Source organism: Shimia sp. R11_0 (assembly GCF_017744035.1).
Taxonomy (GTDB): Bacteria; Pseudomonadota; Alphaproteobacteria; order Rhodobacterales; family Rhodobacteraceae; genus Shimia; species Shimia marina.
On sequence record NZ_JAGHQY010000003.1, the window covers coordinates 111,170 to 224,722 of the forward strand.

General features: G+C 57.7%; 110 protein-coding genes (2 of these 110 only partly in view). 65 read left to right on the plus strand and 45 right to left on the minus strand.

Going from position 1 to position 113,553, the window contains the following annotated elements:
• The 3 genes from topA to tldD form a co-directional block, all read right to left on the minus strand.
• Window positions 1–1,667, minus strand: the 5' portion of a protein-coding gene (gene topA, locus J7382_RS07510; protein ID WP_209068462.1) for a type I DNA topoisomerase. 949 nt of this gene lie to the left of the window's left edge; 1,667 of the gene's 2,616 nt are visible here — the first part of the coding sequence; its start codon is at window positions 1,665–1,667; its stop codon lies beyond the left edge, outside the window.
• Window positions 1,668–1,846: 179 nt separating this feature from the next.
• On the minus strand, window positions 1,847–3,010 hold the full coding sequence (dprA, locus tag J7382_RS07515) for a DNA-processing protein DprA (protein ID WP_209068463.1): 1,164 nt from the start codon (window positions 3,008–3,010) through the stop codon (window positions 1,847–1,849).
• 178 nt (window positions 3,011–3,188) lie between these two features.
• On the minus strand, window positions 3,189–4,610 hold the full coding sequence (tldD, locus tag J7382_RS07520) for a metalloprotease TldD (RefSeq protein WP_209068464.1): 1,422 nt from the start codon (window positions 4,608–4,610) through the stop codon (window positions 3,189–3,191).
• A 182-nt stretch (window positions 4,611–4,792) separates the two neighbouring features.
• Between tldD and coxB the strand changes: the two genes are divergently transcribed.
• From coxB to J7382_RS07570, 10 genes are all read left to right on the plus strand, one after another.
• A complete protein-coding gene (gene coxB / locus J7382_RS07525) occupies window positions 4,793–5,641 on the plus strand; it encodes a cytochrome c oxidase subunit II (protein WP_209068465.1) in 849 nt (282 codons plus the stop codon).
• 94 nt (window positions 5,642–5,735) lie between these two features.
• A complete protein-coding gene (cyoE, locus tag J7382_RS07530) occupies window positions 5,736–6,680 on the plus strand; it encodes a heme o synthase (protein WP_209068466.1) in 945 nt (314 codons plus the stop codon).
• A gap of 2 nt (window positions 6,681–6,682) precedes the next feature.
• Entirely contained in the window at window positions 6,683–6,850 is a 168-nt protein-coding gene (locus J7382_RS07535; protein ID WP_058240054.1) for a hypothetical protein, read from the plus strand.
• Window positions 6,851–6,852: 2 nt separating this feature from the next.
• Window positions 6,853–7,422, plus strand: a complete 570-nt coding sequence (locus J7382_RS07540; protein WP_058240055.1) for a cytochrome c oxidase assembly protein — start codon at window positions 6,853–6,855, stop codon at window positions 7,420–7,422.
• A gap of 30 nt (window positions 7,423–7,452) precedes the next feature.
• Entirely contained in the window at window positions 7,453–8,253 is an 801-nt protein-coding gene (locus tag J7382_RS07545) for a cytochrome c oxidase subunit 3 (protein ID WP_209068467.1), read from the plus strand.
• Between the two features lie 98 nt (window positions 8,254–8,351).
• Window positions 8,352–9,032 carry an SURF1 family protein gene (locus tag J7382_RS07550; protein ID WP_209068468.1) on the plus strand — a complete coding sequence of 227 codons (681 nt, stop codon included), beginning with the start codon at window positions 8,352–8,354 and terminating at the stop codon, window positions 9,030–9,032.
• 5 nt (window positions 9,033–9,037) lie between these two features.
• Entirely contained in the window at window positions 9,038–10,426 is a 1,389-nt protein-coding gene (gene thrC, locus J7382_RS07555) for a threonine synthase (RefSeq protein ID WP_209068469.1), read from the plus strand.
• Entirely contained in the window at window positions 10,423–11,685 is a 1,263-nt protein-coding gene (locus J7382_RS07560; protein ID WP_209068470.1) for a pitrilysin family protein, read from the plus strand. Before thrC ends, J7382_RS07560 begins: the two co-directional genes overlap by 4 nt.
• Entirely contained in the window at window positions 11,685–12,275 is a 591-nt protein-coding gene (locus tag J7382_RS07565) for a GNAT family protein (protein ID WP_209068471.1), read from the plus strand. Before J7382_RS07560 ends, J7382_RS07565 begins: the two co-directional genes overlap by 1 nt.
• Window positions 12,276–12,315: 40 nt before the next feature.
• Complete coding sequence (locus J7382_RS07570; protein ID WP_209068758.1) at window positions 12,316–13,719, plus strand: FAD-binding oxidoreductase; 1,404 nt, start codon at window positions 12,316–12,318, stop codon at window positions 13,717–13,719.
• A gap of 74 nt (window positions 13,720–13,793) precedes the next feature.
• On the opposite strand, the gene J7382_RS07575 is transcribed toward J7382_RS07570, so the two are convergent.
• Complete coding sequence (locus J7382_RS07575) at window positions 13,794–14,348, minus strand: adenine phosphoribosyltransferase (RefSeq protein ID WP_209068472.1); 555 nt, start codon at window positions 14,346–14,348, stop codon at window positions 13,794–13,796.
• 76 nt (window positions 14,349–14,424) lie between these two features.
• Window positions 14,425–14,550 carry a hypothetical protein gene (locus tag J7382_RS20100; RefSeq protein WP_280638097.1) on the minus strand — a complete coding sequence of 42 codons (126 nt, stop codon included), beginning with the start codon at window positions 14,548–14,550 and terminating at the stop codon, window positions 14,425–14,427.
• 106 nt (window positions 14,551–14,656) lie between these two features.
• Here J7382_RS20100 and J7382_RS07580 point away from each other — a divergent pair, with 106 nt between their 5' ends.
• Window positions 14,657–14,872: a hypothetical protein gene (locus J7382_RS07580; RefSeq protein WP_209068473.1), complete on the plus strand. Its 216-nt coding sequence runs from the start codon at window positions 14,657–14,659 to the stop codon at window positions 14,870–14,872.
• A 48-nt stretch (window positions 14,873–14,920) separates the two neighbouring features.
• Here J7382_RS07580 and J7382_RS07585 read toward each other — a convergent pair whose 3' ends face one another.
• Complete coding sequence (locus J7382_RS07585) at window positions 14,921–15,550, minus strand: LysE family translocator (RefSeq protein ID WP_209068474.1); 630 nt, start codon at window positions 15,548–15,550, stop codon at window positions 14,921–14,923.
• Between the two features lie 313 nt (window positions 15,551–15,863).
• Here J7382_RS07585 and J7382_RS07590 point away from each other — a divergent pair, with 313 nt between their 5' ends.
• The gene (locus J7382_RS07590; RefSeq protein WP_209068475.1) at window positions 15,864–16,517 is read left to right on the plus strand and encodes a hypothetical protein; all 654 of its coding nucleotides are present in this window, start codon (window positions 15,864–15,866) and stop codon (window positions 16,515–16,517) included.
• 54 nt (window positions 16,518–16,571) lie between these two features.
• Here the strand turns inward: J7382_RS07590 and J7382_RS07595 are convergent, their stop codons facing one another.
• Window positions 16,572–17,444 (minus strand): S-methyl-5'-thioadenosine phosphorylase, encoded by an 873-nt coding sequence (locus tag J7382_RS07595; RefSeq protein ID WP_209068759.1) that lies wholly within the window; start codon window positions 17,442–17,444, stop codon window positions 16,572–16,574.
• Between the two features lie 146 nt (window positions 17,445–17,590).
• The gene (locus tag J7382_RS07600; RefSeq protein ID WP_209068476.1) at window positions 17,591–18,148 is read right to left on the minus strand and encodes an invasion associated locus B family protein; all 558 of its coding nucleotides are present in this window, start codon (window positions 18,146–18,148) and stop codon (window positions 17,591–17,593) included.
• 287 nt (window positions 18,149–18,435) lie between these two features.
• Here J7382_RS07600 and J7382_RS07605 point away from each other — a divergent pair, with 287 nt between their 5' ends.
• The gene (locus J7382_RS07605) at window positions 18,436–20,082 is read left to right on the plus strand and encodes a SulP family inorganic anion transporter (RefSeq protein WP_209068477.1); all 1,647 of its coding nucleotides are present in this window, start codon (window positions 18,436–18,438) and stop codon (window positions 20,080–20,082) included.
• A gap of 51 nt (window positions 20,083–20,133) precedes the next feature.
• Here the strand turns inward: J7382_RS07605 and J7382_RS07610 are convergent, their stop codons facing one another.
• Window positions 20,134–20,514 (minus strand): DUF805 domain-containing protein, encoded by a 381-nt coding sequence (locus J7382_RS07610; protein ID WP_209068478.1) that lies wholly within the window; start codon window positions 20,512–20,514, stop codon window positions 20,134–20,136.
• 121 nt (window positions 20,515–20,635) lie between these two features.
• On the opposite strand from J7382_RS07610, the gene J7382_RS07615 reads away from it, so the two are divergent.
• Window positions 20,636–21,547, plus strand: coding sequence for an AEC family transporter (locus J7382_RS07615; RefSeq protein WP_209068479.1), 912 nt, complete (start codon window positions 20,636–20,638; stop codon window positions 21,545–21,547).
• Here the strand turns inward: J7382_RS07615 and J7382_RS07620 are convergent.
• Both J7382_RS07620 and J7382_RS07625 read right to left on the minus strand, forming a co-directional pair.
• Entirely contained in the window at window positions 21,544–22,185 is a 642-nt protein-coding gene (locus J7382_RS07620) for a CatB-related O-acetyltransferase (RefSeq protein ID WP_209068480.1), read from the minus strand. The genes J7382_RS07615 and J7382_RS07620 overlap by 4 nt on opposite strands.
• Window positions 22,186–22,200: 15 nt before the next feature.
• The gene (locus J7382_RS07625; protein WP_209068481.1) at window positions 22,201–22,806 is read right to left on the minus strand and encodes a flavin reductase family protein; all 606 of its coding nucleotides are present in this window, start codon (window positions 22,804–22,806) and stop codon (window positions 22,201–22,203) included.
• Window positions 22,807–22,901: 95 nt separating this feature from the next.
• Between J7382_RS07625 and J7382_RS07630 the strand changes: the two genes are divergently transcribed.
• The 3 genes from J7382_RS07630 to J7382_RS07640 all read left to right on the plus strand — a co-directional run bounded on the left by J7382_RS07630 (window position 22,902) and on the right by J7382_RS07640 (window position 25,942).
• Window positions 22,902–23,393, plus strand: coding sequence for an N-acetyltransferase (locus tag J7382_RS07630; protein WP_209068482.1), 492 nt, complete (start codon window positions 22,902–22,904; stop codon window positions 23,391–23,393).
• 3 nt (window positions 23,394–23,396) lie between these two features.
• Window positions 23,397–24,194 (plus strand): EcsC family protein, encoded by a 798-nt coding sequence (locus tag J7382_RS07635; protein WP_247744903.1) that lies wholly within the window; start codon window positions 23,397–23,399, stop codon window positions 24,192–24,194.
• Between the two features lie 230 nt (window positions 24,195–24,424).
• Window positions 24,425–25,942 carry a hypothetical protein gene (locus J7382_RS07640; RefSeq protein ID WP_209068483.1) on the plus strand — a complete coding sequence of 506 codons (1,518 nt, stop codon included), beginning with the start codon at window positions 24,425–24,427 and terminating at the stop codon, window positions 25,940–25,942.
• Window positions 25,943–25,949: 7 nt separating this feature from the next.
• Here the strand turns inward: J7382_RS07640 and ptsP are convergent, their stop codons facing one another.
• The 4 genes from ptsP to J7382_RS07660 form a co-directional block, all read right to left on the minus strand.
• On the minus strand, window positions 25,950–28,190 hold the full coding sequence (ptsP, locus tag J7382_RS07645) for a phosphoenolpyruvate--protein phosphotransferase (protein WP_209068484.1): 2,241 nt from the start codon (window positions 28,188–28,190) through the stop codon (window positions 25,950–25,952).
• Between the two features lie 313 nt (window positions 28,191–28,503).
• On the minus strand, window positions 28,504–29,739 hold the full coding sequence (locus tag J7382_RS07650; protein ID WP_209068485.1) for an aspartate kinase: 1,236 nt from the start codon (window positions 29,737–29,739) through the stop codon (window positions 28,504–28,506).
• A gap of 240 nt (window positions 29,740–29,979) precedes the next feature.
• Complete coding sequence (locus tag J7382_RS07655; RefSeq protein ID WP_209068486.1) at window positions 29,980–30,468, minus strand: DUF1178 family protein; 489 nt, start codon at window positions 30,466–30,468, stop codon at window positions 29,980–29,982.
• A 122-nt stretch (window positions 30,469–30,590) separates the two neighbouring features.
• Complete coding sequence (locus J7382_RS07660) at window positions 30,591–31,067, minus strand: NUDIX hydrolase (RefSeq protein ID WP_247744904.1); 477 nt, start codon at window positions 31,065–31,067, stop codon at window positions 30,591–30,593.
• A gap of 774 nt (window positions 31,068–31,841) precedes the next feature.
• Between J7382_RS07660 and mraZ the strand changes: the two genes are divergently transcribed.
• The 9 genes from mraZ (at window position 31,842) to J7382_RS07705 (ending at window position 41,692) form a co-directional block, all read left to right on the plus strand.
• Window positions 31,842–32,327 carry a division/cell wall cluster transcriptional repressor MraZ gene (mraZ, locus tag J7382_RS07665; protein WP_144432582.1) on the plus strand — a complete coding sequence of 162 codons (486 nt, stop codon included), beginning with the start codon at window positions 31,842–31,844 and terminating at the stop codon, window positions 32,325–32,327.
• 2 nt (window positions 32,328–32,329) lie between these two features.
• On the plus strand, window positions 32,330–33,319 hold the full coding sequence (gene rsmH / locus J7382_RS07670; protein ID WP_209068487.1) for a 16S rRNA (cytosine(1402)-N(4))-methyltransferase RsmH: 990 nt from the start codon (window positions 32,330–32,332) through the stop codon (window positions 33,317–33,319).
• The gene (locus J7382_RS07675) at window positions 33,319–33,678 is read left to right on the plus strand and encodes a cell division protein FtsL (RefSeq protein ID WP_209068488.1); all 360 of its coding nucleotides are present in this window, start codon (window positions 33,319–33,321) and stop codon (window positions 33,676–33,678) included. The genes rsmH and J7382_RS07675 overlap by 1 nt, the downstream gene beginning before the upstream one ends.
• A complete protein-coding gene (locus tag J7382_RS07680) occupies window positions 33,675–35,459 on the plus strand; it encodes a penicillin-binding protein 2 (protein ID WP_209068489.1) in 1,785 nt (594 codons plus the stop codon). Before J7382_RS07675 ends, J7382_RS07680 begins: the two co-directional genes overlap by 4 nt.
• A 27-nt stretch (window positions 35,460–35,486) precedes the next feature.
• Complete coding sequence (locus J7382_RS07685) at window positions 35,487–36,968, plus strand: UDP-N-acetylmuramoyl-L-alanyl-D-glutamate--2,6-diaminopimelate ligase (protein WP_209068490.1); 1,482 nt, start codon at window positions 35,487–35,489, stop codon at window positions 36,966–36,968.
• A complete protein-coding gene (gene murF, locus J7382_RS07690) occupies window positions 36,965–38,419 on the plus strand; it encodes a UDP-N-acetylmuramoyl-tripeptide--D-alanyl-D-alanine ligase (protein WP_209068491.1) in 1,455 nt (484 codons plus the stop codon). The genes J7382_RS07685 and murF overlap by 4 nt, the downstream gene beginning before the upstream one ends.
• A complete protein-coding gene (gene mraY / locus J7382_RS07695) occupies window positions 38,419–39,501 on the plus strand; it encodes a phospho-N-acetylmuramoyl-pentapeptide-transferase (protein ID WP_058240083.1) in 1,083 nt (360 codons plus the stop codon). Before murF ends, mraY begins: the two co-directional genes overlap by 1 nt.
• 303 nt (window positions 39,502–39,804) lie before the next feature.
• A complete protein-coding gene (murD, locus tag J7382_RS07700; RefSeq protein ID WP_209068492.1) occupies window positions 39,805–41,217 on the plus strand; it encodes a UDP-N-acetylmuramoyl-L-alanine--D-glutamate ligase in 1,413 nt (470 codons plus the stop codon).
• Between the two features lie 157 nt (window positions 41,218–41,374).
• The gene (locus J7382_RS07705; protein ID WP_209068493.1) at window positions 41,375–41,692 is read left to right on the plus strand and encodes an HPF/RaiA family ribosome-associated protein; all 318 of its coding nucleotides are present in this window, start codon (window positions 41,375–41,377) and stop codon (window positions 41,690–41,692) included.
• A gap of 21 nt (window positions 41,693–41,713) precedes the next feature.
• Here the strand turns inward: J7382_RS07705 and J7382_RS07710 are convergent, their stop codons facing one another.
• On the minus strand, window positions 41,714–42,910 hold the full coding sequence (locus tag J7382_RS07710; RefSeq protein WP_209068494.1) for an NAD(P)/FAD-dependent oxidoreductase: 1,197 nt from the start codon (window positions 42,908–42,910) through the stop codon (window positions 41,714–41,716).
• A 258-nt stretch (window positions 42,911–43,168) separates the two neighbouring features.
• On the opposite strand from J7382_RS07710, the gene ftsW reads away from it, so the two are divergent.
• From ftsW to J7382_RS07785, 15 genes are all read left to right on the plus strand, one after another.
• Window positions 43,169–44,326 (plus strand): putative lipid II flippase FtsW, encoded by a 1,158-nt coding sequence (gene ftsW, locus J7382_RS07715; RefSeq protein WP_058240087.1) that lies wholly within the window; start codon window positions 43,169–43,171, stop codon window positions 44,324–44,326.
• 6 nt (window positions 44,327–44,332) lie between these two features.
• Window positions 44,333–45,430 (plus strand): UDP-N-acetylglucosamine--N-acetylmuramyl-(pentapeptide) pyrophosphoryl-undecaprenol N-acetylglucosamine transferase, encoded by a 1,098-nt coding sequence (locus J7382_RS07720; RefSeq protein ID WP_209068495.1) that lies wholly within the window; start codon window positions 44,333–44,335, stop codon window positions 45,428–45,430.
• A gap of 1 nt (window position 45,431) precedes the next feature.
• Entirely contained in the window at window positions 45,432–46,838 is a 1,407-nt protein-coding gene (gene murC, locus J7382_RS07725) for a UDP-N-acetylmuramate--L-alanine ligase (protein WP_209068496.1), read from the plus strand.
• Between the two features lie 88 nt (window positions 46,839–46,926).
• Window positions 46,927–47,193 (plus strand): DUF2484 family protein, encoded by a 267-nt coding sequence (locus tag J7382_RS07730; RefSeq protein ID WP_348540015.1) that lies wholly within the window; start codon window positions 46,927–46,929, stop codon window positions 47,191–47,193.
• A complete protein-coding gene (locus J7382_RS07735) occupies window positions 47,190–47,435 on the plus strand; it encodes a DUF2484 family protein (protein WP_209068497.1) in 246 nt (81 codons plus the stop codon). Before J7382_RS07730 ends, J7382_RS07735 begins: the two co-directional genes overlap by 4 nt.
• A complete protein-coding gene (locus J7382_RS07740) occupies window positions 47,432–47,758 on the plus strand; it encodes a hypothetical protein (protein WP_209068498.1) in 327 nt (108 codons plus the stop codon). The genes J7382_RS07735 and J7382_RS07740 overlap by 4 nt, the downstream gene beginning before the upstream one ends.
• A 69-nt stretch (window positions 47,759–47,827) precedes the next feature.
• The gene (gene murB, locus J7382_RS07745; protein ID WP_209068499.1) at window positions 47,828–48,754 is read left to right on the plus strand and encodes a UDP-N-acetylmuramate dehydrogenase; all 927 of its coding nucleotides are present in this window, start codon (window positions 47,828–47,830) and stop codon (window positions 48,752–48,754) included.
• Window positions 48,755–48,995: 241 nt separating this feature from the next.
• Entirely contained in the window at window positions 48,996–49,910 is a 915-nt protein-coding gene (locus J7382_RS07750) for a D-alanine--D-alanine ligase (RefSeq protein ID WP_209068500.1), read from the plus strand.
• On the plus strand, window positions 49,898–50,776 hold the full coding sequence (locus J7382_RS07755; protein WP_209068501.1) for a cell division protein FtsQ/DivIB: 879 nt from the start codon (window positions 49,898–49,900) through the stop codon (window positions 50,774–50,776). The genes J7382_RS07750 and J7382_RS07755 overlap by 13 nt, the downstream gene beginning before the upstream one ends.
• Window positions 50,773–52,107, plus strand: coding sequence for a cell division protein FtsA (gene ftsA / locus J7382_RS07760; RefSeq protein WP_209068502.1), 1,335 nt, complete (start codon window positions 50,773–50,775; stop codon window positions 52,105–52,107). Before J7382_RS07755 ends, ftsA begins: the two co-directional genes overlap by 4 nt.
• 354 nt (window positions 52,108–52,461) lie before the next feature.
• Window positions 52,462–54,120, plus strand: coding sequence for a cell division protein FtsZ (gene ftsZ, locus J7382_RS07765; RefSeq protein ID WP_209068503.1), 1,659 nt, complete (start codon window positions 52,462–52,464; stop codon window positions 54,118–54,120).
• A gap of 207 nt (window positions 54,121–54,327) precedes the next feature.
• Entirely contained in the window at window positions 54,328–55,251 is a 924-nt protein-coding gene (gene lpxC / locus J7382_RS07770) for a UDP-3-O-acyl-N-acetylglucosamine deacetylase (RefSeq protein ID WP_209068504.1), read from the plus strand.
• A 107-nt stretch (window positions 55,252–55,358) separates the two neighbouring features.
• The gene (locus J7382_RS07775) at window positions 55,359–56,213 is read left to right on the plus strand and encodes an outer membrane protein assembly factor BamD (protein ID WP_209068763.1); all 855 of its coding nucleotides are present in this window, start codon (window positions 55,359–55,361) and stop codon (window positions 56,211–56,213) included.
• 35 nt (window positions 56,214–56,248) lie between these two features.
• The gene (gene recN, locus J7382_RS07780) at window positions 56,249–57,895 is read left to right on the plus strand and encodes a DNA repair protein RecN (protein WP_058240098.1); all 1,647 of its coding nucleotides are present in this window, start codon (window positions 56,249–56,251) and stop codon (window positions 57,893–57,895) included.
• A gap of 157 nt (window positions 57,896–58,052) precedes the next feature.
• Window positions 58,053–59,741 carry a chloride channel protein gene (locus tag J7382_RS07785; protein WP_209068505.1) on the plus strand — a complete coding sequence of 563 codons (1,689 nt, stop codon included), beginning with the start codon at window positions 58,053–58,055 and terminating at the stop codon, window positions 59,739–59,741.
• Between the two features lie 4 nt (window positions 59,742–59,745).
• Here the strand turns inward: J7382_RS07785 and J7382_RS07790 are convergent, their stop codons facing one another.
• From J7382_RS07790 to J7382_RS07835, 10 genes are all read right to left on the minus strand, one after another.
• The gene (locus tag J7382_RS07790) at window positions 59,746–60,402 is read right to left on the minus strand and encodes a DUF3299 domain-containing protein (RefSeq protein WP_209068506.1); all 657 of its coding nucleotides are present in this window, start codon (window positions 60,400–60,402) and stop codon (window positions 59,746–59,748) included.
• Window positions 60,403–60,443: 41 nt separating this feature from the next.
• On the minus strand, window positions 60,444–61,763 hold the full coding sequence (locus J7382_RS07795; protein WP_209068507.1) for an ABC transporter permease: 1,320 nt from the start codon (window positions 61,761–61,763) through the stop codon (window positions 60,444–60,446).
• Complete coding sequence (locus tag J7382_RS07800; protein ID WP_348540016.1) at window positions 61,763–62,404, minus strand: ATP-binding cassette domain-containing protein; 642 nt, start codon at window positions 62,402–62,404, stop codon at window positions 61,763–61,765. Before J7382_RS07800 ends, J7382_RS07795 begins: the two co-directional genes overlap by 1 nt.
• Window positions 62,405–62,517: 113 nt before the next feature.
• Window positions 62,518–62,862 (minus strand): DUF427 domain-containing protein, encoded by a 345-nt coding sequence (locus J7382_RS07805; protein ID WP_209068509.1) that lies wholly within the window; start codon window positions 62,860–62,862, stop codon window positions 62,518–62,520.
• Between the two features lie 108 nt (window positions 62,863–62,970).
• A complete protein-coding gene (locus J7382_RS07810; protein WP_209068510.1) occupies window positions 62,971–64,767 on the minus strand; it encodes an aminopeptidase P family protein in 1,797 nt (598 codons plus the stop codon).
• Window positions 64,768–64,899: 132 nt separating this feature from the next.
• The gene (gene cobT, locus J7382_RS07815) at window positions 64,900–66,774 is read right to left on the minus strand and encodes a cobaltochelatase subunit CobT (RefSeq protein WP_209068511.1); all 1,875 of its coding nucleotides are present in this window, start codon (window positions 66,772–66,774) and stop codon (window positions 64,900–64,902) included.
• Between the two features lie 159 nt (window positions 66,775–66,933).
• On the minus strand, window positions 66,934–67,920 hold the full coding sequence (gene cobS / locus J7382_RS07820; RefSeq protein ID WP_058240246.1) for a cobaltochelatase subunit CobS: 987 nt from the start codon (window positions 67,918–67,920) through the stop codon (window positions 66,934–66,936).
• A 332-nt stretch (window positions 67,921–68,252) separates the two neighbouring features.
• On the minus strand, window positions 68,253–68,960 hold the full coding sequence (locus J7382_RS20220; RefSeq protein ID WP_209068512.1) for a response regulator transcription factor: 708 nt from the start codon (window positions 68,958–68,960) through the stop codon (window positions 68,253–68,255).
• Between the two features lie 267 nt (window positions 68,961–69,227).
• Complete coding sequence (locus J7382_RS07830) at window positions 69,228–70,244, minus strand: AraC family transcriptional regulator (protein ID WP_209068513.1); 1,017 nt, start codon at window positions 70,242–70,244, stop codon at window positions 69,228–69,230.
• Between the two features lie 148 nt (window positions 70,245–70,392).
• Window positions 70,393–71,016, minus strand: coding sequence for a J domain-containing protein (locus tag J7382_RS07835; protein WP_209068514.1), 624 nt, complete (start codon window positions 71,014–71,016; stop codon window positions 70,393–70,395).
• Between the two features lie 74 nt (window positions 71,017–71,090).
• Here J7382_RS07835 and J7382_RS07840 point away from each other — a divergent pair, with 74 nt between their 5' ends.
• Window positions 71,091–71,351, plus strand: a complete 261-nt coding sequence (locus tag J7382_RS07840) for a BolA family protein (protein WP_209068515.1) — start codon at window positions 71,091–71,093, stop codon at window positions 71,349–71,351.
• Window positions 71,352–71,353: 2 nt separating this feature from the next.
• Here the strand turns inward: J7382_RS07840 and J7382_RS07845 are convergent, their stop codons facing one another.
• The 3 genes from J7382_RS07845 to J7382_RS07855 form a co-directional block, all read right to left on the minus strand.
• Complete coding sequence (locus tag J7382_RS07845; protein WP_247744905.1) at window positions 71,354–71,791, minus strand: DUF4177 domain-containing protein; 438 nt, start codon at window positions 71,789–71,791, stop codon at window positions 71,354–71,356.
• 86 nt (window positions 71,792–71,877) lie between these two features.
• A complete protein-coding gene (locus J7382_RS07850; RefSeq protein ID WP_209068517.1) occupies window positions 71,878–72,471 on the minus strand; it encodes a class I SAM-dependent methyltransferase in 594 nt (197 codons plus the stop codon).
• 13 nt (window positions 72,472–72,484) lie between these two features.
• On the minus strand, window positions 72,485–72,985 hold the full coding sequence (locus tag J7382_RS07855) for a thioesterase family protein (protein WP_209068518.1): 501 nt from the start codon (window positions 72,983–72,985) through the stop codon (window positions 72,485–72,487).
• Window positions 72,986–73,188: 203 nt separating this feature from the next.
• Between J7382_RS07855 and J7382_RS07860 the strand changes: the two genes are divergently transcribed.
• Window positions 73,189–74,712, plus strand: coding sequence for a tetratricopeptide repeat protein (locus tag J7382_RS07860; protein WP_209068519.1), 1,524 nt, complete (start codon window positions 73,189–73,191; stop codon window positions 74,710–74,712).
• A gap of 92 nt (window positions 74,713–74,804) precedes the next feature.
• Here the strand turns inward: J7382_RS07860 and J7382_RS07865 are convergent, their stop codons facing one another.
• Window positions 74,805–75,269 (minus strand): nuclear transport factor 2 family protein, encoded by a 465-nt coding sequence (locus J7382_RS07865; RefSeq protein ID WP_209068520.1) that lies wholly within the window; start codon window positions 75,267–75,269, stop codon window positions 74,805–74,807.
• 108 nt (window positions 75,270–75,377) lie between these two features.
• On the opposite strand from J7382_RS07865, the gene J7382_RS07870 reads away from it, so the two are divergent.
• Window positions 75,378–76,277, plus strand: a complete 900-nt coding sequence (locus J7382_RS07870) for a LysR family transcriptional regulator (RefSeq protein ID WP_209068521.1) — start codon at window positions 75,378–75,380, stop codon at window positions 76,275–76,277.
• A gap of 127 nt (window positions 76,278–76,404) precedes the next feature.
• On the opposite strand, the gene gatB is transcribed toward J7382_RS07870, so the two are convergent.
• The 4 genes from gatB to pepN form a co-directional block, all read right to left on the minus strand.
• Window positions 76,405–77,913: an Asp-tRNA(Asn)/Glu-tRNA(Gln) amidotransferase subunit GatB gene (gatB, locus tag J7382_RS07875; protein WP_209068522.1), complete on the minus strand. Its 1,509-nt coding sequence runs from the start codon at window positions 77,911–77,913 to the stop codon at window positions 76,405–76,407.
• A gap of 74 nt (window positions 77,914–77,987) precedes the next feature.
• Window positions 77,988–79,310, minus strand: coding sequence for a hypothetical protein (locus J7382_RS07880; RefSeq protein ID WP_209068523.1), 1,323 nt, complete (start codon window positions 79,308–79,310; stop codon window positions 77,988–77,990).
• 112 nt (window positions 79,311–79,422) lie between these two features.
• The gene (locus tag J7382_RS07885) at window positions 79,423–79,851 is read right to left on the minus strand and encodes a hypothetical protein (RefSeq protein WP_209068524.1); all 429 of its coding nucleotides are present in this window, start codon (window positions 79,849–79,851) and stop codon (window positions 79,423–79,425) included.
• A 15-nt stretch (window positions 79,852–79,866) separates the two neighbouring features.
• On the minus strand, window positions 79,867–82,428 hold the full coding sequence (gene pepN, locus J7382_RS07890; protein ID WP_209068525.1) for an aminopeptidase N: 2,562 nt from the start codon (window positions 82,426–82,428) through the stop codon (window positions 79,867–79,869).
• Between the two features lie 210 nt (window positions 82,429–82,638).
• Between pepN and J7382_RS07895 the strand changes: the two genes are divergently transcribed.
• The 4 genes from J7382_RS07895 to J7382_RS07910 all read left to right on the plus strand — a co-directional run bounded on the left by J7382_RS07895 (window position 82,639) and on the right by J7382_RS07910 (window position 87,878).
• Window positions 82,639–84,771 carry a malate synthase G gene (locus J7382_RS07895; protein ID WP_209068526.1) on the plus strand — a complete coding sequence of 711 codons (2,133 nt, stop codon included), beginning with the start codon at window positions 82,639–82,641 and terminating at the stop codon, window positions 84,769–84,771.
• Between the two features lie 50 nt (window positions 84,772–84,821).
• Window positions 84,822–85,247, plus strand: a complete 426-nt coding sequence (locus tag J7382_RS07900; protein ID WP_209068527.1) for a heme-binding protein — start codon at window positions 84,822–84,824, stop codon at window positions 85,245–85,247.
• A 65-nt stretch (window positions 85,248–85,312) separates the two neighbouring features.
• A complete protein-coding gene (locus J7382_RS07905; protein ID WP_209068528.1) occupies window positions 85,313–86,092 on the plus strand; it encodes a gamma-glutamyl-gamma-aminobutyrate hydrolase family protein in 780 nt (259 codons plus the stop codon).
• Between the two features lie 292 nt (window positions 86,093–86,384).
• On the plus strand, window positions 86,385–87,878 hold the full coding sequence (locus J7382_RS07910) for a diguanylate cyclase (RefSeq protein WP_209068529.1): 1,494 nt from the start codon (window positions 86,385–86,387) through the stop codon (window positions 87,876–87,878).
• A 57-nt stretch (window positions 87,879–87,935) separates the two neighbouring features.
• On the opposite strand, the gene J7382_RS07915 is transcribed toward J7382_RS07910, so the two are convergent.
• A complete protein-coding gene (locus tag J7382_RS07915) occupies window positions 87,936–88,688 on the minus strand; it encodes an SDR family oxidoreductase (protein WP_058240119.1) in 753 nt (250 codons plus the stop codon).
• A 304-nt stretch (window positions 88,689–88,992) separates the two neighbouring features.
• On the opposite strand from J7382_RS07915, the gene J7382_RS07920 reads away from it, so the two are divergent.
• The 13 genes from J7382_RS07920 (at window position 88,993) to J7382_RS07980 (ending at window position 100,387) form a co-directional block, all read left to right on the plus strand.
• A complete protein-coding gene (locus J7382_RS07920) occupies window positions 88,993–89,460 on the plus strand; it encodes an isoprenylcysteine carboxylmethyltransferase family protein (RefSeq protein ID WP_209068530.1) in 468 nt (155 codons plus the stop codon).
• 132 nt (window positions 89,461–89,592) lie between these two features.
• The gene (locus tag J7382_RS07925; RefSeq protein ID WP_209068531.1) at window positions 89,593–91,164 is read left to right on the plus strand and encodes a Re/Si-specific NAD(P)(+) transhydrogenase subunit alpha; all 1,572 of its coding nucleotides are present in this window, start codon (window positions 89,593–89,595) and stop codon (window positions 91,162–91,164) included.
• 11 nt (window positions 91,165–91,175) lie between these two features.
• On the plus strand, window positions 91,176–92,714 hold the full coding sequence (locus J7382_RS07930) for an NAD(P)(+) transhydrogenase (Re/Si-specific) subunit beta (protein ID WP_209068764.1): 1,539 nt from the start codon (window positions 91,176–91,178) through the stop codon (window positions 92,712–92,714).
• A gap of 212 nt (window positions 92,715–92,926) precedes the next feature.
• Window positions 92,927–93,598, plus strand: coding sequence for a hypothetical protein (locus J7382_RS07935; protein WP_209068532.1), 672 nt, complete (start codon window positions 92,927–92,929; stop codon window positions 93,596–93,598).
• A gap of 158 nt (window positions 93,599–93,756) precedes the next feature.
• A complete protein-coding gene (locus J7382_RS07940; RefSeq protein ID WP_209068533.1) occupies window positions 93,757–95,037 on the plus strand; it encodes a DUF3422 domain-containing protein in 1,281 nt (426 codons plus the stop codon).
• A 287-nt stretch (window positions 95,038–95,324) separates the two neighbouring features.
• Entirely contained in the window at window positions 95,325–95,606 is a 282-nt protein-coding gene (gene ihfB, locus J7382_RS07945) for an integration host factor subunit beta (protein WP_058240125.1), read from the plus strand.
• Between the two features lie 3 nt (window positions 95,607–95,609).
• The gene (locus tag J7382_RS07950; RefSeq protein WP_058240126.1) at window positions 95,610–95,960 is read left to right on the plus strand and encodes a LapA family protein; all 351 of its coding nucleotides are present in this window, start codon (window positions 95,610–95,612) and stop codon (window positions 95,958–95,960) included.
• A 48-nt stretch (window positions 95,961–96,008) separates the two neighbouring features.
• A complete protein-coding gene (locus tag J7382_RS07955; protein WP_209068534.1) occupies window positions 96,009–96,653 on the plus strand; it encodes a phosphoribosylanthranilate isomerase in 645 nt (214 codons plus the stop codon).
• A 150-nt stretch (window positions 96,654–96,803) separates the two neighbouring features.
• Window positions 96,804–98,057 (plus strand): tryptophan synthase subunit beta, encoded by a 1,254-nt coding sequence (gene trpB, locus J7382_RS07960; protein WP_058240128.1) that lies wholly within the window; start codon window positions 96,804–96,806, stop codon window positions 98,055–98,057.
• 190 nt (window positions 98,058–98,247) lie between these two features.
• The gene (locus J7382_RS07965; RefSeq protein ID WP_209068535.1) at window positions 98,248–98,514 is read left to right on the plus strand and encodes a hypothetical protein; all 267 of its coding nucleotides are present in this window, start codon (window positions 98,248–98,250) and stop codon (window positions 98,512–98,514) included.
• 145 nt (window positions 98,515–98,659) lie between these two features.
• On the plus strand, window positions 98,660–99,022 hold the full coding sequence (locus J7382_RS07970; protein ID WP_209068536.1) for a hypothetical protein: 363 nt from the start codon (window positions 98,660–98,662) through the stop codon (window positions 99,020–99,022).
• A 150-nt stretch (window positions 99,023–99,172) separates the two neighbouring features.
• On the plus strand, window positions 99,173–99,853 hold the full coding sequence (locus J7382_RS07975) for a hypothetical protein (protein ID WP_209068537.1): 681 nt from the start codon (window positions 99,173–99,175) through the stop codon (window positions 99,851–99,853).
• Window positions 99,854–99,892: 39 nt separating this feature from the next.
• Complete coding sequence (locus J7382_RS07980; RefSeq protein ID WP_247744907.1) at window positions 99,893–100,387, plus strand: LuxR C-terminal-related transcriptional regulator; 495 nt, start codon at window positions 99,893–99,895, stop codon at window positions 100,385–100,387.
• 70 nt (window positions 100,388–100,457) lie between these two features.
• Here J7382_RS07980 and J7382_RS07985 read toward each other — a convergent pair whose 3' ends face one another.
• The 3 genes from J7382_RS07985 to J7382_RS07995 all read right to left on the minus strand — a co-directional run bounded on the left by J7382_RS07985 (window position 100,458) and on the right by J7382_RS07995 (window position 103,043).
• Window positions 100,458–101,984: a triacylglycerol lipase gene (locus J7382_RS07985; RefSeq protein ID WP_209068538.1), complete on the minus strand. Its 1,527-nt coding sequence runs from the start codon at window positions 101,982–101,984 to the stop codon at window positions 100,458–100,460.
• Between the two features lie 246 nt (window positions 101,985–102,230).
• Entirely contained in the window at window positions 102,231–102,551 is a 321-nt protein-coding gene (locus J7382_RS07990; RefSeq protein WP_209068539.1) for an antibiotic biosynthesis monooxygenase, read from the minus strand.
• Between the two features lie 117 nt (window positions 102,552–102,668).
• Window positions 102,669–103,043: a DUF2237 domain-containing protein gene (locus J7382_RS07995; RefSeq protein ID WP_209068540.1), complete on the minus strand. Its 375-nt coding sequence runs from the start codon at window positions 103,041–103,043 to the stop codon at window positions 102,669–102,671.
• Between the two features lie 139 nt (window positions 103,044–103,182).
• Between J7382_RS07995 and J7382_RS08000 the strand changes: the two genes are divergently transcribed.
• The gene (locus tag J7382_RS08000) at window positions 103,183–104,547 is read left to right on the plus strand and encodes an FAD-dependent oxidoreductase (RefSeq protein ID WP_083499044.1); all 1,365 of its coding nucleotides are present in this window, start codon (window positions 103,183–103,185) and stop codon (window positions 104,545–104,547) included.
• 66 nt (window positions 104,548–104,613) lie between these two features.
• Here J7382_RS08000 and J7382_RS08005 read toward each other — a convergent pair whose 3' ends face one another.
• The 3 genes from J7382_RS08005 to pth form a co-directional block, all read right to left on the minus strand.
• Window positions 104,614–105,777, minus strand: a complete 1,164-nt coding sequence (locus J7382_RS08005) for a serine hydrolase (RefSeq protein WP_209068541.1) — start codon at window positions 105,775–105,777, stop codon at window positions 104,614–104,616.
• A 97-nt stretch (window positions 105,778–105,874) separates the two neighbouring features.
• Entirely contained in the window at window positions 105,875–106,918 is a 1,044-nt protein-coding gene (locus tag J7382_RS08010) for a DUF2332 domain-containing protein (protein ID WP_209068542.1), read from the minus strand.
• Window positions 106,915–107,634, minus strand: a complete 720-nt coding sequence (pth, locus tag J7382_RS08015) for an aminoacyl-tRNA hydrolase (RefSeq protein ID WP_209068543.1) — start codon at window positions 107,632–107,634, stop codon at window positions 106,915–106,917. Before pth ends, J7382_RS08010 begins: the two co-directional genes overlap by 4 nt.
• 345 nt (window positions 107,635–107,979) lie before the next feature.
• On the opposite strand from pth, the gene J7382_RS08020 reads away from it, so the two are divergent.
• The 3 genes from J7382_RS08020 (at window position 107,980) to J7382_RS08030 (ending at window position 111,227) form a co-directional block, all read left to right on the plus strand.
• Window positions 107,980–108,984 (plus strand): DctP family TRAP transporter solute-binding subunit, encoded by a 1,005-nt coding sequence (locus J7382_RS08020; protein ID WP_209068544.1) that lies wholly within the window; start codon window positions 107,980–107,982, stop codon window positions 108,982–108,984.
• Between the two features lie 102 nt (window positions 108,985–109,086).
• Window positions 109,087–109,752: a TRAP transporter small permease gene (locus J7382_RS08025; protein ID WP_209068545.1), complete on the plus strand. Its 666-nt coding sequence runs from the start codon at window positions 109,087–109,089 to the stop codon at window positions 109,750–109,752.
• On the plus strand, window positions 109,752–111,227 hold the full coding sequence (locus J7382_RS08030; protein ID WP_209068546.1) for a TRAP transporter large permease: 1,476 nt from the start codon (window positions 109,752–109,754) through the stop codon (window positions 111,225–111,227). The genes J7382_RS08025 and J7382_RS08030 overlap by 1 nt, the downstream gene beginning before the upstream one ends.
• 341 nt (window positions 111,228–111,568) lie before the next feature.
• Here J7382_RS08030 and tpiA read toward each other — a convergent pair whose 3' ends face one another.
• The 4 genes from tpiA to J7382_RS08050 all read right to left on the minus strand — a co-directional run.
• Window positions 111,569–112,315, minus strand: coding sequence for a triose-phosphate isomerase (tpiA, locus tag J7382_RS08035; RefSeq protein ID WP_209068547.1), 747 nt, complete (start codon window positions 112,313–112,315; stop codon window positions 111,569–111,571).
• Between the two features lie 69 nt (window positions 112,316–112,384).
• On the minus strand, window positions 112,385–112,783 hold the full coding sequence (locus J7382_RS08040; RefSeq protein ID WP_058240142.1) for an iron-sulfur cluster assembly accessory protein: 399 nt from the start codon (window positions 112,781–112,783) through the stop codon (window positions 112,385–112,387).
• A 28-nt stretch (window positions 112,784–112,811) separates the two neighbouring features.
• Complete coding sequence (locus tag J7382_RS08045; RefSeq protein WP_209068548.1) at window positions 112,812–113,186, minus strand: SUF system Fe-S cluster assembly protein; 375 nt, start codon at window positions 113,184–113,186, stop codon at window positions 112,812–112,814.
• Between the two features lie 209 nt (window positions 113,187–113,395).
• Window positions 113,396–113,553 carry the 3' portion of a hypothetical protein gene (locus J7382_RS08050; RefSeq protein ID WP_209068549.1) on the minus strand. The gene runs 118 nt beyond the window's last position, so only the last 158 of its 276 coding nucleotides appear in the window; the start codon falls outside the window, past its right edge; it ends in the stop codon at window positions 113,396–113,398.

Genomic DNA, 113,553 nt, shown 5'->3' on the forward strand with positions numbered 1-113,553 from the left:
GAGAAGTCTTTCCAGAAGCGGTTGAGCACGTTTTTATAATCGCGCTCACCTGCGGAGACGTCATCCAGCTCTTCTTCCAGATTGGCGGTGAATTCATAGCCCACATATTTGCGGAAGAAGTTCACCAGGAAGATGGTCACGATCCGGCCCTTCTCTTCGGGGAAGAGGCGGTTTTGCTCTTTGCGGACGTATTCCCGATCCTGAATGGTGGTTATCACGGAGGCATAGGTGGAGGGGCGGCCAATGCCGAGCTCTTCCATGCGTTTGACCAGCGTGGCCTCGGTGTAGCGGGGCGGTGGCTGCGTAAAGTGCTGATCTGGCGTGACCGAGCGCTTGGCCATGGCCTCACCTTCCATGATCTGGGGCAGGCGCTTGTCGTCGTCATCGACAACCTGATCATCGCGACCTTCTTCATAGACCCGCATAAAGCCGTCAAACAGGACAACTTGACCGGTGGCGCGCAGTTCCACCTGTTTGTCGGAGGAGGCGATATCCACCGTCGTGCGCTCCATGCGGGCGCCAGCCATCTGACAGGCCAGGGTGCGCTTCCAGATCAGATCATAGAGCTTGCGCTGATCATCCTCAGAGACCTTCAGGTCGGCAGGTTTGCGCATCATATCCGTCGGACGGATACATTCGTGCGCTTCTTGGGCGTTTTTGGCTTTGTTTTTGTAGATGCGCGGCTCTTTGGGCACGTAATCAGCGCCATAAAACTCGGTGATGGCATCGCGCGCGCCTTGCACGGCTTCGGGCGCCATGTCGATGCCGTCGGTCCGCATATAGGTGATATAGCCCGCCTCATAGAGACGTTGTGCCGCGTTCATGCAGTGGCGTGCACCCATGCCAAATTTGCGGCTGGCTTCCTGCTGCAGGGTGGAGGTCATGAATGGCGCGGAAGGATTCCGGGAGGCGGGTTTGGCCTCAACACGGGCCACGGCGAGATCACGGCTCTGAATCGCTTGCACGGCCAGTTCGGCGGCGGTGGAATTCTCCAGTGAGAACTTATCGAGTTTTTCGCCGCCCAAGACGGTGAGGCGGGCCTCAAATTCTTGCCCACGTGGTGTGGCTAGAAGGGATTTCACAGACCAGTATTCACGCGGATTGAACGCGTCGATTTCGGCTTCGCGTTCCACAATGAGACGCAGGCACACGGATTGCACACGGCCGGCGGAACGTGCGCCGGGCAATTTGCGCCAGAGCACGGGCGACAGGTTGAACCCGACAAGATAATCCAGCGCGCGCCGCGCCAGATAGGCATCCACCAACGGTTGATCAATCTGACGAGGGTTTTGCATGGCCTCGGTGACGGCGGCCTTGGTGATGGCGTTGAACACCACGCGAGAGACAGGTGTGTCTTTCTTGATTGCACGGCGTTTGCGCAGCGCTTCTTCGAGGTGCCAGCTGATGGCTTCGCCTTCACGATCGGGGTCGGTTGCGAGAATGAGCGCGTTGTCTTCTTTCAGAGCGTCGGCAATCGCTTTGACATGAGGGCGCGACTTGGTGTCGATTTCCCAGGTCATGTCAAAATCCTGCTCCGGATCGACCGAGCCGTTTTTGGCGGGCAGATCTCGAATGTGGCCGTAGGAGGCTAATACTGTGTAGTCCGAACCAAGGTATTTGTTGATTGTTTTGGCTTTGGCTGGGGATTCTACGACAACTACTGGCATTCATTTTCCTCTCGACTCGGCGCGAGCCTTATGGCGGCGAAAAATGTGGGGCGAAAGGGGGGATTGTCAATGCACGGCTGTTTTTACTTGCGGGATGATTTGTGGGTTTGGCCAAATTCATGCCGGTTGGCTGCCTTAGAAACAGGCATATTGCCATGGAAGGAGACAGCGCTCTGCACCTAGTTTTTGCTGAGCAAACCGCCGGACATGCGGGTGATCGCGCCAGACATTTCGAGATCCAGCAATGCGGGGGTCAGTGTGGCGGGTACGGTGGCGAGATCGCGGCAAAGCTGATCCTCGCTCAGCGGGGAGGGGCCCAGACGGTTGAGAATCTCACTGTGCAAAGCGGCGGTGTCTTGCAAGCTGCGTGCCGCAGCTGGCTGTTGCGCCTCTGAGCGGCTTGCGGTGCGTTCCGGTGAGGGATCGGGCACGGCGGAGCGCAGATCATGCGCGGCGTTGAGCACCTCAAGCACATCTTCTGCGTCCCGTATCAAAGGCGCGCCGTCGCGGATCAGAATATTGGCCCCTGCCGCGCGCGCATCAAAGGGGTGGCCCGGCACAGCGAGCACATCTCGCCCCTGATCCAGCGCCATGCGTGCGGTCAGAAGGCTGCCGGATTTGGCGGCGGCCTCTACCACGATCACAGCGCGCACAAGACCGGAAATGATGCGATTGCGCGCGGGAAAATGGCGCGCGCGGGGCTCCATATTCGGTGGCTGTTCTGAAAGGCAGAGACCTTGCTTTGCGATGTTTTCGGCCAGAGACAGGTTCTGTGCCGGATAGGGGCGGCGTAGTCCGCCTGCGTAGACTGCGATGGTGCCGGTGGCGAGCGTGGCCTCATGCGCGGCAGCGTCGATCCCTCTGGCCAGACCGGAGACAACGGTCAACCCCGCCGCGCCCAGATCGCTTGCAAGACGGCCGGCCATACGCAGGCCCAGCGAGGAGGCATTGCGCGCGCCGATCACGGCCACGGCAGGTGCGGATAAGAGCTCAGTGCGCCCAAGCGCCCAGAGCATCGGCGGGGCGTCGGGGGTTTGAGCCAGCAGCCTGGGATATTCGGGATCGCCAAAAAAAATCGGCCGCGCTCCTGTGGCACGGCCGTCTTCCAGTTCTTTGGCTGCAATGTCTTGGGGGCATATCGTGTAGCGAGAGACGCCTGCTGCGCGGGCAATGTCAGGAAGCGCATCCAATGCGACCTCTGCTGTGCCATGCTCTCGCATCAATCTGTGGTAGGTGATGGCCCCGACCCGTCGGGATCGCAAGAGGCGAAGCCGCAGCAATCGCGCTTCCTCCGTGGTGGGTGGGATTTGGGGGTGAGTGGAAGAAATTCGATCTTCGGTCATCCGCAACTCCGCCTGCTTGCAAGACAAGGATTAAGCCTTGAGTGGTTAACAGCGCGTAAATCAAATGCGAAAAATTTAGATCGCCCTCAAAAAAAATCATTCTGAACGGTTTCTTCTTCAAATTGCCCCGATCCGAAAATGCGGACCGGGGCTGTTGTGGCCGGGCGTTGACCTGCGATCAGGTGGCAGAGCCGCCCACCGTCAGACCCTCCATCAAAACAGTGGGCTGGCCGACGCCAACCGGCACCCATTGGCCGGCTTTGCCGCAGTTGCCCATGCCAGGATCCAGCGCCATGTCGTTGCCAAGGCCTTTGATCTGCATCATCGCGGTGGCGCCATCGCCGATGAGCGTGGCCCCTTTGACCGGCGCGCCGACCTTGCCGTTTTCCACGCGGTAAGCCTCGGTACAGGAGAAGACAAACTTACCATTGGTGATGTCCACCTGACCGCCGCCAAAGCCCACGGCATAGATGCCATCCTTGAGCGAGGCGACCAGATCCGCAGGATCAGATGTGCCGCCTTCCATATAGGTGTTGGTCATGCGGGGCATGGGCGCATGGGCGTAGCTTTCGCGGCGGCCGTTGCCGGTGGGGGCAACCCCCATAAGGCGCGCGTTCTGGCGATCCTGCATATAGCCCACAAGAATGCCGTCTTCGATCAGCGTGGTTTTGCCTGACGGGGTGCCCTCGTCATCCACGGTGATGGAGCCGCGGCGATCCGGGATGGTACCGTCATCAATCACGGTCACGCCTTTGGAGGCGACCTGCTGGCCGATCATGCCGGCAAATTTGGAGCTGCCTTTGCGGTTGAAATCCCCCTCAAGGCCGTGCCCAACAGCCTCATGCAGCAGAATGCCGGGCCAGCCGGGCCCAAGCACCACTTCCATGGGGCCTGCAGGCGCTGGGATCGCGTCAAGGTTCACAAGCGCGACACGCAGGGCCTCGCGGGTTTTGGCCTGCCAGTCTGCGGGGTCAAGCAGCCCGTCCAGGCCAAGCCGTCCGCCGCCGCCCGCAGAGCCGCTTTCCCTGCGCCCGTTTTGTTCGACGATCACAGAGACATTGACCCGCGTCATGGGGCGAATGTCGGAAATGCGCGTGCCATCTGGGCGCAGAATCACCACTTCCTGATGTGACGCGGCCAGCGTGGCAGAGACCTGCACAACACGGGGATCGAGATCGCGGGCAAAACTGTCGATGTCGCGCAGGGTTTCAATCTTCACCGGAAAGTCGATGCCGCCAATTGGATCTGCATCGGTATAGAGGCGACGATTGGTGGGGGCAGGGGGCGCGGCCAGCGTGCCACCGCCGTCGCCAACCGCAAGGCGCGCGGTTTCTACGGCGCGTTTTATCGCCGTTTCACTGATTTCGGAAGCATGGGCGTATCCGGAGACTTCTCCGTTGACCGCACGCAGACCGAATCCTTCCGCTGCGTCATAGCTCGCTGTCTTCAAACGACCGTCATCAAACACCAAAGCTTCGGCACTTCGGCGTTCAAAAAACAACTCGCCATCGTCTGCTCCCTGCGTCGCAGTGCGCAAATGTCGCAGGGCGGTGCCCTCATCGATATTGTTTTCAAAGGGTTGGAAGCGGTTTTCCGTCATTTGCTGTCAGCCTCATAATTTGATCTAAATCAAAAAAGCGTCCGTTTGACGCAAGCTTCGATCTTTATCTGACGCAGAGAATATGGTTTTTAGGCGCGAAACAACAGCGGGATTCCGCCGTAGGGCAGATGGGATTCTGTGATTCCGACAAGAACAACCACGCAACCGAGTCAGGGTGACACATGCGAATTCTATCGACATTCCTGGGCCTTATGGCAGCCACTATCGCCGCGCCAGCCATCGCGCAGAGCGCCGAAACCATCGGCAAACCCGTTCCCAGCGGTATGGGATTTCAGCCTGCGGCCACTGAGCTGGCACGTCAGATCCATAAGCTGGACGGTCTGATCCTGGCGATCATCACTGTCATCGTAATTTTTGTGACCGCGCTGTTGGTGTACTGCATGGTGCGCTTCAACCGCCGTGCGAACCCAAACCCCTCTTCCTTCACCCACAACTCCCCGCTGGAGATCGCCTGGACCATCGGCCCGATTGTCGTGCTGGTGCTCATTGGGGCCTTCTCTCTGCCGGTGCTGTTTAATCAGCAGGAAATCCCAGAAGGTGAAGTGCACATTAAGGTGACCGGCTACCAGTGGTACTGGGGCTATGAGTATACCGACCATGAGTTTGAGTTCGAAAGCTTCCTGCTGGGCAAAGAAGCTCTGGCTGAGAATGGCTACAATGAAGATGAGTATCTGCTGGCGACCGACACCAAGGTTGTGGTGCCTGTTGGCAAAACCGTTGTGATGGATGTGACCGGTGCGGATGTGATCCACAGCTGGACGATCCCGTCCTTTGGCGTAAAGCAGGATGCTGTGCCGGGTCGTATCGCGCAGCTGTGGTTTGAAGCTGAGAAAGAAGGGATCTTCTTTGGTCAGTGTTCTGAACTTTGCGGTAAGGACCACGCCTATATGCCAATCACCGTCGAAGTTGTGTCTGAAGAGAAGTACAACGAGTGGCTGAAAGGCGCGATCGAGGAATACGCAGGCGACATGTCCACACTGCCAAGCGTGCAGGTTGCATCTGCTGATTGATCCTACCAAGGCGCGCGAGTGTTGCGCGCTTTACTATCCCTGAGGCCTCATCTGTAGGGTGTGCGCTCCGCGCGCACCTCACTCGGAGACAAGAATGAGCGACGCAAGCATCAATACGCAAGCCAAAGCCACCCATGGCGATGCAGAGTTTGGCGATTATTTCGCCCTGCTGAAACCGCGGGTCATGTCGCTTGTGGTGTTCACCGCAGCGGTGGGCCTGTTGGCGGCACCGGGATCTGTGCACCCCTTTGTGGCCTTTTGCGCCATCCTGTTTATCGCCGTGGGTGGTGGTGCCTCCGGGGCGCTGAACATGTGGTATGATGCCGACATCGACCGGGTGATGGCGCGCACCAAGAAGCGCCCGATCCCGGCTGGCACGGTCTCTGAAGGGGAGGCCTTTGCGATTGGCATTGCGCTGTCTGGCTTCTCTGTCGTGATGCTTGGCCTTGCTGCGAACTGGGTTGCGGCCGCACTATTGGCTTTCACGATCTTCTTTTACGTGGTGATTTACACCATGTGGCTGAAACGCTGGACGCCACAGAACATTGTGATTGGTGGTGCGGCGGGCGCTTTCCCTCCGATGATCGGTTGGGCGGTTGTGACCGGCGGCATTTCGATTGAAAGCGTGCTGATGTTTACACTGACCTTCATGTGGACGCCGCCACACTTCTGGGCGCTGTGTCTGTTCATGAAGTCCGATTACAAAGACGCGGGCGTGCCGATGCTGCATGTGACCCATGGGCGTCGTGTGACCCGCAACCATATTCTAGTGTACACACTGCTGCTCGCCGTTGTGGCGATTGGCATGGCTTTCACTGGTGTGGGCGGACCAATTTACCTGACCACGGCGCTGATCCTGAATGGTCTGTTTGTTGCCGGTGCCATTTCTATCTGGCGTCGGGATGAAGAGGTTTCTGAGGCTGACGGGTACAAGCGGGAGAAAGCTTTCTTTGCGTTGTCGCTGCTCTATCTGTTCCTTCACTTTGGGGCGATCCTGGCGGAAGCCACGCTTGCGCCTTACGGCTACGGAGGTTGGTGATCATGAGCTTTCGCGAAGAGCATGAACTGCACAAACGTCGCTTTGGTCGCAATCTTGGTGTTGCGCTGGTGCTGGTGAGCTTCATCGTTATCGTTTTCGGCCTCACCGTGGTGAAGGTGACCCGTGGTGATTATGAGCCTGAAAACGCGTCTATTCAGAGGGGGCAGTGAAGATGGACCCTAAGAAAAAGACGCTGTTGCAGACCGTTGGTGTGGTTGTTGTCATGGGCGCTCTGGCCTGGGCGTCGGTGCCATTTTATGACTGGTTCTGTCGCGTGACAGGGTTTGGTGGCATCACCAACACGGCTGAAGTGGGCAGTGACGTCATTCTGGATCGCACGATCAAAGTGCGGTTCGACGCCTCTATTGAGCGTGGAATGCCGTGGGATTTCAAGCCGGTGCAGCGTGAAATGGAAGTGCGCATCGGGGAGACTGGACTGGCCTTCTATGAGGCTTACAACCCCACGGATCGCCCCATCGCAGGCACTGCAAGCTACAATGTGGCACCCTATGACGCCGGTGGGTTTTTCACAAAAATCGACTGCTTCTGCTTTGAGCAACAGGTGCTTCAGCCCGGTGAGCGGGTGATGATGCCCGTCAGCTTTTATGTGGATCCGGAAATCGTCGAAGACCGCGACGCGAAATACATCAAGGTGATCACTTTGGGATACACCTTCTACGAAACAGACTTGCCCGAAGAACTGGCGTCCTTGACGACAGAGGGCGAGAGCAAGCAAAACTAAGGCATGCCTTCCAACGAGGGAACTGAAAATATGGCGCACGCTAAGAATCACGACTATCACATTTTGGCCCCCTCCTGGTGGCCGTTCCTTGCCTCCGTTGGCGGGTTTATCATGCTGTTTGGCTCTGTGTTGTGGATGCACGACAAAGGCCCTTGGGCGTTTCTGATCGGCCTGGCAATGGTGCTTTATGTCATGTTCGGCTGGTGGGCTGACGTGATTGCAGAAAGCAAAGTGGGTGATCACACCCCTGTTGTTCAGATTGGCCTGCGTTATGGCTTCATTCTGTTCATCATTTCCGAAGTGATGTTCTTTGCCGCTTGGTTCTGGACCTTCTTCAAACACGCGATGTACCCGATGGGCCCACAAAGCCCCGCGGTGGATGGTGTATGGCCACCCGCAGGGATTGAGACTTTTGATCCATGGCACCTGCCGCTGATCAACACGCTGATCCTGCTGTGCTCTGGCTGTGCGGCCACTTGGGCACACCACGCTCTGGCACATGAAGACAACCGCGAAGACATGAAGTGGGGCCTGATCATTTCCGTGGCTCTGGGCGTGATCTTCACCTTCTTCCAGGCCTATGAATACAGCCACGCGGCCTTTGGTTTTGCTGGCAACATCTACGGCGCGTCCTTCTTCATGGCGACCGGCTTCCACGGCTTCCACGTTGTTGTGGGCACAATCTTCCTGCTGGTCTGCCTGCTGCGTTTGCAAGCTGGCCATTTCACAAAGGAAAAGCACGTCGGTTTTGAGGCGGCGGCCTGGTACTGGCACTTTGTGGATGTGGTCTGGCTGTTCCTCTTTGCAGCGATCTACGTCTGGGGCCAGTAAGGCCAACAGCAAAAGGTTGATCCTTTTGCGAGGATAGGATTAAAGCAATGCGCGGTGGGCCATTCCCACCGCGCATTTTTTCGTGAAAGGACCCCCACGTGCGCCGACTGATCCTGCCGCTTTTCTTTGGCATTCTGGGCACAGTCGTTCTGGTGTCGCTGGGCACCTGGCAGGTGCAGCGGCTGACATGGAAACAGGGGGTGATTGCCGATATCGAAGCGCGGATTTCCGGTGTGCCTGTGGCCGTCCCTGCGGAACCGGACCCAGAGCAAGATCGCTATCGGCCCGTCTTTGCGACTGGCACCATCCTTGATGAGGAATTGCATTTTCTGGCCAGCACAAAAGAGGCCGGAGCGGTGTATCGCATTGTGGCGGCCTTTGAGACAGAGACCGGACGGCGCATCATGGTCGATCGGGGCTGGATTAAGACCGCCGACAAAGCGGCGGGTGGGCGCGCGCCAGTGGCCACAACGATCACAGGCAATCTGCATTGGCCGGATGAACGTGACAGCTTTACGCCGCCCAATGACGCCGCTGGCAATATCTGGTTTGCGCGCGATGTTGCGGAAATGGCGGCAGCGCTTCAGACCGAACCAGTGCTTGTGATTGTCCGCGAAACCACCGAAGCGCCGAGGTTGGTGACGCCTTTGCCGCTGGACCAAGCCGCCATTCCCAACAACCACCTTGAATATGTCATCACCTGGTATGGGCTGGCGATTGTCTGGGTGGCGATGACCCTGTATTACCTGCGCCGGATGCGCAAAACCAAGAAGGCCTGAGAGACGTGAAATACATTTCGACCCGTGGAAATGCCCCGGAGCTGAGCTTTGAAGAGGCCATGTTGACCGGCCTTGCACGTGATGGCGGCCTCTATGTGCCTGAGACCATTCCGACGCTGAGCCGCGAAGAGATAGCCGCACTGGCTGGTAAATCCTATGAAGAGGCGGCTTTTACGGTGATGCGGCCCTTTGTGGGGGATGCTTTCAGCGATGAGGAATTCAAGGGCATCATCGCGCGGGCCTATGCCAATTTCCGCCATGAGGCGCGCGCCCCATTGGTGCAGCTCGCGCCAAACCATTTCCTGCTGGAACTGTTCCATGGTCCGACGCTGGCGTTCAAAGATTTTGCGATGCAGCTGATTGGTCAGCTGTTCCAGTTTTCACTGGCGCGGCGCAATGAGCGTGTGACCATCGTTGGCGCAACCTCTGGCGATACGGGATCTGCGGCGATTGAAGCCTTCCGCGGCTTGGACAATGTGGATGTGTTTATCCTGTTCCCGCATGGGCGCGTGTCGCCCATTCAGCGCAAGCAGATGACCACGCCGGATGACAGCAATGTGCATGCGCTGGCGCTGGATGGCGATTTTGACGACTGTCAGGCACGCCTGAAGGACATGTTCAACGATTTTGAGTTCCGCGACGGCGTGAAGCTGGCCGGGGTGAACTCGATCAACTGGGCACGCGTGCTGGCACAGGTGGTATACTACTTCACCTCCGCTGTGAGCCTTGGCGCGCCAGATCGTAAGGTGAGCTTCACCGTACCAACCGGCAATTTTGGCGACATCTTTGCTGGCTATATCGCTAAGAAGATGGGCCTACCGATTGAACAGCTGGTGATTGCCACCAATCAGAATGACATTCTGCACCGTACCATGGAGAGCGGCGCCTACACCAAAGAGGGTGTGACCCCCTCGATCAGCCCGTCGATGGATATTCAGGTGAGCTCCAACTTTGAGCGGGCGCTGTTTGATGCCTATGGCCGCGATGGCGGGGCGGTGGCGCAGCTGATGGAAGAGCTGAAGGACGGGGCCTTTGCGATCAGTCAGGGCGCGATGGAGACGCTGCGTGATCATTTTGCAAGCGGCCGTGCCTCTGAGGAAGAAACCACGGCGACAATTGCCGGTGCGTTTACCTCTTGCGGAGAAGTGCTTTGCCCACACTCTGCGGTTGGCGTAAAGGTCGCAAATGCCTATCTGGGCGATGTGCCAATGGTGACACTGGCCACCGCGCATCCGGCGAAGTTCCCGGACGCTGTGGAAACCGCCATGGGCGCACGCCCGGCACTGCCGCCACATATGGCGGATATGATGGACAAAGATGAACGCGTCACCCGTGTGCCCAATGATCTTGGGGCGCTGGAAACGCTGATCAAGGAACGGATTGCACAACGTTGACAGTTCAACTTCACACCCTCTCTAATGGGTTTCGCATCGCAACAGAACATATGCCCGGGCTGGAAAGCGCCTCAATTGGCATCTGGGTGAGCGCGGGCGGGCGTCATGAACGCGCCCCGCAAAACGGCATTGCCCATTTTCTGGAGCATATGGCCTTCAAAGGCACCAAACGGCGCAACGCGCTTGAGATTGCGGAAGCGATTGAGGATGTCGGGGGCTATATCAACGCTTATACCAGCCGTGAGGTGACTGCCTATTACGCGCGCGTGCTCAAAGATGATGTTGCCTTGGCAATGGATGTTGTGGGCGATATTGTGCTGAACCCGATCTTTGATCCCAATGAGATCGAAGTGGAGCGGGGCGTGATCCTTCAGGAGATTGGTCAGGCGCTCGACACACCGGATGACGTGGTGTTTGACTGGCTTCAGGAGCGTGCCTACCCGGATCAGCCGATGGGCCGCACGATTCTTGGTGAGGGCGATCACGTACGCAGCTTCGGGCGTGAGGATCTTGCAGGCTTTGTGACGGAGCACTATCGCCCGGAACGGATGATCCTTGCTGCGGCAGGGGGCGTGGACCACGAGGAAATCGTGCGTCTGGCCGAAGAGATGTTTGGCCATCTGGAACGTGGCCCGTCTATCACTCTGGTGCCAGCACAGTTTTCCGGGGGCGAATACCGCACCGAAAAAGCGCTGGAGCAGGCGCATTTTGCAATTGGGTTTGAAAGCCCGGATTATTGCAGCCCCGATATCTACACGGCACAGATTTATTCCACCGCTCTGGGCGGTGGCATGTCGAGTCGCCTGTTTCAGGAAGTGCGCGAAAAGCGCGGGCTGTGCTATTCGATCTTTGCACAGACAGGTGCCTATGCGGATACGGGCATGACCACGATCTATGCGGGCACCTCTGGGGCGCAGATCGCGGAGCTGGCGGAGATCACCATTGATGAGCTCAAACGCGCGGCGGAAGAAATGAACGCAATTGAGATCGCGCGGGCGCGCACGCAGATGAAGGCGGGGCTGCTCATGGGGCTGGAAAGCCCGTCAAGCCGGGCGGAACGGCTGGCGCGGATGCTGGCGATCTGGGGACATATCCCCAGCCTGCCAGAAACCGTCACGCGAATTGATGCGGTGTCAGATGAAGATGTGCGCCGCTTTGCCGAGCAGATGGCCAGCAAGGCCCGCAGCGCCATGGCGCTTTATGGGCCTGTGTCCGGCGCGCCTGCTCTTGAGGCGCTGGAAGAGAGGCGCGCGGCCTGATGCTTCTGACGCGCCGCAAGGTACGGATTGAAACCGACCGGCTGACGCTGCGGCCGCCCATTCACGCGGATTTTCGCGCCTGGGCGGAACTGCGCAGTGCCAGTGCAGGGTTTCTGGTACCTTGGGAGCCCATTTGGGCGGCCACACATCTGAGCCGCAAGAGCTTCACCAACCGTGTCTACTGGGCGCAGAGGTCCATCGCCAATGACAGCGCGGTGCCGCTGTTCATGGTGCGGCGTGAGGATGAGGCCTTGGTTGGTGCCATCACGCTGGACAACATCCGCCGTGGGCCTGCACAGGCCGGGACGCTGGGCTATTGGGTTGGGCAGAAATTTGCGCGCAAAGGCTATATGAGTGAAGCCATTGAGGCGGTGGTGCATCATGCCTTCACGCGGCTGGATCTGAGCCGGATTGAGGCGGCCTGCCTGCCGGAAAACACCCCCAGCCGGGGTGTTTTGGAAAAGTCCGGCTTCAAATACGAAGGCGTGGCGCAGAGCTATTTGCAGATCAATGGCCGCTGGCGCACCCATGTGCTTTACGCGGCTTTGCGCCATGACCGGCGCGGGCGCACTCTGGCCGGGCAGGTCTGACCCCTAGACGTAGCTTTGCATGCGGTCTAATCCTGCGGGTATGACTTTGACTGATGCCACTCCCGCCTTTGTTGATGCGCTTGCTGCACAATTGCCCGACGACACGCTGCGCGCGCCAGAAGCCCGCTATCTGGAAGAGCCGCGCGGGCGCTACTTTGGGCATGCGGGTGTTGTGGCCCTGCCGCGGAATGTGGAAGAGGTCTCCACAATCGTGGCGGCGTGCCATGCAGCACATGTGCCCGTCGTGCCCTATGGCGGCGGCACAGGGCTTGTGGGCGGTCAGGTGAAGACCGAGGGGGCCGCACCGGTCCTGCTGTCGTTGGAACGGATGAATGCGATCCGTGGGGTGTATCCTCTGGAAAATGTGCTGGTGGCGGAAGCCGGTGCCATTCTGGCGCAGGTGCAGGAGGCCGCAGAAGCGGCGGATCGGCTGTTCCCCTTGTCATTGGGTTCTGAAGGCTCCGCACGGATTGGGGGTAATCTGGCGACCAATGCGGGCGGTGTGAATGTGCTGCGCTATGGCAATGCGCGGGACCTCTGCCTAGGGCTTGAGGCGGTGTTGCCTACTGGGGAAATTTGGCACGGTCTGACGCGGCTGCGCAAAGACAACACAGGCTATGATCTGCGCAATCTGCTTGTGGGGGCGGAGGGCACGCTTGGGGTGATCACCGCAGCGGCGCTTAAGCTCTATGCCCGCCCACGTGCACAGGGCACAGCGATCATGGCGGTGCGAGATGTGGAGGCGGCTTTGTCGCTGCTGGCGCTAGCCCGAGATTTGATTGGCGAAACGGTGAGTGCTTTTGAACTCCTGAGCCAACAGGGGCTTGGGTTTCTTCGGGAAACCCTACCGCAGGTGCGCCTGCCTTTTGAAGAGGATCCGGAGTGGTCCGTGCTGGTGGATGTGGGCCTGCAAAGCGGTGCGGAGGCCGCGCTTGAAGGGCTGTTTGAAGCCGCGCTGGAGGCCGGTCTGGTCACGGATGGGGTGATTGCGCAGAGTGCGGCGCAGCGCGCGGATTTCTGGACCCTGCGGGAGAGCATCCCCATCGCCAACAAACATATCGGGTCCGTGGCCAGCCACGACATTTCGCTGCCGCTGGGAGCTTTGCCGACTTTTATCGCCGAAGCTGGTGAAAAAATCCGGGCACAGGGGCCGTTTCGCATCAATTGCTTTGGGCATGTGGGCGATGGCAATCTGCACTTCAATGTTTTTCCGCCGCAGGGCGGGAACCGGCATGACTATGACGACATCCGCGCAGAGGTGAGCCGCAGCGTGCATGATCTGGTGAAAGCCTATGGCGGATCGTTCAGCGCAGAGCATGGGGTGGGGCGGCTTAAGGTGGCAGACTTGCAGACCTATGGCGACCCAAGCCGCCTTGCGGCGATGCGCGCAATCAAGGCTGCGCTGGATCCACATGGGATCATGAATCCGGGTGCGGTGCTTTGATGACCGCACGCCGGTTTTTTGCGCATTTGGGCTAGGGGTCGACCTTTGAGGCTGCCCGGAGGGGCACCTTGTGCTCAGAGACCGTCGAATTCACAGAGCACGGAGACATCCATGCCCATGTCTTCGAGTTTCTTGCGACCGCCCAGTTCAGGCAGGTCGATGATGAAGGCGCAGCTGATGATTTCGCCGCCCATACGCTCAATCAGCTTGATGCCTGCTTCTGCGGTGCCACCGGTGGCCAAGAGGTCATCTACCACCAACACCTGTTCACCGGGCTGAATGGCATCATCGTGGATTTCCACAATCGCTTCGCCATATTCCAGTTTGTAGTCCTGAGAAATGGTGGTGCCGGGCAGTTTGCCCTTTTTGCGGATCGGCACAAAGCCGACGCTGAGCTGGTGGGCAATGGCACCGCCAAGGATGAACCCGCGCGCTTCCAGCCCGACAACCTTGTCGATGCGAATGCCTGCATAAGGGTGCAGCATCTGGTCAATGGCCATGCGGAAGCCACGTGGGTCTGCAAACAGCGTGGTGACATCGCGGAACATGATCCCTTCATGTGGGAAGTCCACAATAGTGCGGATGTAGTCTTTGACATTGGCGCTTTTGCGCTGTGTGCTTTTCAGCATCAGAAGTCCCCATGAAGCTGTGAATACCGTCATGGGTTTTGACCGATGCGCCCCCTCAGTGCAAGGCGCGAGTTGCTTAACGGCTCAGGCTGGCACGATAGCGTTTGAGCCGATACATGGTGTTGCTCAACCAGCGGGCATGGGGCTTATGCCAATCAAGGCGGTCGTTGACGAGAATGGTCTTGGCGGTGTGAATGTTCATTTTTATTTCCTTTCTGCAAATGCCTCTGATATTTTTGCCTAGACTGTGTATATAAAGTGTATATACGAGCGAAAAAATCAAGACCTGATGTGCAGTGGGGATTTGCATGGGACAGTTGGATCGCGCCGAAGACGCCAAGAAAGCCGCTGCAAAGGCGGAGGAGAAGTCCAGGAAGAAAGCGAAAAAGGACAGTCAACTGGTGCTGCGTCTGGACAAGGACGAGCGGGATGCTTTTGTTGATCTGTGCAAGGAGCTTGATACCAGCGCTGCACGTGAAATTCGCGGATTTATCCGTAAGTTCATGAAAAAAAACGGTTCCTGACAAGCCTCAGAACCTGACAGAGTGCTGTGATTGGGGCCGCGCCGCCGGTTAGGCAGCGCGTTTGAGGGTCGCCGTCAATACGCCCATACCCATAAGAGTAACGCCGCCGCCCCGTGTGAGCCCACGCATCACTTTTGGGCTTGAGATGCGGCTGCGCATTTTGTCCGCCAAAAGCGCATAGGCCAGCGCATTCAAGGCGGCCAAAGTGACAAAGGTGCTGATCAAAATGGCAAATTGCGGTAGCATTGCTGCCTGCGGTGACAGAAACTGCGGTACGAAGGCGATGAAAAATCCGATGCTTTTCGGATTGAGCGCGGTGACAGCCGCCGCATGTCCAAAGACGCCCCGGCCCGGCAGGTCTGACGTGCGGCTGATATCGGCGAGGCTGGCGTTGCCCGCGCTGCGCAGCATTTTATAGCCCAGCCACATCAGATAGGCGGCCCCAAGCCATTTGAGCACCATAAATGCCGTGGCCGATGCCAGCACAATTGCGCCCAGCCCCATCAAGGACGCGCTCATTGAGATGAGGTCTCCAAATGCCACGCCTGCTGCGGTGGCCACGGCCACTTTACGCCCCTGCGTGAGCGCATAACTTAGCACCAAAAGGATGGTGGGGCCGGGGATCAGCAGCAGGGCTGTGGAGGCGGCAACAAAGGTCAGCCAGAGATCAAAGGACATAGAAGGGCCTGTACAAAGTGAACAGCCCCATCAATCGCTCTATCGCGTTCAAGGTCAATAGGGTTGCGTCTATGCGTTTCGCGTCATGGCCGTGCCAGCCACTTTGGGGTCAGGTTCCCCAGAGGCGACAAAATACGACGGCTATATTACGATGGTCCTTATTTTGTTGATTTTTGGAGATGAGTGATGAGGGTTGTTATTCTCGTGTTAGGCATTTCGCTGGCCGTCGCGGCGAGCTCGGTTTGGGCTCAAAGCTGCCCGGCTGGCATGTACAAATGCGGCGGCACGCTGTGCTGTCCGAAGTGAGGGCAGCATGCGTAAAATTTATCTTTGGTGCGGCGTGGGGGCGATTGGCGCTTATGCGATTGCTAGCCACTTATTCTTTGATGCAGATGAGCATGATCTGTTGCAGATCAAGCAGATGAATGCGGCGAGCGCGTTTCATCAACCTGATCCAGGGGATGTCTATGCCTTTCACAATGAGCATAGATCCTGGAGCGCGACCCCAGTGTGCGCTTTGCACGAGGCGCAGGCGGAAACTTCCTCTGATTTGGACACGCTCAAGGGGTTGAACCATTGGGGGGCCGCGATCAATGCCGCTTTGGGTTCAATGAACAGCGCCACCAATGCATCGCTGTTTTCTGTTTTTCAGGTGCGCAATGCCGAGCGGAAGTGGACGTTTGAAAAATTTTTCCGGTCGAGTGATTTGGAGACGCCAATTGACTTTAAATGTCTGGCGGACGCGAACCAGAAATCGACTGATCCCACATGGACGGTCTTTGTGGTCGATAGTGTTTATGAACCAACAGACCAAAATATGCAGCCCTTGGTGATGTTTAAGAAAGTTCCGGTCCAACCGATCGATTGCGCGCCAAACTGTCCTGGCAATATGAGCCTTGCGGAAATCGTGCGCTCAAGCCGTGTGGCCAAAATCAAACACGAGTGGGAAATGGTTATGATCCATTAAAGCGCTCCGCCTCTTTGGTGGAGTGACGGCGCGCTGTTTATTGTGTTGACAGGCTTACAGCACACGTCCGGCCACGGCGTCCAGCTTGGCGACCATGGCCGGATCGCGTTTGTCCGGGGCGGTGAGAATGGCAAACTCAAGGGCTTTGTCACAGCCATGCGCGCACTCTGCGCGCGTGGCGCCCAAAAGGGCGGGCAGGCGGCCTACGAGATCGCGGGCTTTGCTGGCGTTGCCTGTGAGGGTGGCGATGATTTCGGTCACATCCACTTCGCCATGTTCGGGGTGCCAGCTGTCATAATCAGTGACCATGGCCACGGAGGCATAGCAGAGCTCGGCTTCGCGGGCCAATTTGGCCTCGGGCATATTGGTCATGCCGATCACATCTGCGCCCCAGCTTTCGCGGTACATTTTGCTTTCGGCCAAGGTGGAGAACTGCGGGCCCTCCATGGCCAGATAGGTGCCGCCTTTGTGCACCTTGATGCCAGCTTCTGTGGCGGCGGTGAAACAGGCGTCTGACAGGCGCGGACAGGTGGGGTGTGCCACGCTGACATGGGCCACGAGGCCGGGCCCAAAGAAAGATTTTTCACGGGCAAACGTGCGATCAATAAACTGATCTACAATGACAAAATCGCCCGGCGCCATTTCCTCGCGAAAGCTGCCCGTGGCGGAGACAGAGATCACATCGGTCACGCCAAGGCGTTTGAGGGCGTCGATGTTGGCCCGGTAGGGCACGGAGCTTGGCGTATGCACATGGCCACGCCCATGGCGCGGCAGAAAGGCCATTTTTACACCGTTGAGCGTGCCTGTGAGGATTTGGTCGGAGGGTGTTCCAAAGGGGCTTTCCACGCTCTGCCAGCGGGCGTCTTCAAGGCCGTCGATATCATAGATGCCGGAGCCGCCGATCACAGCAATCATCGTTTCTTTCAAGGCCTCAGTCATGGTTGTCTCCCAGTCGCATATGTTGGGTGAAGTCTTGGGGGGCTGCGTATGGAAATGCAAGGGAAAGGCGTGATGCGCAGAAGAGCGGAAGGCATATCGGGTGCGATCTGTCGCGAATTGTGCAGCGCTGCCTGTTACGGTTGGCCCAGACCACGTTGCGCAAGCTGTGTGCTGTAGTCGGCATAGGCCTCTTCAAACCCGTTGAGGGACCAACTGAGGTCTTGCGAGGTGCCGTGGCTGTCACGGAAAGTGAAGCGAAAGGTGCCCCCGGCCAGCATTTGCGCCAAAAGCCCCTCTGCGGCGGCATCTTCAAAGGTGCAGGAGGCCCCGGTGAGGCAGCCGAGCCGATTTGTGCGCCAGACAGAGACGCCGTCTCGCTCAATGCGGAAATTACCAGGAGCTGTGAACGTACCAAACTCCATGCCAAATTGCATGTCTGTGCCACCGTCTGCGCCGGGTGTCAGGAAGAAGAACTGCGCTGCAAAATTGGGTTGTGGTGAAAAGACATCCACGCGCCGGATGTAGCAGCGTTGTGCCAGCTCCGCACCTTCCTCTCGCTCATCGCAGATGGTGTTCCAGATGTCGTGGATTTCGTGATGTGTCACGCGCCAGTTGGAGGGGCGATCATTGCCCTCCTGATCCTGAGCGGCAAGGGGGGTGGCAAGCACCATCAGTGCGATCAGCCAGCGCATGGGCTTTGTCCTTTGATGTGAGCAACTTTGGGTATGTGGCAACCTGAGCGGGTGGTTGTCCATTCACGTTCACGCAGCTTTTCGTGAAGGCGCGCCCGAGCTGCGGGGATTTGCCAAGCGCCTCTTGGACGCGCAGAGCGGCCGCGGTTGCTCGGTGATCCGGCGGTTGCGGGTGTGTCTGGCGGGCCGGCCGGTGGGCACAAACGACAGAACCCTTGTGTGAAAGGGCGGTTGCGGGTAGGGACCAAGCAAAGCGAACTCATCCCCAAGACACGAAGGTAGCCCCAATGCGACGCGCGGCGCTGGCCATGCTGGCCAAGAATATTTCTCCCCCGAACCTGTCCATCATGCAGGACGAGGGGTTCACCCCTAGCCGGATCAAGACCGAGGTGCTTTCGGGCCTGACCGTGGCTCTGGCCCTGGTGCCGGAGGCTGTGGCCTTTGCCTTTGTCGCGGGGGTTCACCCGCTGGTGGGGCTTTATGCGGCCTTTCTGGTGGGGTTGATCACGGCGCTGATTGGCGGTCGCCCGGGGATGATTTCCGGCGCCACCGGGGCTTTGGCCGTGGTGATGGTGGCCTTGGTGGCGGAACATGGCGTGGAGTATCTCTTCGCCACGGTGATTTTGATGGGCATCCTGCAGATCATTGCCGGGGCGCTGCATTGGGGGAAATTCATTCGCCTTGTGCCACATCCTGTGATGCTGGGCTTTGTGAATGGTCTGGCAATTGTGATTTTCCTTGCGCAGCTGACGCAGTTCAAAGATCCAGCCAATCCTGACGCATGGCTTGCCGGTCCGCAGCTCATCATGATGCTGGGCCTTGTGGCGCTGACCATGGGGATCATCTGGGGGCTGCCGAAACTGACCAAAGCCATTCCTGCGCCTTTGGCCGGAATTGGGATCACCGCGATCATTGTGATCGCGCTGGGCATCAATGTGCCGACTGTTGGTGATATGGCCTCAATCAAGGGGGGGCTGCCAAGCTTCCACATGCCGTTTGGCGAGGGTGAGGGGCTGTATCCGCCTGCGTTGCTTGCACCGTTCAACCTTGAGACGCTTTACATTATCCTGCCTTACGCGGTGATTTTGGCAGCGATTGGTCTGATCGAAAGCCTGCTGACCCTGAACCTTGTGGGCGAGATGACCGGCAAGCGCGGTGGCGCAAGTCAGGAATGTATCGCACAGGGGACAGCCAATGTTGTCACCGGCTTCTTTGGCGGTATGGGCGGCTGTGCGATGATTGGTCAGTCGATGATCAACGTGAAATCCGGTGGCCGCACACGGATCGCCGGTATTGCGGCGGCGCTGTTCTTGCTGGCCTTCATTGTGGTGGCAAGCCCGCTGATCGAACGCATTCCGCTGGCGGCGTTGGTGGGCGTGATGTTCATGGTGGTGATTGGCACCTTCGCCTGGAACAGCTTTCAGATCATGCGCAAGGTGCCCCGTATGGATGCCTTTGTGATCGTGCTGGTGACGGTTGTGACCGTGCTGGAAGATCTCGCCGTGGCCGTTGTTGTGGGGGTCATTGTTTCTGCGCTGGCCTACAGCTGGCAGAACGCGCGCCGCATTCACGCCAACACCCGTGAAAGCGCGTCTGATCCGGGCGCGAAGGTGTATGAAATCGAAGGGCCGCTGTTCTTTGGTTCTGCGGAAGGCTTCAGCGAGCTGTTTGAAGTGGACAGCGATCCTGATCATGTGATCGTGGATTTTGCCCGCTCCCGTGTGGTGGATCAATCTGCACTGCAGGCGATTGAAGCTGTGGCTGGCAAATACGAAGCGGCTGGTAAGCAGGTTGTGCTGCGCCACCTGAGCCGGGATTGTCATGAATTGCTGAGCAAAGCGGGCCACCTGATGGTGGATAGCGATGACGACCCTGAATATGAAATCGCCGTGGATTATTCGGTGCGCACGGGCGTGCTGAGTGGCGGTCACTGAGACGGCTTAAAAGATGCAAGCGGGGCTGGCCTAAGGGCCAGCCCTTTTTTGTTATGCAGCTTGAGGCGTGTTGCCTGCTGCATTGCTCAGCGGATCGGGGCCATAGCGATTGTCACCCTGCGTGCCCGGCACAAACAGAATGGCAATGGCAAACAGAAGGCCGATGCCCGGAATGATGGTGATAAGGATCGCCCATCCGGTCCAGCCAAAATCGCGACAACGCTGGCTGCCTACAGCCCATGTGGCCACGACCAATGGCACGAACAGAAGCAGCAAAATGAGGCCCAGACCAGCGGTAGCAGTGGCGACACCGGCGGTGATACCGCTCAAAACGATGGTCACAACCACCATAAGCAATGAAAAAAGAATGTAGCTTTTACGGTTGCGACGACCGGAAAAGGAAAAGATATCTTGAAGGACAGGTTTGGACATATTTGCTCCTGATAGTTGAGTGCGGCGCGCATTAATGTCTTTCTTGTCGAAGTGCCAGCCCCAAAGTGGAGGGGAAGCATAAGAGGCTTTCAGGCTGCGGCCTGAAAAAGGGGGAGCCGTCATGACTTTTATTGCTATTTTGATTGGGCTTTTGCCCTCATTTTTGCTGGTGGGTCTCGGGGCAGTTTTGCGCCCAAGGCTGTCGCTGAATGCCTGGCAGGGATTGGATAAGCTCAACTTTGAGATTCTTTTTCCGGCACTTTTGTTTGTGGCGGCAAGCCAAATGCCTCTTGAGCTGAACAAAGTTGTGGCGATTGCACCGATTGTGTGGCTGCTGTTGGGTGTCGGGCTTTGCATTGGCTATCTGGCGAGGCCATTTGGGCCAGAAGCGTTCAAAGATTTTGCAGCCGGCTGGCAGACTTCGTGGCGTTTCAATACGGCGCTGGCATTTATTGCCGTTGCCACAACGGCAAAGACAGGGGCGGGTGAGATGGCGGTGGTTGTGGGCATGGGCGTGCCGATGGCCAACGCGTTTGCCGTGATCGTTTTGAGCCGTGGTGAGCGCCTTGGCCTCTTTGGGACGTTGCGCAAAGTGGCTCTGAATCCTTTCTTGCTGGCATCGTTGAGCGGCGTGGCCGTCGGTTTGTCTGGTCTGCGCATTCCGGCCCCGGTTCTGGCGCCGCTGGAGATGCTGTCGGCGGCGGCCATACCAATCGCCCTGATTTCGGTGGGCGCGACGATGAACTGGGGGGCTTTGGCGCGGCTTGATTGGTTCAGCGGGCTTATTTGTGTCACCAAGCTTGTGGTGATGCCGGCAAGTGCGGTGGCGGTGGCCCTGCTCTTGGGGCTGGAAGGCGGGATTGCGGCGGCTCTGGTGATCTGGGCCGCTTTGCCAACAGCCAGCGCAGCGCATGTTCTCGCTGCCGGATTTGGGGCAGACCGCGAACTGGCGGCGACGCTTGTGGCACAGACCACCTTGCTGGGGGCGGTGAGCCTGACCCTGTGGATAACTCTAGCTGAGGTTCTGTTTTAGGCGGGGCGCAGGGCTTGGAGCCCGTCGAGGTCGCCGGCCATGATGGCCGGAATGGCACGCTCGATGCGGTCCTGAGGCCAGTCCCACCACGCCAGCGAAAGCAACCGGGCGATGGTGGCCTCGTCAAACCGTTTGCGTGTCAGGGTGCCAGGGTTGCCTGTGACGATGCCGTAAGGGGGCACCGTTCCGCGCACGACAGCCCCTGCGCCAATGATCGCGCCATGCCCGATCTGCGCGCCCGGCAACACCATGGCACCGTATCCAAGCCAGACATCATGACCAATCACCGTGTCCCTTTTATCTGGCTGGTAGCCTTCTGGGACGGTTTCGCCAAAGACTGGAAAGGGGTAGCAGCTGAGTCCGTCCTGAGCGTGGTTGGCCGAGGCGGTGATAAACCGCACCCCATGCGCGATTTGGCAGAACTTGCCGATCTTCAGGGTCTCTTGGCTGAAAGGAAAGAGATAGGGGGCAAGATGCTGCGCCCAGTCCTGGGGCGGGGCAAAGTCGGACGCATAGGTGTGATCGCCCACCACAAACCGCGGATGCGTCACCACTGCAGAGAGCAGCACTGTGCCATCATGGGCAGAGCCGTCTGGCAAAGTGATGGGGTGCGCGGTTTGAGGGGGCGGTAGGGGCATGATGAGGGCTCTGTGTCAATCGCCCGGGCGGGCGAGTGTGAAAGTGTTGTCCACCACGGCATAGTCTTTGTAGCCAAGGCGGCTCAGAGGGCGGAAGGTGGTGACGTCAAAAATGCCATCGACCAGACAGCTGTCGCGCATGTGGATACCGGTGACTTCGCCAATGGCCATGAAGTTGTTTTCACCCAACAGTGGCACAATCTGTGTCAGGCGGCATTCCAGAGAGGCTGGGGCAGCCACAAGGCGGGGGCAGTCGATGGTTTCACATTCTGCTGCTTCAAGGCCCGCTGCCGTGAACTCATCTTCGTCTTTACCCAACGCGCCGGAAGATACATTCATGGCGTCCCGCAGGGCTTCTTCAACGATATTGATACAGAACACGCCGGTGGCCCGGATGTTGGCGAGGCTGTCTTTGCCTTCCGCCTGATCAGGTTTTGCGCCTGTGGAGGCAAACATGACCTGCGGCGGGTTGTCCGCCAGTGCGTTGAAGAAAGAATATGGCGCCAGATTACGTTGACCTTCTGCGTCCCGTGTCGAGACCCAGGCAATCGGGCGGGGGCTTACGATGGCTTTGAAAGGGTTGTGCGGCAGGCCGTGGCCATCTTTGGGCTGATAGAACATCGATCGGACTCCATATTGGTTTGCAGGGAGTCGTAGCGCCATGTTAGGGGCGAGGGAACCGCAAAAGGCACAATGGAAATATCGGGGGCGCGCAGGTGTTTACGCTTGCTGTGGAAACAGGCGAAGACTGGTGGGAAGTTGAGGCGCTTTATGACCTGTGTTTTGCACCGGGGCGGGAAGCGCTAAGCTCCTACCGTCTGCGCGATGGGGTAGACCCCGTTGCAGAGCTCTCTCTGGTGGCGCGGGATGATGATGGCATTTTGGCGGGCGCCATTCGGTATTGGCCGGTTTTGATTGGGCCACATACCGCCTTGTTGTTGGGGCCGGTGGCGGTACACCCGACGCATCAGGGCGAAGGCCTTGGCGGGTTCTTGATTGAGGGCAGTCTGGAACGCGCGGCCCCGTTGGGATGGGCGCGTGTGATGCTTGTCGGCGATGCCCCCTATTATCAACGTTTCGGTTTTGAGAAATTAGACGGCGTGATCATGCCGCCGCCTACCAATCCGGAGCGTGTGTTGGGGCGGGCCTTGATTGAGGAGGCTTGGGCTGGGGTCTCAGGAGAGGTGGTTTCTGCGCGCAAGAGTTGAACGTTGCAGCTGAGACCCTACCTCTTACCCATGAAACCCATCGAGATTTTACCGGAACACCCGGCGCGCGATATTGATCTGAACACGGAACTTGATGCTCTGGCGCTGCGGTATCGCAACGCAAGCGGATTGGGCATGAAGGTGCTTGGCATTTTGGGCATGCCTGTCGGCGGCTTGTTGAAAACCCTGCCAGACGATGTGCAGAACGGTTTGGGCAGTGCCACGGAACTGGCGCTGACGCAGGCGGTGAAATGGGCCGATGGCAGCCGCGCTGTTGTGAAAGACCAGCCAGATTGGATCAATGCCTCCATCACCGCAGCGCTGGGCGCAGCAGGCGGGGCTGGCGGCGTGACCTCATCCCTCGCGGAACTGCCGATCACCGTCACAGTGCTCTTGCGTGCTATTCAAGGTGTGGCTGTGCAATATGGATTTGATCCAAGCCATGACAGCGTGCGCTTTGACTGCGTTCAGGTACTGGCGGCCAATGGGCCTTTTGAAGAGGATCGCGGTGCGGATTTGGCCATGTTGGAGCAGCGGGCCGGGCTGGCGGTGGGCGGTGCCAAGTGGATTTCGGCAGTGATTGTGCCGCGTTTGGCCCCGGTTCTGGGGCAAAAACTGGCCGCGCAAATGGTTCCCGTGATCGGCGCCGCAGCAGGAGCGGCCACCAATTTTGCCTATACGAGCTATTATCAAGACATCGCCCATGTCCATTTTGGATTGCGCAAACTGGCGGTGGAGGCGGATGTGGATCATGCCACGCTTGCCGCCGATTTGGTGGCGCGCTTGGGCAAGAAGTCTTAAAAACTCCTAAAATTTGAATTGCATTTATGCAAACCCGTCTTTGCGTCACTGCTGCTCTGCAGCCCGCAAAAGTAGAGGTTGCCTCACTTAAGCGGAGAAAGCTGCGGATGATATTCTGCTGAAGTAAGGTTAATCGGTTCCGCAGTTTCCGCCATCGCAAGTGCCCGCTTTGGTTGCGGGTGTCCTATTGCCTTGTTCAATCAGGGAGCTGCGCGATGGGACTTGGGTTGATGCTATTTCTGCCAATGGTCGTGCTCATGGGCATCAGCATCGCACAGGAGGACGACGAGGAGGACACGCCCGCAGAAAACCCGGATGTTCGGGATGATCCCCCCGAAGAAGAGGAGGTCGGGCGCACAGGGCTCTTTGTGTCCGAAGACATGTTTGGCACCAATGCGCCCTATACGGTGGCCACGGACCATGGCGCGCCTACGCCAACATTTGAGAGCGCTGTCGACGCGTTTGGGCTGGAAGAGTTTCGCTTTCCGTCCGGGCGAGCAGAAGACTCTGGTGTTGAGGGGGAAGATTGGCTGGATGTCACGGCATTGACCGAAGATGGTGCATTGCGCCCGGAGCTGACGGATTTTCTGGAGGGTGTGGAAGGTGAGGTCACTTTGGTGATTTCCACCACGAACGCGGCGCTTGAGGACTATGGGGAAGGCTTGTCGCAATGGGCAGAGAGGGTTCTCAACGAATATGGGGCAAAGATCGCAGCTTTTGAGGTCGGTAATGAATATTGGGCGCGCATGGGGGAAACTGAATATGGGCAGCGTGCCAATATTGCCGTGGAAGAACTTGCCGAAGGGATCGCTGCGGCGCAGGCAGGATCGCCAGAAATTCTCGTGCAAATGGGATCGGTCTATGGGGTGTCCGAGTTTGGCTCAGATGTGGATGCGCGCGGTTTTGTGGATCGTGTGAATGCGGCAAACCACACCATCATTGACCAACTCAGCCCAGAGGCGATGGCGCATATTGATGGGGTGGTGGAGCATTACTATTGGGTGCGTGGCGCCACCTCATTTGATGATACGTCACGGGAATATCGCTATATCAATATTGATCTCGCCGTATGGGAGGATCGGTTTGACCATGGTTTGAGTTTTCATGTGACCGAATGGAACCTCAGAGCCAGCAATACGGCCTGCAACGGCTTGATGGGCATGTCTGTCTTGGTGGAGATGGTGGAAAACATGGTTGAGCTTGGCGTGGATGCAGCGCATGTCTGGCCGATTGTTCACAACACTACAAATGACCTCGGTGGGCCGGCGGATGACGGCCATGTGGACAGGGACGCACAGGGGCGGGTGACTGAGACGCTGCGCGGGGCGGTGTTTGACCTGATGTCAGATGTCCTGCCCGGAATGGAATTGATTGAAGTCGATATCCCCGGAGCACCGGATGGATTTCAAGTGGCGGCGTTTGAGCGCAATGGGGAGTTTGTGTTTTTTCTGACCAACGCGTCATTAGAGCAGGTTGACCTTGATCTGGACCTTTCTGCCGTCATTCCAGAGATTGAGGTGGCCACTGGGGTTCAGATCGGAATGGACGCGCGCAGTTCTGACGGTACGCATTGGACGCCACGCCATGGGCGCATTGAGGCGGACTATGTCGAAATCAATGGCGCGCGGCATCACTATAACGAACATGATGTACAGGCCCTGTACACAGATCATGTGTTTGCCGAGGGCCGTGCGCAGGCGTCTCTTTTGCCGTTTGAGCTATTGATGATACAGGCCACAGCGGCCTAGAGGGCCATCAGCTGTTGCGCAGATACTCCATCACCGCCGGCCTTACAGATTGATCCCCACGTTCGCGCGCCGCATGTATCACATCGCGCAGTTCTGAGAGGTTGACCCGCCGGATCAGGCTTTTGACCGGGCCAATGGAGGCGGGGCGCATGGAAAGGCTGCGCAGCCCCATAGCTGCGAGACAGACCGCCTCAATGGGACGCCCTGCGTCTTCTCCGCAGAAGCTCAGGGGGGTGCCCGTGTCGACACAGCGGTTCACAATGCCTTCCAGGAAGGTGAGGAAGCTGACGTTGAGCGTGTCATAGCGACGGCGCACCCGCTCATTTTCGCGATCCGCGGCGAAGAAGAATTGTTTCAGATCGTTGCCGCCGATGGAGAGGAAATCCACCTCTTCATAAAACTTCTTGGGCGCAAAGCCCAAAGACGGGGTTTCCAGCATCGCCCCAACTTCGATTTCTGAGGGCAGTGGATGCCCGAGAATTTTTTCGCGCTCAATGGCCTTGTCCACTTCGGCCCGGGCGGCTGTGTATTCTTCATACTGTGCGATGAAGGGGAACATGATGGTGAGTGCGCGCCCATTGGCCGCGCGCAGAAGCGCCTGCAACTGCATGCGCATCACGCCGGGTTTGTCCAAGGCCACGCGGACCGCGCGCCAGCCAAGCGCCGGATTGGGTTCATCCTGAGGCGCCATGTAGGGCAGCACTTTGTCAGAGCCGATGTCCAGCGTGCGAAATACCACGCGTTTGTCCTCTGCGGCATCCATCACCCGGGCATATAGCTGTGCCAGTTCAGTCCGTTTTGGCATCTGGTTGCGGATCAGAAATTGCAGTTCTGTGCGAAACAGACCAACGCCTTCTGCACCAGAGGTGGACAGAGAGGGCAAATCCGCCATCAATCCGGCATTCATGTGCAGGTGGATGACTGTACCATCCAAGCTTTCAGCCGCTTTGTCGCGGATAGAGGCGTAGCGTTCCTGTGCCTGTGCCGCCATGGCGATCTTATCCCTGAAGGCCGTGACCACGGTATCGTCCGGGCGCAGGTGCACGATGCCCTGATCCCCGTCGACCATGATGTGATCCCCGTTTAGAGCCTCGGTTGTGACTTTATCTGCGTGTATGACCAAAGGGATCGCAAGCGCGCGGGCCACGATGGCGGCGTGGCTGCCAACAGAGCCCTCTTCCAACACAATGCCCTTGAGTTTACGGCCATATTCCAGCAATTCGCCGGGGCCGATGTTACGCGCGATCAGAATAGGATCTGTGGGCATTTCCGCACCGGTCTCGGCCCCTTGTCCGGTCAGGATGCGCAAGAGGCGATTTGACAGGTCATCAAGGTCATGCAGGCGTTCGCGCAGGTAGGAATCAGTCACCTGTTCCATACGAGCCCGCGCCGCAGACTGTTCCATTTCCACTGCAGCTTCCGCAGACAGGCCACGTGCGATGTCCTGTTCCATCCGGCGCATCCAGCCTTTGGAATTGGCAAACATCCGGTAGGCTTCGAGCACGTCAAGCTGTTCTTTGTCACCCCGTTTGGCTCCGTCGAGCATTTTGTCGACGCCCACACGCAGCTCTTCTACCGCTTCGGTCAGGCGGGCCAGTTCCACATCCGGATCGTCTGCCACCGGATTGGTCACGACAACCCGAGGTTCATGCAGCCAAACGTGACCTTCCGAGGCACCTTCCTGCCCTGATGTGCCCCGAAACATTTCAGATTGCTGATGCAGCGCGCTCATCGCGGCACCTTCGCCGACAAACGCGCCCAGTTCAGTCATTTCGGCCAGCACCATGGCGACCACTTCCAGCGCGTAGATCTCATCCTGAGAGAAGATCCGTTTGTCTTTGGATTGGACCACAAGCACGCCAAGATTGTCCCCCAGCCGCTGGACCGGCACGCCGCAGAAGCTGGAGTAGATTTCCTCGCCCGTTTCCGGCATGTAGCGGAACCCTTTGGCTGAGGGGGCGTCATCCGTGTTGACGACTTTGGAGTTGCGCGCCACACGCCCCACAAGACCTTCGCCAACGCGCAGACGGGTCTGGTGAACCGCAGCTGCGTTCAGACCTTCGGTTGCGCAAAGCTCTAGGGTTTCATCGTCACGAAACAGGTAAATCGAACAGACTTCCGTGCCCATTGAGGTCGCAATAAGATGGGTGATTTTATCGAGCCGTTCCTGACCTGCGCTGTCTTCGGCCAAAGCGTCTCTGAGCCGCCCGAGCAATTTGCGGCTTTCGGTCTGGGTGTCTTGCGCCATAAAAGCTGCGGTCCTCGATTGTCTCTCCCTGCAGCGAATAGATCACACCCTGTGTAAAAGCAAAACGGTTTATGCGCGCTCACTTGGCGTTAATTTGCTGTACACGCGGAAATTTGCGTGTCTTTTGATCAATTTGGCAACCATGGGGTCCGGAAGACCTGACCCAATTTGCAGCCAGATGTGCGGTGACTGCTCAAGGTTGTTTTTCGCGCTATCGGCTCGCGTAAGTTCTTATGGTGCTGTGCGGGCGCAAGACGATGCCTGTAAAAAAGCCCGCCAGAGGCGGGCTGATCTGTCGTAATCTGGGATGTGATTACGCTTTTTCGAGTTCAAACGCATCGTGGAGGGCTTGCACCGCCAGCTCCAGATATTTGCGATCGACCAATACAGAGATTTTGATCTCCGAGGTGGTGATAACCTTGATGTTGATGCCTTCATCTGACAGCACTTTGAACATCTTGGCGGCAACGCCCGATTGGCTGCGCATTCCGATGCCCACAACGGAGACTTTGGCCACGTCTTCGTCGATCACCAGTTCTGCAAAGTTCAAGCCGCCGGAAGATTTCAGCTCTGCCAGCGCCTGATCTGCGCGCTTCACCTGATCGGTCGGCAGGGAGTAGGTCATGTCGGTGCGGCCATCTTCGGAGATATTCTGCACGATCATGTCCACATTGACGCCCGCGTCGGACAGGCAGCCAAAAATAATGGAGGCGATGCCGGGGCGGTCTGCCACGGACAGCAGGGTCATTTTGGCTTCGTCGCGGGAAAAGGCGACGCCGGAGACGACGTTGGATTCCATGATTTCTTCCTCATCGCAGACCAGAGTGCCTGCCTCGTCAGATTGTTCTTCAAAAGAGCTCAGTACGCGCAGTTTAACCTTGTAGCGCATCGCCAGTTCAACGGAGCGGGTCTGCAGGACTTTGGCGCCAAGACTGGCCAGTTCCAGCATCTCTTCAAAAGCGATTTTGTCGAGCTTGCGGGCTTTTTGGCAGACGCGGGGGTCGGTTGTGTAGACCCCGTCAACATCGGTGTAGATGTCGCAACGTTCCGCATCAAAGGCGGCAGCAAAAGCAACAGCTGTGGTATCGGAGCCACCGCGCCCCAGTGTGGTGATGCGGCCTTCTTCAGAAATGCCTTGAAATCCTGCTACAACGGCGACACGCATGCCTTCACCAAATTTGGCGTTGATGTTGTCGGTCGGAATCTCTTCAATACGCGCCTGGCTGTGGGCAGATGTGGTTTTGAGTGGCACCTGCCACCCCTGCCAGCTGCGTGCGGGCACGTCCATTTCCTGCAGTGTAAGCGCCATCAGCCCTGCGGTGACGTTTTCCCCGGAGCTGACAACAGCATCATATTCGCGCGCGTCATAGAGGGGCGAGGTCTCATCGACATAGCCCACAAGCTTGTTTGTCTCGCCAGACATGGCGGACACGATGACAATCACATCGTAGCCTTTGGCCACCTCAACGCCAACACGTTTGGCGGCGCGGCGTATGCGGTCGAGGTTGGCCACAGAGGTGCCGCCGAATTTCATCACAAGTACGGGCATGGCGCGTCCTTTGGTCGTAAGTCGCAGGCGGGTTTACGCGTTTGCCATGCATTAAGCAAGGCGGATTGCAATGGTCGTCATCGGAAGGTGAGGGGCCAGCCCCTCCGGTCCACATATGTGGACCTCCTCCCCGGGATATTTGGGGTCAAATGAAGTTTTGTCTGGGTGGCCTGGCGCGAGCCGCAGGGGTGGCAATGGACGTGCCAGGTGCGGCGCGAGCTGCGTCTTGGACGCATGGGATCAGTTGGTTTTGCGCCCAATATTGAAAGGCAGGGGGGCGACAGGTACGCCTTCGTCCAGGAGGGCTTTGGCGTCTTCCAGTTTTGCCTCACCATAGATGGCGCGCTCTGGTGCGGTGCCTTCATGCATGGCGCGGGCCTCGCTGGCAAAATCTTTGCCGACATAGTCTGAGTTGGCCTCAACATGGGCGCGCAGATCTTTCAGGGCCTGTTCTTGGGGCGAGGTGGCTGTGGACAGCGGCCCGCCAGATTCTGCGGCGGTGGTGTCTTCCTTCGCGGCGCTGACATCCTGAGGCGGGGTGGATGGCTTGACTGCGGCGGACCTTGCTGGTCGCACGCGTGGTGCCATCATGGCCTTTTGCACATCAGTGTCGCCACAAATTGCGCAGGCCACCATGCCGGCGGCTTTGAGCTTGTCAAATGCGGCAGCGGATTGAAACCAGCTGTCAAAGCGGTGGTCGTTTGAGCATTTCAGAGTGTAGTTGATCATCCGCTTGCGTCTGTGAGCCGTGATAAGAAAAAGGATGTCCCGGAGACCGTGGAAACATATGTCCGTCGCGAGGTGGGATCAAGCAATCTCGGTGGCGTCTCGTAAAGCTGAGGTGTCTTGGCTTAGTGCAGAAGCTTCTTGTGATCAAAATTGCGCACCAACTCGGCCAATTCTGGGTTTCGGATCCGTTTGGCGGCTTTCTTGGGGGAGAGCCAGATCCGGTCGCGTTGTCCGGCTTCGGGGAAGTGAGTTGCGAGTTTGCGCACCTCAAGTGGGAAGACCATCACGCGGATCTTCAGGCCAGTGCGGGGGCCACGCTCCTTGCGGTAGCGATATTTGCCCAGCCCGTGTTTATGTGCGTGGCCAATCACGCCTGCTTCTTCCCAAGCTTCCTGCGCCGCGGCCTTGTGGGGTTTGATGCCTGTCATGGGCCAGCCCTTGGGGAGGAGCCACTGCCGTGTGCCGCGTGACGTGATCAGGAGGACCTGAACTTTGTTTTTCTTGATGCGATAGGGCAGGGCCGCAAACTGCATGTCCTTGCCCGCTTTTTCAGCTTTGCGGATCATGGCCGTTGTGGCGGATGGGGCAAGCAAGCCCATGGAAATTCTCCAGTGTCGTATCAAAGACAGTTTCACCCTAGCCATCGTTGCAAAGCAGGCCAAGGCTTCTCTCACCTTAGCGGGTATTTCTTAACTTCGCGTTAGCCATGATTGCGTCGCGATCATGGTGTGGCGGTTGGCTGTGGCGTTGGGCTGTCCTGAGGGGGGTGGGAAAGTTTGGGAACTTTTGCCTGTTGGTGGGCGCCTCGCTGCGAATCGGGTGGGTATACGTGGGAAATCTACTGATTTAGAGGTGTTCGGAGCTGCGTTTTGCAGCGGTCGTGGGTCTTCATGGGGAAAAGTTTGGGATTTTTTGGGATTTGCTTATTTTTCAAAGTGTGACGTTTATTTTGTATTGCTTGTGCAATTTTGATCAACATATTGTGCTTTTGGGTTGAAATATTTTGTCCACATCTTGTTTTGAGGGGCTGTGGAAAACTAGATCTGGACTCTATATGGAAATTTGCCGCTTGATTTCCATAAATTCCCATGGCATCCCTAGTTCCACGATGAGGACGGGAACAAACGAGGCGCTAAGACCTCAAATTCCAAGTCAGGTTTCATACAGGCGCCCGCTTTCATCGAAAAAAAGAGATCCGGTGCGTGGGCGAGCAGAACATCCCCCCAGGTGGCACGCGCAACTGGACTACCCGCAAAAAGCGGGACGAGGGCGGCGGATTGATCAGTGGCAGCAGATCAATCCGCCGTTTCGCTTCCAGCCTCTCAAAAGGGGTTTGGACAACAGTGTTGAAAGGGCCATAGGCAGTGGCGCTCATGTTTCGCGGCGAGAGCCGTAACAAGGTGGATACGAAGGGACGGATGTCGATTCCGGCCAAGTTTCGCCGTGTGCTTGAAGCAGGAGACCCCGAGTGGAAGAGCGGTGCAAACCCGAACCTCGTGATTGTTTATGGCGGTAAGACCCGCGACTATCTGGAATGTTTCACGGTTGAGGCGATGAATGATGTGGTTGGCCGCATCATGAAAATGCCCCGGGGCAGCAAAAAAAGGCAGGCGCTTTCCAACCTTTATCTCACGCAGTCGATTGATGCGGCGGTGGATGAAACCGGACGTGTGGTGCTGCCCAAAGAGCAGCGTGACAAGATTGGCCTGACGGATATGGCGGTTTTCGCCGGTAAGGGTGACACCTTTGAGATCTGGACCCCGGATGCCTATGACGCGATCAATGCGCTTGAGGCAGATGAGGATTTTGATCCGGATGTCGATCCGTCGATTTATCTGGATGGAGACGAGGGGTTCTGATTATGGCGACTTCTGACGACACCGCCAAACGCCCTCACATTCCGGTTTTGCTTGCGCCTTTGCTGCGCGAAGTTGCGCCGGTGGCGGGGCGCTGGCTCGATGGCACCTTTGGGGCGGGGGGGTATACCCGTGGCCTGATTGAGGCGGGTGCCAGCAAAGTCTACGGCGTTGATCGAGATCCCCTGGCTTTTGAGATGGCCGCCCCATGGGTGGGAGGCTATGGCGAGCAGATCGAACTGGTGGCCGGTGTTTTCTCCAAAATGGATGACTATGCGCAGGATCTGGACGGTGTGGTTCTGGATCTTGGCGTCAGCTCCATGCAGCTTGATCTGGCGGAGCGTGGCTTTTCTTTCATGAAAGATGGGCCGCTCGACATGCGGATGAGCCAAGATGGGCCGTCCGCAGCCGATCTTGTGAATGAGGCCGCCGAAGCGGATCTGGCGGATATCATCTACCAATATGGTGAGGAGCGTGCCAGCCGGCGGATTGCCAAGGCGATTGTACGCGAGCGTACTGCGGCGCCGATCACCACAACCCTGCGTCTGGCGGAGATCGTCGAGGGGTGTCTGCCGCGACCAAAACCGGGGCAAAGCCATCCCGCGACACGCAGCTTCCAAGCGCTGCGTATTGCGGTGAACGACGAATACGGCGAGTTGTTTCGCGGCTTGATGGCGGCGGAGCGCGCCTTGAAGCCTGGTGGGCTTTTGGCTGTTGTGACCTTTCATTCGGTCGAAGATCGCATGGTGAAACGCTTCTTGCAGAGCCGTGCTGGCAAGGCAGGCAATGTGAACCGCTATGCACCTGAGACGGAACAGGAAAAACCTGCTTTTGAACTGATCACGCGCAAGGCTGTTGGTCCGGATCCTGAGGAGCTGGAGGACAACCCGCGTGCTCGCTCAGCTAAGCTGCGGGTGGCACGGCGCACGGATGCCCCTGCCGGTGACATTGCCGGGAAGGCGATTGGGATGCCCATGCTGAAAGGACATAAGTGATGCGAGGCGTGTTGTTTGTGTTGGCCGCGGGTATGGTGATTGCCTTGTCAGTCTGGGCCTATCAGGAAAATTATCGCACGCAGGCAATGATCGGGGAAACCGAACGCCTGCAGCGTGAAATTGGCGATGCGCGGGCGCGTCTGGCGGTGTTGCGGGCAGAATGGGCTTATCTCAACCGCCCGGATCGCCTGCGGGATTTGGCGGAAATCAACTATAATGATCTGCAGCTTCTGCCGCTGCGCCCTGATCAGTTTGGGCGCGTTGAGCAGGTCGCTTACCCGGCGGCCGATCCTGTCTTTGATGGGCCGATTACCTTTGAGAATGCAGTTGAGGTCTCAGCAGAGGAGCAACTGCCATGATCCGCAAGCCGCTGCGCCCTTTGGCTTCCATTCTGCATGCGCGCACTGCGGGCGAAAACCCAGACAGCATTGAGCGTGCCAACAAACGCGCTCGCCATGAGGACATGCGCAATAAATCGCGCGCGCGTGCCGAAGGGCGCCTCTTGATTATGGCGGTGCTCTTTACCGGGGCTTTTGTCACGGTGGGCGCGCGGATGGGCGTGGTGAGCATGTCCGAAGCGGTAGAACCGCGCACGAGCTATGCCGGTAGTCGCATTCAGGCCGAACGGGCCGATATTGTGGATCGGCATGGGCGTATTCTGGCGACGAACCTTGAAACCCATGCGCTCTACGCGCAGCCCCATCACATGATCGACAAGGAGCGCGCCGCCAAAGAACTGGCGGTGATCTTCCCGGATCTGGATGAGGAACGCCTGATTAAAGACTTCACAGGAAAGCGAAAATTCCTCTGGATCAAGAAAAAGATCAGCCCAGAGCAGCAGCAGGCGGTGCATGACATCGGTGAGCCGGGGCTGTTGTTTGGGCGTCGGGAAATGCGCCTCTATCCCAATGGGCGGTTGGCCGCACATATTCTGGGGGGCGCAAGCTTTGGCAAGGAAGATGTGCATGACGCCGAGCTGATCGGCGTGGCGGGCGTTGAGAAGTATTTCGATGAGAGTCTGCGTGATCCTGTCAATGGGGATAAGGCGTTGACGCTGTCGATTGACTTGACAGTGCAGGCCGCCGCAGAGCGCGTGCTGTTTGGCGGTATGAAGCTGATGAATGCCAAGGGTGCCAGCTCGGTGCTGATGGATGTGCACACAGGCGAGATTATTTCGATGGTCAGCCTGCCAGATTTTGACCCCAACAATCGTCCCCGCCCGCCGGTGCAGGGGCAGGCGGCAGACAGCCCGCTGTTCAACCGTGCGGTACAGGGGCTGTATGAGCTGGGCTCCACCTTCAAGATTTTCACGGCGGCGCAGTCTATGGAGCTGGGGCTGGCCAATCCGGAAACAAAAATCGACACAGCGGGACCGCTGCGGTGGGGGAAATTCCGCATTCGAGACTTCCGCAACTATGGCGCGCAGCTCACCCTGACCAAGGTGATTGTGAAATCGTCCAATATTGGCACCGCGCGTCTTGCACAGTTGATTGGCGCTGCGCGCCAACAGGAGTTCCTGCAGAGTCTCGGTTTCTTCAAGCCCACTCCGGTGGAGTTGGTTGAGGCGGGCGGGGCGCAGCCATTGTTGCCTAAGAACTGGTCTGAACTGTCCACCATGACCATTTCATACGGTCATGGCATGTCGGCAAGCCCGCTGCATCTGGCGGCAGGGTATGCGGCGATTGCAAATGGTGGCACACGGGTGACGCCCACCATCTTGAAGCAGGCGGAGGCGGTCGTGGGGCCGCGCGTGATGACGGCGGCCAGTGCGGAGGCGTCCCGGTTGATGCTGCGTAAAGTGGTGAGCGAAGGCACCGCCTCCTTTGGTGAGGTGCCGGGTTATGCGGTCGGTGGCAAAACCGGCACGGCCGATAAGCCGCTGGAAAATGGGCGTGGGTATTATGAAGACAAGGTGATCGCCACATTTGCGGCGATGTTTCCTTCCCATGCGCCAAAATATGTGCTGATCCTGTCGCTGGATGAGCCTGTGGAAACCACAGGCGATGAGCCGCGCCGCACGGCGGGTTGGACAGCCGTCCCGGTTGCCGCCGAAATGATCGCGCGCGTGGCTCCGCTCTTGGGCTTGCGTCCGGAAGTTGAACCCGCGCCATTGGCTGATATAACGCTGACATCAAACTAACCAAGCCGAATAAGGGCGGAACTCTCGATGGCAGCAGGCACAAAGAAGCTTTCAGATTTGGGCCTGACGGCCCTTGCGGGTGCTAGTCCAGATATTACGGGTCTTGCTGTAGATAGCCGCGATGTGAAGGAGGGATTCCTCTTTGCGGCCCTGCCGGGCACCCGTGTGCATGGTGGCACGTTTATTCAATTTGCTCTGCGTTTGGGCGCTGCTGCTATTCTCACCGATGCAGCAGGCGCCAAAATCGCCGAGCAGGAGCTGGCGGCCAGTGATGCTGCACTGGTGATTGCAGAAGACCCCCGTCAGGCGCTCGCCTATACCTCTGCGCTCTTCTTTGGCGCGCAACCCGGCATCATGGCAGCGGTGACTGGCACAAATGGCAAAACCTCCGTGGCAACCTTTCTGCGGATGATCTGGCAGTTGATGGGGCTGGAGGCGGTTAATCTTGGCACCACGGGGGTGGAAGGCGATTTTACCGCGCCGCTCAATCATACCACGCCAGAGCCGATCACCTTGCATCGCACATTGGCGGCGGCGGCTGAGGCGGGGATTGGTTTTGGCGCGATGGAAGCCTCGTCGCATGGATTGGCGCAATGCCGCCTTGATGGTGTTCAGCTCAAAGCCGCAGGTTTCACCAATTTCACGCAGGACCATCTGGATTACCACGCAAGCTTTGAGGACTATTTCAATGCGAAAGCGGGGCTGTTTGCACGGGTGTTGCCCGAGGAAGGCACCGCAGTGATCAATATAGATGATCCGCGCGGGCTCGATATGGCGATGATCGCGGGCGGCCGTGGGCAGGGTGTGCTGACGGTGGGCAAGGGAGAGGCTGATCTGGCGCTTATGGCGCAACGGTTTGATGCCACCGGCCAGGACATTCGCTTCAGCTTCCGTGGTAAAGCTTATCAGGCGCGTCTCAACCTGCTGGGCGGTTTTCAGGCAGAGAATGTCTTGCTTGCCGCAGGCCTTGCCATTGCCTGTGGCGCAGAGCCGGAGCGGGTGTTTGAAGTGCTGGGCGATCTCAAAGGTGTGCGCGGGCGGATGCAGCTGGCCGCGACACGCGCTAATGGTGCAGCGGTTTTTGTGGATTATGCCCATACGCCTGATGCAGTTGCCACTGCGCTGAAGGCCATGCGGCCCCATGTGATGGGCCGGTTGATTGTGATTGTGGGGGCGGGCGGCGACCGGGATGCGGTCAAACGTCCGTTGATGGGGCAGGCTGCGGCAGAAAATGCCGATGTGGTTTTTGTCACCGACGATAACCCGCGCACAGAAGATCCGGCGCTGATCCGCGCGGCGGTGATGGGCGGCGCGCCCGGCGCAACTGAGGTTGGGGATCGTGCGGAGGCCATTCTGCGCGGCGTGGATGCGCTTGGGCCGGGGGACACGCTGTTGATCGCCGGTAAAGGCCATGAAAGCGGGCAGATCATCGGCGAAGATGTGCTGCCTTTTGATGATTGTGAACAGGCCAGCGTTGCGGTCGCTGCGCTGGATGGGGGGCTGGCATGACACTTTGGACAGCAGCAGAGGCCGCGCAGGCCACGGGTGGTACCGCCACAACTGCCTGGGAATGTACGGGCATTTCCATTGACACGCGCACGCTTCAGCCCGGTGATTTGTTTGTCGCCCTTAAAGCGGCGCGGGACGGGCATGATTTTGTGGCGCAAGCTCTAGAGCAGGGCGCAGCGGCGGCGTTGGTGTCCCGTGTGCCTGCGGGCGTGGCCGGGGATGCGCCACTCTTGCTGGTTGAGGATGTGCTGCGCGGGTTGGAAGCATTGGGGCGGGCCGGTCGGGCACGCACAGAGGCCCGTGTTGTGGCCGTGACGGGATCTGTTGGCAAAACCTCCACCAAAGAAATGCTGCGCGCCATGCTTGCGGCGCAGGGCAAAACCCATGCTTCTGTGGCAAGCTACAACAATCATTGGGGGGTGCCGCTTACTTTGGCTCGGATGCCGAAAGACAGCGACTTTGCGGTCATCGAGATTGGCATGAACCACCCCGGAGAGATTTCGCCGCTTGCCCAGATGGCGCGCCCCCATGTGGCACTGGTGACCACTGTGGCGGCTGTGCATCTGGAAGCTTTTGACGATGTGTCAGGCATCGCGCGGGAAAAGGCGGCGATTTTTGACGGGCTGGAGCCTGCGGGCGTGGCCGTTGTCAATGCAGATGTGGACACCGCCGAGGTTTTGATGGCGCAGGCTCAAGCGCGGAGCAAGGACATTGAGGGGCGTATCTGCTCTTTCGGAGAGCGGTCCACTGACTGGCGTCTGGAAGAGGTCACGCTTCAGGGAAATGTCACCGTAGCGCGTGCTGTGCATGCTGATGCGCCTTTGCTGTTCAAAGTGCAAAGTGCGGGGCGTCACTTTGCCATGAACGCCCTTGGTGCGCTTGCCGCGGTTGAGGCGCTTGGCGCAGATTTGGCGCTGGCCGTCGCAGATTTGGGCCGCTGGAGCCCTTTTAAAGGGCGCGGAACGCGTGAGACTGTTGTGCTGGATCCGGTGGAGACAGAGCGCAGCCTTGAGCTGATTGACGAAGCTTACAATGCCAACCCCACCAGTATGGGAGCGGCGTTAGAGGTGCTGGCGGCGGCAGAGGTACACTACAATGTCGGGCGTATCGGACAGGGGCGGCGCATTGCCATTGTTGGCGATATGAAAGAGCTGGGCCCGCAAGAGGCGCAGATGCATGCGGATCTGGCCGCGCACCCCGCCATGGCAGATATCGACATTGTGCATTGTATTGGCCCGCTGATGCAGCATTTGCATGCGGCCCTGCCAGAGAGCAAACGTGGAGAATGGCGCGCCACAAGTGCGGAGCTAGTCCCGGAGATGCGGAGTTTGGTGGATGCTGGGGACGTGATCATGGCCAAAGGCAGCCTGTCGATGGCACTCGCCAAGGTGGTTGACGCCATCCGCAAACTGGGCCATCCCGCTCCGCAATCCAAGAATGAGGACGCGTAATGTTATTTTGGCTGACCGAGCTGTCGGACGGCGGTGATTTTTTCAACCTGTTCCGCTACATCACTTTCCGCGCTGGCGGCGCCTTCATGACGGCGCTGATCTTTGGCTTTCTGTTTGGCAAGCCCTTGATCAATGTGCTGCGTCGCAAACAGGGCAAAGGCCAACCCATTCGCGATGATGGCCCTGAAGGACATTTTGCCAAAGCGGGCACGCCCACCATGGGCGGGCTGCTGATTGTTGGCGCGCTGGTGACCTCGACATTGCTCTGGGCGCGCTGGGACAATGGCTTTGTCTGGCTCGTGCTGTTTGTGACCCTGTCTTACGGTTTGATCGGCTTTGCCGATGATTATGCGAAGGTGTCCAAACAGAACACCAAAGGCGTATCAGGCAAAATCCGGCTGTTGCTGGGCTTTCTGATTGCCGGTGTGGCCGGGCTTTGGGCCACCTATCTGCAGCCGGATGTGTTGCAGCTTCAACTGGCGGTGCCGGTCTTCAAAGAAGTGCTGATCAATCTGAGCTGGGCCTATATTCCCTTTGCCATGTTTGTGGTGGTGGGCGCGGCCAATGCTGTGAACCTCACAGATGGTCTAGATGGGCTTGCGATTATGCCGGTGATGATTGCCGCAGGCGCGCTTGGGGTGATTGCCTATGCGGTGGGGCGCGTGGATTTCACGGAATATCTGGATGTACATTATGTGCCGGGCACCGGTGAGATCCTGATTTTTGTGGCGGGTCTCATCGGCGGCGGACTTGGGTTCCTGTGGTATAATGCTCCGCCTGCTGCGGTGTTTATGGGCGACACCGGCTCGCTGGCGCTTGGCGGCGCATTGGGGGCGATTGCGGTTTCCACCAAACATGAGTTGGTTCTGGGCATCATTGGCGGGCTGTTTGTTGTGGAGGCCCTGAGTGTGATCATTCAGGTGTTTTACTTCAAACGCACCGGCAAGCGCGTCTTCCTGATGGCACCGATCCACCACCACTATGAGAAAAAAGGCTGGTCAGAGCCGCAGATCGTGATCCGCTTCTGGATCATCGCGGTGATCCTCGCAATGATTGGTCTGGCGACCCTGAAGCTACGCTAAGCCAAACCTGCGCCAAGTCTGAGGCGCGGAGTCAGGCGGCGCAGGCTCCCGCGCTTTTGAGACACAGGCAAGCCTGTGCACAAAACCTTGGGCCGGGCCCGTGCAAATGCACGGGCTCGGCCGCTTTTTGCGACTGGCGGTTGCTCGCCATACTCCCAAAGCTTTCGGACAAGTCCTTCTCTGTGCGCCACGTTTGAGGCTTGTTGCACCTCCCTCTCAGGACGATGTATTGCGGCGCGCGCCTCTTGTGTCGCCGCTATGGGAAAGGCACTGTGCGGCCAAGTTGAGTTTGGGGGACAGGGCATGATTCCGGTACAGGGTTTTGAAGGCGCGAAGGTGGCTGTTTTGGGCTTGGGCCGTTCCGGTCTTGCGACCGCGCGGGCGTTGCGGGCCGGTGGCGCGGAGGCGCTGTGTTGGGATGACAACCCCAAAGCCCGTGATGTGGCGATGGCAGACGGGTTTCACTGCACAGATCTTTCCAAACAGGGCGCCTTCGAGGATGTGGCCAGTTTGATTGTGAGCCCCGGCATTCCGCATCTTTACCCCACGCCCAACCCGGTGGTGGCCGCCGCGCTTGAAGCGGGCGTGCCTGTGGACAATGACATTGGGCTGTTCTTCCGCTCTTTTGCGAGCGGGGACTGGGCGCTGTTTGACACGCCCCCCAAGGTGGTCGCCGTGACCGGATCCAATGGGAAATCCACAACCTCTGCGCTGATCCACCATGTGTTGTCTGAGGCCGGGCGTCGCACGCAGCTGGCTGGCAATATCGGGCGCGGCGTGCTTGATCTGGATCCGGCAGAGGATGGTGATGTGATCGTGCTGGAACTGTCCAGCTATCAGACCGATCTGGCCCGCAGCCTGACGCCGGACATCGCTGTGTTCACCAACCTGAGCCCGGACCATCTCGATCGTCATGCCGGGATGGGGGGGTATTTCGCCGCCAAGCGCCGCCTGTTTGCGGAGGGTGGCCCGGATCGCGCAATCATCGGCGTGGATGAAATCGAGGGGCGTTATCTTGCGGGGCAGCTTGCGGAAGGTGCGGTGGATGATCGGGTGATGCGTATTTCCACCGAGCGTAAACTCACCGGCGCGGGCTGGAATATCTTTGCGCGCAAAGGGTTTTTGAGTGAATACCGCAAAGGACGACAGGCTGGGGCGATTGATCTGCGCGCCATTAAGGGGCTGCCGGGCGCGCATAATCATCAAAATGCCTGCGCGGCCTATGCGGTTTGTCGTGCGCTTGGCTTGGCGCCAAGGGGGATTGAGGCTGGCTTTGCCTCTTTTGGTGGCTTGCCGCACCGTAGTCAGATCATCGCGGAAGCAGATGGTGTGACCTATGTGAATGACAGCAAGGCAACCAATGTGGATGCCGCCAAAAAAGCTCTTGCGGCTTTCAAGAACATCCGTTGGATCTGTGGGGGCTTGGAGAAAGAGGGCGGGCTCACGGATTTGTTGGACAGTACAGGGCAGGTGGTGAAAGCCTATGTGATCGGGCGGGAGGCAGCCAATTTCGCCATGCAACTCAAAGGCGTTGAGGCGGAAGTCTGTACCACAATGGAGGAGGCCGTTGCGCAGGCCATGGCGCAGGCCGAGGAGGGGGATACCGTACTGCTGGCACCGGCGGCGGCCAGTTTTGACCAATATGACAGCTTTGAAAAACGCGGTGCGGATTTTGAGGCCTGCGTAAAACGTGGTCTTAAGGCGCGCGATACCTGAGCGCGTTTTGGCGCCATTTGACGCGTGTCAAAGCACAGCTGACATCTGTCTGACTATCGTTTCTCAGCAAGGGGATAGCCGCTAACTTGGAGCGCAACCTCTTGTTTGAAAGGATCTCAATCTTAGATTTGAGATGTAACGATAGAAGGATGTGACGATGCAAATTCAGGTGAATACCGACAACTTCATTCACGGCGATGCACGTGTGGTCGAAGTCGCTGAACTGGCGGTGAACGCCGATCTTGACCATCTTCGTGACCGTCTCACACGGGTGGAGGTGCATCTGAAGGATCAGAACGCGGACAAACACGGCCCTGATCACATTCGCTGTACCATGGAGGCCCGTCCGCGCGGAATGGATCCGCTCTCAGCTCATCATGATGGTGCGGATATTTCCGCGGCTTTGAAGGGCGCAGCCAAGAAATTGCGCAATCGGTTGTCCAGCGAATTTGGCAAGGCTGACAAGCACCATTGATCCCGAATTGCGAGAGGGCTGTCAGGCGCGCGATTGTGCAATCGCCTGTCCGGCAGCCCAGCCCGATGACCAGGCCCACTGGAAGTTGAACCCGCCCAGCCAGCCGGTAACATCCACCGCTTCGCCAATTGCATAGAGCCCTTTGACCGCCTTGGCTTCCATGGTCTTGGAAGAGAGCATATCTGTATCAATGCCGCCCAGCGTGACTTCGGCGGTGCGATAGCCTTCGGTGCCTGTGGGCACCATTTGCCAGTTTTGCAGCGCATCACAGAGGTGGCGCAAAGCGCTGTCTGACTGATCTGCCAGATTGCCGCTGAGATCCATCTGTTCTGCCAGATGATCCACCAGCCGCGCCGGCAGCAGGCTGGCCAGTTCGGTTGTGAGGTTGCGGCGGCCTTGGGCCTGACGTCGGGCGCGCAGGGTCTCAAAGGGATCGCTGTCGGGGAAAAGATTGATCGAGATCGGCTGGCTTTCGCGCCAGTAGGAGCTGATTTGCAGCATGACCGGACCAGAGAGGCCGCGATGGGTGAAGAGCATCGCCTCTTCAAAAGCCTTTCCATCGGCCGTGGCACGCACGGGATGCGCTACGCCGGAGATGGGTTTGAAACGCGCGTCTGAGAATGTGAAGGGCACAAGACCTGCGCGGGTGTCCGTGACGGCAAGGCCAAACTGACGGGCGATATCATAGGCAAGGCCCGTGGCACCCATCTTGGGGATGGATTTGCCCCCGGTGGCCAGCACCAGATTGCGGGTTGTGAGCCTGTGTTGGCGACCTTGGCGTGTGAGTGTGACGCTGAAATCTGTGCCGTCATGGTCAACAGAATCTATGGTGGTTTCCAGCCAGAGCGTTGCGCCCGCTTGTGCCATTTCGGACTGCAACATGGCGATGATGTCTTTGGCGCTGTTGTCGCAGAAGAGCTGACCGAGGGTTTTCTCATGGTAGGCAATGCCGTGACGCGCCACCAGATCGATGAAATCCCACTGGGTGTAGCGGCTCAGGGCAGATTTGCAGAAATGCGGATTGGCCGAGAGAAAATTCTCAGGGCTGGCATAGAGATTGGTGAAGTTGCAGCGCCCACCGCCGGAAATGCGGATCTTCTCGCCCGGTGCCTTGGCGTGATCCAAAAGCAGCGTGCTGCCGCCGCTTTGCGTTGCGCACATCATGCCTGCGGCCCCGGCGCCGAGGATGACGGTGTCCCATGTGGTGTGTTCTGCCATGGGCGCGGGGTGCCTGACCGCGCGGCTCAGGTCAAGAGGGAAGCGTGTCTGCGGTACCTGCCTGAAGTAAAAGGGGCTTTGCCCCGTCACAGCAGGCTGTGCCTCCCCAGGATATTTGGGTCAAGAGGAAGCGGGCGTGTTTTTGCTGATATGCGGGCGGGGGCAGGATCTCCGTGCTTTCCATAAGGACACATGGGTGTTACTCTCTGAGATAGACCCGGAAAACGGGCGTTTTGAGGCAGAGATCGGCGGATTTCGATGACAGAGATGGTTTATGGCGCGCTGCCCGTTCGGGCGCGTGAACCCGTGCTTCCCAAATGGTGGCAAACGCTGGACAAATGGACAATGACATCAATCCTGTTGTTGTTCTGTATCGGCCTGATGTTGGGCATGGCAGCGAGCCCGCCACTGGCGGCGAAAAATGGCTTTGCGCCCTTCCACTATGTACAAAAACAAGCGGTGTTTGGTGGCGCAGCCATGGTGGCTATGGTGCTGACCTCAATGATGTCGCCTACATTGGTGCGGCGGCTGGCGGTGATGGGGTTTGTGGCGACATTTGTTGCTCTTGCGCTGTTGCCCATATTTGGCACTGATTTTGGCAAAGGCGCGACACGCTGGTATTCTCTGGGCTTTGCCTCTCTGCAACCATCGGAGTTTCTCAAGCCGGGCTTTGTGGTGGTGTCGGCCTGGCTGATGGCGGCCAATGAGGAAATCAACGGCCCGCCCGGACGGCGTTGGTCTTTCCTATTGATGATGACCATTGTGCTTATGTTGGCGATGCAGCCTGATTTTGGGCAGGCCTGCCTGATCCTCTTTGGCTGGAGCGTGATGTATTTTGTCTCTGGTGCGCCGATGATGCTGATTGGGGGCATCATGCTGTCGCTCGTGCCGATTGCCAGCTTTGCCTATAACAACTCTGAGCACTTTGCCCGCCGCATCGATGGCTTTTTGGACCGCTCGGTCGATCCCACCACCCAGATTGGCTATGCCACAGAGGCGATCCGCGAAGGCGGGCTGTTTGGCGTTGGCGTGGGCGAGGGGCAGGTGAAATGGTCGCTGCCGGATGCGCATACGGATTTCATCATTTCCGTGGCCGCCGAGGAATACGGGCTGATTTTGGTGTTTGCGATCATGTTCCTTTACGCAACCATTGTTCTGCGGTCGTTTTTCCGCTTGATGCGTGAGCGTGATCCTTTCATCCGTCTGGCAGGCACTGGTCTGGTGGCCATTTTCGGCGTTCAGGCGCTTGTGAATATGGGCGTGGCGGTGCGTTTGCTGCCCTCAAAAGGCATGACTTTGCCATTTGTCAGCTATGGTGGCTCCTCGCTGATTGCGGGGGGGATTGCAGTTGGCATGATTTTGGCGTTTACCCGCTCCCGCCCACAGGGTGAGATCAGTGATATTTTGCGGGGATAATCGCATATGGCCAAACAACCCCTTCTGGTGATTGCCGCAGGCGGCACAGGCGGACATATGTTCCCAGCGCAGGCACTGGCCGAAGTGATGCTGCGCAAAGGCTGGCGGGTGAAGCTTTCCACAGATGCGCGCGGCGCGCGCTACACGGGCGGTTTTCCCCATACTGTGGAGATCGAACAGGTCAGCTCGGCCACCTTTGCCCGTGGCGGTAAACTTGCCAAGCTTGCAGTGCCGTTCAAAATTCTGGGCGGTGTTTTGGGTGCTGCTTTGAAAATGCGCCGCGAGCGCCCGGATGTGGTGGTTGGCTTTGGCGGCTATCCGACCATTCCAGCCATGGGGGCGGCCTGGCTTTTGAAATTGCCGCGCATGATCCATGAGCAGAATGGCATTCTGGGGCGGGTGAATACGGTTTTTGCCAAACGTGTCGATGTGGTGGCCTGTGGCACCTGGCCAACTGCGCTGCCGGACGGTGTTGAAGGCACGCCTGTTGGCAACCCGGTGCGCAAATCGGTGATGGATCGGGCCGGGGCGGGATATATTGCACCGGGGGATTACCCGATGTCTGTGCTGGTCATCGGTGGCAGTCAGGGCGCGCGTATTCTCAGTGATGTGGTGCCCGCCGCGATTGCAGGACTGCCCGCTGAGATTTTGAAAAATTTGCGTGTGAGCCATCAGGCACGAGATGAGGATTTTGACCGGGTCACATCCTTTTATGCCCAAAATGGCATTGCCGCAGATGTGCAGCCGTTTTTCAACGACGTGCCGGCCCGGATGAGCGAGGCGCAATTGGTGATCAGCCGCTCTGGGGCCAGTTCTGTCGCCGATGTGTCTGTCATTGGACGCCCCTCTATTTTGGTGCCCTTTGCCGCAGCGGCAGGAGATCATCAGACCGCCAATGCACGCGGCCTTGCCGAGGCCGGCGGAGCTATTGTTATTCCGGAAAGCCTGCTGACGGCAGACAGTCTTTCCGAACAGATTACAACCATCCTGTCCAACCCGCAGGGCGCCACGCAAATGGCGACTGCGGCTTTGTCGGCAGGCAAGCCGGATGCCACAGAGACGCTTGTTGCATTGGTGGAACAACTGGCACAGAAGGACCAATAAGATGAACGCAGCAACCAAACTTCCCGGTGATGTGGGGGCCATCCACTTTGTCGGGATCGGCGGCATTGGCATGTCCGGTATTGCCGAAGTGCTGGTAAACCATGGCTACACTGTGCAGGGCTCTGATCTGAAGAGCACCAAGATCACCCAGCGTCTCGCAGATATGGGCGCGACGGTGTTTGAGGGGCAGCGCGCTGAAAATCTTGAAAATGCCGAAGTGGTGGTGATTTCCTCTGCCATCAAGCCGGGCAACCCGGAACTTGATGAGGCCCGGCGTCGCGGTCTGCCAGTGGTGCGCCGCGCTGAAATGCTGGCCGAGTTGATGCGTCTGAAATCCAACATTGCCGTTGCTGGCACCCATGGCAAAACCACCACCACAACGATGGTGGCCGCGCTTCTGGACCATGGGCATTTTGATCCGACCGTGGTGAATGGCGGCATCATTCACGCCTATGGTTCCAACGCCCGTGTGGGTGATGGCGAGTGGATGGTTGTGGAAGCCGATGAAAGTGATGGGACATTCAACCGTCTGCCCGCGACCATTGCGATTGTCACAAATATTGACCCAGAACATATGGAGCATTGGGGCACGGAAGAGGCGCTGCATCAGGGCTTCTATGACTTTGTGTCCAACATTCCATTCTACGGTCTTGCGGTGTGCTGTACTGATGATCCGGATGTACAGACATTGGTGGGCAAAATCACCGACCGCCGCGTAGTGACCTTTGGCTTTAATGCACAAGCGGACGTGCGTGCGGTCAATCTCACCTACAAAGCCGGCGTGGCACATTTTGACATTGCGTTGCAGGCTGAGGACAAGGTGATCGAAGGCTGCACATTGCCGATGCCGGGCGATCACAATGTGTCTAACGCGCTCTCTGCGGTGGCGATTGCGCGCCATCTCGGCATGAAGCTGGCGGAAATTCGCGCGGCGCTGGCCGCTTTTGGTGGGGTGAACCGGCGTTTCACCAAAGTGGGTGAAGTGATGGGCGGCGTGCCTGTGATTGACGACTATGGCCATCATCCGGTGGAAATTGCCGCCGTATTAAAGGCCGCGCGTCAGGCTTTGGGGGACAGCGGTGGCCGTGTGATTGCCGTGCACCAGCCGCACCGGTATTCGCGTCTGCACTCCCTGTTTGAAGACTTCTGTACTTGCTTCAACGAGGCCGATGTCGTGGGCATCGCGGATGTGTTTGCCGCCGGTGAGACCCCGATTGAAGGGGCGAGCCGTGATGACCTGATCAATGGGCTGGTGGCACATGGGCATCGCCACGCCGTGGCGATCACGCAAGAAGAGGATCTTGTGGCCATGGTGAAGGAAACGGCCAAACCCGGTGATATCGTGGTTTGCCTTGGGGCGGGGTCGATCTCTGCCTGGGCCAATGCCTTGCCGGGTCATCTGGGATAAAAGCGCAAGCCTCGCCATCAAGCGGGGCTTTCATTTTGCACCTCCGTGACAATAGACTGCGCGTGTCTGAAACAAAGAGAATGCCATCGTGAGTCTGTCACTGATCCTTGCCTGCTTCTGGGTGCTGGCCGCCGCCACAGTGGCGATGCTGCCGATGAAACGTCAGTTCGTGCCCGGTCTGGGGTTGCTTCTGGCAGCACCGGTTTTGATTGCCGGGATCTTCTATGAGCATGGGTGGCTGTTTGGTACACTGGCTCTTTTGGGCTTTTTGTCTATGTTTCGGCGCCCTTTGCTGCATTTTGCGCGCAAAGCCTTTGCTCGATCAGAGGACGCCCAAACGGAGGATAAGGCATGACCCTGTCATTGGCAGCTGCGTTTTGCTGGCTTGTGGTGGCTAACCTGCGGGCGATGTTTCCCTCTAAAGACCATCACTGGCGGTTTGCTTATGGGATGATGGGCATTGGCGTGCCGATTCTGATGGGGGTTTTTGTTCAGAATGGGCTGTGGGTGGCGATGATTTTTCTCGCGATGGCGGCGTGGATTATGCGGTGGCCTGTGGTGTATCTCTGGCGCTGGATCAAAGGACGGTTTGTATGATCGTTGACTTTACGCTTGGTTTGAATGCGCTGGTTTGGTTTGCCATTCTGATCATGCCTTTTTACGGGCTGATCACAGGGTTTCGGCGCCGTCGTGATCTTTTGCTGCGTGCCTGTTTGATCTTGCTCTGTCTGGTTGTGGCCTTGTTGACCATGGAAGTCACTCTGAGCGTGACAGAGCCTGTCACCGATGGCGCGGAACATGCGGAGGCACGCGCTGTGCTGGCCAACTATCGGATCTGGGTGGTGCTTGGCGCGGCGGGCGCTGTTGGTCTGGGCTGGGTGTTGCACCATTTGATCACCTCGCTCCGCAAAGCGCGCTGACCGGCTTGTTTGCCTGAACGTGCTTCGCTATCGGTGCGGCGAAGTTGTTTGCGAATACATGAGGATCCCATGTCAGAGATGCCAAGCCCAAGGGGCAAACTTACCGAAGGCAAACCCCTGTCCGGATTGACATGGCTGCGCGTCGGGGGACCAGCGGATTTCCTGTTTCAGCCCGCAGATGTTGAGGATCTTGCCGCGTTTTTGCGTGCGCTTCCGGCAGAGGTTGATGTTTTCCCAATGGGGGTTGGGTCTAATCTTATCGTGCGTGACGGGGGGCTTCGCGCCGTGGTCCTGCGCATGGGGCGCGGGTTCAATCACATAGAAATTGAAGGCAACCGTGTGCGCGCTGGTGTTGCGGCATTGGATGCGCATGTGGCGCGCAAAGCCGCACAGGCTGGTGTGGATCTGACATTTTTGCGCACGATTCCCGGTGCCATTGGCGGGGCAGTGCGCATGAATGCGGGCTGTTACGGGCGCTATACGGCCGATGTTTTTGTGGAAGCCACTGCGGTCACAAGGGCGGGTGAGATCGTGACCCTCACAGCTGAGGATTTGAACTTTCAGTATCGCCAAACCGATCTGCCTGAAGGTTGGGTGATCGTGGAGGCGGTTTTTGAAGGGCCGAGTGGCGATCCTGAAACGCTGGCCGCCCTGATGCAGGCACAGCTTGAAAAACGCGATGCCACACAGCCCACAAAAGAGCGCAGCGCGGGCAGCACATTTCGCAATCCAGCGGGGTTTTCTTCCACAGGTCAGGCGGATGATGTGCATGATTTGAAGGCCTGGAAGGTCATTGATGACGCAGGCATGCGCGGCGCGCGCATCGGTGGCGCGCAGATGAGCGAGATGCATTCCAATTTCCTGATCAACACGGGTGACGCAACTGCCGCAGATCTGGAAAATCTTGGCGAGGAAGTTCGAAAAAGGGTTTTCCAAAACAGCGGAATAGACCTACAGTGGGAAATCATGCGCGTCGGCGAACCGGCGCCGGAATGAGACTCGGCCAAGCATATTTAATCTGCTGTTAACCAAGAGCTGGGATCAACAAAACAATATGGGCGCAAAGCCCAAGACGCGGGCCTAAGGCCTGATTGAGCGCAGGGCACATGTGCCCATCCGAGCAGGCAAATCTTGCCTGATTTCAACAAAGCAGCCGAAGAGGGCTGTGAAAATGAGTCCGAAGGGCTCGCATAAGAACAGGGTCGCAAACGACCCGAGATATTGAGGCACAGTGGGTATGTCAGACAGGACAACCCGGACAGTGGCAGTGGTGATGGGTGGCCCTTCGGCAGAACGGGAAGTGTCACTCTCTACAGGGCGTGAATGCGCGGCTGCCCTTCGGGACGCAGGATTTCAGGTGGTTGAGCTTGATGCGGGCGCAGATTTGGTGGCGCGCCTGCAAGAGAGTGCGCCGGATGTGATATTCAATGCGCTGCACGGTCGTTGGGGCGAAGATGGCTGCGTACAGGGCATCTTTGAATGGCTCCGCATTCCCTATACCCATTCTGGTGTTCTGGCCTCTGCTCTGGCCATGGACAAACAGCGTGCCAAGAACGTGTTCAAATCCGCTGGTCTTCCCGTCGTGGAAAGTGTGATCGCAGACAAGACAGAGGTGGCCGCGCGCCACGTGCTTGCGCCCCCCTATGTGGTGAAGCCCAACAACGAAGGCTCCTCGGTCGGAATTTATATTGTCAATGCGGGGGCGAATACACCACCCCAGTTGGCGGAGACCATGCCGCAGGAGGTGATGGTTGAAACCTATGCCCCGGGTCGGGAGCTGACCACCACTGTGATGGGGGATCGTGCGCTTGGCGTCACGGACATCATCACCGACGGCTGGTATGATTATGAGGCAAAATACGCCGCAGGTGGCTCCCGTCATGAAATTCCCGCGCAGGTGCCGCAAGAGATCTATGACGCCTGCATGGAGTATGCCGTGCGCGCGCATAGGGCCCTTGGCTGTCGTGGCGTGTCTCGCACCGATTTCCGTTGGGATGAGGCGCGTGGCCTTGATGGGTTGATCCTGTTGGAAACCAACACTCAGCCGGGCATGACGCCGACATCGCTGTCGCCGGAGCAGGCCGCCCATTGTGGGCTGTCCTTTGCGGAGTTCTGCGCATGGATGGTGGAGGATGCCACATGCGATCGCTAAGCGCCGCACCTCGCGACAATGCGCCATCCCGCTGGGCTTACCGCTTTGAGCGGTTGATGCTTACGCCGCTGTTTCGGTTCTTTTTGCGCGTGATTGTGCCTTTTGGTGTTGTGGCAACGGCCACAACGATCTGGTTTGCCGATGCGCAGCGGCGCGAAGACCTCAATATCGCCATCAATGATTTGCGGCGCGGCATAGCTGAACGTCCGGAATTCTCCGTGAGCGCTATGGCGATTGATGGGGCCTCTGAAGGGATCGCAGAGGAAATCAGAGAAATTCTGTCGTTGAGCTTCCCTGTGAGCCAGTTTGATCTTGATCTCGAAGGGCTGCGCGCACAGGTGGTTGAGCTGCCTGCGATTGCAAGTGCCTCCTTGCGGGTGCGGCCGGGTGGCATTCTGCAGCTTAACATTTCTGAGCGCACGCCAGTTGCGGTATGGCGCACGCATGAAGGCCTGGCTCTGATTGACCCGGACGGGCATGTCACAGGGCCGGCGTTATCGCGTCACGCGCATCCTGAGATGCCGCTGATCGCGGGGGAGGGGGCGGATCTGGTCGTTCGGGAAGCCCTACATCTTTTGGCTGCTGCGGAGCCGTTGAAAGCGCGGGTGATTGGCCTTGTGCGTGTCGGCGAGCGGCGCTGGGATGTGGTGCTGGACCGTGGACAGCGGATTTTGTTGCCCGAGCAGGGCGCCGTTGAGGCTTTGGATCGCGTTGTGGCACTGCACAGCGCAGAAGAGCTTCTGGAGCGGGATATTCAGGTGGTGGACATGCGCCTTGCGCGGCGTCCAACCATCCAACTTACTGAAAATGCGGTAGAAGACTGGTGGCGAACCAGCAAGACGACATTGGGGACAACGGGACAATGACAGAGCTGTATCAAAGCCAGCGCGCCATGCGGACGATGCGCAAAGCGGCCATGCAACGGGGGGTGATTGCGGTGCTCGATGTGGGCACTTCCAAAATCGCCTGTTTGGTGCTGCGCTTTGACGGCACAGACCGTCTGGCGAGCGTTGAAGGCATCGGCTCCATGGCGGGCCAAAGTGGCTTCCGAGTGATCGGGGCCAATACGATCATGTCCCGTGGCGTGAAATTTGGTGAAATTGACACCATGCAGGAAACCGAGAGGGCTATTCGCACGGTGGTGCAGGCGGCTCAGAAAATGGCAAAAATCCGTGTGGATCACGTGATTGCCTGTTTCGCTGGCGCGGAGCCGCGTTCCTACGGTCTGGATGGTCAGATTGAAGTGGATGGTCAGGTGGTTGGCGAGCAGGACGTGGCGCGTGTCTTGGCCGCTTGCGATGTGCCTGACTACGGCTCTGACCGGGAAGTCCTTCATGCGCAACCGGTGAACTTTGCTCTGGATCATCGCTCAGGGCTGGGCGATCCGCGCGGGCAGGTGGGCAATGTTCTGACCACGGACATGCATATGCTGACGGTCGACAAAGTCGCCGTGCAAAACCTTGTACATTGCATCAAGCGCTGTGATCTGGAGCTCGCAGGGATTGCCTCTTCGGCCTATGTGTCTGGACTTTCTGCGCTGGTGGAGGATGAGCAAGAGCTGGGCGCGGCCTGTATCGATATGGGCGGCGGCGCAACCAGCCTGTCGATTTTCATGAAAAAGCACATGATCTTTGCCGATACCGTGCGCATGGGCGGGGATCATGTCACTGGTGACATCTCAATGGGGCTGCAAGTGCCCACGGCCACAGCGGAGCGGATCAAAACCTTCTACGGTGGCGTGATGGCAACCGGCATGGATGACCGCGAGATGATTGAGCTGTCGGGCGACACAGGCGACTGGGAGCACGATCGGCGCACGGTCAGCCGGGCGGAGCTTATTGGCATCATGCGTCCGCGTGTTGAAGAAATTCTTGAGGAAGTGCGCGCGCGCTTGGATGCTGCTGGGTTTGAGCATCTCCCAAGTCAACAGATTGTGCTGACAGGTGGTGGCAGTCAGATTCCGGGGCTGGATGGGCTGGCAACAAAAATTCTGGGGCAGCAAGTGCGTTTGGGCCGGCCCATGCGGGTTCATGGTTTGCCACAGGCAGCGACCGGACCGGGCTTCGCTGCAACGGTCGGAATGTGTCTGTTCGCCACGCATCCACAGGATGAATGGTGGGACTTTGACTTGCCCGTGGATCGCTACACCAATCGCACCCTTGGGCGCGCGGTAAAGTGGTTTCGTGAAAATTGGTGAGAAAGCTTTCTAGGCGCGTTTTTCGGGGTGACCTTCTTTACCGGCTCGGTTAAGGTTTTGGTAACCGCGGTTAAAACGTGGACTCATCAGGCCGAGCAGGGCCTTCGAACAAGAAAATCCCATATCGTGACGCCCTTGGTGTCTCGATTGGCTCTGTAGTGTTGTGCCAAGGGGCGCTTGTCCCGCCAAATGTGGCGGTTTCGGCAAGATGCCGCTAGTTTCTGTGTTTTTGCCCCACATTTTGTGGCGAAATGTGCTTTTTGGGATGACGATTCCTGAAAGCCTGTTAATATTGCACATGAGTAGGCAGAAACTCGCCCGCAATGCGGGTTAGAAAAACAGGCGGACAGTTCTATGACATTGAATCTGACGATGCCCGATGAGGGTGATCTGAAGCCCCGCATCACCGTATTTGGTGTTGGCGGTGCTGGTGGCAACGCGGTCAACAACATGATCGACAAAGAGCTTGAGGGTGTGGAGTTCGTTGTTGCGAACACCGACGCACAAGCTCTGCAGCAGAGCAAATCTGACAGCCGTGTTCAGCTAGGTGTCAAAGTCACTGAAGGTCTGGGTGCTGGGGCGCGCGCAACAGTAGGTGCCGCCGCTGCCGAAGAAAGCATTGAGCAGATTGTAGATCATCTTGCTGGCGCGCACATGTGCTTCATCACCGCCGGTATGGGCGGTGGTACTGGTACGGGTGCCGCACCAATTATTGCGCAAGCCGCGCGCGAACTTGGTGTCCTGACCGTCGGCGTTGTGACCAAGCCATTCCAATTCGAAGGCGCAAAACGTATGCGCCAGGCGGAAGAAGGCGTTGAGATGCTGCAGAAGATGGTCGACACGCTGATCATCATTCCAAACCAGAACCTGTTCCGTCTTGCCAACGAGAAAACCACCTTCACCGAAGCTTTCTCCATGGCGGATGATGTGCTGTATCAAGGTGTCAAAGGCGTGACCGACCTCATGGTGCGTCCGGGCCTGATCAACCTTGACTTCGCAGACGTGCGCGCTGTCATGGATGAGATGGGCAAGGCGATGATGGGCACCGGCGAGGCCGAAGGCGAAGATCGCGCCATTCAGGCGGCTGAGAAAGCCATTGCCAACCCGCTGCTGGATGAGATTTCTCTGCGCGGTGCGAAGGGTGTTCTGATCAACATCACTGGTGGTCATGATCTGACTCTGTTTGAACTGGACGAAGCGGCCAACCGCATTCGTGAGGAAGTCGACGCTGACGCCAACATCATCGTGGGCTCCACTATGGATGACAGCCTTGATGGTGCGATGCGCGTGTCGGTTGTGGCGACGGGTATCGATGCCGCTGAAACCACATCTGCGATGCCACTGCCGCGCCGCTCTATGAAGGCCCCTTTGACGCAGGCACCTGTGGAAGAGGCGGCTCCGGCAGCACCAGTTGCAGCTCCGGCGCCAGTGGCCGAAGAGGTTGCTCAACCCGCGTTGACCGTGGATGAGCCCTCCCTCTTCCCTCAGATGGATGCACAGCGCGCCGCTGCGGAAGAGCAGATGGAAGACATCTTTGAAGAGGTGGCTCCAGCGCCTGCGCCAACAGCCCCAACCTTTGATGCTGTTTCTGCGGGGGCAGATGTGCCTCCCCCAGCGTATCGTCCGGCTCCAGCACAGGCCGCGCAGCCTGAGATGTTTGAAGAAGACGAACCACAGGATTTTGTTGCGCCCCAGCGTCCTGCGCCCGGCACACCAACGCCCCAGCTGATGCAACGTTTGCAAGCCGCTGTGGAAAAGGCCCCTGCGGCACCGGCACGCCCTGCAGCACCAGCGCCTGAGCCCAAAGCAGAAGAGCGTCCGCGCTTTGGTATCAACTCGCTGATCAACAAGATGACTGGTCATGCAGCAGAGCAGCCCAACATGCGTGCAGCTCAACCTGCGCCCGCGCCGCGTCACCAGCCAGCAGTTCAGTCCAATCAACCGGCGACGCAAGCGGATGAGGATCAGGAGCGGATCGAAATCCCAGCTTTCCTGCGCCGTCAGGCAAACTGATTTTTCAATAAATAAATGTGAGGAGGCCACCCTTTTGGGTGGCCTTTTTACGTTTATTAACCATGATTTAGGCGGAAGTGCGCGGTGTTTTGCCGAACTGTTACAATCATGTTTCAGACCGTTGCAAAGCTTTATTTGAGATGACGGGCTGAACCCACTACCTCAATGATGCGGCCAAGGGTGTGCCGCGTCACCTTGGGGAAACTCGTGCAAGCCACATTAAAATCATCAGCTCATTTTTCCGGTACTGGTCTTCATTCAGGCGCTCAGGTGCATCTGACTGTGCGGCCGGCCTCTGCTGATTATGGTATCTGGTTTAAGCGCACGGATGTTTTGATCGGGGATGCCATGATCCCGGCGCGCTGGGATGTTGTTGAGCAAACTGCGCTCTGCACCCGTATCGTAAATGAGGCGGGCGTTTCCGTCTCCACCATTGAACATCTGATGGCTGCGCTTGCGGGCTGTGGCATTCATAATGCTTTGATCGAAATCGATGCGCCAGAAGTCCCTATTCTGGATGGCAGCGCGGCAGAGTTTGTGCAGGCTTTCCTGAAGGCGGGTATTGTGTCCCAAGCGATGCCCGTGTGGGCCGTTGAAGTTCTCAAGCCCGTGTCCGTTCAGCGTGGCGAAGCCATCGCAGAGCTGCATCCGGCCGCGGAAATGCGGATTGATTTCCACATCGACTTTGTTGATGAGGCCATTGGTCAGCAGACCAAAGAGCTTAACCTTGCCAACGGCAGTTTTGTTCGTGAGCTTTGTGACAGCCGCACGTTCTGCCGTCAGGCGGACGTGGATGCGATGCGCGCCAACGGTCTGGCGCTTGGCGGCAGCCCCGAGGAAAACGCGGTGGTGTTTGATGGCGCAAATGTGAAGGCGGCCGGTGGGCTGCGGCACGCGGATGAACCGGTGCGTCACAAGATGCTGGATGCCATGGGAGACCTGTATTTGGCCGGTGCGCCCATGCTGGCGCATTACCGTGGTCATCGGGCTGGTCATTCGCTCACAAATGCTTTGCTGCGCGAGCTTTTTTCGGATCCCTCCAACTGGCGTCTCGTGCAATGCACCCCGCAACAGGCGGCGCGTCTTCCTGGGGCTGGCGTACACATCGGCGAATTCCCGGCAGTTGCCTAACACCTGTGAGACAATTCCTGCCAAAGGCGTTTTGCCTCGGAAATTTCTGTGCTAACAGCTTGGGAAAGACGCGGGAGTTTCCCGTAGGGAGCAGAAGGTTGAGCACTATGGCAGGCATCGGAACGCGCACCCGCCTTTTTGGATCGGTTCTGGCGTTGGCATTTGTTATCGCGTGTGGTGACAACGATGTAAGTGATGCCCGCAGAGGCACGCTGGACCTGGAACAATTCACACCAGAGCAGATCTATGAGCGCGGGGAATTTGAGCTTGCGCGAGATCGCGGCACGGACGCGGCGTTCTTCTTTTCAGAAATTGAGCGCCTGTATCCCTATTCGGAATTGTCCAAGCGTGCGCTGATCATGCAGGCGTTTTCTTATCATTCCGACAAGAGTTACCCTGAAAGCCGCGCGGCGGCTCAGCGCTATATTGATTTCTATCCGGCTGACGAAGACGCAGCTTATGCGCAGTATCTTCTGGCGCTGAGCTACTACGATCAGATTGATGAGGTCGGGCGCGACCAGGGGCTGACCTTCCAGGCCCTTCAAGAATTGCGCAAGGTCATCGAAATTTATCCGGAGAGTGAATATGCGCGCTCCGCGATCTTGAAATTCGATCTGGCCTTTGACCACCTTGCCTCCAAAGAAATGGAAATTGGCCGGTATTACCTCCGTCGGGATCATTATTCGGCTGCCATCAATCGTTTCCGAGTGGTCGTGGAAGATTTTTCAACCACCACGCATACCGCAGAGGCGTTGCACCGCTTGGTCGAAGCCTATCTGTCTTTGGGGCTTGTTTCTGAGGCGCAGACCGCAGCGGCTATTTTGGGGCACAATTTCCAAGCCACGGAATGGTATGAAGACAGCTATAAGCTGCTGCGTGAAAATGGTCTGGAAGCGAAGCCTGAAGGCAGTAGCTGGCTCAGCCAGGTGTACCGTCAGACCGTGCAGGGCCAATGGTTGTAAAGGGGGGCAGGGGTCTCCCTGTCGTGTGACCGAAGATGCTGCGCTCGCTTGATATTCGCGACATGCTTATCATCGACCATCTGGAACTTGCCTTCCAGCCGGGTCTGAACGTGCTGACCGGGGAAACCGGGGCGGGGAAATCCATTCTGCTGGACAGTCTGGGGTTTGTTCTGGGATGGCGTGGGCGCGCAGAGCTTGTGCGGGCCGGAGCAGAGCAGGGCGAAGTGATTGCCGAGTTCGATCTGCCAGAAGGCCATGCGGCGCACGCCATTTTGGAAGATGCGGGCCTGCCGGGGGGCGAGGAATTGATCTTGCGGCGTGTCAATCGCACCGACGGGCGCAAGACCGCATGGGTGAATGACCGCCGTGTGTCTGGCGAGGTATTGCGCCGCCTGTCGGAAACGTTGGTGGAATTGCACGGGCAACATGATGATCGCGGTCTGCTCAATCCCAAGGGGCACCGTGATCTGCTCGATATTTTTGCAGAGACAGCGGAGTTGCGCCGCAACACCCGGTCAAGCTGGGCAGCCGTCACAAGTGCGCGTAAGGCATTGGCTGCGGCAGAGGCTGCGCTGGCCGAAGCCAAGGACGAAGAAGAGTTCTTGCGGCACGCGGTGACAGAGCTCGATAAACTTGATCCGCAACCCAATGAAGAGGCAGACCTCGACACCCGGCGCCGCCTGATGCAGGGGGCGGAAAAAGTGCGCGAAGACGTAAGCCGCGCCCATGCGACCCTTGGCAATGGGGGCGCTGAGAGTGCCATGGGGGATGCTTTGCGCTGGTTGGATGGTGCGGCAGGTGAGACGGGCGGCGCGCTTGAAGCTCCGGTTGCGGCGCTGGAGCGGGCGCTTAATGAGCTTAGCGATGCCGTGGATGGGATTGAACGCTGTCTTGATGCCCTGCAGTTCAATCCACATGAGCTGGAAGAAATCGAAGAGCGGCTCTTTGCCATTCGGGGTTTGGCGCGCAAACATGGGGTGATCCCAGACGAGCTTGGCCAATTTGCCAATGATCTACGAACCCGCCTCACCGCATTGGACGCGGGGGAGGGCAATATTGCCGAGTTGAAGGCCGCACTGAAGTCCGCCGAAGCCGAGTATGATCTGGCGGCCTCCGCCCTGACAAAGCTGCGCGCCAGCGCGGCGCAAGCGCTTGATGCCGCTGTCATGGCAGAACTCGCACCACTCAAAATGGAGCGCGCAGTGTTTCAGACACGGCTCAGCGCCGGAGAGCCAGGACCTGAGGGACGGGACGCTGTTGAATTTGTTGTGGCCACCAACCCGGGTGCTCCTGCTGGGCCTTTGGCCAAGATTGCCTCAGGCGGGGAACTGAGCCGTTTCCTTCTGGCTCTGAAAGTCTGTCTGACCAGTGATATCAGCGGTATGACCCTGATCTTTGATGAAATCGATCGCGGCGTGGGCGGGGCAACCGCCGATGCGGTGGGACGTCGGTTGAAAGTTCTTGCCGAGGGCGGTCAGGTGCTTGTGGTGACGCATTCGCCACAGGTGGCGGCTTTGGGCGCGCATCATTGGCGCGTGGAGAAATCCGTGAAAAACGACCAGACCCTGAGCCGGGTTGTGCCTCTGGATCAGAAAGAGCGCGTCGATGAGGTGGCTCGGATGATTTCCGGTGACACCATCACAAAAGAAGCGCGCGCCGCCGCCAAGTCGCTTTTGACCTGATCTTCATCTGCTCTTCTGGGCGCGAGGCGTGCTGTCTTGCACACGCTGCGCCACTTTGCTGTGAAACGCTCTGCTTACGCCTTTGCGCTACACCTAAAAACGGACTAGATCGAAGAAGATCACCCTTTGGTGCCCCACCCGGAGAAAATACACTCTCATGGCGAAGTCGGTTGGCTCATTTTTGGCGGAAAGCGCGCAAGACGCGGCCAACACCTGCCGAGGTGGCTGGAAGGTTTTGCTCAACAAAGGCCCCAGCCAGTTTCAGTTTTGGATCATTGCCCTTTGCATCGGGATTGCGGCGGGATTTGCGGCCCTGTTGTTTCGCAAGGGGATCCATTTTCTGCAATCCACGCTCTACGGCGCCGAAGACATCAATATGCTGCACAGCTTTGCCAACACGCTGCCTTGGTATTGGCTTTTGGTGATCCCGGCCGTTGGCGGTTTGCTCGTGGGCCTCATTCTGAACCGATTTACGCCGGATGGGCGCGTGCGTTCCGTCGCGGATGTGATTGAAGGGGCCGCGCTCTATGAGGGGCGGGTGGAGCGGAAAGCCGGGGTCGCCTCTGCTGTTGCCTCTCTGATCACGCTCAGCTCTGGGGGCTCTACCGGGCGTGAGGGTCCTGTTGTGCATATGGCCGGCGTGATTGCCAGTTGGGTGAGCGACAAGATCCGCGCTGACGGCATCACCGGGCGCGATCTTCTGGGCTGTGCTGTGGCGGCGGCGGTGTCTGCCTCGTTTAATGCGCCGATCGCGGGCGCGCTTTTTGCGCTTGAAGTGGTGCTGCGCCACTTTGCGGTCCATGCCTTTGCGCCCATTGTGATCGCCTCTGTGGCGGGAACCGTGATCAACCGGCTTGAGTTTGGAGATGTCACGGAATTCACCTTAAACACCGGCACAGCGCTGCAGTTTTACCATGAACTTCCGGCCTTCCTGATCCTTGGCGGCCTCTGTGGCATGGTCGCTGTCGCGCTGATGTGGACGATCTTCTGGGCCGAGGATATGGCCAACCACTTGCAGGAAGATCTGCGCATCCCACGCTGGCTGCGCCCAGCAATCTCAGGGCTGCTGCTTGGCGCAATGGCGATCTGGTTCCCGCATATTATTGGTGTGGGGTATGAGACCACCTCCGCCGCACTCACAGGAAATCTGCTGCTCCATGAAGCGATGGTGTTTGCGGTTCTGAAAGTGATTGCCGTCTCCATCACAATGGCCGGTCGTATGGGCGGCGGCGTGTTCTCTCCCGCGCTCATGGTCGGGGCTTTGACAGGGCTCGCCTTTGGCATGATCGCGACGGCCATTTTTCCAAATGTCTCAGGAACCACCACGCTCTATGCACTTGCGGGTCTTGGGGCCGTTGCGGCGGCGGTTCTGGGCGCGCCGATCTCCACCACTTTGATCGTGTTTGAGATGACAGGAGACTGGCAAACCGGTCTCGCTGTGATGGTGGCCGTATCGATTTCCACCGCGCTCAGTTCGCGCCTTGTGGATGGATCTTTCTTCCTGACGCAGCTGGAGCGCCGCAATGTGCATATTGCAGCAGGCCCGCAGGCCTACCTTTTGGCAATGTTTAATGTGACAAAGATCATGCGCCGTCCCGATCACCCCCGCGCAGCACAGGAAGACCTGTGTTGGGAGATGATCTCAGAAGGGCAGTATCTGGATCGCAATGCCACATTGGAAGGCGCGATGCCTCTGTTTGAGACCTTGAATGCGGCCTATCTGCCTGTGGTGCGGCTCGGCAACGAGGGAGAGCCCCCCGTCCTGCTTGGGGCGGTCTTTCATGTGGATGCGCTGCGTGCCTATAACAAGGCGTTGGCGGAGACGGCCGCAGAGGAACATTCCTGAGCGGTTAATATTCGTAAAGCTCCACAGTCTCTGCCTTCATCTGGTAGGTCACATCAACCTCCGTGTCGCCATCCACCATAAAGAGCGATTGGCGCACGAGCTCCTCTTCAAGGGCCCCCGTGATCCAGATCGGCGTATAAAAGCCTTCTGCAGGAAAGCCATCTGGATAGCTGACACGGACGATCTGATTGGCCGGTGGGGGGGGCGTGTGAATACAGGCCCCAACGGTGGGCACCAGCAGGAACTCCACCGCCTTCTCCCCCTCCATTTCCAGTGGCAACAGGTAGCCGGGCAGGCGGATACTCTCGCCAATGATCTCAGGATTTGAGGCCGTGGATTCCGCCTGTAGCTGCGCCATAATCCGCAACCGTTCAGCAAATAGGAAATCCGCATCAATGCCTTCTGCGGTGAATTCCCCACGCATAACCTTGGCCTGTGCGGCGGCCTCTGTGTCGCCATCTTCCGTTGCGAGCATGTCCAGCCGCAACAACTGCGCCAGCCGGTCCATTTGAGCGTTCGAAAGCGTCTCAAACGGATTTTCAATGGGTGTCGTGGGCCCTGACAGCTCGTCCCAGCCGATATTGCGCGTTTGCGCCAAGGCGGCTGTGCCTGTCACCACAAGGCTCAAAACTCCGGCTGCGGGCATCAGAAACGGGGTCATTTGCATCCTCAAACTCATCTTTTGTTTCCGCATCAATGCTGTCAGAGCCGTGTGGTCAAACCATCCGCCAGCGTCATGCGGTACATGCGCCACGCTGGCAGAAGGCTGGCCAGCATGCCAAAACAAAATATCGCGATGAGCCGCTTTAAGTCGCCTTGTGCGAAAAAGTCCATCTGCATTTTGAAACCGAACTGGTCAAACACGATGGGATTGGTTGCCAATGTGGATACCCACAAAAGGCACAGCCCCAAGAGCAGTGCCAAGAGCGTCAGCAAAGCCGCCTCCAGCACGATCAGGCAGAACACATGCAGGGGCGTTGCCCCGACGGATCGCAAAATGGCAAATTCACGCCGCCGGGTTTCCAATGCGGCAGACAGCATCACGACCATGCCAATCATCCCCGCCAGCGCCACGGCTGCGGCCATCACGCGCAGGGCCTGCTCGGCGGTGCCGGTGATCGACCAAAGCTGCAAGAGCGCCACATTTGGCATGACCGCACTCAAGGCTTCTGCCTCGTAGGTTGCCAGATGACGCTGCACGGCCAAGACCGCACTTCGGTTTTGAAGCCCCACATAGACGCCGTTGAGTTGCTGAGGGACAAATGTCGGGGCTTCCTCATCGCCAGAGGCTTGCGCCGGAGTGTCTTGCCACTGCAACGTGGCTGCGGAAGCTTCCCCCGCCGGTTTGTCCGTGCCCAAACGGGCCAACGGGTCCGCCAGAAGAGGCGCGCGCGGGGCATGCAAGGCCTCAAAGCCTTCCAGCGACACAAACACCATGCGATCCACAGCTGTGCCTGTCGGTGCCAAAACGCCAGCGACGGTGAAGGGCGCGTCGTCATGCATGTCAAAGGCCACGGCCCCCACGCCATGGGCGTTGACGATTTTTGTGCCGACCTCATAGCCAAAACGCTTTTGCAGTTCCGCGCCAATGACAGCCTCATCTGGAGCCGCGAAGGCGGCGCCGCTGGCAAATGTAAGTGGCTGTTTGTTACTGTGTCGAAAATGCGCAAAATAGCTTGCTTCGGTGCCGATCACAGGGTGGCCCCGGTGGTTGTCGCCCATCATCAGGGGAACGGCCCAGGCAACAGCTGGCAAACTGCGCAGTTCCTGCAGGCTTTGCCAGCTCATCCCAGATCCGGTGGAGCCAACTCCAAAGACCGTTGCCATCAGGATCTGAACGTCATTGCCCCTCGGCGCGACAATCAGATCGACTCCGGAAGCCGCATTTGCAAAGGACTGACGGGCACTGTCGCGCAGGCGTTCCACGCCGAGCATCAAAGTCACACTCAAAGCCAAGGCGCAGAGTGTCAGCGCGGCGATAAAGCGGCGGTTCCACAGGCTTTGATACGCAATCTTCAGCATCACTCTGCCTCGCGCTGAGGAAATGTGTTGATGTCAGACAGTTGTACAACGCGATCAAAATGCGGGGCCAGCGTTGTGTCATGGCTCACCATCAACAGGCTTGCGCCCGTTTTGGCAACCTGTGCCATCATGACATTAAGGAAGCTGTGTTTTGCAAGCTCGTCCAAAGCGCTGGTTGGCTCATCCGCCAAGATAAGTTCGGGGGCGCCCATCAGCGCCCGTGCCACCGCAACACGTTGTTGTTGTCCAACACTCAACTGGGCGCTCGCACACCCATGCCAAAGCGGTTCTGGCAGCCCCAGTGCAACCATCAGCCCCTGTGCAACCTGCTCTGCTGGCTTGTTGAGTTGCGCCTTGCGACGTTTTGAGAATTTGAGCGGCAGGCAGACATTTTCCGCTGCCGTCATCCATGGGATCAGATTGAACCCCTGAAAAATCATCCCGATGTGGTTTGCGCGAAATCTATCGCGGGCCTGTGGCGTGAGTGCGCCCATGTCCTGGCCCACAACCTGTACCGTGGACTTTGGCAGATCGACCACGCCTGAAATGGCGGACAGCAGGCTTGATTTACCACTGCCACTTGGCCCTTGCAAAAGGACGCGTTCGCCCGCCTCCAAAGAAAACACATCAATGTTGATCACGGGTCGTGCTTGACCAGGCCATGCAAATGACAGGTTTTCAATGGAAACGCGCATCATACCAGAAACCGATACCTAGGAAGGAGCAAGGCCCCGCCAAGTCGAAGCCTGCGCAATTAGACGCGTTCAACGGTCACCAGATCAGAGGTGTGAAACGCCAGATGGTCCTTGATGCGCGCCACATCTGCGATGGGGTCTTCATAGCTCCAGGCAGAATCTTTGATGGTCTGGCTCTTGGTGACAATCGAAAAATAGGACGCATCCCCTTTGAGAGGGCAGTGGGTGCGCTTGTCGCTGTCATCAAGGAAAGCCGTGGCAATATCGCTGCGCGGAAAATAGATCACAGGGGTCATATCGCCCTCACTCAGTTCCAGAGCATTTGTGCTTTCGCCGAGAATCGCGCCGCCTGCGCGGACAACCCAATTGCCTTCAGCCTTGCGAATGGTGATTTTACTGCTCATTTTTGGTCCCCTTACCGTTGTGCGGCGTTGATATCCGCAGAGCGTGACACAAAAATGTCACCCGCTGCGGTGCACTTTGCGGCATCTTGTCCCGAAGCGCCGTCATATCTAGAGGGCTGCGGTGGCTGCATCCAACCATAGTTTGTCTTCTGGCGCGAGTCGCTGCGACAAAACCTGACGACACGTCGCATGATAAGCGTTCAGCCAATCCCGCTCGTCTGGGCTCAACATGTCCACAACGATCATCTCACGCGCAATCGGAGCATATGTCAGAGTGCGGAACTGAAGCATGGCACGATGATCGTCGCCACCGGGCAAATCGGGGGCTTCTTCCACCACAATCAGGTTCTCCAGCCGAATGCCAAATGCGCCGGGGCGATAGTATCCGGGCTCATTTGAAAGGATCATGCCCGGCTCCAGCGGGGTGTCGCTGATCCGTGCAAGCCGCTGCGGGCCTTCATGCACACAGAGATAGGCCCCCACACCATGCCCCAGACCATGATCAAAATCCTGCCCGGCCATCCACAGAGGCAAGCGACCAATCGCTTCGATATGGCATCCAGCCACACCTTTGGGGAAGCGCATACGGGTCACGGCAATCATGCCCTGCAACACGCGGGTGAAGGCAACTTTGGCCTCGTCGCTCACATCACCCACAGACAAGGTGCGGGTGATGTCGGTTGTGCCATCGGCATATTGGCCACCACTGTCGAGCACCATGAGATCGCCATTGGCCAGTGGACGATTGGTTTCTTCGGTCACGCGGTAGTGCATGATCGCCCCATTGGGGCCAGTGCCAGCGATGGTTTCAAAGCTGATGTCCAGCAGCGCATTGGTGGCGCGGCGGCATTCTTCCAGCTTTTTGACCACATCAATTTCGGTCAGGGCTGTTTTGTCCTGTGCCTCAAACCAGCTCAGAAAGCTTGTGACCGCGGCGCCATCTCGCAGATGGGCTTCGGCCATGCCGGCAATTTCAGCGGCATTCTTGCGCGCCTTGGGCATCACACAGGGGTCTTGCCCGTAAGACATCTGCGCATCACTTTGCGCAACGGCGGCCTGAACGGCGATCGGCGCGCTGGCTTTGTCCAGACGCACAACCCCGTCAAGTTGCGCGAGGTGGGAGACAAAGGCATCGGGGCTGTGTACGCGCACCGCGCCACCCAGATGCTCTTTCACCGCCTGCAGTTTGCTCTCGGCCATGAAAAGATCGACCGAAGCGTCGGCATTCAGGATCGCAAAGCCATGCGCCAGAGGGTTTCGGGGAATGTCTGCGCCACGAATGTTGAGCAGCCATGCAATGCTGTCAGGCAGGGTAATCACTGCGCCCGTCTCGCCTTTGGCATGCAAATCAGCGGCCAGACGCGCCCGCTTGTCTCCATGTGCTTCACCCGCGACAGAGGTCGGATGGGCCTTGACCGGCGCCATTGGAGGGGCGGGCTGATCTTCCCAAATGGCATCCACGGGATTAGCCATTGGAACAAATTCAATGCCGGTGCCGACAACAGCCTGCTGCAAGGCTTCAAGCTGTCCAATGGTGTAGAGCCACGGGTCAAAGCCCACAGTGCCCGCACCAAGGTGTTTAACGATCCATGGGCCCGGCAAGACATCCGGCCAATCCACTGGCGTATAGCAGTCCGCAACCTGCTCTTTCACCTGTGTGCGATAGCGCCCGTCAACAAAGACACCGGCCTTGTCTTGTAGTACCACACAGAAGCCCGCAGAGCCGGTGAAGCCCGTGAGCCAGGCCAGCCTGTCGTCACGCGGCGCAACATATTCCCCTTGATGGGCATCCGCGCGGGGCACCAGAAAACCATCAACCCCCGCTTCGCTCAGCTTGCTACGCAGGGCTTTCAGTCGCGCAGGCCCCTGTTCTGGGCGGGCGGTGACTTCAAAATCCTGAAACATCGTAAATCTCCTCAAACGGGGAAAATATAGGGCCAAAGCGGGTGCGCCACTGATGATGACGCGCCCAAAGTGATGATAAGCTGGGCGCGGGAAGCACAGGCAAGAGGGGTTGGCCCCTCTCGCCGGTCAATGTCAGCCTGCCTTGCGCATGCCCATGACGCGCGCACGTGCACGCGGGTCGCTGTCAAACAGAGCCGCAAGCTGTTCGGTCATGGCACCAGCCAATTGTTCCACATCCGTGATTGTGACCGCACGGTCGTAGTAGCGTGTCACATCATGGCCAATACCGATGGCGAGCAGTTCCACCATCTTGCGCTTTTCCACCATGGCAATCACATCCCGCAGGTGCTTTTCCAGATAGTTGGCGGGGTTCACGGAAAGCGTGCTGTCATCCACAGGCGCGCCATCGGAAATCACCATCAGGATCTTGCGCTGTTCGGGCCGCATCATCATGCGGCGGTGCGCCCATTCCAGCGCCTCACCGTCGATGTTTTCTTTCAGCAGCCCTTCTTTCATCATCAGGCCAAGATTTGGCCGCACACGCCGCCAAGGGGCATCCGCCTGTTTATAGATGATATGGCGCAGATCATTCAGACGTCCGGGCTGTTGCGGGCGCCCGTCATTGAGCCATTTCTCGCGTGCAAGACCGCCTTTCCAGGCGCGTGTTGTAAAACCGAGGATTTCCACCTTCACGTTGCAGCGTTCCAGCGTGCGGGCCAGCACGTCGGCACAGATGGCCGCGATCGAAATCGGACGGCCACGCATGGAGCCTGAGTTGTCCAAAAGCAGCGTCACCACGGTGTCACGGAATTCCGTGTCGTGTTCCATCTTGAAGCTCAATGGCGTGGTGGGGTTGGCCACCACCCGCGCCAGACGACCCGCATCCAGCGTGCCTTCCTCAAGATCAAACTCCCAACTGCGGTTCTGCTGGGCTTGAAGACGGCGTTGCAGGCGGTTGGCCAGACGGCTCACGGCCCCTTTGAGCGGTTCCAGTTGCTGGTCCAGATAGGCGCGCAGCCGTTCCAGCTCTACAGGTTCTGCCAGATCTTCAGCGGCAATTTCTTCGTCGTTGGTGGTGTCAAACACCACATAGTCCGGGTCCGCCTCCGAAATGGGGGGAGGGGGCGGAGGATCAAGCGGGGCGTCCCCATCGGGCATCTCCGCCTCATCGGACATCTCGTCGTCCGCCATGTCATCCATGGTGACCTGCGCTTCGGACATGTCCTGTTGCTCTTCCTGAGACTGCTCAGGATTGGCTTCGGTGTCCTCTTCTTCGCTCTGGTCTTCGCCGCTGCTGTCGGGATCATCCTGTTCTTCGGACTCAGGCTCGGCCTCGTCCTGCTGATCATCAAGATCGTCTGGGTCGTCCCCAAGCTGATCGCCATAGCCCAGATCATCAATGATCTGTCGGGCAAATTTCGCAAAGGCCTGCTGATCGTCGAGCAGACCTTGAAGGTCCCCCAAGTGGTCTCCGGCGCTTTGCTCGATGTAGCCGCGCCAGAGGTTCATCACATTGGCAGCCGCTGGCGGCAGGTCGCGGCCCGTGGCCAGATGCCGGATCAGATAGCCTGCTGCCACCGCAAGGGGCGCCTGCTCTGTGGAGGTCATCTCCCCATAGCCGCGTCCGGCAGCCTCATGGCTGATTTTCACGTCAATGTTGGAGGCCGTGCCGGGCATGTCACGCGCGCCCATGGCTTCGCAGCGGGCGGTTTCCATGGCTTCGTAAAGATCACGTGCAATGCCCTGACCGGGGGCATAGCGCATGTGGGTTGCATTGTCGTGATACTTGCGTTGCAGCGCCAGCGCATCTGCTGTGCCCCGTGCCAAAAGCACCTCATCGCGGCTCATGCGGCGGCTCACCTGTGGCAGGCGCATTGCATCGCCGGAAACGCCGGACGGGTCCACCGTGTAAGAGACCGACAATTCCGGGTCGTCAGCCATCACTTTGGTGGCCTCAGCCAGGGCCTTCTTGAACGGATCAGCGGGGTTGTCGCTTGGTTTTTTCATGATCGCACCCAGTCCATAGAATGAGTTTCCCGCCCAAAATGGTCTTTGTCCAGCCTTCTGTTATGAGATGGCGGCGCCCGACCGCGGGCGGAAAACGAAGTGCCCGCCCATGGGGGCGGTCGGGCACTGCCCGGCGTTGCCGCCGGACAAGGCTGTTGTTTAACCCAAGCTCACGTTTGCAGCGCTTTCCGGCAGCTCTTCGTCAAAGCAGCGCTGGTAGAATTCTGCCACAGTCTGGCGTTCGAGCTCGTCACATTTGTTCAGGAAGCTCAGGCGGAAGGCATAGCCCACATTGCGGAAGATCTCTGCGTTGGCCGCCCAGTTGATCACGGTCCGTGGGCTCATCACGGTGGAGAGATCGCCGTTCATGAAGGCCGTCCGGGTCAAATCCGCCACGGTCACCATCTGGTTTACAATTTTACGGCCTTCCGCGGTGTTGTAATGTGGGGCCTTGGACAGGATAATCGCGGCTTCGGCATCGTGGCTGAGGTAGTTCAGCGTCGCCACCAGAGACCAGCGGTCCATCTGCGCTTGGTTGATCTGCTGTGTGCCGTGATAAAGCCCGGTGGTATCCCCGAGACCCACGGTGTTGGCCGTGGCAAACAGGCGGAAATAGGGGTTGGGCGTGATCACTTCGTTTTGGTCCAGAAGGGTCAGCTTACCATCGGTTTCCAGAACCCGCTGAATGACAAACATCACGTCGGCGCGGCCTGCATCATATTCGTCAAACACAATGGCCGTCGGGTTACGCAGCGCCCAAGGCAGAATGCCTTCGTGGAACTCTGTCACCTGTTTGCCATCGCGCAGTTTGATAGCGTCTTTTCCGATCAGGTCGATCCGGCTGATGTGGCTGTCAAGATTGACGCGCACACAGGGCCAGTTCAGGCGCGCGGCCACCTGTTCGATGTGGGTCGATTTACCGGTGCCGTGGTAGCCCTGAATCATCACCCGACGATTGTGACCAAAGCCAGCAAGGATGGCCAGCGTGGTTTCCGGGTCAAATTTATAGGTCGGGTCGATTTCTGGCACGCGGTCGGTGCGCTCTTCAAAACCTTTGATTTTCATATCGCTGTCGATGCCAAACACATCACGCAGATCAATGTCTTCGGTGGGCTTTGCGTTGCTTTCCATAGTGCCGTTGGCCATGTCCATCGTCCTTCTACAAGCCGCGCGATGAGGGCGGCCCAAATCTACCGGCCTTTGGTGCATCAATTCCAAACAGATCACAAGCGAAACCACGCAAAAGACGCGGCGTTGTCGTCAATCGCCCACCCGCGCGCCTATGCGGGGGTACAGATTGACTTTCTGTGCCTCCGGTGATGAGAGCGAAGGCGACGGATGGCCCCTTCATGCGTTTCAGATAGGCTTGGGGCATTTGCCAGGTCTCCCGAAGACCTGAGCGGGGGGCGATGTGCCCAGAAACATCGGGAGACCTGACCCTCCCGCAAAGGGGAGGGCCCCATCCGTGAGCTTGCGGCCTAAGCGGCAACCTCGCTTGAGGGTTCCGTAAAGCGATAGCCAAGCCCGTAGAGGGTCTGGATCGCGTTGAACTCTGGCGCAACGTCGCGCAGCTTGCGGCGAATGCGCTTCACCTGACTGTCAATGCTGCGGTCTGTAACGTCCGCATCGCCACCGTGGGCCTGATCCAGAATGGCCGCGCGGCTGAAAACATGTCCGGGGCGTTGCGCGATGATCCACAGGACATTGAATTCCGAAGCGGTCAGCATCACGTCCTTGCCGTCCCAGGAGGCAAGATGTCTGAGCTTGTCGAGCCTGAGCAGACCGCGCTGCAAAACCTGCGTCGCGTCATCGGCCTCCAAGGAGACAAACCCCACCCGCAGCGCCGCAGCAACGCGGGCGGACATGACCTTTCTGGCAAAGGGTTTTGCCAGATAGTCGGATGCGCCCAGGCGCAGATACATGGCCTCTTCACTGTCGCTGCTTGTTGCGCTTGCGATCATCACGGGCACCCGAAAGCCGTCCCGTAGGCGGTCAAAAACGGCAAGACCGTCCATCTTGGCGAAGCGCGTTTCCATGATCACCAGATCTGGCATCTGACGCGCCACATCAGGCAAGGCTGTGTCCGGATCTACATGTGTGCGGACCACATGTCCCTCCGCTTCCAATTGCGATTGCAAAAGGCTCAGACAGTCCCTGTCCGGATCGATTAGAATAATCCTGCTCACCGCCTTATGCCCTTTCGCTACATGGCGCGCGCACTTCTGTGAGCGGTTGCAGCATGGGCGATCTCTGGCGGAGCATCACGGTAAAAAAGCCAATTACAAAAACAAATCCAACCAGACTCATGTTGCCTCCAAATCCTATTCAAATGCGGTCCTGTGGAAGGCGGTATAATTGGTCGCGCGCCTTCGCAAAGGACATAGGGGCGCTGGTCGGTCTCCCCTTAGGGAAACGTGCCAAGGTTTTGAGGAAATTTGCCAAGTTGTTTGGCGTCAGGAGCGCGTGTGGCGTTGCTCGCCCGGAGAATGACCGGTCCATCGTTTAAATGCAGTCGCAAAGGAGCTGACATCAGAGTAGCCCAACATATAAGCAATTTCGCTTTGCGACAGGCTGTGGTCAGAGAGGTAGCGTTCGGCCAATGCGCGTCGTAAATTGGAGAGAATGGATTGATATGTCGTGCCGGCGTCGCCCAGACGTCGCGCCAGCGTTCGGGCGCTCATGCCCAGATCTTTTGCGATGACGCCCACGGTGGCCTGCCCTTGGGCAATGCGATCGACAATGGCCTTTTCAACCTTCACCTGAATATCGGGGCGATCTTTGGGGCGATTGGCCAAAACCAATTCACAGTGCCGCTGCAAGACCGCCTGTAATCCCGCGTCGGCAGTGCTGAGGGGCAGATCAAGGTCCGCTTGATGAAACACAATGCGATTGGCCTTATGCCCAAAGCTGACCGGACAGTGAAAGAGACTCTGGACTTCACCGGCGCGCGCGCTGCGGAAATGCTCAAATTCGATCAGTTTGGGTTTCAACTGACGTGGCACCACAAGGTTGAGACCGCCGATGACCTGCGCAGTCTGGGCTTCAACAAAATGGCTCAGATCGATGCGCGGTGCCAAATTGTAGCTCCACACAAAGGCGCCGGTGATTTCCAATTGGCTTACGTCAAAATCAATCGGTTCCGAAAACACCTTTCTGTAACGCGCGATGTTCAGCAGCATGTTTTTGACATCCATAGAGGAGCGTCCGAGATACCCCACAAGGCCGAGCTGAACAAAGCGCCTGTTCAGCCCCCAACGAATGCCGATGAGATCGTCACCGGTCAGCGCGGCGCCGTTATCAAAAACACGGCCCAAGTCTGCGATCGGGGCCATGGCTTCTGGTTCTGAAATCTCTGTCAGAGAAAGAAGGGTGCCTTGAAATACATCCGCCTGCTGATGGCCTTCGGCGATCAGATAAGAGGCAAAGTCGCGCACAATTGCGGCAAGATGTTTTGGACTGTCATGACCCATAGCGCAAAATGTGCTGATTTACCGTGTCAAATCAAGTGCGGCCTGTGCCGGAATACAAAAACGCGCGGTCCACTCAAAACCGCGCGCCTTTCTACTACTGCCAGTCTGAAAGCGTCAGGGGCAATATTGCGGCCCTAACTCCGCGACATCACTTGAAGTTGCGGCTTTCTTTGATCTGGTCCCAGGCCCAAACCACCTCTTGCAGCTGTTCTTCTTGGCTACGGTCGCCACCATTCATATCAGGGTGCAGAACCTTGATAAGCTTTTTATAGGCTTTGCGCACCTCTGCCTTGGTCCACCCATCTTTGGCTTCGAGGATCTCGATGGCACGACGTTCCGTCGGTGGCAAGCGTTTGGAGGCCCCCCCGTTTTTACCTGGGTTCTGTGTGGCATTGCCCCCCAGAACCTGATGAGGATCTTCAATGCCCAGACGGGCCCATGCACGGGCTTCTGGATCGGTGAATTTTTTTGTCTCGCGCTCCCAGACTTTGTCTTTGGAGTTTTGCGCGTTCAACTCGGCTTCGGTCTTGCCGTCAAAGAAGTTCCACTTGAGGTTATATTCCCTCACATGGTCTTTGCAGAACCATTTGAACTCATCCAGCACATCCGGCGCGCGGGGCGCACGGTATTGGCCGGCCTCGGTACATCCGGGGTGTTCACATTCGCGCGTAGAGGTCTCTGACGCGCCTGTCATGCTGCGGCGCCCGCGCGGGTTCTTCTTCTTCGCCGATTTCACCGACATATCAAAACCGAAGGGATCAGATTTTGTCATTCACGCACCTATTCGACTCGGAGCAGAGAGTTTACCCTAAAGCGCGCCAGATTGAAGAGGTCGGAGTCAGAAAAATGAGCGTTGCACAGGAAATTCACAAAAAGTTGGCAGAGGCCTTTTCCCCGGTGGAACTTGATGTGCAGGATGACAGCGCCAGCCACGCAGGGCACGCTGGTGCGCCGTCAGGTGGAGAGAGCCATTTCAATGTGCGGATTCGTGCGAAGGCCTTTGCGGGTCAATCCCGGATTACACGGCACCGTGCCGTACATGCCGCGCTGGGCGCAGACGTGCTGTCCCGTATCCATGCATTGGCTTTGGATATTGACACGCCCTAGCACTATGGTCGGTCCGACGGGGGGGATGCGGACACCTCTGTTGCAGAGGCCTCCTCAGACGTTTCTTCATATTCTTCGTTTGCAGCAGGCGCATCTGCCTCTTGCTCCGAGACCGGCATGTCTGCCTCAGGAGTGACAACCGGTGGCGTAGCGGGCACAGCAAGCGATGTTGCGGGGATGCGCTCCGGGTGAAATGCGGCTACATCATCTGTTTTGTTGCGACGAAAGACCAACACGGAGCGATATGTGGTGGCGGATCCGGTGAGCCCGCTGCGTTCTTCGTTGGGCAATGTTTCGGCCCGCACAAACTCCCAGCCCTCCGCCGCCAGCATGTTCATCTGGTGCTCCAGCGCATGGGCAAACCGCCCATCGGGTCCTTTCACCCCCTTTGCTTTTAAGCCACGGGTGGGGGAGGGGATCACTTTGTATTCAAATGTCATAACTCTTCGTCCAGACTTTAAAGCACCACGGCGTGTCATGCGCCATTTTCAAATATCGCTTGCGCAAATACGTTGGGGCGCCATTTTTATCCACGCAGTTTTTTTGGAAGCTGTCGCAATCGATCCGGGTACGCGGGTGTTTTTGCATCTTCCTTGAACATGGCCCAACTGGGGAATTTATCCTGCGGATCCCGTTTCTTGGAAAGCGCGGTGCGCATCACAGGCTGTTGTAATTCCTCCGCCAGAGCGTCGACGCTGATCTGCACCAGTGGCCATTTCTTATGATAGTCATGCCCGGCAATCATACCACCGACTTTCACCTTCGCGAACCAGTCAAACATGGTCTTGCCGCGCTCTTCCCCGGTGTGTGCATAGCCATCGATGTACACAAAATCAAAATACTCATCCGGGAAAGCATTTAGAGCCTCTTCAAAGCTCATCCGCAAAAGCCAGTAAGGTTTTCCCATACCGACATTATGAAGGGCTTTTATGTACTCCTCGGTGTCATGATGATCGCCGTAGAGATCCACCCCATAAAGCTCTTTGAACAAACCGGTTTCCATCAGGCGCTTGGAATACCAGCCTCCGGCCACGCCAAGTTCAATGCCAATCAGCCCGTCGCGCTCTAAGAAGCGCGGCAATTCTTTGCGCTCTTGTATTATATCGATCAAATCCGCCATGCGTGGCACAGTCTCATGCGCGTGGCAGCGCGTCTAGTGGTTTGCGCAACCCCATTGGGCGTCCCACCCTCTCTGGGCGCGGCAAGCCGCTATGGGCCTGAGCCATAATGTTAAATTGCGCTTGGATTTCCGCTGGCATGGCCGCCACCCGCGGACCGCTTTGATCAATGTGCAAGCCGATCCCTTCGCCGGTTGCGGCCAACCAGCCGTCCACATGGCGCAGTTCTTGATAGAAGTGAAAGCTCTTTGGGCCATGATCCAGCAGCTGAAAGCTGGCTCGGACCTGATCACCCAAATGGAGTTCCCGAATGTAGCAGACATGAAATTCCGCCGAAAATGTCGTGTGCCCGGTGCGGTCACGATACTCTGGCCCCAAACCCAGTGGCGCATAGGCCTGATCCACGCCGCGATCAAAAAGCACATTATAAAACGCCATGTTCAAATGCCCATTGTAGTCAAGCCATTGCGCTTCGACAGCCATGGGCTTGGATAAAAAAGGGGCGTCATATGTCATTGGGCACTCCTGTTGGCCGCCCTTTTTTATGGCAACGCCGCTTTCTGAGTTCAAGAGAGATCCAAAGGGACAACGCTTGGAGTTACCTTGGGGTAGCTTTGCTTAGCTGCGCCGTCACCACAGGGCGACCAAAGTTCAAGGGCGACGTGCTTGAGACTCACGTAAAACTGCCGTAACTGCCTGAGTGCATTCGGAGTACTCATATGAAAACACTATTCTTTTCACCTTCCTCTGCCATATCGGTTGCCGTGATTTCATTGGCAGCCTCTTGGGCGGCTCTGCCGGCGGCTGCACAGGACGAAGCCCCTGCGCCAGAGGTCGTCGCGCTCACAGAGGCATGCGATGCAGGCACCGCAGAAAGCTGCTATCAACTTGGGCACCTTTACTATGGTGGTGAGGGCGTTTCCTGGGATGAAACCAAAGCAGCGGAACTTTACGTAAAGGCCTGCGAGGCCGGGTTTGAGCCAAGCTGTGCAGACGCGGGATATATGTATGAACGCGCCCGCGGAGTGGAGGTGGATCTCACACGCGCCGCGCAATATTATGCTGTCGGTTGTGAGGCCGGTGAGACCTGGTCCTGTGTGTCGGTTGGACGCATGCACGAGCTTGCGCGCGGTGTTGTTGCAGATGACGCGCAGGCGGCGCATTTTTATCAGCTGTCCTGTGATGGTGGTGATGCGGCTGGCTGTGCCTATCTGGGCGTACTTCACGAGGAGGGACGCGGCGTCTCACAAGCCTATGATGTCGCAGCACAACTCTACGACAGAGCCTGTTATGGCGACGGCATGTCTTATGCCTGCTCCAAACTGGGTTTTTTAACGGAAAAAGGACAGGGCGTTGCGCGTGACGACAGGCAGGCAGCCCTGTTGCATTCCTATGCCTGTGACAGCGAAGAATGGGCCAGTTGCCGCGCATTGGGTCTGATTTACGAATATGGTGAGGCGGGGATCAAAAACGGTCGTCTTGCGCTCAGCATGTATATGCAGGCCTGCGAAGGGCGCTACGGGTTTGATGCGAAAAGCTGTGCCTTTGCCGGGATCCTGCTTGAAAATGGCGAAGTCACTGCGAAAGATACCAAACAGGCGGTCAAGTATTTTGAACGCAGCTGCGAAGCTGGCTCTGGGCTTGGGTGTGGCAAGCTCGGCAGTGCCTATGCTTTGGCCATCGGTGTAGAAGAAGACTTGGCCAAGTCGGCCCATTATTCGGAAATCGCTTGTGAGCGCGACAATACCGTCGGCTGCTACAATGCAGGATTGGCCTATGGTCTCGCACGCGGTGTTGAAGAAGATCTGTCGCGCGCCTTCACTTACTTCCAGACCGCTTGTGACAAAGGGCATGTCTACGCCTGTACCAATCTGGCAGATGCCTATTCCAATGCGAAAGGCGTGGAGCAGGACCATCAAAAGGCCCATGTGCTGTATGAAAGCTCATGTGAAAAGGACGATGGGCTGGCCTGCAACAATCTGGCGTGGCTCTATCGGGATGCCGCAGGCGTGGAGCAGGACTATGCCAAAGCGCTGGATCTGTTTGTACTGTCTTGTGACAAAGGCCATATTCGCGGCTGCTATGCCGCAGGGTATCAATACCTGTTTGGTGAGGGTGTGGACAAAGACAAAGATCAAGCTGAAGTCTACCTCACCCAAGCATGCGAGGCCGATGTTCAACACGCCTGCGACCTGCTGGATGAAGAGTTTGGCGGTTTCAAATTCAAAAAGAAAAAACGCTGATACAGGATCAGTGATTTTAAAAGGCCCGCAGGTTTGCTCCTGCGGGCCTTTTTACTTTTGGCGCGTGTGGGATTGCCCCGACGCGGCTAAGTTTACGGAGCGACTTCGAAGTGGTCTTCGCGCAGCAAGGCGGTGCCATCTGGCTGCATCACCCAGAGTTCATTGGTGATAATCCCATGCGCCTTGTTCATCCGCCACTGCGCGGACACCTGTGCGGCACTCAGCGACTGGTCCACTACCTGTGTTGTGGTCTGTGTATAGACGATGTCGTCATAGCCATTGTCGACCAGGTTTTGCCAAAAGGCTTGAATGGCGTCGCGGCCTTCAAAGGTGCCGAAGGGTTTGGCCACCATGATGGCATCTTCCTCATAGAGTGCTGCTGCCGCTGCTGCGTCTCCGGCATTGAACGCATCGCGCCAGGCGCGGCTCGCGGTGGCCACGGCGGTGCTTAGGGCAAATTCGTCTGCGGCACGGGTCTCCGCGTCTTGAGCAAAAGCAGGTGCTGCGATGCTCATCGTCAAAGCGCCCAGAAGCGAGAGGGTGGGGAGGAATTTCATGATAGGTGCTCCAATCTTCATGTTCTGCGCCATGATCTAGATCTTTCGATTGGTATGAAAAACAGGCATAATACGAAGTATAAGTTCAGTTTTGGAGAACAATTGGATATGCTGTCGCCTCTGCCGATGTCCTTTCTTGCCATTGTCGAAGCGGGGTCAATTACTGGTGCGGCAGACGCACTGGGGGTGGCAAAATCGGCGGTCAGTCAAAATCTCAAACATCTGGAAGATACACTCGGCGTCAAACTGGCCATCAGAACCACACGCCGTTTCACTCTGACGCCCGCTGGTGAGCGCTATTATCAGCGATGCAAAGATATTGTGGCTTTGTCACACAGCGCCCGCACAGAGATGGAGGCCTATGGCGCCACGCCCAAAGGGCCGTTTGTGATTACAGCGCCGCATGCGCTTATCGCGCCGGTTGTGGCGCCTGCACTGGCGCAGATGCTCAGGCGGTTCTCGTCTCTGCAACCGCGTGTGATCGCCGATGATGCCCGTCTGGATCTGGTGGCAGGAGGCATTGATCTGGCACTGACTGTTGGCGACCTGCCCGACAGCAGCCTGAAAGTGCAACGGGTGGGCGCCTTGTGCGATACTCTCTGTGTGGCTCCCGAATTGCTGGAAACCGGCCCATCGCCCTCAGCAGCAGAGTTTACGGACTGGATTCAGCAACTGCCTTATGTGGCTCATATGCGTGAGCCCGCCACTGTTACGTTTGCCTGCGACAATGAGATGAGGGGCGATCTGCGATTTGTGCCCAACTTGCGCGGCAACACGGTCGACGCGGTTCTGGCCATGGCCAGAGAAGGGATGGGCGTGGCTTTGCTGCCGGATCTTGCGGTTGCCGAAGACCTCGCACGCGGGAGACTGGTCAGGGTGTGCTCTGCCCACAATCCCGCACCGGTTCCGATTTATGCGGTGCATGCTTATGACGCGTTGGTGCCGCTCTCTGTGCGCGAAGCAATCTTGGCGTTACGCCATAGGCTCTCTGAAAATGGGCCAACTTAGGCGGCGGTAAGGGCGCGGAGGCCATGGGCCGTTGCAGGGGGCACACTGTTGGGCTGTTAACGATTTAAAACGCAAAACGCGCCGGTTTTTACACCGACGCGTTCTGGCTGCGATACCGACGCAGCGTTTAGCCGTTCAGCTTCTGCGCCACCAATTGGTTAACAGCCTTTGGGTTGGCCTTGCCGCCGGTGGCTTTCATCACCTGACCCACAAACCAACCGGCCAGTTTCGGGTTCTGTTTCGCCTTTTCCACCTGCGCCGGATTGGCCGCGATGATCTCATCCAGAGCGGCTTCGATTGCGCCGGTGTCGGTCACCTGCTTGAGGCCTTTTTCTTCAACGATTTTAGCAGGATCGTCTTTGGTCTCGATGTGGATCTCAAGCACGTCCTTGGCGATCTTGGTGCTGATTTCGTCAGAGGCGACCATGGCCAGAATGGCGGCGTTGGCTTCCGGCGCGACCAGCTCTTGCGGGCGAACTTCGGCTTTGTTGGCGCGGCCCAGCACTTCGTTGATCACCCAGTTTGCGGTCTTCTTGCCGTCCCCTTTGCCAACGGAGGCTTCAAAGTAATCGGCCAGATCAACCTCAGCCGTCAGCACGGAGGCATCATATTCGGTCACGCCGTAGTCTTTGATAAAGCGTGCTTTTTTCTGATCAGGCAGCTCTGGAAGGGTCTTGGCGATATCGTCCACCCAGCCCTGTTCGATCTCCAATGGCAGAAGGTCGGGATCGGGGAAGTAGCGATAGTCATGCGCTTCTTCTTTGGAACGCATGGAACGGGTTTCGTTCTTGTCTGGATCATAGAGACGGGTCTCCTGATCGACAGTGCCACCAGCCTCAACAATCGCGATCTGACGGCGGGCTTCATATTCGATCGCCGCCTGAATGAAGCGCATGGAGTTCATGTTCTTAATTTCGCAGCGGGTGCCGAGATGCGAGAAGTCCTGTGTTTCCATGTACTTCTCATACTGGCCCGGACGGCAGATGGAGACGTTCACATCCGCACGCAGGTTGCCGTTCTGCATGTTGCCATCACAGGTGCCCAGATACCGCAGGATCTGACGCAGTTTGGTGACATATGCGGCGGCCTCTTCGGGGCCGCGGATGTCAGGGCGGCTGACGATTTCCATCAGGGCGACACCGGTGCGGTTCAGGTCCACGAAGGACATGTTCGGATCCATGTCGTGCACAGATTTACCGGCGTCCTGCTCAAGATGGATACGTTCAACACGCACCAAGCGTGCAACGCCGGGGCCCATGTCCACAAGGATTTCACCTTCGCCCACAATGGGTTCATAGAGCTGAGAAATCTGGTAGCCCTGCGGCAGATCCGGGTAGAAATAGTTCTTGCGGTCAAAGGCCGATTTCAGGTGAATCTCGGCATTCAGCCCAAGCCCAGTGCGCACCGCTTGTTCTACGCAGTATTCATTGATCACAGGCAGCATGCCCGGCATGGCACTGTCTACGAAGGCCACGTTGGAGTTGGGTTCGGCACCAAAAGCGGTGGAGGCGCCGGAAAACAGCTTGGCATTGGAAGAAACCTGCGCGTGGACCTCCATGCCAATGACCAATTCCCAGTCATGTTTGGCACCCGCGATCACTTTGGGTTTGGGGGTCTCATATGTCAGGTCGAGCATCGCTCACGCTCCTTAGATATCTGGCTGATCTGCGTTCTAGGCCAGCCAGAGATGAGGAGCAAGAGGGCAGTGACCTATGGGTTCACCTGAGTAATGCCTTCGGGTGTGAAATAGACCGTTTGCCCAGCCTGAAGGCCGCTCATGAACGGCATGGCCACCGCTTGCAGCGCAATGTCGCGCCCTTTTGCTGAAAGGCGTTCTTTTGAGATCACACGAGAGGTATTTTCAAAGCCGATTTCAGCATGGCCCCATATCAGGGGATGAATTTCGCGCAGGTGATCTCGAACCACCATTTCAAAGCCCTGACGTAATGCGGGAGGCAGATCTGCCCGCAGCCCATCAGCACTGTGTTGCGCACGGGCATGTTGCCAGCATCGATAAAGATGTGCCGCCATGAGGTTGGCGGAATGTTGATCCCCGCTGCGCTGTAGTGCGTCGGTGACCCCATCGACAAAATACTCGATTTCAAGCGTTTCCAACCCACTTGGGTCGACCAATAGGGCGTCAAACCACACCCAAGCATAGGCACCAGCGCCCCAGACATCATATGTTTGCGCGGCGATACGGCGGGCTTGCAGGTCCAGTTGCGGAAAGTCACCATACCAGCGTGGCAACAGGTAATTGCCAAGCGCGCGCATGTGCCGTGGATTGAATGGATCCAGCGCAATGAGCGATTCAAACTCGCGACACAGGGTGTTGAGAGGTTGGGCTTCGCCGGGCAAAAGCGCGCAGCGGGCTGCAGAGAGGGCTGGGGAGTGATGTTCCTTAGGGCAGAATCTTTTCAGGATGTTTGTGGCTCGCTCAAAGTGAGCCTCAAAAGCTTCTCTGTTGATTTCACGCACATCTTCTTTGGCCGAGGCCCCGCGCCAAGCCCAGCCGACGTCAATGTGCATATGCGCGACCACCAAGGCAATTGGGTAGCTGTCTGGGTACTCTTCTAGCAGGTATTCCATGGCCTCGATGCCAGCGAAGAAATCGGCGTCTTCGGCAGGACGTCCGTGGAGAAGGGCATGTTCTGCGGCGCGTACGACATCTGAACGTGCGCCAAACAACATGAGTTCCGCCAGGGGCGTGCCCGTCGCAGTTGCGGCTCTGTTTTGATCATGGGTTCGGATCAGGTCTTCGAGTTCTTCCCACCTTTCCTGACGCGCCAAAAATTGGCCGCGGTCACGCACCTGAGCACTTTCGATCTGATCGGGCGTTTCCGCGTTGATCGGAATTTGCAGACGACTGAGCAAATCACGGTAGGTTTTGTTTCCCTCCGAAGTCTGGCCTACGGAAATGCTAGAACTGGATTGGGAGAAAACTTTGCCGAGTTTGCGCAGTGCAGGAGGTGCGATTGCGCTCACAGCAGGCGCGTGCGGCGCCTTGGTGCGGTATCTGGAAAACAGCTTCATCTCGACTCCCGTCCTGTCACTCCAGCCATTCTGTTGGAGCTTTCAGGCTAAAAAAGGGCACCAAGTTGAAATCATGCGGTCACGATTGGGTCGATGCAGCCACAAATTGTGGTCAGATAATTTTCAGTCTCTCGTGCATCACGGGAATCTCATGTGCCGCCATCGCCGCTTCAAAATCAACGCGCGGAGGTAAAACATCCTGTGGAATCCGTACTTTTCCGCCATCGCCCATCTCTAGCGTCACGCGAAAAGCTACGTTCAAACGTGTGACGGTCTGCACCGCGCGGATGTTATGGAACGCAATGTTCGCCTCTTGTGTGACGTTTTTCCAATGCAGGCCGTCATCGTCGATAGAAAAATGCGTTACCGGGTTGAAGAGAACATCTACCAAAGACGGCACCGCGAGGAGAGATACAAGGAGGACAATGACCCAGTGCAGCCCTGCTACCAAAAGCGCCGAAATGCCGAATGCAAACAGGAGCACAACGGCAATACTCCGACGGTTGCGCCCGTAGGTTGTGTGCTGCAGTGCGCGGGTCATTGTCTTTCCTCAGATCTATGCATCAAGGATACGCCCAACCATTTCTGATGTGTCCCGGCTGAGGTTGCTTTGAGTGGCGATGCGTTCCAATTGTTCTTTTATGAGCGACTGGCGGTGAGCATCGTAGCGTTTCCAGGTTTGGAAGGCACTGCACATGCGCGCTGTCGTCTGTGGGTTTATCGGGTCCAGCTTGATCAGCCAATCTGCGAGAAGGGCATAGGCTGCGCCGCTTTGATGATGGAAGCCGGCATGGTTCATGGCCAGAACACCCATGACAGAACGGAACCGATTTGGGTTTTTCATTTCAAAATCAGCATGTTGGGTGAGGGTACGGGCAACGGTTGCAGAGTCTTCAGGTTTGGCGTGCATCACTTGCAGCGAGAACCATTTGTCCATGACCAAGCGGTCGGACTGCCACTGATCATAGAAGGCTTGCAGCGCGCTTGCGCCTTTGCCTGCGTCAATCAAGGCGCTGAGCGCAGCCAGCTGCAATGTCATATTGTCGGCATGTGCGTATTGCTGAGAGGCCGTTGCCCCTCCGTCGAGGCGCGTGACAAGCGCCAGCGCGGCATTGGCGAGGCTGCGTTTTCCGGCGGGGCCTGCTTCAGGGCTAAAGGGGCCTTCAACCTGATTTTTTGCGTAGAGATCTGGGAGCATATCCGCAAAAGCTCGCGCTTTGGCATCGCGCAGTGCTTCGCTTGCGGTGTGAATCGCGGCAGGATCTGGGATGTGGCCCATTTTGTGGATAATCCCCGCCAGTTCGGATTGTGAGGGCTGCCCAAGCATCAGAGCGCGGTAAGCTGGATCCAGGGTCTCATCGCACAGAAGGGCCTTCAGCCCATCAAGATAGGCGGTGTTGTGCGGCGCTCCTTCTAAGATCGTGCCCAATAGGCTGTCTCGCGCGAGATCGCGCCCTGCCTCCCAGCGATTGAAGGGATCTGTGTCATGGGCCAGCAAAAAGGCACGTCTGGCATTGTCGATGTCTTGTTTCAAGATCACCGGTGCCGAAAATCCGCGGAGGACAGAGGGGATTGGTCGGGTCGTATGCCCTTCAAATGAGAAACTTTGTTCGGCTTTGCTTAATTCCAGAGCCATTGTGGGCTGCACTTCTTCGCCATCAGTATTGAGCAGGCCAACGGCAACAGGGATGACCTGAGGGTGTTTTTCATCCTGACCCGGCGTGGGCGCGCTCTTTTGGCTGAGGTGCAGCGTGAAGGTCTCGCCGTTATATTCTTCGCGCACGGTCACTTCGGGTGTTCCAGACTGGGAATACCAAAGTTTGAACTGTGTGAGATCGCGACCAGTGCTGTCTTCGAAGACTTTGATCCAGTCCTCAATCGTGCAGGCCTGACCGTCATGACGCTCAAAATAGAGGTCCAGCGCCTTGGCATAGGCGGCGTCTCCCACGAGCGTTTTGAGCATGCCGATTACTTCGGCGCCCTTTTCGTAGATGGTTGCCGTGTAAAAGTTGTTGATTTCCTGAAAGCTTTCCGGCCGTACCGCATGAGAAAGAGGGCCTTGATCCTCAGGGAACTGACGTGCCCGCAGTGCGATCACATCATCGATCCGCTTGACCGGTTCTGAGCGCATGTCCGCCGTGAACTGCGCATCACGAAACACTGTGAGTCCTTCTTTCAAGCAGAGCTGGAACCAATCGCGGCATGTGATCCGGTTGCCGGTCCAGTTGTGGAAGTACTCATGTGCAATTATCGCTTCGATCCGCTCAAAATTGCCGTCGGTTGCTGTTTCTGGGGAGGCGAGCACGCAGGAGCTGTTGAAGATGTTCAAGCCCTTGTTCTCCATCGCCCCCATATTGAAGTCATCCACAGCGACGATGTTGAATTCATCCAGATCATACTCACGCCCATAGACCTCTTCATCCCATGTCATGGATTTTTTCAGGGCTTCCATGCCAAAGGCGCATTTGCCCTCGTCTCCCGGACGCACCCAGATGGCCAGATCAACGGCAGTTCCGGACTTGGTTGTAAACTGGTCAGTATGCGCGATCAGATTGCCTGCTACGAGCGCAAAGAGATAAGCCGGTTTGGGCCAAGGATCTGACCAAGTAGCAAAGCCGTCACCTTTGCTTACCCCGTTGCCGTTGGACAACATGACTGGGGTATTGTTGGCGTCTGCTTCAACTCGAACATCAAAGACTGCCATAACGTCGGGGCGGTCGGGGTAGAATGTGATCTTACGGAACCCCTCGGCCTCACATTGTGTGCAATACATGCCATTAGACATGTAGAGACCTTCCAGAGCTGTGTTGGCCGCGGGATTGATTTCCACTTCGGCTTCCCAAATGAAGGCTGTGTCTGGCACGTCTGCCTGCAAGCCGCCATCCACCATTTCTGGAGCCACTGCTTTGCCATCAATTTTTGCTGAAATCAGTTTAAGTTGTTCGCCATGAAGGAAAAACCGCCTGTCTGTCGCGTCTGGATTGGGGGCAAAGCGAATTTTCGAAAGCACGCGCGTGGCTGTGGGGTGTAACTTGAACGTCAGGTCCACATGTTCGACGATGTAACCAAAAGTTGAGTAGTCCTTCAGGTAGATCGTTTGGGGGGCGGCATCTTTCATCGGTCTCTCCATCCTGAATGCCCTATTGGTTTAAGATTTCCTGCGGCGCCTGCAAGGGTTTAAAGGATTGGATTGGAAAGCAAGAAGCTTGCGTTTAATTTATGAATATTTTTGAAAATCCCTTTGGTAAAAAAAGATAACCAATTTTGTTGCCTATCGGAAACTCATGCTCTAATTGAGAAATGTATCCAGTGGAAAGGGAGAGCCACAATGACTGATCGTGTTGCGCAAAACGGTTTGCAAATCGCACAGGAGCTCTATGACTTTGTTGTCAATCAGGCCCTTCCGGGGACTGGCGTGACGGAGGAGCAATTTTGGGCAGGACTGTCCGAGCTGGCGCATGATTTTGGCCCTAAAAATCGCGCATTTTTGGCAAAGCGGGAAGAGTTGCAGCAAAAAGTTGATGGTTGGCATCTCTCGCACAAAGGGCAGCCTCATGATGCCGCAGCCTACAAGGCCTTTTTGGAAGAAATTGGCTATCTGGTTCCAGAAGGCGAAGATTTTTCCATCGATACAGCAAATGTGGATCCCGAGATTGCACAGCTTCCTGGGCCTCAACTGGTCGTGCCTATTACGAATGCACGTTTCGCTCTGAACGCTGCGAACGCGCGCTGGGGCAGTCTTTACGACGCGCTTTATGGTACCGATGCCATGGGCGATTTGCCTACCGCTGGTGGATATGATGCGGGCCGTGGGGACCGCGTGATCGCTTGGGGCCGTGACTTCCTTGATAAAACGCTGCCTTTGGCCGACGGCTCTTGGCGCGATGTCAAAGGTCTCTCTGTTGAGAACGGTCAGATGGTCCCGGCGCTGAAAGTTGTTGACGCCTTCGTGGGGCACGCCGGAGAGGCGGTTAACCCTTCGCGTGTTTTCCTCAAAAACAATGGTTTGCACGTTGTCATCGAGGTGGACCGTGCGGGCAATATCGGAGCTTCTGACAAGGCTGGCATCAATGACATCACGCTGGAAAGCGCGCTTTCCACGATCATGGATTGCGAAGATTCCGTGGCCTGTGTTGATGCTGAGGACAAGGTGGTTGCCTATGGCAACTGGCTTGGGCTGATGCAGGGCAATCTCGCGGAAGAGGTGAGTAAAGGTGGCAAGACCTTCACACGTGTTTTGAATGAGGACGTCACATTTACAGCAGCGAGCGGTGCGGAAACCGTTCTGAAAGGACGTTCCCTGATGCTGGTACGCAATGTTGGGCATCTTATGACCAACCCTGCGGTTCTTGATCGGGAGGGCAATGAAATCGGCGAAGGCTTGATGGATGCGCTGGTGACTGTGATGATTGCGATGCACGATCTGAACAAAGAGAGTGGAAACTCCGTTCATGGCTCGGTCTACATCGTGAAGCCAAAGATGCACGGCCCCGAAGAGGTGGCGTTCTCCAATGAGATCTTCACCAAGGTCGAGGATATTCTCGGCCTGCCGCGCAATACCGTGAAGATGGGGATCATGGATGAGGAACGCCGCACGTCAGCCAACCTGAAAGAGTGTATTCGCGCGGCCAAATCCCGTGTGGCCTTTATCAATACTGGCTTCTTGGATCGCACTGGTGATGAGATTCACACCTCAATGGAGGCGGGTGCGTTCTTGCGTAAAGGTGAAATGAAAACAACGCCTTGGATTTTGTCTTATGAGGATCGCAACGTCGACATCGGCTTGGCGTGTGGGCTTCAGGGCAAGGCCCAGATTGGCAAAGGCATGTGGGCCATGCCAGATCTCATGGGCGCGATGCTGGATCAGAAAATCGGGCATCCGAAATCTGGCGCCAATTGTGCTTGGGTGCCGTCCCCAACCGCGGCGACATTGCATGCCACACACTACCATGAGGTGAATGTTCTGGCGCGGCAGGAAGAAATCAAAGCAGGCGGGGCGCGCGGCTCTCTTGATGATCTGCTGACGGTTCCGGTGATGGATGGGCAGAACCTGTCTGAGGAAGAGATCGCTGCCGAAGTGGAAAACAACGCGCAGGGCATTTTGGGATATGTGGTCCGCTGGGTGGATCAGGGCGTAGGGTGCTCCAAAGTACCAGACATCAACGACGTTGGGTTGATGGAAGACCGCGCGACCTGCCGTATTTCCTCACAAGGTTTGGCCAACTGGCTGCATCAGGGCGTGGTCAGCGAGGCGCAAGTCATGGCGGCCATGCAGAAAATGGCGGCTGTTGTGGATCGTCAAAATGCCAATGATCCGCTCTATACGCCGATGGCGCCGGGCTTTGATGGGATTGCATTCCAAGCCGCTTGTGATCTGGTGTTCAAGGGGCGGGTGCAACCGTCTGGTTACACGGAGCCTGTGCTGCATGCACGGCGCTTGGAGCTGAAGGCACAAGCATAAATCTTGAGGTCAGAGCACGGCTCTGACCTTTCTTTTTGGGAGAGATGACGATGACAATTTCACTTCGCCGGGCGCGAACAATCATTCGTAAGGCCTTGGAAAAAGGTCGTGAAATGGAACTCAAACCACTGTCTGTCGTGGTGCTTGACGCGGGCGGTCATGTGCAGGCATTTGAGCGCGAAGATGGCGCAGCACCGGGGCGGTTCGCGATTGCGCATGGCAAAGCTTACGGCGCTGTGATGCTGGGCATGGCTGGGTCTGCACAAATGGCGCGGGCAGAACAGCAGGCCTACTTCATGGCAGCGGTGAATGGCGTTTACGGCGGGCAGGTTGTGCCCGTGCCCGGCGGCGTTTTGCTGCGGGACAAAAAAGGTGGCGTGATTGGAGCTGTGGGCGTGACGGGGGATACCTCTGACAATGACGCCATTGCTGCAATGGCAGGCATTGAGGCTGTAGGGCTGACTGGCGAAGTGTGATTGGGCTTCCGCATTGACTGCACAGGTTCTATGTTAACCTGTGCAGTAGACGAACGAGGCTTCTTATGACGCGCCCTGTTGTTGGGATCATTGGCAATCAGTATCTGATCAACGACCAATATCCGGCTCATGCCGGCGGAACGATGAATTCCGAAGCGATTTCAGGCGTTTCTGGGTGCATGCCGCTTTTGATTCCGGCGGATCCGCGGTTTGTTTCCGTTGAGGAGTTGCTGGAAAAATGCGACGGCTTCCTGCTCACAGGGGGGCGTCCAAATGTACACCCAGAGGAATATGGCGAGCCGGAAACGCTGGCGCATGGGGAATTTGATCGTGCGCGGGATGCGATTGTTTTGCCATTGGTGCGAGCCTGTGTGGAAACTGGGCAGCCCTTTATGGGCATTTGCCGTGGCTTTCAGGAAGTGAATGTCGCCATGGGTGGTAGCCTCTACCCTGAGATCCGCGACCTGCCGGGACGGGACAATCACCGCATGCCACCTGATGGGTCCCTTGAAGAAAAATTCGCCCTACGCCATCTCGTAACCTTCTGTGAAGGGGGGCCTTTTCAGCGTTTGATGGGGGCACAGAAAGTCATGACCAATACCCTTCATGGACAGGGTATTAAGCGCGCTGGGCAGCGGGTGGTGATTGATGGTTATGCGCCCGATCAAACGCCGGAGGCGATTTACATCAAAGATGCGCCGGGTTTTACCATGTCGGTGCAGTGGCATCCGGAATGGGATGCGGCCAATGACCCGGTAAGCCGGCCTTTGTTTGAGGCGTTTGGCGAAGCCGTGCATGCTTGGGCGCAGGCGGGAGAAGCGCGACCTGTGCGCAAATCTGCTTAGGCGTTAACGGTTTTTGGGGGGCTGTTTTTGACGTCGGTATCGCGTCGGTATTCCAACGGTATTGCGTAGGTGGATTTCAGGAAATCTAAACCTTAATGCCTCGACACTTTGTCTGGCGCTGCCAAGGGGGGTTGCACCCTGTTGGCCATGTTTTCTGAATGGGCCGGTTGAGTACCTGCCCTTAGGTAAATCCTAAGTAAAATTTGGCCCAATTTGCGGCTTCTCTTTTAGGGCGGACGCAACTTTTTTGCTGCAAAAGAGAGCAATCAAGATGCACTTATGGGGCCCCAAAATGCGAGAACAGCGACAACCTTTTATCGCGGATCCGGTCGGTGCCTGCGATACTTTTCGCCAAGAACAGATGCTTGAAGTGCTCAATCAGATGGAGCAGGGCATCGTCGTTTGGGACAGCGATCAAAACTGTCTGATGTTCAATGAGAGAATCTTTGTGGTGCTTGAGATCAGCCCAACGGATCTGTTTGTTGGCATGAAGCGCGAGATGTTTCTGGACAAAGCCGTGCAATGGGGCGTCATCACCGCGGGCAGCAAAGAAGAAGCGCAGGCGCGGTTTCAAACTGGGCAGCCCTTCAGCTTTGATCGCAGTTTGCCGTCGGGAAAGGTGATTTCCTCTTTTGCGCGGCCTTTGGGGCAGGGGGGCTATGTTGTGACGTTTACGGATGTCACCCAGTTTCGCAAAGATGCCGCAGATCTGGCGGTTGCCAAGAAGGCGGCGGAAAAGGCTGAGACAAAGGCGCTCAAGATGCTCGCAAAGGAGCAGGCATGGCGTGAAGAAGCCAAACTGCTGGGCGATCTGGATGAGTGGTTGCAGAGCTGCAAATCTCTTGCAGAGCTGTTTGAGGTGGTCACTCAGTTCATGACAAAGCTTTTGCCGGATACGGCGGGCGAGCTGTATCTCTATTCTAATTCCCGTGACGTGTTGGATGGGGCCTGCGTCTGGGGCGGAGGTGAAGTGCATGAGCATATTGCGCCGGACAGTTGCTGGGCGCTGCGCCGGGGGCGCGGATACCGATATGAGGCCGGCGGGATCGGGCTGCAATGCAGTCACGTCAAAGATCATCCGCGCCAGCGCGAGGTGGAGCATACGCTCTGTGTGCCCATTGTGGCGCATGGCGATACTGTTGGGCTGATGCATGTGGTCTATCCAGAAAATGCTTCGGACGCAGAGGTCAGGCAGGGATATGAGTTTGCCTTACAATGTGGGGAACACATCAGCCTTGCGATTGCCAATGTGAAGCTGCGCGATGAGCTGCATGATCAAAGCACGCGTGATGCGCTGACCCGGCTTTACAACCGGCGCTATTTCCTTGAAGCGATGCGGACAGAGGCCAGTATGGCAGCCCGCAAGCGCAGCGATTTCTCATTGCTGTCTTTTGATGCGGATAAGTTCAAATCCTTCAATGACAATCACGGCCATGATGCCGGTGACATGGTGCTGCGCGCGATTGCCGACAAAATGCATGAGATGTTTTCTGATGGGGCAACGCCCTGCCGGTTTGGCGGCGAAGAGTTTTCCGTTCTCTTGCCGAATGTGACGGGCACAGAGGCCTATGACGTGGCGGAAGAGCTGCGTCGGGCTGTGGAGGAGATCAAGATCCGCTATGGCTCAGGCGAATTGCCTCCGGTGACCATCTCCATTGGGGTCGCAAGCTTTAGTGACCATGGTCCGTTGTTACAGGACATCATTAACGCGGCGGATCGGGCGTTGTATCAGGCCAAGAAAGACGGGCGCAATTGTGTGCGTGCGGCTGACGCCGAGGCGCAATAAGACACTCTTTTAAGGGGAGGGATGCAACAGGCCTGACGCTGCTGCATCCCCTGTGCGTCACAATTCTCCGCCAGAAATCTGCACCATCTGTCCGCGTACGGAATCTGCCATATCTGAACAGAGATACAGCGCCGCGTGGGCCACTTCTTCGGGGGTGATCAGCCTGCCATGGGGGTTTACGCCGACCATCATATGGCGCGCCTCTTCTTCGGAACAGCCGGTCCGCTCCATAATGCTTTTGATGTTTTGACTGATGATCGGCGTTTCCACATAGGCCGGGCAGAGGGAGTTGAAGGTGATCGGTTTATTGGCGAAATCCGCCGCCAGCGATTTGATCATGCCATTGACCGCGTGTTTGGAGGTGGAATAGGCCGGTGCGCCTTTCAGGCCGCGCAGCCCGGCGATGGAGGAAACGGCCATGACCCGGCCCCAGTCTGTCTGCGCCATGGATTTGAGGGATTCGCGGATGGTGAGGAAGACACCATCAATGTTGATCGCCATCATGTGGCGCCAGAAGTCCATATCGGTTTTGTGCAGGGCGCGGCCTTCGGCGATGCCAGCGTTGGCCACACAGATTTGAATCGGTCCCCGGGCCGCAACCGCCGCAGCGACTCCTTCCACAACGGAAGCCTCCTCTGCGACATCCATAGCCAGCGGATGCAGACCTTCGGTGGCGGCCTCTTCCAGTACGTTTAAACGCCGCCCGGTGATGGTCACTTGAGCGCCTTCTGCGGCGAGTGCTTTTGCGATGGCCAGGCCAATGCCTGTGCCGCCGCCGGTAACCAATGCGTGTTTGCCTTGCAATGACATGATCCAATCTCCCTGTGTGTCTTTGAAGACGACAGTATCGGGCCGGGGAGGGCAAACAAGGCCGCGGCTGCAAACCGCCGCACCGTCATTTTATGCGATGCGCCCAGAACAGCGGCATAGCGCGTGGACAGATTGTGTTGTTTTGGTTTCATTTTCTCTGAAACAGCAGACATTCTGTCCTTTTTGCCCTTTGAGGCAAATTGTGCCGTTGCGTCGTCTTAAAACATCGCTACACCGAATGAGGACGCGCCCTGCGTCGGACCTAGACGCACGAAGCGTCGCAAGCCAGTTGAGGAGCCTGTGCATGACCGAGACCGCAAGTCGGCGTTTTTTTGACGTGCCGCCGGTCTGGCTTGTGGCCGCGCTCCTTTTTGCTTGGATGCAGGTGCGACACTTTCCTATGGGATTAAGCTTTGGCCCGGTCTGGGCTGATCTGCTGGGGGGGCTGCTGGTCGGCGGCGGCGTGCTTTTGATGAGCCTTGCCGTGATGGAGATGCGCCGCCACCAGACAAGCTTTCACCCGCATCATGACAGCGCACGGCTGGTGCAAAGCGGGATCTTTTCTCGCAGTCGCAATCCGATCTATCTCGGGGATATGATGGTTTTGACGGGGCTTATTCTCTATTGGGATGCGGTTCTGTCTTTGCCATTGGTGCCGCTTTTCCTTTGGTTTCTTGAGCGTCGCTTTGTGATTCCTGAGGAGAACCGCCTGCGCCGGACGTTCCGGATGGACTATGCCCGATACTGCGAAAAGGTGCGCAGATGGGTGTGATGTCGCTACGTCCATATGACAAATGCCGTCTGTTTGCTTGTGCAGCATCACGGGTGGCGTTAAAACATTTTGCAAGTGCAGCATGGTCTGCGTGAAACATTATTGCTCTGACACTGAAGGGGGATAAGAAAGGTGAAGATAGGTACACCAAAAGAGGTGTTTGACGGGGAGAACCGGGTTGCGATGACACCGGATTCCGCCAAGCAGCTCCAGAAGCTCGGCTATGCCTGCGCGATTGAAAGCGGTGCAGGGGCCGGTGCGGGGTTCTCGGATGCGGTTTATGAAGAAGCGGGTGTTGAGGTCATCAAGACCGCAGCGGCGCTTTGGAAAGAGGTCGACATCATCGCGAAGGTGCGTCAGCCCAATGAAACCGAGCTGAAGCGCCTGAGCAGCGACAAGACGCTGATCTCCTTCTTCAACCCGGCAGGGAACGAAGCGGGCATGGAAGCGGCCAAGGCCAAGGGTGCCAATGTGATCGCCATGGAAATGGTGCCGCGTATTTCCCGTGCTCAGAAGATGGATGCGCTGTCCTCCATGGCCAATATCGCCGGCTATCGCGCGGTGATCGAGGCCGGTAACAACTTTGGGCGTTTCTTCACCGGTCAGGTGACAGCGGCGGGCAAAGTGCCACCTGCGAAAGTGTTGATCGTGGGCGCCGGTGTGGCGGGTCTTGCCGCGATCGGGACCTCCACCTCGTTGGGGGCGATCACCTATGCCTTTGACGTGCGTCCAGAAGTGGCCGAACAGGTCGAATCCATGGGCGCCGAATTTGTCTATCTGGACTTTGAGGAAGAGCAGCAGGATGGCGCGGCCACCGGCGGTTATGCGTCTGTGCAGTCTGATGAATTCCGCGAAGCGCAGCTGGCGAAGTTCCGCGAGCTGGCACCAGAAATGGATATCGTGATCACCACCGCGCTGATCCCGAACCGCGAAGCGCCGGAGCTTTGGACCAAAGATATGGTCGAAGCGATGAAGCCGGGCTCCGTGATTGTGGACCTTGCGGCGGAAAAGGGCGGCAACTGTAAGCTGACCGTGATGGACGAGAAGATTGTCACCGACAATGGCGTGACCATCATCGGCTACACAGACTTCCCATCCCGCATGGCGGCGCAGTCCTCCAGCCTTTATGCCACCAACATCCGTCACATGATGGCCGACCTGACCCCTGAGAAAGATGGTCAGATCAACCACGACATGGAAGATGACGTGATCCGTGGTGCAACGGTGACCTTTGAAGGTGAAATCACCTTCCCACCACCCCCTCCGAAGGTGCAGGCGATTGCGGCCAAGCCCAAAGAAGTGGTGCCGGAGCTGACACCGGAAGAAAAGCGCGCAGCCGAAGTGGCGGCGTTCAAACAGCAGACCAAACAGCAGGTGATGCTGCTCGGTGGCGGCGGGGCGTTGATCCTGCTCTTGGGGCTGGTGGCGCCTGCGAGCTTCATGCAGCACTTCATCGTGTTTGTGCTGGCCTGTTTCGTGGGCTTCCAGGTGATCTGGGGCGTGGCGCACAGCCTGCACACCCCGTTGATGGCGGTGACCAACGCGATCTCCTCGATCATTATTCTGGGGGCCGTGTTGCAGATCGGGTCGGGGAGTTTCCTCGTGATCCTGCTGGCGGCGCTCTCTGTCTTCATGGCCGGGATCAATATCTTCGGCGGCTTCCTCGTGACACGGCGCATGCTTGCCATGTTCCAGAAATCCTAAGGAGTTAGAGGATCATGCTTGGATTTACTACTGCGGCATATGTGGTTGCCGCTGTCCTCTTCATCCTGTCGCTGGGCGGTTTGTCCGGTCAGGAAAGCGCAAAACGCGCCGTGTGGTACGGCATTGTCGGCATGGCGCTGGCGGTCTGTGCAACTCTGATTGGCCCCGGTGCCGGTCTGTGGTGGCTCTCTGTGCCGCTCATCATCGGTGGTGGTGTGATCGGCTATCAACTGGCCAGCAAGGTTGAGATGACCCAGATGCCGGAACTGGTGGCCGGCATGCACGCGCTGGTTGGTCTGGCGGCTGTGTTTGTTGGTTTCAACGCACACTTTGAATTGGCCAATGTTCTTGCGCTTAAGGGCGCAATTGTGACCCTGCTGCCAGAAGTGGCGGGCATCCTGACCAACCCCAAAGGCTTTGTCTGGCCTGCGGAACTGGCGCTTGTGGCAGAAACCAAAGCGCTGGTGGAAGAGTATAAGTCTCTGGAAGGCTTTGCTGCTCTGCTGGCCAAGAAAGATGCTGTTGAGATTGCCATCTTGCGGATCGAGGCGAGCCTCGGCATCTGGATTGGGGCGGTGACCTTTACCGGCTCCGTGATTGCCTATGGCAAGCTGTCTGGTCGTGTGACCTCTGCTGCGGAAAAACTGCCCGGTGGCCATATGCTGAACGCCGGTGCGGCTGTGCTCTCTCTTGTGTGCCTGATCTGGTACATGAACTCTGCGAGCCTGCTGCCTCTGTTGATCCTGACCATTGCGGCGCTGTTCATCGGCTACCACCTGATCATGGGCATCGGTGGCGCGGACATGCCAGTGGTTGTCTCCATGCTGAACAGCTATTCCGGCTGGGCCGCAGCGGCGATCGGTTTCTCCCTTGGCAACGACCTTCTGATCGTTGTGGGCGCGCTGGTTGGTTCCTCCGGGGCGATCCTGTCTTACATCATGTGTAAGGCGATGAACCGTTCCTTTGTGTCGGTGATCTTGGGCGGCTTTGGTGGCGCGTCTGGTCCGGCCATGGAAGTGGAAGGCGAGCAGATCGCGATTGAGGCTGACGGTGTGGCGGCAGCGCTGGATGATGCAGACAGCGTTGTGATCATCCCGGGCTACGGCATGGCGGTGGCACAGGCACAGCAGAATGTGGCGGAGCTGACCCGTCGTCTGCGCGCCAAAGGCAAGAACGTGCGCTTTGCGATCCACCCGGTTGCAGGCCGTCTGCCAGGCCACATGAACGTGCTTCTGGCCGAAGCCAAGGTGCCTTATGACATCGTGCTGGAGATGGATGAGATCAATGATGACTTCCCGGAAACGGATGTGGCCATCGTGATCGGTTCCAACGACATCGTGAACCCGGCAGCGCAAGAAGATCCGAACAGCCCAATCGCAGGCATGCCGGTTCTGGAGTGCTGGAAAGCGAAACAGGTGTTTGTCTCCAAACGGGGGCAGGGCACCGGCTACTCCGGCATCGAAAACCCGCTGTTCTTCAAGGAGAACACCCGGATGTTCTATGGCGATGCGAAAGCGAGCCTTGATAAGCTGCTGACGATGATCGACTGATCATTTCACGCAGGGATTTCAGGAAAGGCGCTCCGGTCGGGGCGCCTTTTCTTTTGGCGGATCTGCAGCGCGCCGTGGGACTCCTCCGGCGGGGATATTTGGAGAATGAGAAAGCGGGAGGGGCGGCGCAGGAAAGGCGTTTGATTTTCGGTAAAAACACGTTTTAGATGTGGTGATGCCGCAGATTGTGTGGCGCGTGTTGGGGGCATTGAATGACGATGAAGCGGTTTTGGCTGGCACTGTGTCTGGGGCTGGGAGCTTGTAGCATCCCGCCTGTGGATCCCACCTATATCAGTGACACCCCGGCGGATGCGGCCAGTTTTGCTCTGGCGCAGCGCGCGGTGCGGGCGTGTAGTGATTTGCACAGCCCCGATGCGGTGCAGCGGAAATTGACACAGGCAGGGTTTCAGGTGGTCGCAAAGGGAACGGCGTCAAGGGGGCGGGAACGGTTTGATGTTGTTGCGCCTGATGCGGATGTGATTGTCCATTTTAATGCGAGTAATTGTTTTGTTGGGCTGGTGGGCATGACGCCGGAGCAGTCCTATGAGCTGGCGCAGATCTGGGTGAAGGCCCATCAGGCCAAGCCGAATTCGGCATATGGCGATGGGTTGTCAGACCATGTTGTCGGGGCCTGGCGGCGCTTTTTTGAGGAGCCTGCTGCACAGGGCAAAGCGCCCTATCAGCATCGCATTTACATTGCCGCGTTTAAAACATGGCCCTATGGCCCCTATGATCCGTCCAGCAGTCTTGGCTATGCGATTGAGCCCTTCCCCAAAAAGCCGGGCGCGGCTGTCAAGCTGTCTCATCATGCGCAATGCAACGCGGCTGTTTGGGACACAGTTGAGGGGGCGACCTGTTCGGGGTCGGCGTATCGCCCGCGCTGACGCGCAACGCATGCTGTATATTCTGGATTTTATGTCGCACAGCAGGAATGTATGCCGTGGTATTCCGTCAACATATTGAAAAATAACAAAAAGATTTACTTTTGGCAGCGCTTGGATCAGGTTGGCGGCAGCAGGAGAAGCCACAACAGGAGCGGCCTATGTCGACGATCACAGACCACCCTTTGCGCTATAAATTGGCCAATGAGCTGCATGCGCGTCCCTTTCCTACGCTGCAGGCCCCATGCCGGGCGGTGTTTGTGGCCTGGCGCATTGCGCCCTCTGAGGTGGGGCAGGAGGGCAGCGCGCAGCGGGCACATTTGCTTGAGCTTCTGGATCGTTTTGGGGCACCTCATCCGCAACCGGGGGCCACGCATTTCACCTGCCAACTGGGGCGGGACACGCTCAAATGGGAGCAACATGCGGAGTTTGTGACCTACACAGTGTTTCTGCCGCAGGTCTCCGCGCGGGCGTTTGACCCAAGTGATCTGGATGTGTTGCCGGATGATTGGCTGGCTGCGGCCCCCGGGCGGCGGGTGACCTCGGCGATGATCCGGGTGGAAACCATGCCAGATGAGGCGGAGATGGTCGCACAGATCAACACATGGTTCATGCCGGAGGCCGTGGCGGCGAACTATGTGCTGGACCGTTCTTGTGTTGTTGCGACGGATTTCAGGATTGGCCAGAGTGGGCATCAGAATATGGCGGTGTTTGTGGCGCCGGGCACTGGCAAACGCCGTATCGGCCGGGTGGTGCAGCGCTTGTGTGAGATCGAGACATACAAGAGCATGTCGATGCTGGGCTATTTTCGCGTCAAGGAGATTGCGGGCACGCTGGGCGCGCTTGAGGCGGATGCCGGGCGTCTGATGGGGCATCTGCGCAGCGAAGACGGAGATGCCGCCGCCACCTTGCAGCGGCTCTTGGAGCTGTCAGGCGATGTGGAGCGGCTGATTGCAGAGACGTCGTTCCGGTTTGGGGCGACACATGCCTATGAAACCATCGTGCAGCAGCGCATCACTGTGCTGCGCGAAGAGCGCTTTCAGGGGCGCCAGACCTTCAGTGAATTCATGACGCGCCGCTATGATCCGGCGATGCGGACGGTTAACCATAGTGAGCGGCGTCTGCAGTCGCTGGCGGAGCGGATCGGGCGGGCGGCGCAGTTGTTGCGCACCAAGGTGGACGTATCGCGCTCTGCCCAAAATCAGGCGTTGCTTGAAAGCATGGACCGGCGTGCGGATCTGGCTCTGCGGCTTCAGGAAACGGTTGAAGGGCTGTCGGTGGTGGCAATCAGCTACTATGCGGTCTCGCTGGCAGGGTATGTGGCCTATCCGCTGGCGGCGCCATTGGGGATGAGCAAGGGAATGATGACGGCAGCGATCACGCCGGTTGTGGTTGGGCTGGTCTGGTGGATGGTGCGGCGCATCAAGGCAAAGATGCACTGAGGGGAGCTGTGCTTTGGCCAGATGGTGGAGGTGGCCGCAAGGGAGGGTGGGCTTTCCGTTCCGAATCAAGAGCTTCTCTGCGGCACTGAAGGGCTTTGCGGGCTGTGATTTGTCGCCAAGTGCTCGAAGAAAGGCGTCAAATATCTGAGGAACCGGCAAATTTTTGGGGAATTGAGCGGATTTCCACCATATTGCGTGGGGAATTCGTTTCCGTCCTGCCGCTTTCTTCCTATAGTCAAGGAGATGCTTGCGACAAGACCTGCACGCCCTCAGGGAGATAGACACCGATGATCCGTTCGGAATTGATTCAGAAAATTGCAGACGAGAACCCACACCTGTATCAACGCGACGTTGAGCGCATCGTAAACACGATCTTTGATGAGATCACAGAAGCGATGAGCCGCGGCGATCGGGTGGAACTGCGTGGGTTTGGCGCATTCTCAGTCAAGCAACGGGATGCCCGCACAGGGCGTAACCCGCGCACGGGGGAATCGGTTGAAGTGGAAGAAAAACACGTGCCTTTCTTTAAGACGGGCAAGTTGTTGCGGGATCGACTGAACGGAAAGTAAGCCATGCGCTACATTCGCTATGCCTTTCTCGGCACCCTTGGTGTCGTTTTGATTTCGATTGCTTTGGCCAATCGAGATTTTGTCACGCTGACTTTGCTGCCTGCGGTGGCAGAGGATTGGTTTGGCGTGAACTACGTGATCGAGCTGCCGCTCTTCCTTGTGATCCTCGGCGCCATTGTGGCGGGTATTCTGATTGGCTTCTGCTGGGAATATCTGCGGGAGCATCGGATGCGCTCTGACAAATCCAAGGCGGAGAAAGAGCTGCATAAGACCAAGCGTGAAGTGCGTCGTCTGAAAGGCCGCGAGGCCGAGAAAAAAGACGAGGTTCTGGTGCTTCTGGACGAAGCCAGCTGACCACTGCTTTGAGGCCTCCGTCAGATAGGGGCAGATAGGGCATATCCCATGGATATTCGTGTAAAGATTTGCGGGCTCAAGGAGCCCGCGCATGTGGTTGCGGCAGCAGAGGCTGGAGCAGCTTATGTGGGCTTTGTGTTTTTTGAAAAATCCCCCCGTCACGTGAGTGTCGCACAGGCGCGTGATCTGGCGATTGAAGCCCCTGTTGGTGTGGCCAAAGTGGCGCTGACTGTGAATGCAGACGACGCGTTTCTGGATGATCTTGTCGCGCGGGTGCCGCTGGATATGCTGCAATTGCATGGGCAGGAAAGCCCCGAACGGGTGGCGGAGGTGCGCGCGCGCTATGGGTTGCCCGTGATGAAAGCGATTGGCATTGCCGATGCGCAAGATGTGGAAAAGATCGACATCTACGGGGCGGTAGCAGATCAATTGCTGGTGGATGCCAAACCACCGAAAAACGCTGATCTGCCGGGGGGCAATGGGTTGTCTTTTGACTGGCGTCTGGTCAACCGCAAATACTGGCCAAAGCCGTGGATGCTGGCCGGGGGGCTGACGGTGGACAATGTGGCTCAGGCCGTGAAAATGACCGGCGCACGCCAGCTCGATCTTTCCTCTGGGGTGGAGAGTGCGCCGGGTGTGAAGGACATTGCGAAGATTGAAGACTTCATGCGGGCTGTCAAAGCCGCAATTTGAGGCCACATTGGTCCATGTCCCCATTGGCTGCGTAGAGGCTAGGGGGCGCAATGATGGCTGTTTGATCATCTGATTTTCCAAGACAGATTGGGGTGGCAAAACCTGCCGCGCGCCCCTAAGAACAATGCAAACACCGTGGGAGAGACCTTCATGTCCAACGATCTTTTCAACAGCTTCATGACCGGCCCTGATGAAAATGGCCGGTTCGGCGATTTTGGTGGGCGCTTTGTGAGCGAGACCTTGATGCCGCTGATCCTTGATCTGGAAGCGGAATACGAAAAGGCCAAGGATGATCCGACCTTCTGGGCGGAGATGGATGATCTCTGGAAACACTATGTGGGCCGCCCGAGCCCGCTGTATTTCGCGTCCCGCATCACCGAAGAGCTGGGCGGCGCGAAGATCTATTTGAAGCGTGACGAACTGAACCACACCGGCGCGCATAAGGTGAACAACGTGCTCGGCCAGATCATTCTGGCGCGCCGCATGGGCAAAACCCGCATCATCGCAGAAACCGGCGCTGGTCAGCATGGTGTGGCGACGGCGACTGTTTGCGCGAAGTTTGGCCTTAAATGTGTGGTTTACATGGGCGCGCATGATGTGCAGCGTCAGGCGCCAAATGTGTTCCGCATGCGCCTTTTGGGCGCGGAAGTGGTGCCGGTGACCTCTGGTCGTGGCACGCTGAAGGATGCGATGAATGACGCGCTGCGCGACTGGGTGACCAATGTGCGCGATACCTTTTACTGCATCGGGACTGTGGCTGGCCCACACCCCTATCCGGCGATGGTGCGTGATTTCCAATCCATCATCGGCAAAGAGGTGCGCTGGCAGCTTGCCGAGCAGGAAGGCGAAGGTCGTTTGCCCGATACCGTGATTGCGGCCATTGGGGGTGGTTCCAACGCGATGGGCCTGTTCTATCCATTCCTTGATGACAAAGAGGTCAACATCATTGGTGTTGAGGCCGGTGGCCGTGGCGTGGATGAGAAGATGGAACACTGCGCCTCCCTGACTGGCGGTCGCCCCGGCGTGCTGCATGGCAACCGCACCTATCTGTTGCAGGATGACGATGGTCAGATCCTTGAGGGATATTCCATTTCTGCGGGTCTGGATTATCCGGGCATCGGGCCTGAGCACAGCTGGCTGCATGATACGAAGCGTGCGCAGTATGTTTCCATCACAGACAAAGAGGCGCTTGAGGCGTTCCAGTTCTCCTGTGCGATGGAGGGCATCATCCCGGCGCTGGAGCCCAGCCATGCGCTGGCCCATGTGATGAAAATCGCAGGCGATCTGCCCAAGGATCATATCATTGTGATGAACATGTGTGGCCGTGGCGACAAGGACGTGCAGACCGTAGCGCGCCATCTTGGCTTTGACATGTCAGACACCGAAGGCCGCAGCGCCGATTGAGCGATGTGATCTTTGAGTGCGAACAGAGCGTCCTTCGGGGCGCTCTTTTCTTTTGGGCAGGCACCTATCCGAAAGGGGGGAATTTTAGACTTTGTACCATCCATTGACGTCCGGGCAGAGTGTTAGCTTTGGGTCATCAACAGTCGCAGTCCTCGGGCGGTGGCACCACTCAGAAACAGAGGAGATGCAGATGACCGCGAAGATGAGAAAGCCAAAGGCGACGCGCATTCGGCGGACCCTTTCTCAGGGGTGGGAGGAGATTGCACAACGCGTTGTGGCGTCGATGCAGGCGCAGGGCTACTGCGATGTTGAGTATGTCGTGTCCGATCAGGGTGTGAACATTCTGGCGCGTGCCTCAGGGCAGAGCACACGTCGGCACTATCTGACGGTCAGCGCTGAACGGGCCGGTCATGGTCGCGGTGGGGCAGATCAAATGGCACCGCGGTTTGTGCTCTGAGTGCGCATAAACCTGAGTTTAAGCGCCTAAACCCAAGGGCCAAGCCCTCAAATGTAAACCGCTGGCCGATGGTGTTGCTGTGTTGAGGTGCAGAGATGGGAGGAGCTGCACGCAAAACTGTGTGGGAAGACCAAAGGAGAACCCGATGAGCCGCATTCTTTTGACCTCCTCCGTGATCGCAATGGGATTGGGGGTACAGATGGACACAAGTGAATTGGCCGAGAAGATCAAAGCCTCCATGTTGGCACGCGGGTACATTGAGGTGCAGGTGGCGATTGAGGACGGCGGTTTGAAAATTGTGGGGCGCAGGTCCGGACAGCCTGAGGAGACTGTTTACCTTGCGGCGGCGGACCCGGTTCAGGAAATGCAGTTGGAGGAGGCTTGTAAATATGGTGACCACGCGGACAGCTCCAAGGCACATGAGCCACAAGAGCGCATTGTGCAGCGCGGCGAAACCTGCGCTGCGGATCCGGACGATGATGACGATGACCACAATGCAGCGGCGTAAAGAGATACTGAGAACAACGGGACGGGTGACCCCCCCAGTGTGACTTGTGTTTTGCCATCCACTCACGGTTCAATTACATGATGGTAAATCACCGTTGTTTTCGGTGGGCCGGCGTTGGCCCCTCAACGCCGGCCTATTTAGAAAGTTGATATGAAACAGCAAACCTGGATTTTTTCTATTGGTGTGTCGCTTGCGTTGGCCTCGGCTGGCGCGGGCTATGCTGAATCGCGTATTGAGGCCATCGCGCGACATCTTCGGGGGCAGGGATATTCCGATATTGAGATCAGCCGCACCTGGCTGGGGCGCGCGCGGATCGAGGCGCAGCGCGGCACGGTGGAGCGTGAGATCATTGTGAATCCGCGGACGGGCGAAATTCTGCGGGATTATTGGGATGACGACGACGATGAAGCCGTACTTGGTCGTCAAGACCGAGGTGGGGACGACCGGCATGAGGGGCGCCGCGATGCCAGACATGGCACCATGGCAGATACATTCGAAGAACCCACGACTGACTATGATCCGGGGGGCTGGCAGGACGGCGGAGTCGTAGGGGACGTCGGTGTGGAAGATGTCCCGGACTATGATGGCACCAGCGATCACGGTGGCTGGGGCGGCGACAATGGCGGCTGGAACGACGGCGGAGGCTGGAGTGACGAAGGCACCGGAGGTGGCTGGGATGACAGCGACACCGGTGGCGGCTGGAACGATGGACCGGATGATCATGGCGGAGGCCATGGCGGAAATCATAGTGGCGGCCACGGTGGTGACCGTGGTGGGGATCATGGCGGCTGGGATGGTGGCGGGCACGGAGACCATTCACGTGACTATTGACGTCTTGCCCGTCTCTTGCGCGGGGCTGGAGGCGGGTTTTTGAAGTCTCCCTGGGTACTTGTTGGGCTTCTGCTGTTGCAGAGCCTCTGCGCGATGTTCTTTCTGGCGGACATCGTTTTGACGCTTGTGGGCGTGCGCAGTGCGCCTGTGGCCTGGCACGTTCGCGAATTGCTGGAAATCGGTGCCGCGCTGGGCCTTTTGCTGGGCGCGGGACTTGGCGCGATTGCCTGGCGTCAGGCGGTGCGCGCACGGGCGCGGGCGGAGGCCAGTCTGGCACAGGTGCAATTGGCGTTTCGGGATCATATGGAGGCAAGTTTTGCCACGTGGCAGTTGACCCCGGCGGAGCGCGATGTGGCGCTGTTCTCCATCAAGGGGCTGTCGATCCAAGAGATTGCGCAGCTACGTCAGACCTCTGAGGGCACGGTGAAGGCGCAGTGCAATGCGATCTACCGCAAAGCGGGGGTCAGTGGGCGGGCGCAGCTGATGAGCCTGTTTCTGGACGATCTTCTGGCGGATGCGACGGGCGCGACATAACATTTGCCCGGCATAAAGCAGGGCGCCCCGGTGAGGCGCCCTTTGTGGTTATCGTCAAAGAGAATTGCCCTTAGGCAAAGATAAAGTCGTTGTTTTCCAGCGAGAGCCACGGCAGCAGGCCAGAAGAGTCCACCACAAGGGTTTCATCTTCATAGGTGATGGTGACCTCGCCCCAGCCTGTGCGCCGCATGGAGAGCTCATCTGCTGACTGTACGCCCCATGCGGAGATGTCGATGAGATCCGTGCCTTCGTTGAAGTCCGTGATTTCATCGCGGTCGCCATCACGCACAAACACAAAGACATCTTCGCCCCAGCCGCCTTCGAGCACATCGCTGCCGCTGCCATCGGTGAGCCTGTCGTCGCCCCAGCCGCCTTCCAGACGGTCGTTGCCTGCGCCGCCCAGCAGCCTGTCATCACCGCCACGACCAACGATCCAGTCATCACCGGCAAAGCCTTCGATGGTGTCGTCGTCATTGTTGCCGCGCAGACGATCGTCAAAATCGGAGCCAATGATATAGGCCCCATCGCCAAAGTGGCCGGTGTTTGCGAGTGCCAGATCAATGTCTTCGACCCATGTGTCGCCGCGACGGGCGTCAGACAGATCCGCCACGATGATCAGGCTGTCGCGGGTCATTTCCTGATAGAATTCGGATTGGATCAGCTGCTGGAACGCATTGAGATAGACATGGTCGAGGTGGGCAGTCCATGTGAGGAGGTTGATCACCTCGCCGCCACCCGCAAAGGCTGCGGTGTCATAGAGATCGTTGAAGACCACAATATTGTCAGTGCTGAATTCGAAGTTGGTGTCATTGCCCAGCAGATTGGGCAGGCCATTGGCAATGGCGGCCCCAACAGGATCATTTTCAAAATCAAAGCTCAGAATTTCGGCACCATTGTCCAGAACGGAGCTGCCGTCTTCAGGCACATAATGCGTGGCCACGCCAATGTAGTTGGCATCTACAAAGAACCCATCAAGGAAGGTGTCGCTGTTTTCCGCCAGATTGGTGGTGGCGCCGCCGCCCAGCGAATGCCCGGTGATCAGCACGTCAGAGGCATCCAGCCCGTTGGCAATGGCCAGATCGCGCACAGCTTCCAGCACATCGGAGAAAGCATCAATGGTATAGTTGGGATTGCGCGTCAGGAATTCGAGATAATCGAGCGCATCGCCCACGGTGTCGAGCACCACATTGTCCAGCGGTCCGGAGGTGCCACGAATGACAAACCCGATCTGGGTCATATTGCCGTTTTCGTCATATTGCGCGAGCACATCCGCCTGAGCGTTCTGCAGCTGCGGCGTGCGCCCGTTGAAGGTGTGGAACGCGTCTGTGCGATCAGCAGGCAGACCAAGGTCCTCTGCGGTCAGCACGGTCCAGCCCGCCGCTTCGACATCTGCGACAGCGGCATTGTTGCGCTCAACGGCATCGCCCCCCGTCAGAATACCCAAACCTGTTTCCACCAGGCTGAGCGCGATATAGCCATCCTCCTCATAGCGTTCGCGCTCTCCCTCAAAAAGCCCGTGATAGGCGTAGTTGATCAGGTCCAGTGAATCCTGCACCAAATGCTGGCCATCCTGGCCGCGGTACTCAAAAAGAGCCATGTTGTCCTCCCGTGAAAGCTCCTCAACTCCCGAGAGAAGGTTTTTTGACGTAACGGTATTCGGTCAACAGTGGGGCTTGGGGGTAGTTGCGTCACCCAAGGGCATGACTTTGCGTAAGTTCTTCTTATTCGCGTTTTGTGACTTTGGGTAACTATCGGTAGGCGTGTATTTTGCACGGTTTGAACCCGTCACATGCACAAAGGCGCCACGGTGGGCGCCTTTGCGATCGGGTTCAAACTGGGTGTTTCAGCTTTCGTGCAGAACCGTTTCAAAGCCTTCGAAATTTGGCGGTCCAACAACGACGCCTTCGGTTTTGCTTTTGCCTGCGTTGCGATGGGCATCGCGGAATTGTTCGGACTTGGTCCAAGCCTCAAAGTCTTCCCGGCTGTCCCAGAGCACATGGCTGGAATAGAGCGTGTGATCTTCGTTTTGCGGGCCCTTCAAAAGTCGGAATTCGCGAAAGCCCTTGAGTTCTTTCAGACGGCTCTCGCGTGATTTCCAGACCTCTTCACAATCCGCCTCGCGGCCCGGCGCAATTTTGAACCGGTTCATGGCAATATAGCCCATGGGGTGCCTCACTATTGTTTTGGAGTGGATGGAACTGGCGCGGCATATGCGTTGGCTTGCTCGGGTGGCAGTTGATCCTGACCACGGGCAAAGGTCAATATATCAGTCTCGGTCAGATCAGTCTTGGGCGTGTTGCCGCAGGATATGCAGCGGCACGATATCGACCGCACGCTGGTGGGTGGCATCCAGATTGACTTTGGGGGCGCAGCCTTCGTCATGCGCCTGCAGGAACCGTGCGGCGCAGAGGCACCATTGATCTCCGGGCTTGAGCCCAGCGAAGTTAAATTCCGGGCGCGGGGTGGACAGATCGTTGCCCACATATTTCGAATAGGCCAGAAACTCTGCCGTCATGACAGCGCAGACCGTGTGGCTGCCCTGATCCTCGGCACAGGTATTGCAGTGCCCATCGCGAAAGAACCCGGTGAGGGGTTCCCGCGAGCAGGGTGTCAGGGGTGTGCCCAGCACATTGAGAGAGGGATCTTTTTGCACCATGGCGTGATCTTGGCATGATGGGGTGTGGGGGCGCAATGGTCGATCTGGCAGGGCTGGATCTGTCTGGATTTGGTGATTCCTGAATGGTGGTTCAAAAAATTGTTGACCTGATCAGACAATGCGGCAAAGCATGCCGCTTATGAAAACCATAACTGAACCCGCCCGCCAGATAGATGTGATCCATGAAACCGATGTGCTTGTTGTGGGCTCTGGCCCCGGCGGGCTGTCTGCGGCACTTGCTGCGGCGCGCGCTGGTGTCGAGGTGACCCTCGTGGAGCGGTTTGGTTGCTTTGGCGGCAATATCACCGTGGTGGGTGTGGAGGGCATGCATTGGTATCGTCATGAACAGACGGTCGAAAGCATGGGCATTCCCAAGGAGTTTGAGGATGCCGCCAAGGAGGCCGGGGCTGCGGTGCCGGAGAGCCAGTCGCTGAGCTATGAGATTGACAGCGAAGGCTTCAAGCTGGTGGCGGATCAGATGGTGCAGAAGGCGGGCATTCACCCGATGCTGCACCGCGCCTTTGTGGCGCCGATCATGGAAGGTGATGAGATCAAAGGCATCATCACCGAATCCAAGGCGGGGCGCGAGGCACTTTTGGCCAAAGTGGTGATCGACGCCACCGGGGATGCGGATGTGGCCCATCGGGCCGGTGCGCCGTGCCGGATGGCGCCGCGCGAAGATCTGATGGCGGCCTCGGTGATGTTCCACCTCGCGGGGGTTGACAAAAGCGCCTTCATGGAAGGCATCAAGGCCGATCCGCAGACCTACGCCGATTGGGGCGGCGGTGGGGAGTGGAACATCGAAACCTCCGGCAAAGAGGATCAGATGTTCTCCCCCTTCCTCTACAAACCCTTTGCGCAGGCCATCGAGGCCGGGCTGATCCCGCCCCATCTGAACACCATCGCAGGCACCTGGGGGGCGATGCACGACACAGGCGAGCTGACCTATATGAACCTCATTCATCTCGATGGGATTGATGGCACCGATCCGGACAGCCTCACCCAGGGTGAGATCGAAGGCCGCCGCCAGACCATGCTGGCGATTGAGGCGCTCAAACGTTTCCTGCCGGGCTGTGAGAATGCGCGCCTGAGAAACTTTGGCATGAGCCTTGGCATTCGCGACACCCGCAAGGTGGATACGGTCTATGCCATGGGGGAACTGGACGTGCGCGAGCAGGGGCGGTTTGAGGACAGTATCGGGATTTTCCCTGAATTTATTGATGGCTATGGCATTCTCATTTTGCCAACCACCGGGCGCTATTTTGAGGTGCCCTATCGTAACCTGCTGCCCAAAGGCATAAAAAACCTGCTGATTTCGGGCCGTGCCACGGCGGGGCATAAGGTGGCGCATGCGGCTACCCGCAATATGGCCTGCTGCGCGGTGATCGGTCAGGGCGCGGGCGTGGCGGCGGCTTTGTCGGTGCAGCAGAACCGGGCGCTGGATGACTTGCCCATCAGTGACATTCAGGCGGAGTTGCTGCGGCAGGGCGCGCGGGTGCACTGATCCCTTCCTCTTGATGAAAATATCCGCGGGGGTCCGGGGGCAGCCAGCCCCCGCCTTTTTAGGCAATCAGCGCGCGGTTTCCGCAATCTCCCGAAACAGCGCGATATTGCCATCGGTCACACCGCCGTCCTTAAAACGGCGATCCGCAGAGTTCACGGCAATCACCACGCCTTCGGCACGGTTGATGTAGATGTATTGGCCATAGACCCCGATGCCAAAGAACTCGCCCGCGCGCGGGTCTTTGGGCATCCACCATTGGTAGCCATAGTGCAGCTTGCCCGCCGCTGTGTTGGCGCTGGGCACGGTGGCGTCGGCGAGCCAGTCGGCAGGCACCACTTGTGCGCCGTCATAGACGCCTTCTTGCAGGATCATCTGTCCAAAGCGGGCGTAGTCGCGTGTGCGGATGTTCAGCCCGCCGAGCACAAAGGCCACACCTTCGCCATCGGTGACATAATAGGGCGCGGCCTCATAGCCGAGTTTTGATATGATCTTTTCGCCCAGCAGATCGGGGATGCTGCGGCCTGTGGCCCCGCGCAAGACCATCCCGATCACATGGGTGTCGATGGAGACATATTGAAACTGTGTGCCCGGCGCGACGAAGCTTTCAGTCAGACCGGCGGCGAACCCATCCAATGTGCCGCCAAGCGCCAGCACGCGCCCCATGCGATTGATGTCGGAATTGAAGTCGAGGTAATCTTCATCAAAGGTGACGCCAGAAGACATCTGCAACACGTTTTTCACGGTCACGCCCTCATAGGCAGAGCCGGTCAATATCGGGGCGTATTGCGTGACCGGCGCATCAAGCTCGACCAGCCCCTCCGCCACAAGGATGCCGGTGAGCGAAGACAGGTAGGATTTGGCGACGGACCAGCTGATTTTGCGATCCTCCGCGCTGGTGCCCTGATGATAGCTTTCATGCACCACAGCCCCATCTTTGAGCACGACCATGCCGGTGACGGTGCGCTCTTGGACCCATGTGTCAAAACCCTCAGGCATGTCCATTGGGGCCGCGGCGGGCAGGGGGCTGGCCGGGGCGTCGCCTTTATCAATCTCCGCTGTCAGGAACAGCGTGTCCATATTGGAGAAATTGGCGATGATTTTGTCTTCGGAGAAGAGCGAGTTGACGGCCAGAAGGCGGGTGATTTCTTCGCGCTTCACCGCATAGAGGCCCCCTGCCGCGAGGGCCAGTATCAACAGGATGCGGCCGAGCCATTTTCCAAAACTGCGCATATGCGTGTTTCCTCTCCCCAAAATTACGCCAACAGTTGAGCATTTTGGCCCCCTGTGCGGCAATGCTGACGTAAGGTTAGAGGCGTGGGCCATGTGTTTAGGGGAGGCGCGCCGGTCCCTGCCATTTGATCCAGCGGCCATGGAAATCTGCGCGCCCCAAATGCCAGACTTGCGGGGCATTGCCGGTCCACAGATGCAGTGTCACGGCAGCACCGGGCGTCTGGTCGTCAGCTTCATATGAGAGCCAGACCAAGGGCGCGTCTGGGCTGGCTTGCTGGCCGGATTGCATCAGGATTTCCGTGCCTTGCCTTTGTTTTTCTGGCGGAAAATACTGCCAAGCCACGGTGGAATAAACCATGTGCACCATGCCCGTCTCCGGCGTGCTGAGACGGGTTTGCAGCCAGTCAATGGCGTCACCGCCGTCGACCTGCGCGTCATGGACTGCGATGGCGGCGCGGGTGCGGGTCAGGCGCTCTGCCTGATCGGCCCAGAGGTAGGCCTGCAGGCGCAGGGCATGGTCGGCCCTGTGACAGTCCAATGGGTTAAGGTCGACCCCTAGGCGCTCGGCGACCTTCAGGGTGGCAGCCGGGGGCAGAGGGCCCTCCCAGTCAGGCGCAAGTCGGACGTCACTTTGCGGGCCATAGCCTGTGCCAACCGCCAGATGAAATTTCTCAAACATCAGATTGAGACCTGCAGAGGCGCCCAGTTCGGAGAGTTTCAAAGGCAAGTCAAAGCGCTCTGCCAGAAGTTGGGCAGCGGCGATCAGCACCGCGCTGCGGCGCACCTCATTGGTTTGTGGCGTGTTGCGGATCCAGTCGCAGAGAAAGGCATCGTGCCGATGCAGCGCCGCAAGGATTTCTGTTTTGAAGGTGGCGTCAGAGGACGCATGTGGCGGGTAGATATTTGTCAGAGCGGGGTCGGCGTTTTGGAGCACCAGCGCGTGCAGGCCGCTGGCAATGCGCAAAGGCAGGCTGTGCCCCTTGGGGCCAATATCGCCTGAAAAATCGGCGCATCTGGTCGCAAGCTTGGTATCTGCGGGCCAATGCGCTGCCAGCAGACGCAGAAGCCGCCCCATAAATGGGCTGTCCAGCGCCTCACAGCTGTTGGCTTGGTCCAGAAAAGCTTGCGACAGGGTACTCATGAAAACTTATCCTTTAACTTTTGAAGCGCGCTGCGTGTGTCCGGCGCGGGGGTCGCTTTGTCTTCAGCGGTTGCCTTGGCGGTCTCCGGTTTTTTGGATGTCGTCTCCGCTTTAGGTTTGGGGCCTTTGGTGCCGGTTGAGGGGCGCGGTGGGTTCAGGCGCATGGCCACAGCGTTGGAAAATTTTGCGGTATCGCCTTCTGCCAGATGCGCGGCACCGTCGGAAATGCCCCGCAGCATATCATCCAGCCAGGTCTGATCCGCCTTGGCAAAATCATGCAGTACGTAGCGGCTCACCAGATCCTTGCGACCGGGATGGCCAATGCCCATACGCACCCGCCCGTAGTTTTCGCCGAGATGCTGATGAATGGAGCGCAGACCATTGTGGCCGGCATGCCCCCCCGCCATTTTATATTTTAGCTTGCCGGGTGCGAGATCCAGTTCGTCGTGAAAGACGACCACATCTTCCGGGGCCAGTTTGTAAAACCGCATGGCCTCGCCAACAGATTGGCCGGAGAGGTTCATGAAGGTTTCGGGTTTGAGTAGCAGGACTTTCTCGCGCCCCAGTCGCCCTTCGGTGATGGCGCCCTGAAACTTGCCTTTGAAAGGGGCAAAGCCGTGATCATCCGCGATCTGATCCATGGCCATGAAGCCGATATTGTGACGGTTCTGCGTGTATTTTGAGCCCGGATTGCCAAGGCCAACGAAGAGTTTCATAAAGTCTGCCTGCTGTCATTTCTGCGCTGCAGTATAATCGTGGAGCGAGCATCAGGCAAATCACTCCGTTTGGTCTTGGTGTGCGACACTCTTTTGGAAAACAGGGCTGTGCGGAATTCCGCACAACTTTGGTGCAGCGCGTGCGGGAAATCGCACGCTGACAGTCTGCAAGGAAACGCGATTAAGATTTTTTGTGTGGTAAGCTTCTGTGAATACGTAAGAAAATTTCAATTTTCAGGGGGAGTAAAGAATCTGTTGAGTGGTGGTTTTAGGAACGTCACAGTTTCGTCATCAGGCATCGGAGGGTGCCGGAGGGACTTTGACTGTTTACCGGGAGGAAAAAATATGAAGTTCTTGACCACTGCTGCGACGGCGATGGCTCTGACTGTGACGGGCGCAAGCTTTGCTGCTGCGGCCTGTGACGATGGTGAGATCGTTGTTAAATTCAGCCATGTGACCAACACCGACAAGCACCCAAAGGGCATTGCGGCGTCGCTCTTGGAAAAGCGTGTTAACGAAGAGATGGACGGCAAGATGTGCATGGAGGTCTTCCCGAACTCCACGCTCTACAACGACAACAAAGTGCTGGAAGCGATGCTGCAGGGCGACGTGCAGCTGGCCGCGCCTTCGCTGTCCAAGTTTGAAAAATTCACCAAACAGTTCCGTCTGTTTGACCTGCCATTCATGTTCAAAGACATCGCGGCCGTGGATGCGTTCCAGGCCTCTGACAACGGTCAGGCCATGCTGGACAGCATGCAGCGTCGCGGTCTGCAGGGGCTGGGCTACTGGCACAATGGCATGAAGCAGATGTCTGCGAATGTGCCGCTGCTGGATCCGTCTGATGCGAACGGTCTGAAGTTCCGTGTGCAGTCCTCCGATGTGCTTGTGGCGCAGATGGAAGCCATGGGTGGCTCCCCGCAGAAGATGGCCTTCTCCGAAGTTTATGGCGCACTGCAGCAGGGCGTTGTGGATGGTCAGGAGAACACCTGGTCCAACATCTATGGCAAGAAGTTCTTTGAGGTGCAGGACGGTGTCACAGAAACCAACCACGGCATTCTCGACTATCTGGTTGTGACCTCTGTGGATTGGCTCGACAGCCTGCCAGAAGATGTGCGCACCCAGTTCATCACCATCTTCCAAGAGGTGACCCACACCCGCAACAAAGAAGCGGAAGCGGTGAACCAAGCGGCGCGTCAGTCCATCATCGATGCGGGCGGCACCATTCGTGAGCTGACCCCAGAGCAACGTGCGGCATGGGTGGAAGCCATGAAGCCGGTCTGGGAAAAATTCACCGATGACGTTGGTCAAGACAACATTGATGCCGCGCAGGCGATCAACGCTGCGGGCTAAGTTTCAGGCTTAAAACCTGACCCAAAATGAGCGGGCGGGCCGCCAATGGCCCGCCCGTTTTGCAACCAAAATCCACAAAAAACACAAGCGGGACGCGGGACAATGCAAACCAAGCATAGCTTTGTGGACCGGATCGAAGAGACGCTGATTGCGTTTCTTCTGGGCAGCATGACATTGATCACTTTTGCCAATGTGATTGCCCGGTTCGGTTTCAACTCAAACATTCTCTGGGCGCTGGAGGCGACGGTCTTCCTTTTTGCCTGGCTGGTGCTTCTGGGCGCCTCTTATGCCGTCAAGAAACACAGCCATCTGGGCGTGGACGCGATCCTGAATATGGTGAGCCCGGCCACGGCGCGTGTGCTCGGCCTGATTACGGCTGCGGCCTGTCTGGTCTTTTCGCTGCTGATGCTGAAGGGCGCCTATGATTACTGGGCCGTGTTTGCCGATCTACCGCCGACGTCGGGCCGTTGGTTCCCAACCGGCTTTGATATGAAGGCGCGCAGCCAGTCTTTCTATGAGGTGCAGGATGTGCCGATGATTGGTGCCTTCGCCTTTCTCGAAGACCTGATCAACTATGGCGATGAATACGAAAAGCTGCCGAAAGTGGTGCCGTATATTGTGTTGCCGATTTCCATGCTGTTGCTGGTCTATCGCTTTGCGCAGGCTGCGGTGGCGATTTTCAGAGGCGAGACAGACCGTCTGGTGGCAAGCCACGAAGTTGAAGATGAAATTGAAGAAGTGCGCGCACTTCAGGGGGAGCATGACTGATGGCTGTTGTTCTACTTTTTGCCATGGTGATTGGCCTTCTGCTGATCGGGGTGCCGATTGCGGTCTCACTTGGCCTCAGCTCGATCCTGTTCCTGCTGATCTTTGGCGATGCCACGCTGGCCTCTGTGGCAGGCACGCTGTTTGAAGCCTTTGAGGGGCATTTCACACTGCTGGCGATCCCGTTCTTTATTCTGGCCAGCTCTTTCATGACCACAGGCGGCGTCGCGCGCCGCATCATCCGCTTCTCCATCGCTTGTGTGGGGCATCTGCCCGGCGGTCTGGCGATTGCGGGTGTGTTTGCCTGCATGATGTTTGCGGCGCTTTCTGGCTCCTCTCCGGCCACGGTTGTGGCGATTGGCTCCATCGTGATCGCAGGCATGCGTCAGGTCGGCTACTCCAAGGAGTTCGCTGCCGGTGTGATCTGTAACGCTGGCACCCTGGGCATTCTGATCCCGCCCTCCATCGTGATGGTGGTTTATGCCGCGGCGGTGGAAGTCTCCGTGGGGCGGATGTTCCTTGCGGGTGTGATTCCGGGCCTGTTGGCGGGCCTCATGCTGATGGTGACCATCTATGTGATGGCAAAGGTGAAAAACCTGCCCAAAGGCGAATGGAACGGCTTTGGCGAAATCGTGCAGAGCGGCATGGAAGCGGGCTGGGGCCTGTTCCTGATCGTGATCATTCTTGGCGGCATCTATGGCGGTGTCTTCACCCCGACAGAGGCGGCGGCTGTGGCGGCGGTCTACGCGTTCTTCATCGCCTGCTTTGTTTACAAAGACATGGGCCCGTTGGCAGAAAAACCGGGCTGGTCGGATGCAACACGCCGAGAGATTGCAGAGCTGTCAGGTGGTGGCTTGAAAGGCTGGTTCTCCTCGTTGCCCAAGCAGTTGTTTCTTAGGGTGAAAGCCTTTGTACAATGGTTGGCCCACAGCCTGTTGTACCTGGTTCCTTCGCTGGTTCACCGTGACACCAAACACACGCTGTTTGAAGCGGGCAAGCTGACTGTCACTCTGCTGTTTGTGATCGCCAATGCGCTGATCCTGAAACATGTTCTGACCGAGCAGCAGGTGCCGCAGACCATTGCGAACGCCATGTTGTCTGCAGGCTTTGGCCCTGTGATGTTCCTGATCGTGGTCAATGTGATCCTGCTGATCGGTGGTCAGTTCATGGAGCCCTCAGGCCTTCTGGTGATCGTCGCTCCGTTGGTGTTCCCGATTGCGATTGAACTGGGCATTGATCCGATCCATCTGGGCATCATCATGGTGGTGAACATGGAAATCGGCATGATCACCCCGCCCGTTGGTCTCAATCTCTTTGTGACCTCTGGTGTGGCCGGGATGCCAATGATGGGCGTGGTGCGGGCGGCCCTGCCGTTCCTCGCGGTGCTCTTCGTATTCCTGATCATGATCACCTATATCCCGTGGATTTCCACCGTGTTGCCCAATGCGGTCATGGGGCCGGAGATCATCACCAATTAGGGGAGGTAAGCGGTGCGCTTCCGCGCGCTCTTATTCAGAAAAACGCAAGGCGACGCTCCGATCTCGGGGCGTCGCTTTTTGTTTGGGGGCAGGATTAGGACGTTTTGCTTATAGCCGTTTGCGTTTGATCTGAATCGCTTGTTCGCTGCCTCTCCCTTTCGGTCGAACGCGAAAAGCGATCCCTTTGCCTCAAATAAAACGCAAACGGCTTTAGGAGCGGTTCAGGGGCAGGTCTGCCCTGAACGCGCCCGCCCCAAGTGTCAGGTGTGCATGGCCCGGCTCAAGGACAGGCCGCTGTGCGGGCGCTTATGCGCGCCCGAACCTGTGCTGCTCAAGCGGGGTCAGGCCGCGTCAAGAGCCGTGATGATGGCGCCAAAATCGGCGGCCTTCAGGCTGGCACCGCCGACAAGCGCGCCGTCCACGTTGGAGACGGCAAAGATCTCTGCCGCATTGCCCGGCTTCACAGAGCCACCGTAGAGCAGCGGAAGCGCGTCGCCGATGGCGGCTCCAAAGCGCTCTGTCAGGGTTGTGCGCATGAAATCATGCACTTCGCCGATTTGCGCCAGCGTGGGTACTTTGCCCGTGCCAATCGCCCAGATCGGTTCATAGGCGATCACAAGGTTCTCTGTTGTGACATCGTCGGGCAGGGAGCCTGCGAGCTGTGCGCCGATCACGGCAAGGGTGTTGCCCGCCTCACGTTCCTCAAGGCTTTCGCCAAGGCACACCACAGCGACAAGCCCTGCCTGCCACGCCGCGCGGGTTTTGGCCGCCACGTCTGCGTCCGTTTCGCCGTGGTCTTCACGACGTTCGGAATGCCCGAGGATCACATGGCTGGCCCCGGCATCTTTCAGCATGCCAGCGGAGATGTCCCCCGTGTGCGCGCCACTTTGAGAGGCGTGGCAATCCTGTCCGCCAACAAGCACGGCCTCGCCGGCGACATTTTTGGCACGCGACAGCAGTGTGGCAGGGGGGCAGATCAACACATCTGTGCCAGCGGCCTGTGGAACCTTGCCCAAGGCTTCAAGTTCTGACAGCGCCGCCGCGGTGCCGTTCATCTTCCAATTGCCTGCTGCCAGCTTACGTCGCATAAAATGCCCCTTCCAAAATCGCGATTTACGCGTCAGTCATGCGGGGCAAGGCGGCCTAGGTCAAGGCCGTCATGTCAGTTTTGGCGCGCCGTTTGCAGCAACCTGTTCGGTCAGTTCATCCATGTCCTTAAACTTGATGGATTCGCCGCATCCGCAGGCATCTGCCACATTGGGGTTGTTGAATTTGAAACCGCTTTCCAGAAGCGAAGTTTCATAGTCAATTTCTGTGCCAAAGAGGAACATCTGGGCCATCGGCGCGATCATGACAATGGCGCCGTCCTGTTCCACCACCTCATCATGCGGGTCGCGGTCGGTCACGTAGTCCATGGTGTATTCCATGCCCGCGCAGCCGCCTTTCTTGACGCCGATCCGCAGACCGGCGTGTCCTTCTTTGGACATAAGGCGCGCGATCTGCTTGGCGGCAGTTGGCGTCATTGTCACAGCTTGTTTTCCGGGAATGCCAAACATCAGCTTTCCTTTCTAACGAATTGGAATATCACATGAAGCCCAATTCAAGCCGGGCTTCGTCGCTCATCATTTCCATGCCCCAAGGGGGGTGCCAGACCAGCGCCACTTCTACAGTGCGCACGCCGCCCACACCGGCCACAGCTTCCTGAACCCAGCCTGGCATTTCACCTGCCACAGGGCAACCCGGCGCCGTGAGGGTCATGATCACATTCACGTCGTTTTCCGCATTGATCTCGATCGTGTAGATCAGGCCAAGATCATAGATATTTACCGGGATTTCCGGATCGTACACGCTGCGGCAGGCTTCAACAATCTGCTCGTGCAGGGGGTGATCAACACTGGAGGGCGCAATCAATGGGGTGCCTTCGACCGGTTCCACGGCGGGATCTGGAGCTTGAGTCATAGTCTGTCCTACAAAAATCCTGAGTTTTTCATATAGGAAAACTTGCCTGCCACGTCCAGAGGGGAGCGTGTGGGAATTCCGACTGCATTTGGGCGGTGTTTTGCGCGGACGCTGGCGGTCGGCGAGGCTCAGCGCAGCTGAGCCGGGCCCAACCCCGCACAAGCAGCTTTGGCTGCGCTGATGCGGGGGCGGGAGGGTGTCTTTGCGGGTCAGTCGTTGATGTCGTGATGAAATTTTTTGACCTGTCCGCCGGGAAGGGAGAACACGCGCCGCAGCAACAGCCAGCTCGCGAGGCTGAGTGCGGCAAAGCCCAGAAGGATGACCGGTAGGGAGAGCGCCTGCAGCGGCGTCAAAAGTGCGAGCCCCA

What these genes read in the sequence shown, in the direction of transcription:
- J7382_RS07570 (WP_209068758.1), top strand. Translation starts at nt 12,316, where the DNA reads ATGACTTTGACTGATGCCACTCCCGCCTTTGTTGATGCGCTTGCTGCA.
- J7382_RS07835 (WP_209068514.1), bottom strand. Translation starts at nt 71,016, where the DNA reads ATGACAAAATCTGATCCCTTCGGTTTTGATATGTCGGTGAAATCGGCG.
- J7382_RS07790 (WP_209068506.1), bottom strand. Translation starts at nt 60,402, where the DNA reads ATGACCCCGTTTCTGATGCCCGCAGCCGGAGTTTTGAGCCTTGTGGTG.
- J7382_RS07545 (WP_209068467.1), top strand. Translation starts at nt 7,453, where the DNA reads ATGGCGCACGCTAAGAATCACGACTATCACATTTTGGCCCCCTCCTGG.
- J7382_RS07660 (WP_247744904.1), bottom strand. Translation starts at nt 31,067, where the DNA reads ATGGGCTTGCTTGCCCCATCCGCCACAACGGCCATGATCCGCAAAGCT.
- J7382_RS07655 (WP_209068486.1), bottom strand. Translation starts at nt 30,468, where the DNA reads ATGATCAACTACACTCTGAAATGCTCAAACGACCACCGCTTTGACAGC.
- J7382_RS07610 (WP_209068478.1), bottom strand. Translation starts at nt 20,514, where the DNA reads ATGTCCAAACCTGTCCTTCAAGATATCTTTTCCTTTTCCGGTCGTCGC.
- J7382_RS07640 (WP_209068483.1), top strand. Translation starts at nt 24,425, where the DNA reads ATGCTATTTCTGCCAATGGTCGTGCTCATGGGCATCAGCATCGCACAG.
- J7382_RS07535 (WP_058240054.1), top strand. Translation starts at nt 6,683, where the DNA reads ATGAGCTTTCGCGAAGAGCATGAACTGCACAAACGTCGCTTTGGTCGC.
- J7382_RS08040 (WP_058240142.1), bottom strand. Translation starts at nt 112,783, where the DNA reads ATGTTTGGCATTCCCGGAAAACAAGCTGTGACAATGACGCCAACTGCC.
- J7382_RS07540 (WP_058240055.1), top strand. Translation starts at nt 6,853, where the DNA reads ATGGACCCTAAGAAAAAGACGCTGTTGCAGACCGTTGGTGTGGTTGTT.
- J7382_RS07585 (WP_209068474.1), bottom strand. Translation starts at nt 15,550, where the DNA reads ATGTCCTTTGATCTCTGGCTGACCTTTGTTGCCGCCTCCACAGCCCTG.
- dprA (WP_209068463.1), bottom strand. Translation starts at nt 3,010, where the DNA reads ATGACCGAAGATCGAATTTCTTCCACTCACCCCCAAATCCCACCCACC.
- J7382_RS07855 (WP_209068518.1), bottom strand. Translation starts at nt 72,985, where the DNA reads ATGACATATGACGCCCCTTTTTTATCCAAGCCCATGGCTGTCGAAGCG.
- J7382_RS07805 (WP_209068509.1), bottom strand. Translation starts at nt 62,862, where the DNA reads ATGAGCAGTAAAATCACCATTCGCAAGGCTGAAGGCAATTGGGTTGTC.
- murB (WP_209068499.1), top strand. Translation starts at nt 47,828, where the DNA reads ATGTCAGAGATGCCAAGCCCAAGGGGCAAACTTACCGAAGGCAAACCC.
- J7382_RS07615 (WP_209068479.1), top strand. Translation starts at nt 20,636, where the DNA reads ATGACTTTTATTGCTATTTTGATTGGGCTTTTGCCCTCATTTTTGCTG.
- J7382_RS08025 (WP_209068545.1), top strand. Translation starts at nt 109,087, where the DNA reads ATGCAAACCAAGCATAGCTTTGTGGACCGGATCGAAGAGACGCTGATT.
- J7382_RS08000 (WP_083499044.1), top strand. Translation starts at nt 103,183, where the DNA reads ATGAAAACCATAACTGAACCCGCCCGCCAGATAGATGTGATCCATGAA.
- J7382_RS07580 (WP_209068473.1), top strand. Translation starts at nt 14,657, where the DNA reads ATGGGACAGTTGGATCGCGCCGAAGACGCCAAGAAAGCCGCTGCAAAG.
- rsmH (WP_209068487.1), top strand. Translation starts at nt 32,330, where the DNA reads ATGGCGACTTCTGACGACACCGCCAAACGCCCTCACATTCCGGTTTTG.
- mraZ (WP_144432582.1), top strand. Translation starts at nt 31,842, where the DNA reads ATGTTTCGCGGCGAGAGCCGTAACAAGGTGGATACGAAGGGACGGATG.
- J7382_RS07810 (WP_209068510.1), bottom strand. Translation starts at nt 64,767, where the DNA reads ATGTTTCAGGATTTTGAAGTCACCGCCCGCCCAGAACAGGGGCCTGCG.
- pth (WP_209068543.1), bottom strand. Translation starts at nt 107,634, where the DNA reads ATGAAACTCTTCGTTGGCCTTGGCAATCCGGGCTCAAAATACACGCAG.
- J7382_RS07975 (WP_209068537.1), top strand. Translation starts at nt 99,173, where the DNA reads ATGAAACAGCAAACCTGGATTTTTTCTATTGGTGTGTCGCTTGCGTTG.
- J7382_RS07905 (WP_209068528.1), top strand. Translation starts at nt 85,313, where the DNA reads ATGACGCGCCCTGTTGTTGGGATCATTGGCAATCAGTATCTGATCAAC.
- J7382_RS07965 (WP_209068535.1), top strand. Translation starts at nt 98,248, where the DNA reads ATGACCGCGAAGATGAGAAAGCCAAAGGCGACGCGCATTCGGCGGACC.
- J7382_RS07920 (WP_209068530.1), top strand. Translation starts at nt 88,993, where the DNA reads ATGACCGAGACCGCAAGTCGGCGTTTTTTTGACGTGCCGCCGGTCTGG.
- J7382_RS07740 (WP_209068498.1), top strand. Translation starts at nt 47,432, where the DNA reads ATGATCGTTGACTTTACGCTTGGTTTGAATGCGCTGGTTTGGTTTGCC.
- ihfB (WP_058240125.1), top strand. Translation starts at nt 95,325, where the DNA reads ATGATCCGTTCGGAATTGATTCAGAAAATTGCAGACGAGAACCCACAC.
- J7382_RS20100 (WP_280638097.1), bottom strand. Translation starts at nt 14,550, where the DNA reads ATGAACATTCACACCGCCAAGACCATTCTCGTCAACGACCGCCTTGAT.
- J7382_RS08045 (WP_209068548.1), bottom strand. Translation starts at nt 113,186, where the DNA reads ATGACTCAAGCTCCAGATCCCGCCGTGGAACCGGTCGAAGGCACCCCA.
- J7382_RS07985 (WP_209068538.1), bottom strand. Translation starts at nt 101,984, where the DNA reads ATGGCTCTTTTTGAGTACCGCGGCCAGGATGGCCAGCATTTGGTGCAG.
- coxB (WP_209068465.1), top strand. Translation starts at nt 4,793, where the DNA reads ATGCGAATTCTATCGACATTCCTGGGCCTTATGGCAGCCACTATCGCC.
- ptsP (WP_209068484.1), bottom strand. Translation starts at nt 28,190, where the DNA reads ATGGCGCAAGACACCCAGACCGAAAGCCGCAAATTGCTCGGGCGGCTC.
- J7382_RS07785 (WP_209068505.1), top strand. Translation starts at nt 58,053, where the DNA reads ATGGCGAAGTCGGTTGGCTCATTTTTGGCGGAAAGCGCGCAAGACGCG.
- murC (WP_209068496.1), top strand. Translation starts at nt 45,432, where the DNA reads ATGAACGCAGCAACCAAACTTCCCGGTGATGTGGGGGCCATCCACTTT.
- J7382_RS07840 (WP_209068515.1), top strand. Translation starts at nt 71,091, where the DNA reads ATGAGCGTTGCACAGGAAATTCACAAAAAGTTGGCAGAGGCCTTTTCC.
- J7382_RS07950 (WP_058240126.1), top strand. Translation starts at nt 95,610, where the DNA reads ATGCGCTACATTCGCTATGCCTTTCTCGGCACCCTTGGTGTCGTTTTG.
- J7382_RS07850 (WP_209068517.1), bottom strand. Translation starts at nt 72,471, where the DNA reads ATGGCGGATTTGATCGATATAATACAAGAGCGCAAAGAATTGCCGCGC.
- ftsZ (WP_209068503.1), top strand. Translation starts at nt 52,462, where the DNA reads ATGACATTGAATCTGACGATGCCCGATGAGGGTGATCTGAAGCCCCGC.
- J7382_RS07620 (WP_209068480.1), bottom strand. Translation starts at nt 22,185, where the DNA reads ATGCCCCTACCGCCCCCTCAAACCGCGCACCCCATCACTTTGCCAGAC.
- cobT (WP_209068511.1), bottom strand. Translation starts at nt 66,774, where the DNA reads ATGAAAAAACCAAGCGACAACCCCGCTGATCCGTTCAAGAAGGCCCTG.
- J7382_RS07680 (WP_209068489.1), top strand. Translation starts at nt 33,675, where the DNA reads ATGATCCGCAAGCCGCTGCGCCCTTTGGCTTCCATTCTGCATGCGCGC.
- J7382_RS07685 (WP_209068490.1), top strand. Translation starts at nt 35,487, where the DNA reads ATGGCAGCAGGCACAAAGAAGCTTTCAGATTTGGGCCTGACGGCCCTT.
- J7382_RS07650 (WP_209068485.1), bottom strand. Translation starts at nt 29,739, where the DNA reads ATGCCCGTACTTGTGATGAAATTCGGCGGCACCTCTGTGGCCAACCTC.
- J7382_RS07590 (WP_209068475.1), top strand. Translation starts at nt 15,864, where the DNA reads ATGCGTAAAATTTATCTTTGGTGCGGCGTGGGGGCGATTGGCGCTTAT.
- J7382_RS08010 (WP_209068542.1), bottom strand. Translation starts at nt 106,918, where the DNA reads ATGAGTACCCTGTCGCAAGCTTTTCTGGACCAAGCCAACAGCTGTGAG.
- trpB (WP_058240128.1), top strand. Translation starts at nt 96,804, where the DNA reads ATGTCCAACGATCTTTTCAACAGCTTCATGACCGGCCCTGATGAAAAT.
- murF (WP_209068491.1), top strand. Translation starts at nt 36,965, where the DNA reads ATGACACTTTGGACAGCAGCAGAGGCCGCGCAGGCCACGGGTGGTACC.
- J7382_RS07995 (WP_209068540.1), bottom strand. Translation starts at nt 103,043, where the DNA reads ATGGTGCAAAAAGATCCCTCTCTCAATGTGCTGGGCACACCCCTGACA.
- J7382_RS07710 (WP_209068494.1), bottom strand. Translation starts at nt 42,910, where the DNA reads ATGGCAGAACACACCACATGGGACACCGTCATCCTCGGCGCCGGGGCC.
- J7382_RS08030 (WP_209068546.1), top strand. Translation starts at nt 109,752, where the DNA reads ATGGCTGTTGTTCTACTTTTTGCCATGGTGATTGGCCTTCTGCTGATC.
- J7382_RS07575 (WP_209068472.1), bottom strand. Translation starts at nt 14,348, where the DNA reads ATGCTGAAAAGCACACAGCGCAAAAGCGCCAATGTCAAAGACTACATC.
- J7382_RS07605 (WP_209068477.1), top strand. Translation starts at nt 18,436, where the DNA reads ATGCGACGCGCGGCGCTGGCCATGCTGGCCAAGAATATTTCTCCCCCG.
- cyoE (WP_209068466.1), top strand. Translation starts at nt 5,736, where the DNA reads ATGAGCGACGCAAGCATCAATACGCAAGCCAAAGCCACCCATGGCGAT.
- J7382_RS07910 (WP_209068529.1), top strand. Translation starts at nt 86,385, where the DNA reads ATGCGAGAACAGCGACAACCTTTTATCGCGGATCCGGTCGGTGCCTGC.
- J7382_RS07755 (WP_209068501.1), top strand. Translation starts at nt 49,898, where the DNA reads ATGCGATCGCTAAGCGCCGCACCTCGCGACAATGCGCCATCCCGCTGG.
- J7382_RS07625 (WP_209068481.1), bottom strand. Translation starts at nt 22,806, where the DNA reads ATGTTCTATCAGCCCAAAGATGGCCACGGCCTGCCGCACAACCCTTTC.
- pepN (WP_209068525.1), bottom strand. Translation starts at nt 82,428, where the DNA reads ATGAAAGATGCCGCCCCCCAAACGATCTACCTGAAGGACTACTCAACT.
- J7382_RS07845 (WP_247744905.1), bottom strand. Translation starts at nt 71,791, where the DNA reads ATGACATTTGAATACAAAGTGATCCCCTCCCCCACCCGTGGCTTAAAA.
- tldD (WP_209068464.1), bottom strand. Translation starts at nt 4,610, where the DNA reads ATGACGGAAAACCGCTTCCAACCCTTTGAAAACAATATCGATGAGGGC.
- J7382_RS07865 (WP_209068520.1), bottom strand. Translation starts at nt 75,269, where the DNA reads ATGAAATTCCTCCCCACCCTCTCGCTTCTGGGCGCTTTGACGATGAGC.
- ftsA (WP_209068502.1), top strand. Translation starts at nt 50,773, where the DNA reads ATGACAGAGCTGTATCAAAGCCAGCGCGCCATGCGGACGATGCGCAAA.
- J7382_RS07795 (WP_209068507.1), bottom strand. Translation starts at nt 61,763, where the DNA reads ATGCTGAAGATTGCGTATCAAAGCCTGTGGAACCGCCGCTTTATCGCC.
- J7382_RS07935 (WP_209068532.1), top strand. Translation starts at nt 92,927, where the DNA reads ATGACGATGAAGCGGTTTTGGCTGGCACTGTGTCTGGGGCTGGGAGCT.
- J7382_RS07870 (WP_209068521.1), top strand. Translation starts at nt 75,378, where the DNA reads ATGCTGTCGCCTCTGCCGATGTCCTTTCTTGCCATTGTCGAAGCGGGG.
- J7382_RS07885 (WP_209068524.1), bottom strand. Translation starts at nt 79,851, where the DNA reads ATGACCCGCGCACTGCAGCACACAACCTACGGGCGCAACCGTCGGAGT.
- J7382_RS08005 (WP_209068541.1), bottom strand. Translation starts at nt 105,777, where the DNA reads ATGCGCAGTTTTGGAAAATGGCTCGGCCGCATCCTGTTGATACTGGCC.
- J7382_RS07990 (WP_209068539.1), bottom strand. Translation starts at nt 102,551, where the DNA reads ATGGGCTATATTGCCATGAACCGGTTCAAAATTGCGCCGGGCCGCGAG.
- gatB (WP_209068522.1), bottom strand. Translation starts at nt 77,913, where the DNA reads ATGCTCGACCTGACATATGAGACCCCCAAACCCAAAGTGATCGCGGGT.
- J7382_RS07895 (WP_209068526.1), top strand. Translation starts at nt 82,639, where the DNA reads ATGACTGATCGTGTTGCGCAAAACGGTTTGCAAATCGCACAGGAGCTC.
- J7382_RS07900 (WP_209068527.1), top strand. Translation starts at nt 84,822, where the DNA reads ATGACAATTTCACTTCGCCGGGCGCGAACAATCATTCGTAAGGCCTTG.
- J7382_RS07775 (WP_209068763.1), top strand. Translation starts at nt 55,359, where the DNA reads ATGGCAGGCATCGGAACGCGCACCCGCCTTTTTGGATCGGTTCTGGCG.
- J7382_RS07735 (WP_209068497.1), top strand. Translation starts at nt 47,190, where the DNA reads ATGACCCTGTCATTGGCAGCTGCGTTTTGCTGGCTTGTGGTGGCTAAC.
- tpiA (WP_209068547.1), bottom strand. Translation starts at nt 112,315, where the DNA reads ATGCGACGTAAGCTGGCAGCAGGCAATTGGAAGATGAACGGCACCGCG.
- J7382_RS07705 (WP_209068493.1), top strand. Translation starts at nt 41,375, where the DNA reads ATGCAAATTCAGGTGAATACCGACAACTTCATTCACGGCGATGCACGT.
- mraY (WP_058240083.1), top strand. Translation starts at nt 38,419, where the DNA reads ATGTTATTTTGGCTGACCGAGCTGTCGGACGGCGGTGATTTTTTCAAC.
- J7382_RS07940 (WP_209068533.1), top strand. Translation starts at nt 93,757, where the DNA reads ATGTCGACGATCACAGACCACCCTTTGCGCTATAAATTGGCCAATGAG.
- J7382_RS07860 (WP_209068519.1), top strand. Translation starts at nt 73,189, where the DNA reads ATGAAAACACTATTCTTTTCACCTTCCTCTGCCATATCGGTTGCCGTG.
- J7382_RS07675 (WP_209068488.1), top strand. Translation starts at nt 33,319, where the DNA reads ATGCGAGGCGTGTTGTTTGTGTTGGCCGCGGGTATGGTGATTGCCTTG.
- J7382_RS07880 (WP_209068523.1), bottom strand. Translation starts at nt 79,310, where the DNA reads ATGAAGCTGTTTTCCAGATACCGCACCAAGGCGCCGCACGCGCCTGCT.
- murD (WP_209068492.1), top strand. Translation starts at nt 39,805, where the DNA reads ATGATTCCGGTACAGGGTTTTGAAGGCGCGAAGGTGGCTGTTTTGGGC.
- ftsW (WP_058240087.1), top strand. Translation starts at nt 43,169, where the DNA reads ATGACAGAGATGGTTTATGGCGCGCTGCCCGTTCGGGCGCGTGAACCC.
- J7382_RS07830 (WP_209068513.1), bottom strand. Translation starts at nt 70,244, where the DNA reads ATGGGTCATGACAGTCCAAAACATCTTGCCGCAATTGTGCGCGACTTT.
- recN (WP_058240098.1), top strand. Translation starts at nt 56,249, where the DNA reads ATGCTGCGCTCGCTTGATATTCGCGACATGCTTATCATCGACCATCTG.
- J7382_RS07600 (WP_209068476.1), bottom strand. Translation starts at nt 18,148, where the DNA reads ATGCGCTGGCTGATCGCACTGATGGTGCTTGCCACCCCCCTTGCCGCT.
- J7382_RS07750 (WP_209068500.1), top strand. Translation starts at nt 48,996, where the DNA reads ATGTCAGACAGGACAACCCGGACAGTGGCAGTGGTGATGGGTGGCCCT.
- cobS (WP_058240246.1), bottom strand. Translation starts at nt 67,920, where the DNA reads ATGGCCAACGGCACTATGGAAAGCAACGCAAAGCCCACCGAAGACATT.
- J7382_RS07720 (WP_209068495.1), top strand. Translation starts at nt 44,333, where the DNA reads ATGGCCAAACAACCCCTTCTGGTGATTGCCGCAGGCGGCACAGGCGGA.
- J7382_RS07955 (WP_209068534.1), top strand. Translation starts at nt 96,009, where the DNA reads ATGGATATTCGTGTAAAGATTTGCGGGCTCAAGGAGCCCGCGCATGTG.
- J7382_RS08020 (WP_209068544.1), top strand. Translation starts at nt 107,980, where the DNA reads ATGAAGTTCTTGACCACTGCTGCGACGGCGATGGCTCTGACTGTGACG.
- J7382_RS07565 (WP_209068471.1), top strand. Translation starts at nt 11,685, where the DNA reads ATGCTTCTGACGCGCCGCAAGGTACGGATTGAAACCGACCGGCTGACG.
- J7382_RS07970 (WP_209068536.1), top strand. Translation starts at nt 98,660, where the DNA reads ATGAGCCGCATTCTTTTGACCTCCTCCGTGATCGCAATGGGATTGGGG.
- J7382_RS07915 (WP_058240119.1), bottom strand. Translation starts at nt 88,688, where the DNA reads ATGTCATTGCAAGGCAAACACGCATTGGTTACCGGCGGCGGCACAGGC.